We start from the raw sequence: 115,343 nt of genomic DNA on the forward strand, positions 1-115,343 counted from the left end.
AGCCGAATACGCGTGAGGCGATTTTGGACACAGCTTCGAAATTGTTTTTTTCTCAGGGATATCATGCAACAGGACTGAATCAGATTATTAAAGACAGCGATTCACCGAAGGGGTCTCTTTATTACTACTTTCCTCACGGTAAAGAAGAACTGGCTTTAACATGTATTAACCGGACTAGTGAAGTTGTCGCTCAGAAGCTTAGACATCATATGGAGAACAGCAAGAGTGCGTCTGAGGCAATGGAGGATTTCATTCTAGGAATGGCTAAAGATGCTGTGGAATCCTCATACGAAGGGATTGTTCCGTTTAGTTTTTGGTTGGCGGCGGAGACATCCTGTATTAGTGAGGAGCTGCGGACTGCATGTAAATCTGTGTTTATGGACTTGCAGGATGTGATCAAGAAACGTCTTTTGGATGAGGGCGTAGAGAACAAGCCCGCGGCCGATAAGGCTTCAGTGGTAATCTCTTTATTTGAAGGGGCGCTTCTCCAGACGCTGACTTTTCGGGAGGAACAACCGCTTCTCGCGGCGGCAAAGTTTATCCCAGTAATACTTGGTTAGATACAGACAAATAGATAAGATTATCAGGAGGATTAAGGGTGGAAGCAACTATGCAAGGGAATCAACAAAAAGAGGTCAAGAAGTTTAAGACTATTCCAATTCTTGTCTCTTTATTACTAGCAGGTTTTATCGGAATGTTCAGTGAAACGGCATTAAATGTTGCCTTAAGCGATCTTATGAATGTCCTACAAATTACCCCAGCAACAGCACAATGGTTGACAACAGCTTATCTGCTTACACTGGGTATATTAGTACCAATTTCGGGGATGCTGCTTCAATGGTTTTCGACGAGACAGCTGTTTATAGCCGCTTTATGTTTTTCAATCCTAGGAACATTCCTAGCGGCAGTATCACCTAACTTTGAGTTCTTACTTACAGCAAGAGTGGTTCAAGCTATGGGAACAGCGCTTCTGTTACCACTGATGTTTAATACAATCCTTATCATCATTGCTCCTGAAAAACGTGGGGCAGCAATGGGGATGATCGGTCTGGTTATTATGGTTGCTCCGGCGATTGGGCCTACCATTGCTGGACTGCTTATTGAAAGCCTCAGCTGGCACTGGATCTTCTGGTTGTCATTGCCATTCTTAGTGATTGCATTGATATTCGGGATTCTGTTCATGCAAAATGTAACAAAGGTGACGAAACCGAAGATTGATATCCTCTCCATTGTGTTGTCTTCACTCGGGTTTGGTGGTATTGTGTTTGGTTTCAGCAGTGCCGGTGAAGAAGCGGGCTGGGGAAGTCCGAAAGTGATCATTGCGATCATCGTAGGTGTAGTAGCGCTGTTATTGTTTGGACTTCGTCAAATGAAGATGAAGGAGCCAATGATTAATCTGCGTGCTTTTAAATATCCAATGTTCGCTATTGGTGTAGCTATGGTATTTATCTGTATGATGGTTATTCTGTCCTCCATGTTGATTCTTCCGATGTACCTTCAACAAGGACAAGGTTATACAGCTTTCAAAGCGGGTCTGTTGCTGCTTCCAGGTGGAATTATAAACGGATTGATGTCCCCAATTATGGGTCGTATGTTTGATAAATACGGTCCGAAATGGCTCGTGATTCCAGGTCTGATTATTGCAGCAGTAGCCTTGTGGTTCTTCTCCAGTATTACTGTAGCTTCTACGGTTGTGTTCGTAATCGTACTTCACAGTACGCTTATGATTGGTATTTCGATGGTATTTATGCCGGCACAGACGAATGGTATTAACCAGTTGCCACTAGAACTTTATCCAGATGGTACAGCTATTATGAATACACTGCAGCAGGTTGCTGGTGCCATTGGTACTGCATTAGCAGTCAGCATTATGACCGCGGGTTCAAAAAGCTACATGAAAACTGTGGAGAACCCAGCAGATCCAGCTAATATGTTACCTGCGTTCACGAACGGTGTACAAAATGCTTTTATTTTCGGAATGAGTATGGCGATTGTAGGACTAATTCTTGCTTTCTTCATAAAAAGAGTAGTTGTTAATCATAAAATGAATACCCCGATGCATTAATAAATAAATTTGACGCAAGAAAAGGTGTTCGAATAGGTTAGTTTGTAAAATCCCCTTAGGATAGACAGTGAAAAAAAGTTCATGATCTCATGGACTTAACACTGTTGATCGAAGGGGATTTTTTTGTTCGCAATAAGAAAGAGGACCACTCCTCGGTAGAATACCGAAAAGCGACCTCCACTTAATATTTTTTTCAAGAAAAATGCTGGGATATATTAGTCAGATATTCTTCTTCGGCCGTATTTTCTTTCATTTGAATGAGCATTTTTGCATCTTCACCAACAACATATCGGAATTGACTTGTCCCATCTGTGGCGGCTTGATATATTGTTTCCGCAACAAGTTCTGGAGGCGAAGCATACGCAGGTTGTTTTTCCATCTCACCCAATTTACCCAAAAATGCAGTAGTAAAAGGTTTATATTCCGTTAATGCTTCATTAAAAAAGAACTCCATCGATCTACCACCAAAGTCTGTCTGAATGGCACCAGGTTCAATTAACTTTACTTTGATGTTTTGTGATGCTAATTCATAAGATACGGATTCAGAAAAACCTTCTACGGCAAATTTCGTTGAATGATACAGAGACATTGTAGGAAAGGTAACTTTTCCACCCATAGAAGAGATATTGATTAGCAAACCATCTTGATTAGCTCTAAAATGTGGCAGCATGGCTTTAGTCATACTGATAAGACCAAAAACGTTGACTTCAAACTGTCTTCTGATCTGCTCATCTGTAGCTACTTCTATAAGTCCCATTGTTCCATAACCAGCATTATTGAGAAGAACGTCAATTTTACCGAACCGTTTGATCGCCTCCTCTAACGCAGGTTGAATCGTGTCTGCTTTCTCAACATCGAGCCGTAACACCAACACATTATCAAGTGTAGTGAATTCACTTTCTTGTTCAGGTGAACGCATCGTGGCTACCACATTCCATCCTCTTTCAGCAAAATGTTTTGCTGTAGTTCTACCGATACCAGACGAAGCACCCGTTATAAAAATTGTTTTCATCTACAATTCCTCCTAAAAGTTTTATGAGCGGTACATCTTAACCTGGTTCGTATTAAAACTCACTTCGTAAGTACTAACTTCTCCATGTTTAACAATCCCTCAGCAATGGTTGTTAGTTTAGCCTTATATTCTTCTATGCCAATTTGAATGCAGATGATCTGTGCTGGATGCATTTCATCTTTATAAAGCGAATACTGAGCGAGTAATTGATCTAACTTATGTTGTGATTCCTCTTGAGCTTGCTTCAACCAAATAATCACCTTCTCATACCCGACAAATTCACCAAAATAAAGCCTCATCATAAAATCAGATTTCTTAATACTGTCAGCCTCTAGTGGGGCTAGTAAATAGGCATTAAAACTATCTCTTCCTTTATCCGTGATGTTTAAAAGATTTTTATTAGGCTTACCTTCCTGAGGTATGTTTTCCTTAGTAATCAGACCCTCCTTTTCCATGCGAGCAAGTGTAGGGTAAATCGTTCCATAACTAGAACTATAGAAATTAGAGAATATTTCCTCCAATAACTGCTTTATTTCGTATCCAGTCAACGATTTTTTCATAAGCATGCCTAAAATAACATCCTGACTGTTCAAAATAGGGCCTCCTTTAAGTTTCTAAATATTTGTATATCGTTATCACAATATATCAGACCTTTATATATTGAGTCAATATATATTGGACGGATACTTGGAGTTGTTTTTTTATGTATTCATAATAATTAAGAGACATCCCGAAAAAACGACGATCGCTCCCTGGCAGAATACCGGGGAGCGATCGTCATTTAATTCTCACTTATTAAATTTTCATTGTGTCCATTCCATCATATATACTCGTTGTAACTCCACGTTAAGGATCACGATACAGTAGCTACCATCATCTTTTTTCTTATAGTAATAGAATCCTCTTTCTTCGAGTTCTATAGGGTTAGCCCAAAATAATTTTTCGTATTTTTCTTTTTCATTTGGATAAATGGCAATCACAGAGTCTTTGAAACTTGATATTCTCTCTTTTAAGGGGTCAATGGATTCAACATTGAGGGGATGCCAAAATGCTGCATCTTTGATTTCTTTGAATTGCTTTTCGTCATAATCTAATACGTAATAGCTTTCGCCATCCCCATGGAAACTGGGTGGACTTTCAAATATCACCTTTGACTCTGTAGGTTTAGAGATCGATATGCCCCAATTTATCTTCCACGTCTCATAATAGTTCATTGAATTGTTACGGAGCATATATCCAACGAAAATAAATATGAAAAGAACGGTAAAACTCAAGATTGTTATTGTTGTTTTTCTCATCGTTGATCTCCTCAACATGCTGCTTGTATTACCATTATTATACATGAATGAGGAGGGAATAAGGGCTTTCTTAATAGAAACTTTAAATACATAGATTTACGATGTATAGTTGTCCTAGGTATAAAAGGATAACTAATATTCATGATATACAGATATTAGTCATGGGAAAAAAAGCAAATCAACGGTATAAATCCCGTAGAATGAGCCGAATCCGGCTCGACGATGTAAATCAACGGTATAAATCCCGTAGAATGAGGCGAATCCGGCTCGACGATGTAGATCAACGGTATAAATCCCGTAGAATGAGCGGAATCCGGTCCGAGGAAGCAAATCAACGGTATAAATCCCGTAGAATGAGCCGAATCCGGACCGACGAAGTAAATCAACGGTATAAATCCCGTAGAATGAGCCGAATCCGGTCCCACGCCAATTGTAAAGTTAGAATTTAGGAGGTGTTAGCCGTTGAAAGTAAGTAAAGAGATGCTGAAGGGCAGTACGGGTACGTTAATTCTGACTCTTTTACTGGAGAAGCCATTATATGGTTATGAGTTAATCAAAGAGCTGGAGCTGAGATCACAGGGTGTTTTTTCATTAAAAGAAGGAACCTTGTATCCAATTCTGCATGCGATGGAAAGTGAGCGCTGGGTAGAGGCTTACTGGATGGAGGTAGAGGGAAGGAAGCGTAAATACTATAGAATTCTGGATGAAGGTAAAGAGAAACTCAAGGAGAAAAAAGCAGAATGGGTTATGTTTAAAGGTGCAGTTGACTCCGTTCTGGGAGAGGGTGGTGTATGATGAAAGAGAGGCAGCAGCAATTTTTGGATGAAGTGTGTGCAGAGATTAAAGCGAAAAAAACTCACCCAGAGATACGTCAAGAATTAGCTAGTCATCTAGAAGATTTAATTTGTGAAAAAGAATCAGACGGTGTATCACGGGAAGAAGCCATAGCTTGGGCGATCGCACAAATGGGAAATCCGCAAACGTTAGGAAAGGAACTTCATCTAATACATAAACCACATGTACCTTGGGGATTGTTTGGCGTTGTAGCTTTATTATCCGCGATCAGTCTGATCGGAATGAGTTCTGTGGATGTAGGCTACAGTGATATTGTTAAAGGTGCTTTTTTGGATAATGCGTTTAGACGCCAAGCGATAAATATACTCATTGGAATTGTATTGATGTTTGGATTGTATTTTATCGATTTCAGAAAGCTGAAAAGTTTCTCGTGGGTATTATACGGAACATCAATAGCAGGAATTCTGTCGAGTATATTCTGGGGGATAACAATGAATGGAGTGAATTATGGTCCTAGGATTTTTTTGATCTTACCTGATATGACATCCTATCGTCCTTATGTTTTGATAGTCGCGTTAGCAGGGATTTTAGTGAATCGTAAGGAATCGGCTAAAAAGAAAACTTGGCGAAGTGGGTTTTTCGACATAAGCCTTCTGTTAGCACCTGCATGGCTTCTTATCTCTCTAAACTCTCTTCCAGAGCTTGTGGTGTATCTAATCTCTTCACTAGTATTATATGTATGGATTACTCGCGATTGGATAAAGAGTGTAGTATTATTAGGGTTCTTTGTAATAGTTGGACTAATGGTCATCTTCAATAGCGACTACCTGATGGCCAGAATTATTAGTGCAATAAATCCATCTTTAGATCCAGAAGGTTATGGCTATATCTATCAAGTAATGCGTGAAGTTATTAGTTCAGCAGGTTGGTGGGGGCACGGATTCGGAGCAGTAGAACAAAAGCTGCTGTATGTCTACTCAGATATGTTGCCTGTCTATCTTATTCATTGTTTTGGTTGGGCGGGGGCGCTGCTTTTGCTTACAGTTATCTCCTGGTTCTTTATTAAGCTTCTATCTACGATACGAGCGATTCGTGAGCCCTATGGACAAGCTTTAGTGTTGGGTTTGGCATTTTTACTAGCCATAAGACTAACCTATGGTCTTGCTGTTTTGAGCGGCGGAATGATGCTGACTTCTATCCCGTTCCCTTTCCTGAGCTATGGGAGTCATGTATGGTTTGAATATGCGGCTATTGGACTTTTGATGGGCATTTATCGTAGGAAGGATATTGGAGCCGTCCAGGATAATACTGTACTGAGTTAGATTCAGGATCCTCTCGTATGTCTAATTATTAAGTATGAATACTTAAGGGAGGTCTTTTAATGGGATGGAAAAAAACAGGCTTGTTAAGTGTTGCCTTTGCCCTAGGCTCTATGGGAGGGTTTGGGAGTATACATACAACTGATACTGTAGCTGCCGCAACTGTGAAAGAATCTGCAAAAGTCTATAACCAATTCCAACAATATGTACAGAAACCGGCATCTCTTGCTAACGCACGGAATTATTTGATTAACCATATCAAAGAAGTGGATACCTGGACAGCAACTCAGATGACACTCCAGCTCGAAAATGCACAGAAGGCATATTTACCTGTGTACTCTGAGAAGGTTTTTCCGGAGAATGTTCAGAAAGAGATAAATAATGCTTTTTCCAAAAGCAAAAATCTAACCTACAGCACACTCCTTAATGCGATCAAAGATGCTAATGTACGCAATATGTTAATTGAAGGACGGGATAAGGGGTATAAGCTGGAGACTAGTGAGGGCATGTACTATCCAGTGATGCATTATGAGGGGTTCAAAAGCTTTAAGCCGTATGTCACGAAGGACATCGCTGCTTATATAGATATCATGGCCACTGAATCGAATCAACCAAGTGTTTTTGATGCAGCTATTGTGATTAGTTGGACAGAGTTAACGAACAGGGCGCTTGCACTGGAGGATTTTGTGACGAAATACCCAGCTTCCAATCGGTCAACCGTTCTTCAAAAAGAGCTGCTCAATGCAACTTCACGCTTATTATATGGATCAAGCAACACACCAGCTTATGACTATGATGAGCAAGTAATCAAACCTGAAGTAAAGAAGGCGTATGAGAATGCATTAAAAGGAAACAAAGGCGACACCAGAATCCTAATGATTTTAGAAAAACTACTGCAGTTACTTGATTCCACGAATAATAAACTCACACCTGAAGTGGAGAAATTTCTGAATCAAACGGTTAATTCGAAATGAAAAGGCGGGATCTATTGAGAAGCGGATTTAGAGGAACAAAAATCATAGTTTTCGCATTTGTGCTGTTGTTATGGACAAACACTATTTTTATGGGCAGTGCAGATGCAGCTTACGTTGGATCATCTACAGACAATGTACTGCAGCAAATGCAGCTGGAGAAGAAAAACCGTCTGCCGCAAGGATTTGTCTATTTGGATGAAGTAATTCCTACTGCTCAATTTGAGATTCGTTATTACGGGGACAATAATTTTGTAGGGAAGCGGATTGATGGTTATAAAGCGCCTTTAGCGATCTTTTCACGGACTGCAGCTACAGCCTTGGAGGCAGTAAGTGAGGATTTAGCCAATAAAGGATATATCCTAAAAATCTATGATGCTTATCGTCCGCAGACCGCGGTGAATCATTTTGTAAGATGGTCACAGAATTCTGCGGATACTAAGATGAAGCAGCAATATTACCCGCTACTGGATAAACGTAATTTATTTAAACTCGGATTTATAGCGAAAAAATCAGGACATTCCCGTGGCAGTACCATCGATTTAACGATCGTCAATAAAGAGACCGGTGTAGATGTAGATATGGGCAGCCCGTTTGATTTTTTCGGAGAGATCTCTTTTTATGATACATCGTTGATCACCAAAACTCAGAAAGCAAATCGCGCAATTCTCAAAGAGGTTATGGTGAAGCAAGGCTTTAAACCTTATAGTAAGGAATGGTGGCATTTTACGCTGATAAAAGAACCTTTTCCTAAGCAGTATTTTGACTTCAAGGTGGAATAGTTATTTAAAAGAAGCGGCCCAACATAATGTTGAACGGCTTCTTTTTTTGCTTGTCTTGATTATCCTTAGGATTAGCACATGCTGGAAACGCACATAATACTTGTAATAACTAAAGGGAGGTTTCGAGCGGATGATCAAAATGGCAGCGGTTGTTGTGTTAGGTGTTCTGTTTTTAACTAATGGATTTGGTGGATTTGCCGCTCCAACAGTATGGGCAGACTCCGGCCAGGTTAGCGTAATTTTGAATGGTAAACTACTGGAAACTAATCCCCATTCAGCCTACAATAAGGGTTCCACGGTCATGATTCCGCTCAGAGAGGCTTCCAATGCACTGAAATATACAACAACATATCAAAAAAGTTCAGAAACTATAACACTAACAAAGATAAATGAAATAATTAAATGGAAGCTTAACGAACATTTAGTTAGCATCAATAATACACAAGAGTTGGTTTTTAAAGATGATTTCGAATTCAGACAGGATCATATCTATGTTCCAATCTCCTTTTTTAAGACAATTGGTTTAGTAACCTCATATGATGGGGAGTCCAATCAAGTTGAAGTGTATACCCCTGAAGTGACAGCGAGTGTTATAGCGGGGTTACTGGTCGGCGGTAAATATAATGAATTATCGGAGCGATATCATTATGATGTGGTCGTAAATAAGCCAAGCTCAAATGGATTACTGGAAGACTGGAAGCAAATTACGATAAAAGCCGGGAATTATCATGGGATTAAATCTACAAAAAGTAGCTATAACGAGGATCAATTTTCTATCCGCTGTGTATTGGATTTTGCAGAGACAGAGATTCCACTTGAAATTATTTTGAACACATCGGGCAAAATTATAGAATTAAGAGAGACGCTCTAATCGGAAAATGATTCCATGATGACTATGCACATTTCCCAAGCGAGAAGATTTTAGGGGATTATGCATAGTCTTTTTGCTGTTCTAATATACTTTCCCAGATAATTTCTGAAGGGTATCGTAAACCCGATGTGTTTTTAATGTAAAAAATGGTTTTATTTGTTGACTTCCCGATTCATCGAATGTAAATTAAAATTTGAAATAATCAATAAAGCATTTAATTAAATTAGAGAAATGAGTGGAGTACTGGATGACAAAAACAATGAATGGAATGAGTACTGCAGAAGAGCAACCCTTTTCGTTAAAAGCAATCATCCCCCCGCTTCTTGCTATTATTGTCGGTATGATTATGGTTATTCTGGATGGTACTGTTGTGAATGTGGCCGTTCCCAAGCTGGTTGATTATTTTGCTTCCGATCTCAAAACGATTCAGTGGGCGATTACGGGTTATACTTTAGCTTTAGCGGCTGTAATCCCACTCGCGGGCTGGATGACCGATCGTTTTGGATCGAAACAAGTTTTTCTGGCAACTCTTACGATGTTTATTCTTGGCTCTATGTTATGTTCGGTTGCACAAAGCTCATCTCAGCTCATTATTTTTCGAGTCATTCAAGGTCTTGGCGGGGGGATGGTTGCTCCCATTGGGATGGCGATGGTTTTTAAATTAGCTCCAGTAGAACGTCGAGGTTCTATTATGGGGATGCTTGGTATTCCAATGCTCTTAGCACCGGCACTCGGTCCAGTCTTATCCGGTTGGCTGGTGGAGTACGTAAGCTGGCACTGGATCTTTCTGATTAATGTACCTATTGGAATTGTTGGCATTATTCTTGGTGTTAAATATTTGCCGAAGTCTGAACAAAAGAGCAAAGGCAAACTCGATATCCTAGGCATTATCCTTGCCCCAATTGCCTTCTCTATGTTGGCTTATGGGGTGAATGAAGGCGGTGGAACAAGCTGGTCGTCTACTCCCGCTATTATTGGCTTATCTGTTGGAGGGGTTGCATTGATCCTTCTTGTCATTGTGGAGCTGCTTCACAAAAATCCGCTTTTACAACTGCGAGTTTTCCGTTCGTCGGATTTCACTCGGGGTATTATTTTAACTTGGGTTATGCAAGCTGCTTTGTTTGGGTCCATGTTATTTGTGCCCCTTTACCTGCAGCAGATTCGAAGCTATACCCCGCTGGAGACCGGTTTGATTCTACTTCCGCAGGCTTTAGCTTCAGCAATCGGAATGCCGATTGGCGGCAGGTTGTTTGATAAGATCGGGGCTCGTCCGCTGGCGTTTGTTGGACTTAGTATCATTACGGTCACCTTGTTCCTGTTATCCGGAATTAGTGTTACAACAAATTTATCGTTAATTATGACATACCTGGGTTTCTTAGGCTTTGGGATGGGTCTAACGATGATGCCTTTGAATACTCATGTCTTGAATGCTGCTCCACGTGAATGGGTGGGAAGTGTAACTTCACTTACTGCTGCTGCTCAACAAGTCGTTGTTTCATTTGCTATAGCTGGAATGACAGGTTACCTGACTAGTCAGATCGCTGTTCATATGGGAGCACTGAAAGCGGGAAGTAATCCTTTGACAGCCGCAGTTAGTGGTTTTGATGATGTGTTCTTCCTGTCTGGCTGCATAGGAGTGGTAGGTGTATTGATGAGTATTATTTTGCGCAAGCCTAAGCTTTCTGCTGGCGATCCTACCTCTGGAGAGGGACAGAAGGCAGATGCGGCGATGATGATGGGGCATTAATGGAATCCATAAACTTAATAATATAGAAAAGGCGTCGTTCAGCTTGTATAGTTGAACGACGCCTTTATTGTTATAAATGCTCTGGTTTCTTCTGAGCCCACGATGCGGGGAGACTTGCTTTACCAAGCAGCTCAGAAGCCACGATTCCCAGCAGAACAAGCGCTGCGCCAGCATAGCCTTGCATCGACAACTTCTCAGCAGCGAACCAATAACCAAACATCGCAGCGAAGACCGGCTCAAGGGAGAAGATTAGTCCGGTGCGGGTTGGTGAAGTATATTTTTGAGCAATAGGTTGCAGGATGAAGCCACAGGCACTGCATAGGATACCAAGCGCTAGAATTGCTGCCCAACCTGGCAAAGTAGAGGGGAGCGAAGGTGTCTCGAAGATTGCGGACAACACTAAGGCCAACCCTCCGGCAAATCCTAACTGCAAGATTCCAATATTCAGGGAATCACATTCTTTTACCGCCTTGCCTGTAAATAAGATCTGTACCGCATAGAACACTGCCGAAAGGATACACAGAAAGTCACCCGGTTGAATAGTTAAGGTTGCATTTAAGGTAAGAAGTCCAATCCCGGCTATGGCGAGGATGGAGCCGAACACTTGCGGAGGTGCAACTCTTTTTTTGAAAATAACTCGATCCAAGATCGGTACAAAAATAACCGTCAATGCAACTAAAAATCCTGCGTTTGAGGTGGTGGTTGTTTGAAGTCCGAAGGTTATACATGTGAATACGCCTAGCAGGAGGAATCCGAGGAGAGCACCATATTTTAATGTTCTCATGTCTACTCGTCTTAATCGTTTGTGGAATATCATAGCGGCTAATATAAAAGCAAGTCCGAAGCGGAGTGCAATCAGATTGAATTCGCCTAACGTACCTAACCCCATTTTCATAAATATGTAAGAGGAGCCCCAAAATAATGTTACAACTAACAGCAGCAGCTCAGCTTTGAGCGGTTTCATCTCTTCATCCATCCTTCTTCATTTTCAACTCAATATAGTATAATACGGCTCTATACATAAGGTAACTGAATGTTTATCATAGAATACATGAGTAAAACTTATGTAATTTATAAGGGTGGGAACAGAGGTTGAGCATTAATAAATATGAGATTTTTCTGAAAGTTGTAGAGCTAGGCAGCTTAACAAAAGCAGCAGAAATGCTGGGTTTTACGCAATCCGGAATTAGTCACACCATTAGCAGCTTGGAGATGGAGTTTGGGTTCGCGTTATTAATTAGAAATAGATCCGGTGTGAAATTAACGGTAAACGGGGAACAAGTTCTGCAGCCTATCCGTGAAATCTTGAAATGGAACGAGAAATTGAAGCAGGAGGTAGCGGACATCCACGGGCTAGAGATTGGCACGATCACCATCGGTACGTTCACCAGTGTGTCTGTGCATTGGCTGCCAGGGATGATTAAGCAATTTCGCAGTGAATACCCATATATAGAAATCAAGCTGATGGAAGGCGGTTATTTGGAGGTTGAGCAATGGATAGAGGCTGGAGTGATCGACTGCGGTTTTATTTCACTGCCTACACGTGAGAAGTTTGACGTAATTCCTTTAAAAAAAGACCGGATGTTAGGGATTGTATCTAAAGAGAATCCGCTTAGTGCAGAACCCTTTCTTTCCTTATCGCAAATTGCTAAAGAGGATTTCATTATCCCGAAAGCAGGCTCGGATTATGATGTTAGACGTGTGCTGGATAAGGCGGGTATTAAACCTAATGTTAAATTCTCAGCAGGTGATGACTATGCCATTATGTCGATGGTGGAGAAAGGCCTTGGCATTAGTATTTTGCCAGAGCTTGTCTTGACCCGGCAAAATTATAATGTGGCCATGCTAGAATTGGAGGAACGTAGTTTCAGATCGTTAGGAATTGCTGTCCACTCTATGAAATACGCTTCTCCCGTCACCAAAAAATTTCTAAAGCATGTGCAAGTGTGGCTGAAAGATAACACCTAAATAAATACGTCAAAAAATAAGAAACTGATACCTCATCAAAGTTAAGAGGGATCAGTTTTTTTGTTTAGTACTTCAGCTAGTTTTTCAGAAAATAGGAACTACACACAGGCTGCTATAATCGATTTTAAAGGATTTAAGTTAAATATATGTATATCTCCATTATCTTATAGTTTTACGGCGTTAGATATGGTTTAAGAAACGTTAAATTGCATGTTAATCCTCTATCAATATCTGTTTTAGAATAATTAATATGTTATAATTAGAAGAGTGGAAATAAGGAATGTATTCAGATGTTCTGGAAATGTGAGGACTTTATGCACAATTACGGATGGATGAGATTAGGAGGAGGATTAAGCGATTGAGCGTTACAATAATTACACTAGTCGTAGTAGCAGTATTTATAGGTGCCTTAATGAGAACCGTGTTTGGTTTTGGTGAAGCGATTGTGAGCATGCCACTGCTTGCACTGCTCCCGATTCCTATACATACTTCAGTTTCTTTGATTGGATTGGCAGGCCTCACGGTTGCCTCACTTACAGTTGTGAGTGGGTGGCGGCATATAGAACGACCTATCTTGATTCGATTAGCACTCTCAACAGTGATAGGAATTCCTGTAGGACTTGTCATGCTTTATTTAGCACCTGCAAGTGTAATTATGACTGGACTTGGTATATTTTTGATTGTTTATGGAGTTTATTCGGTGATTAAGAAGAGAATAGTTAAGACGATCGATCATCCCTTGCTTAAGGCAAAAGGCTGGGTGTATCCTTTCGGATTCGCTTCGGGTGTACTTGGCGGTGCTTATAACTTTAATGGTGTCCCTGTCGTGATCTATGGAACTTTACGACAATGGAATCCGGATCGTTTTCGGGGTACGTTGCAAGCTCATTTTCTTATTTCTGGTGTACTCGTTGTAACGGGGCATGCTATCGGGGGATTGTGGACGGTGGATGCTCTTGTTCTTTATGGATATTCTATTCCAGCAATTCTCTTAGCTACGGTCCTTGGGGTATATGTGAATAAACGTATTCCTGCTAAAAAATTTGAGAGTTACTTATTTCTGATTATCATTTTACTTGGTGTCCTAATGCTAGTGCCTCGCGGATAGTTGAAAAGAAAAAGAAAGACGTTCTTCCCCCTTACTGTATATGAACGTCTTTTAAATTTATCCAATCTTAGGGTTGACGAAGAGCCTTGTTCATGAGAAAATGTACGCGCGTACATTAAATGAATGCGTTTTCTAATAGCGAATTGAACGAGGCTTAATGTCACTGTTCATAACCTATGAGAAGGAGGAATTTATATCGCCAGCCGTAAAGAGGTTGCCGAGCTTGCAGGTGTCTCAGAAGCCACAGTGTCTCGCGTGTTAAACAATGTTGGTCCGATTAAGGAAGAAACGAAGGAACGTGTGTTGGCAGCTGCACTGAAGCTAGGCTATACCCCTAGTTCACTTGCTCAGAGCTTTGCTCGTAGACGGAGCGGGAACTTGGGTGTAGTGATGCCTTATTTGCCGAAAGCCCGCTTGTTCTCCACTTATTATTTTTCGGAAATATTAAGTGGAATAGGGAGCAAGGCGCGAGAAGAGGGTTATGATCTGTTAATGCTGTTTCGGAATGCCGAAGCGCCAATGGATTATAACGAGTTGTTTAAGATGCGGAAGATCGATGCTTGCATTGTGCTTGGCGCTAAAGAAAAGCCAGGTGAGCTAGCCTCACTCCGCCGTTTGAAGGAAGAAGACCATCCTTTTTGTCTGATTAATCAGCATTTTGCTGGGGAAGCTTTTCACGAGGTGGATGCCGATCATGTCGAAGGAAGCTGGCAAGCAGCTAAACACTTACTGGAACAAGGTTTTACGAGGATTGCTTTTCTAAATGGGCCAGAATCTTATTCCAACAGCCGAGATCGTTTAACGGGGTATACCCGCGCTTTGGCAGAGGTGAATCTTTCTGTAGACTCTTCACTTTTGTTCGAAGGTAACTTTAGCCGGAAAAGCGGAATTATAGCTGCCAAAGAAATGTTGCCTTTGCTGAATGAGATTGATGCGATTATGGCCGCCAATGATCGGATGGCCATAGGTTTGCAGCAAGGGCTACAGGAGCTAGGAATACCAAGGGATCGCCTGCCAGCTATTGTGGGTTATGATGATTCGGAAGCTGCGGAGCTTACCACACCTGCATTAAGCAGTGTGCGGGTTCCCTTTTACGAACTAGGAGAACTTGCTGCAGCCCAAATCATTGAATTGCTGGGAAACAATCTGGCAGAAGTACCCGCACCAGCCGTACAGATCAAATTACCGACAGAACTAGTTATACGAGCTTCATCTAAATCTATCAACACTTAGGAGGAATAAGATGAAACAGCTTCGCATTGGAATGATCGGTTATAAATTTATGGGTAAAGCCCACAGTAATGCTTATCGCAGTTTGCCTATGTTTTTCCCGAAAGCGCTTAAACCGGAAATGTCTGTAATCTGTGGACGTAATAGTGAAGCGCTTGGAGAAGCTGCATCGCAGTTAGGCTGGGCGGATTGTGTTACGGACTGGAAGGATCTGATCGCTCGAGAGGATATTGATCTTATAGATATTAATGCTCCCAGCAACGCGCATAAGGAGATAGCTTTGGCAGCAGCCAAAGCAGGTAAACATATTTTTTGTGAAAAACCACTTGCGCTGACCTTGGCGGATTCCCGTGAAATGCTGCAAGCTGCTGAAGACGCGGGAGTTACACATATGGTTGGTTTTAATTATCGCTTTTCTCCGGCAGTTCGACTGGCTAAGAAGCTCATAGAGAGTGGGCGGCTGGGAAAGATTTATCATTTTCGGGCTTGGTTTCTACAAGATTGGATAATAGATCCGGATTTCCCTTTAGTATGGAGACTGCAGAAGGATATCGCCGGTTCGGGTTCGCATGGAGATCTGGGGGCGCATCTCATAGATTTGGCTCATTTCTTAGTAGGTGATATGAAGGAAGTAATCGGCATGAGCGAGACCTTCATAAAAGAGCGTCCGCTCGCCGCTGAAATGACTGGTTTAAGCGCTAAAGGAGATAAGGATGCACCCAAGGGTAAGGTTACCGTTGACGATGCCACCTTGTTTTTAGCCCGTTTTGATAATGGTGCTCTGGGCAGCTTTGAAGCTACAAGATTCGCAGCGGGTCATCGCTCTACCAATTCTTTTGAGATCAATGGAAGTCTTGGCAGTGTGAAATTCGACTTTGAACGTATGAATGAATTGGAAGTTTATTTGACCTCGGATGCCGAGGATGTGCAAGGTTTTCGCCGTGTGCTGGCGACCGATCCTGCTCATGAGTATGCAGAGGCTTGGTGGCCGCCTGGTCATACGATTGGTTTTGAACATACGTTTATTCACGAAATGCTGGAGCTTTCTAACGCAATTGAAGAAGGTCGTCAGCCAGAACCAAATTTCAATGATGGAGTGAAATGCCAAGCGGTGTTAGAGGCAGTAGAACGCTCTATTGATGAACGCCGGTGGGTCGATTTATCTGAGATGTAATCTAACCTTAGAAGGAGTGCTGAAGATGAGAAAAGCATTGATTGTATGGGGCGGTTGGGAGGGTCATGAGCCTGAGCAGGTAGCGGATATATTCGCTAAAATGCTGCAAGAGGAACAGTTTGAAGTTGAAGTATCGAATACACTGGAGGCTTTTGCTGATGCAGATAAGCTTCTTGGACTAGATTTGATCGTTCCGGTATGGACGATGGGTACAATCGAGCAGGATTTTGTGAATCATGTCTCCGCAGCTGTACAGCATGGAACAGGTCTTGCCGGTTGCCATGGCGGGATGTGTGATTCTTTTCGTAATAATGTAGATTGGCAGTTTATGACGGGTGGACAATGGGTAGCTCATCCTGGGAATGACGGCGTTAACTATACCGTAGAGATTTGTCAAAGCTCAAGTCCTCTGGTAGAAGGATTAGAAGATTTCAGCGTTTGCTCAGAGCAATATTATCTGCATGTAGATCCAGCTGTTGAAGTGCTTGCTACGACTCGTTTTCCAGTAGTTGAAGGACCTCATTCGTATAATAAGGCTGTTGATATGCCAGTAGCTTGGACAAAACGTTGGGGCTTGGGCAGAGTTTATTATAATTCACTGGGGCATCATGCGGACATTGTAGATCAGCCGCAAGTGCGTGAAATGATGCGTAGAGGGTTAATATGGGCAGCTGAAGGTAAAGCGCAAGCATTATCCAATGTTTCGGGGGTTAATAATAGTTATAGTGGAATGGCAGACAGTCAATAAATTCTGGGAGCGATCAGCGAATGGATAAAGTCAAAGTTGGTATTATTGGATGCGGTAAAATCAGTAGTATCTATATGGAGAACTGTCAAAAGTTCGAGATCCTTGATCTAGTTGCATGTGCGGATTTAGATTTGGTGAGAGCACAAGAACAAGCGGATAAATACAATATTCCAAACGTCTATACCACAGAACAATTACTGAATGATCCAGAGATAGAAATCGTAATCAACTTAACGATCCCAGCTGTTCATGCGGAAGTATGCCTGAAAGCTATTGAAGCAGGTAAACATGTATACGTTGAGAAACCTCTAGCTGTGACGAGAGAAGAAGGCCGCAAAGTTCTGTCAGCTGCGCGGGAAAAGGGAGTACTTGTGGGCAGTGCACCGGAGACATTCTTCGGTGCGGGAATTCAAACGGTTTTGAAGCTGATAGATGAAGGAGTAATTGGCGAACCTGTTGCAGCTACTTCGTTTATGCTGGGCCGTGGACATGAGCATTGGCATCCAGATCCGGAATTTTATTATGCCGCTGGTGGAGGTCCAATGTTCGATATGGGTCCTTACTATTTGACGGCTTTGGTGCAGCTGCTGGGTCCTATTCATACGGTTAGCGGAATGACTGGGAAAGCGCTGGAAGAACGTACGATTACAAGCGAGAAGAAATTTGGGAATAAAATTCCTGTTCAAATTCCAACTCACGTAGCCGGAACCTTACGATTTGAAAATGGTGCCATTGCAACGTTGATTACAAGCTTTGATATCTTTGGCGGGAGCAACCTGCCACATATAGAAATCTACGGAACGCTAGGAACGATTCAAGTTCCAGACCCGAATAACTTTGGGGGTCCCGTGAAACTCCGGCTTATGGGTGAGAATGAGTGGACGGAACAGCCGTTGTTGTCAGGGTATGATCAGAATACCCGCGGGATTGGACCAGCAGATATGGCTTACGCCATTCGGACGGGTAGAGGGCATCGTGCCAGTGGAGAACTGGCTTATCACGTATTAGAAGCAATGTGGGCTTTCCATGATTCTTCTGATGCTCATTCATTCTACGAAATGGAAAGCACCTGCACTCGTCCGGCGGCACTTCCAATCGGTCTTGCTCCTTACACTTTGGATTAGAGAATTCTTCCTGAAACTGCAACCTATCACTTCCGGTCTTCGTTTGAGAAGATGAAGAGTGGAGGTGTTAATAGGATGTGTAAGATAATTATTGGTTGGATATGGATTCCCGTTGTTATTTTGTTAATCAGTGGCTGTTCAGAGGCTCAACAAGCGAATAAGGAGCCGGTTCCAACTCCTGTAATTAGTTCAGAACCACAAATTTTAGCTTCTACGAACCCCGCAATGGATGATCCAGGCGCGGTTAAGACTTTCTTATCTGCTCAGAAGATTCCTAACGGAGATATTTATCTGCAAGATAACAAGGTTCATATTAATATTGTAGGTTTGAACTCGGAGATTGAGCAAAGCTTTGCTCAGACTTTCACTGCAGGTACTTATGAGCTTCATGATGTGAAATATACGATGCAAGAGTTATTATCTGCTCAAGAATTGTTGCATGAACAAGAACTATACCAGAAGCTGAATCTCTACGGCTCTGGTGTAGATACGATTGGTAATAAAGTAACTATAACCATTCCGTCAGATGATGCGGAAGCAGCTAAGCTTGAAATTGAAAAGTGGATCGATCCAAAGATGTTGACCTATGATATTTCAGAAATAGGTGATCCGCATGTAGTAGGTACAATCGTTGATATCGATACTAAACAGGCGAAACGGATTCTAATCCTTGAACCTGGTAACGAAGATCCATCTTACTGGTTCACATTCAATGCGAAATCTGAAATGTTTAATGAAGCTGGAGAGACCATCAGCTTTAAGGATTTACAGGTTGGACAGCAGGTTAAGTTATGGAATACAGGGATGGTGCTGGAATCTTTTCCCGCGCTTGCGAGTGTGCGGAGGATGGAGCTAGCAATTACTGAATAATCTATTAGACCCGTCAACAGGTAGCAAGTGCTCCACGTATTTGAACTGTAGATGGAAAGTGAGGGTGCTCTAACCCTCACTTTTTTTAATTAGGAATAGTATACTTTTTCTACTTTATATAATGTATGCTCGATTGTTGGACAGAGATTGGCATGTACTTTGTAATATTTAACTCGAAAATATAAACTTTTCAAAAAGTTCTTTATATTATTTTTTTGTTTAAAGGCAGGAAGAAATTCTGGATTTTTCTCCACATCACCAAAACTTTGAATCCATTGCTCTACATAAGTCTGACTAAGCATTTTTCTATCTAAAACACTCATTATGGACCTTACCATTCGCTCATCTTCCCCATCGGAGTATATTCGGTCTGTTATGGTCATCTTTTCGTAAACCAAATCGAGGATAGTGAAGAGGTCATTTTCATCCAGTTCGGAGCATTGAGCCAATTCATCCAAAGTATCTGCTGCATGGGCTATAGCATGAGCCCAGCCTTTTTCTTCGTCATACCCCCGGTAATCCCGCTCATTTTGCACACTGCAAAATACCTTCTCTTTTATCTGATGAATTTGCTCTCTTGAGAGAAATGGTGATTCTTTATGCCTCATGAAGAGGAGTGGGATGACTAGCATAGAGAAGGATCTAGTAAAGACAGAGTCTGTATTGGTTTCACCAAGCTTAAAATGCAAATGGTTTTTATCCAAGATAACGGGTATAAGTTGTTCCAGTTCATTTGTAGTTAGAGAATTACCTGGGATCCAATGTGATAAGGTTGTATAAATTAGCTCATCCCGTAGTTGGGCATCTAAAGAACCAATGTTATTTATCATTTCTTGTACCAACTGGAAGGTATCGGGAGGTGCTTGGTAATCATTTTCTTTTATGCATATCAACGTTTCTTTTAAATTCATTTTATAATCTCCTATTTTCCAGTGTGAATTATTTTCTAATACCGGATGGTGTAGTTCCTTTATATTGCTTAAACAGCTTGGTAAAATAATTAGGATTGTCGCAGCCCACTCGTCCAGCAATCTCCGTTACAGTAAAATCTGTCTCCAGCAACAGTCGTTCTGCTTCATTTACGCGGCAAAGATTAACATAATCGATGAAGGTTCGGCCGGTGAGCTTCTTAAAGGTTTTGCAGAAATGGTATGGATTTAGATTAACGGATCTCGCGGCGCTTTCAATGGTCATTTTCTCATCAAAATGGTTCTCCATGTACTCCAGCAGTGGCTTAAAACGCTCACGATTGAAGGATTGACGTTCATTTGTTCTGCCAGACACTTGTTCAGGCAAAAAGGTACGGGAGAGCAATACAAAAAGCAGATGAAGTTGATTTTTGATGATCAGCTGAAATGCAGGACCTTTCTGATGCACTTCATCCACGATAGTGTTCAGAAGAGAGTAATAAGTAGAACAGGTTGGAACTAGTGCTGCTGGTTTAACTGGTAGCTGATATCGATTCTCCAAATAGGGAGCTACGAATTGTTCATGTTGAGGATCTTGCTTCCAATCTTTAAATAAAGAACTATGAAATACGACGGATATAAATCGGACATGATCATCCCGCAGACTATATCCAACATGCAAACCTCCAGAAGGAACAAACAAAACCTCTCCGGGATGCAGTTCGTAGGGCTTGCTGTCGATGTGGAAAATGGCGCTGCCTGCTTGCATGATAATGATTTCGAAATGCTCATGCCAGTGTAGAAAAAGGATGTTCTGGCCGATTTTCGCATGTCTGCATTCATTAAAAAACAATCGAAACGGATAGGTGTTTCCTTCTAATTGAGGGTATTCTTTAAGATCATTAGGATAGCTCAATATTTATTCAACTCCCACAATATACGACTATATAAACACAATATAATAAGAGTTTTAAGCTCAAATGCAGTATATACTCGGGTTATAGAACTTACTATAAACCAATATTGGAGTGGTACACAAGATGAAGGATACAATGCGTATAGGTACATTAGTTGGTGGCGGAGATGCTGTTAGAGTGATTCCGCAAATCGTAGGTCATGGCTTCGAATCTTTTAGCTTAACCTTCTGGCAGACTACAGGTGAAACAGATCTTGTGGAAACTGGTAAGCGTGTGCAAGAACTTGCGGCAAAACATGATTTTGTGATTTCATCGGTTGGCATCTTTGGCAATCCTTTGACGAATACGGGTGACAATTCCGATGCATTAGCGAGCTGGGAACGGCTTATTGATCATGCTCATGTATTTGGTACTGATATGGTATCAGGATTCACGGGGCGACTACCAGGAGTGTCCATTGATGAATCGATTCCGAAGTTTGCCGAGGTATTTGGTGAGCTGACAAAAAGAGCAGCAGATCGCGGAGTAAGAATTGCTTTTGAGAACTGTTCCATGGATGGCAATTGGACTTCTGGGGACTGGAATATCGCTCATCATCCAATAGCCTGGGAAAAGATGTTTAACGCTGTCCCTGCTGACAATATGGGACTCGAATGGGAGCCTTGCCATCAGATGGTGCAGTTGATTGACCCGATCCCACAGCTGCGCAAATGGACAGATAAGATTTTCCATGTACACGGCAAGGATGCCACCATCGCTTGGGATATTGTAAAAGAATATGGAATCCACGGCCCGAAACCTTATGTATGGCACCGTACTCCGGGTTTTGGTGATACGAACTGGACGGATGTTATCTCCATTTTGCGTCAGGCTGGTTATAAAGGCACCATTGATATTGAAGGTTGGCATGATCCTGTCTATCGGGATGTACTGGAAATGATGGGTCAAGTACATGCCTTGAATCATTTAAAACAATGCCGCGGGGGCAGCTTTGTGCCTAATCCGCTTTAATAAGTCAGGGGGAGAAATATGACAGCACAGTATCGGGTAGTAGTTGCAGGTTGCGGAGGAATGGCTAATGCATGGATTGAATACGCTTTATTGCGTCCAGATACTAAGATCGTTGCTCTAGTAGATATAAGGTTGGAGTCAGCTGAGGCGATGGCCGCGAAGCATGGGATTTCATGTCTGACGTTTACGGATATTAAGCAGGCGATACAGGAGACCGCAGCAAATCTCGTCTTTGACGTTACTGTTCCCGGAAGTCATTTCAATATTTCTAGCACTGCATTGGAACTTGGATGTAATGTGTTTAGTGAGAAACCTTTAGCTGAGACTATGGAGGAATGTAATAAGATTGTTGAGATCTCGGAACGGACTGGAAACGCTCATGCTGTGATGCAGAACCGCCGTTATGATCCTCGTATTCGTTCTTTAAGAAAAATCATAGAATCAGGAACGATTGGTAGAACAGGATTTATCGGTGCAAGCTTTTTCCTTGGGGCTCATTTCGGGGGATTCCGTGATGTTATGAAAAGTCCGTTGCTGCTGGATATGGCGATTCATACCTTCGACCAGGCCCGGTTTATTAGTGGCGCGAACCCTGTGTCCGTATACTGTCAGGAGTTTAATCCTCCCGGTTCATGGTATGAGGGGAATGCTTCGGCAGTGTGCATTTTCGAGATGTCCGACGGTTCAATATTTACCTATCAGGGATCTTGGTGTGCAGAAGGTGCATCCACGTCATGGGAAGCTTCTTGGCGGGTTAACGGGGAGAAAGGAACCGCAATCTGGGATGGTCATGAGCTGCCATATGCTGAGGTAGTTACTGCAGGAGATCAGAGTGATAAGTTCATTCGTGACGTAAAGCGTGTAAATGGTGAAAACGTTGAGATGAGTAAAACATTCCATCAAGGGTGTTTGGATGAGATGTTCTTGTCATTAGCAGAGCAACGTCCTGCAGAGACGAATTGTAGAGATAATCGGTATAGTATGGCAATGGTGTTCGGAGCGCTGGAAAGTGCTGAATCTGGCCGGAAAATCGATCTAGTGGAGTTTTGAGATTGACTTCTGTTACTACAATCGCCAGCAAGGAGATCAAAATGAATATTAGAGCTTACCGAGAATCGGATCTTAGTCAAATTGTCTCATTGTTCTACGAAACAGTTCATTCCGTAAACAAACAAGACTACTCACAGGAACAGCTGGATGCTTGGGCACCTAAAGAGGAAGAGGCCCTTAAGCTTAATACTTGGAGAGCTTCTTTACGTCAAAATATCACTTATGTAGCCGAAATTGATAATATTATTGTGGGCTTTTCTGATATGACAGCAGAAGGACATTTGGATCGATTATATGTTCACAAGGATTACCAAGGGCAAGGTGTAGCCTCTGCATTGGCGAATAAGCTTGAATTAAAAGCAAAAGAACAGGGTCTTTATGAAATGGATACCGAAGCAAGCATCACTGCTAAACCTTTTTTTGAACGATTGGGGTACCAGCTTATTGCGAAACAAAGTATAGAACGAAAAGGTGTTCTGTTGGTCAATTATAGGATGAGCAAAAAAATAATGTGATTCAAAAAAAGCAGGTTGCTCATTAGAGCAGTCTGCTTTTTATGATAAGAAGGATATTCAAATTTACCCATCAATCAAGTTCATTAATGCTACAGTATCAAATCGATCCCCTTGCACTAACCATTTACCGTCCACATCAAAGAGAGTCAATATACCTTCCAAAGGTACACGTTTACTTTCTTTGTCATCCTTATCCAATAAAACAAGATCCACCGTATATTTTAACTCGACAATATCCTTTTTTTGTTCGGAAAGGTTGAATTTTAGGTTTTCCGGTTTTAAAGAAAGCTTTTGTGTATCAGCGATTTTAAATGGGATAGTTGTAATTCGGTTCGCTATAGCTTTTTCGGAAAAGTATTCTGTAAAATACGGTTTCATCTCTTCATTTCGCGCAAGAATGGATTCATCAGACATTAAATCCTCAGAAGCCTTGACGGTATATTCTACATTTTTATATTTCTCTGCGGCTTTAGTAGCATCATCTACTTCTGAACTACATCCCATAATTAACGCCAGGGATAATAATATCATGCTTAATATCAACGGTGATTTACGCATTAGTACACCCCCAATGTATTTGATCTTGCATTATTATACTTATATTACCATGTTGTGGTTTCATAATTTCAAGAAGAAAATGATTCAAATCCCTAAATATGGTATGGTGTAAATATGATCGTAAATTTGAGGAGATTAAACTAAAAAGTAGAATCGAAAGGATTATTAAAATGAACACAACCTTAAAATTTACTCACGGGAATAAAGTAGGACTGATTGCTTGTTCAGATGGTGTGAGAGTAGAAAACCTAGCAAAAGTAGAGGAATTAAAAAGAGTTTTGCATTCATTTGGACTCCATGTAGTGGTGGCTAATACTTTGTTTAGAAAAGAGGGTTATTTCAGCGGCAATCCCATGGAAAGAGCAGTGGAGCTGAATCAACTATTTAAAAATACTGAAATTAGCGCGATATTCGATATTTCAGGTGGGGATTCTGCCAATCAGATCTTAGAGTACATAGACTATGAAAGTATCCGAATGACCCCCAAACCCTTTTTTGGAATGAGTGATTTGTCAGTTATTTTGAACGCTTTATTTACGCAAAATAATTCGAAATCGTATCATTATCAGTTGATGAATTTAGTGTCTTCTGATGGGGCGGAGCAGCAAAGGGCTTTTTATCGAACATTCTTCGAGGGTCAAAACGATCTTTACGATTTCCGGTATCATTGGGTTCGTGGTAACCAGATGAGCGGGATAGTAATCGGGGGAAATATTCGCTGTTTTTTGAAGCTGGCAGGGACAAGCTATTTTCCGGATCCTTGTGACAAAATATTATTGTTGGAGAGTTTAAGTGGCAGAGCTAACAAAATAGTCTCCTTTTTTGCTCAGCTCCAGCAATTGAAATATTTTGATGCTTGTGCTGGATTGATTCTAGGCTCGTTTTCAGAACTTGAGAACTTTAATGAATTCCCGATAGTAGAAGAGTATGTGAAGGAAATTAGCCATTCCGCCTCCATTCCTATTATAAAGACAGCCGAGCTTGGGCATGGCAGTAACAGTAAGTGTATTGTTGTGGGTGATAAAATCACTTTGTAAAATTCTTTATCAAATTCCGCTTGCCAGAGAACTTGGAAATGGAGATTCACTCAAAGGGATCATTAGGTCAGTGTTTACGTGTGCAATTTGGACTGCATATTTATTGAAATCAGAGCGAGTACATAATACGTTTGTAAAGTAATTTAAAAAAGTGTTTTAAAGGAGGGGTATGATGTCTACACAAGATTATCTATCAAAAGAAGAATTGAAAGATGCGATTCATATTGCCTATCAGTCTCTTGATCATGAATTTGATGGCATTGAGCACTCCCAAAGAGACAATCGTATGGAAGGGGTTGATCGTACCCCAGCAGAAATCATTGCTTATCAATTGGGCTGGTTGAATCTTATTATGAAATGGGATAAGGATGAAAAAGCAGGGTTAACCGTTATTACACCTTCACCGGATTATAAATGGAATCAGCTTGGCGGATTATATCAATCGTTTTATCATACATATGCTGCCTACTCATTAGACGAGTTAAGATCTTTATTTCAAGAGACAGAGCATCAGTGGCAGAACTGGATTGATTCTTTAAGTGATGAAGAACTTTTTACGCAAGGCGTGCGGAAATGGACAGGAAACAATCCAAGATGGCCAATGGTCAAATGGATTCATATTAATTCAGTAGCACCGTTTAAGACTTTTCGTTCTAAAATTCGCAAATGGAAAAAGCTTAATGTAACTAAGGAAGTATAAAAGGACGGATGATTTTTGAAGAAGATATCTATTATTGTAAGTACATTTATATTTTTGATTGCATTAAGCTCGATTATATTTGTCGTAGTAAACAACTCTTCTAAACCTATTAAGAGTCCTGATAACATTGAACTAAAAGAGTTGGCGAATGGAAACAAAATACAAGTGGACTTCTCGGAGAAACCCACTATATTCGTGTTTTTCACCTCATGGTGTCCATATTGTAATGACGACGCTCCTAAGATTGTCTCATTGTATGAGAAATATAAAAATAGAGTGAACATATACGGAATCAATTTGCTTTATCAAGATGATCTTTCTGATGTAAAACAATACGTGGCGGATTACAACATTAAGTATCCCGTTCTCCTAGATGAAACAGGTGATCTCCATAAACAATTTGGTGAACAAGCTTTTCCAGCGTTGTTTTTTATAAACTCTGATGGCAAGGTTATGGATCAAATTATTGGCTCGACTGATTTTGACGCAATTGAGAGCTCGGTTAAGATTTTCATTAAAAACTATGATTAAGGAGGTTGAAATGAATACGATCCATTTAAAAGTTTTTGCAGCAAAAGATCAATCGGATGTAGATATATTTTGGGGACTTTTTAATAGTTACATTAATGAATTATCTCTCCACGTATCTATGGGCGATGATTTTGACCTGGATTACTTTTATTCAGACGAGTATAGAGAGATCATTGAAGAGCTAAGAACAAGAGATATAAATCCTTTAAATTTGTTTCTTATACATAAGGACGGTACTGTGCTTGGATTTTTAATGTATGTTACTTATTTTGATGAGGGTGGAAAGTGTTTTTTAATGGAGTATTATATTGAACCTACGTATCGGAATTTAGGGTATGGTGAATTTGCCTATTCAATGGTCGAAAAACATGTTTATGCAGACGGTGCAAAGTATATCGAGTTAACCCCGACTAATGATGCAAATGAAAGGTTTTGGCGCAGTGTGGGGTATATGAAATCATCGGATATGGATGAGGATCATAAATACATTTATCGGAAATCACTTTGTATCTAAACCGTAAGGAGTTAATCCCTATGATCAAAAAAAGAAAGAAACTCATAATCATCACCGCATTTCTTTCATTTTTGCTTCTGATGCTGATTGTAGTCTATATAATAAATCCTCAACCTGTTATGTAGAACCAGATTTTACAGAGGTCACAACAACGATACTTTTGAACGATATTGATCCAGACGGATTTAACGCGGATGTGATCGCCCATTCAGAAATTAATAGATGGTTTGGAATCTTTGTCAGGTTTAGTGGAGCTTATTGATGGATTAAATAATGTAAAAGATTTCAAAACAATCTATAAATCAATCGAATCCCAAAGCTAGGAGGTTGAGATGAAGAAATTCATTATTGTAATTCTAGCCATAATTGCTTTATTGCCATTACATGCGGTCTCCGCGGATTGGGCCGGTTCGTTTGTTGTTTATTCAGGTGACATCTACGAAATATCAGACGATGAACTCATCCCCTCCGAAGAAATCGATAAGAAGATAGGGCATGTAACTAAATATTCCGATGAGGAAGGCACGTACAGGGGAAATTTCTCGAATATTTATCCTAAAGGTACGCCCTACTACTCAATTATCAATACGGATCCAAAAGATTACATTGCTATTAAGACCCAAGAGGATATCTTTGTAAAAGCTTATAATAAAGGCCATTATCCCAATGATGAATTGGTTAAAAAAACGATTTGGATGTATTTCTTATTGGGGACATCGGTTATCGTCTTATTAATAATTTGGATAATGAAGCGGAAGAAAGCAGTGTTGTAGCTAGAACGGCGTGGTGGAAAATTCAAGTTCAAAGGGTGAATCTAGTGGAAGAAGCATCTAGTCTAATCAAAAAATTATCATGGCACACACGCGAAGAGGAAAAGGAAGATGCAATTAATAAGCTACAATATATAAAGGATGAAGCTTTGCATTTATTAGTACAACCTATATCAAAAGACTATTGGGATGGAGCGGCTGAAACAGTCATACGTTTAGGATATCCACGTGTGAAAAGCATATTGCCGGGTTTGCTTGAATGGATACAAGATTTAAATTGGCCAGGTGCGGGGGAAATAGCTGGTTTTTTACTTGAAATAGGGGATCCGATGATTCCATATGTTAAAGATGTACTAAATCAACACAGCGATGATCAAGAATGGGTGTATTGGATTTTCGAAAAATTAATTGATCATTGGAACACGAACCAAGTCCAACAGATACAAGCAGAATTAATTAAGATTTCACAGGAAAAAGCCAATGACCTATCGGCATTAAGAATCTTATTAACTCACGGTATATACGCAAAAGATGTGGTCTGTGAAATAATCCAGCACAAAAAAGATGTCCTTGTATTTGAACTCAAGGAACTTCATGATACTCATCTTGAAATTGATTGTGAAGCTCTTCATAAAGAATTCTTAAATCAGCAGCCTAATGTAATTAAACAGTTTTATGAGCACAATAAAGACCGTTTTTATATATGTAATGCGATATCTAACCGCCAAGAAGTTTTAAGAGAAATAGAAATTTTTACTGCTGAGTTTCTCACTTCGTGAAGTTATCAAGCTTTATTGAAATAAATTGAAAGGAGACTAACCAATGAACAACATAAAAGTACTTCATTATGATGCTTTTTCTCCTTATCCCAACAAAGGAAATCCAGCTGGTGTAGTATTAGATGCGGCTCATTTGAGCGAAAGTGACATGCAAGCGATAGCTCATAAGGTCGGTTTTAACGAAACAGTTTTTGTAGTCTCATCAGATGTAGCTGATTTAAGGCTTAAGTATTTTACGCCAGCCCATGAGATCAATCTTTGTGGACATGCTACAATGGCATCTTTATTTGCTTTAAAAACAAAGGGGATCCTTGGTGAGGCTGGCTCGATAAAGATCGAAACAAACGTGGGGGTGCTACCCATTCAATTCAGTATGGTAACTTCATGATTGAAATTGATTGTCTGGGAGAAATCTGTCCAGTACCAGTAATGATGTTAAAAAAACATCAAAAAGCCATTCAAAATGGCGAACAGGTGATGCTGGTTACTGATCATAGCTGCGCAAAAGTTTCCATCACGGATTACTGTCGTGGTTCAAATTTGAAATGTACCATCCAAGAAGTTATTAATGGGGTATGGGAGATTACGATTGAGATATAAGTTCAACACAATGTATCAATCAATGTCTTTTCTATATAACGAATTAATTGTTTCGTATCATTGTCACAACGCTGATTATGTTTTTTTACCATGTAGACATCGTTATTTACTTGGAACTGATCAATATGAATAATCTTGAGTTGTTTACTATACAACTCTTTTTTTATGGACATATAAGGCAGAAAGGCAACACCATGTCCTCTAATTGCAGCAAGCTTTACCGCCTCAAGGGAGTCCAGATTAAACAGTATGTTTAATTTAAGCTCACCCGCAGATATGTTATTTAAAGCCCTTTGCACACAATGAAGCTGTGAGGACCAGATTAACGGATATTTAGGGAGCTCATTCAGTGTGATTTTATCAGGACAAACGGTCGTACTGCTTGCCACTAGCATAACTTGATCAGAAAACACCATATTGGAGCTTAATTCAGATTTCGGGGAAGGCCCGGAAATAAAGCCAACATCACCTTCTTCAAGAAGCAAACGTTCTTCTACTAGTGACGATGCCCCTTCGTTTAGAGTGATATGGCAATTGGGAAAATGCTTTTTTACCTCATATAAGGTACATGGCAGGGCATAATTACAGACTTCTGGAATCGCATAAATAGACAGCTCATGTTGTGTTGGCTGTAAATGATTGATCTCTGTGACCATATCATCATACAATTTACAGATTTGCTCCGCATACTTCTCTGCTATAATCCCTGCTTCTGTTAGGCTGGCCCCTTTATTACTTCTCACAAAAAGCTCAGAACCCAAGGTATTCTCCCAGGATTTCAACTGCTGACTCAGTGCGGATTGGGTGATATGAGATTTCTGAGCGGCTTTAGATATACTTTTTAACGAAGCAATATCTAAAAATAATTTAAGCGTTTCCATATTCATACTTATTCCTCCTGTTGCCCGCTGTTAGTGCAAACTATAGCATACTTGATTACGCTCCATCTGTGCCATTAGTAACACTTATACAGCATAAAGAAAGCAGATAACCACAGCGCAAATAAGTATGTTACTATTTTCACATAGTCAATTACATAAAACGATGGAGGTGTTAGACTATGGGGCAAACCGTAAGTCCCGAAACGAAATCAATCCGAACCAGAGCTCCTAGAAAACCTAAAAAGAGTCAGTTGCCCATCGCGTTGCTGGTCACAGTTCTCATTATTGGGTTTGGTTTTTTCCTAGACCATTCCCACGATAAAATGGTTGTCTACCTGCTTTTCGGTATTTCGTTTGGCGTTATTTTGCAAAGATCACGTTTCTGTTTTACTGCATCACTTAGAGATCCATGTATTACAGGCAGCACATCGGTAACAAGAGCTGTACTGATAGCATTTTCTCTCGCTACGATCGGATTTACAGCCATAAAGTATCCAGCATTCCTGGAAGGTAAACCGATTCCTGGGATGGATAATGTGGGTCAAATCAGTTTTGCTTTGATAATTGGCGCAGTATTATTCGGAATTGGCATGGTTATTGCAGGGGGTTGCGCTTCGGGTACATTGATGCGTGTAGGTGAAGGATTCACGATGCAGATGTTGTCACTTGTGTTTTTTGTCATTGGGTCACTTTGGGGATCACATGATATGGGTTGGTGGAGAGCTAACGTTATAAAGGATGCACCCACTGTATTTTTACCAGACGTCTTTGGTTGGCTTGGAGCACTAGTTGTTCAGTTCCTGATCATTCTTCTGTTGTACATCGCTGCAGTTAAATGGCAAGAGAAAAAGATGGGAAGCGCAGATTAGTTTAAGTTATTACGTGAATATTTTCACTATTAGGAATTTTAAAAAATATAAAAGGTGGTTTTTAAGATGGCTGAATTTACACTTGATTGCCTGGGAGAAGCTTGTCCGGTACCGTTAATGAGAACAGAAAAGAAAATGACTGAACTAAATGTTGGAGACGTTCTAGTTGTTGCTATTGATCATAGCTGCGCAATGAAAAACGTACCAGAATGGGCGAGAAAACAGGGACATAATGTGGAAATCGAAGAGGTCGATGATGGCGAGTGGGAAGTTGTTATTGAGAAGGTAAAATAGGATCGCTAAGTAGGAAAGGACGGTGAATGAAACGGTGAACGAATTCTGGTTGAAGATATCGTCTAACCGCTTTTACAAGCAATTGCTCAAAGAACCGTTTACTTATGTAACTGGAGCTGTACTTCTCGCTGTGTTCGCTACAGCACATCTGGCTGTTTTCTCAAAAGGATGGGGAGTAACCAGCGCCTTCGCGGACTGGGGAGCTTGGGCGTATCGACTGGTAGGAGGAAATGTAGATAACTGGGCTTACTTTAGTACGGAGAAAGCTCAAAAAACATTATCTTCCGGATTTTTGAATGATGGTGGGTCTATTCGAAATGTAGGGATTATCTTAGGTGCATTAGCAGCGACATTGTTTGCTTCCGAATTCAAGCTTAAGAAAATTAAGTCCAAAAAGCAGGTAGTGGCGGCTGTACTTGGTGGGTTGCTCATGGGGTACGGAGCTAGACTGGCTAATGGATGTAATATAGGTGCATTATTTACGGCTATAGCTTCTTTATCGCTTTCAGGCTGGATTTTTGGATTGTTCCTGCTGGTTGGTGCATTTATAGGCAGTAAATTATTAGCCAAATTCTTTATGTAAAAGTGAAATAGACTGAGCTTATAGTGCTGACGAGAGTCAGCCTATTTTATTGAAATCATAGTCTACACAGGAGGGTCAATTGAAATGGAAAAGAAGACAGAACAGTATGATGTCGTCATTATTGGTGGCGGGGCTGCTGGATTAACAGCAGGGATCTATTGTGGACGAGCAAAATTGAAGACACTTCTTTTGGAAAAATCGCTGGTAGGCGGTCTTGCGACTTATACTAATGAAATAGAAAATTATCCTGGTTTTCCTGAAGGAACGACCGGAACAGATCTTATGGGATTATTTCATAAACAAGCCAAAAAATTTGGTGTTGATTTCAAAATGACAGATGTCAAATCTGTCTCGGTAGCGGAAGAGATTAAAGTAGTGGAAACCTTTCGGGTTCGATATGAATGTAAAGTCATTATCATAGCCAGTGGAGGAAAACCAAGAATTACAGGTGCAGCTAATGAAGATATGTTCTTATATGATAAAGGGATTTCCTTTTGTGCAACCTGTGACGCTGCGGCAAATACGGGGAAAACAGTTATGGTCGTTGGCAGTGGTGATGCAGCTATTGAGGAAGGGATGTTTCTGACTAAGTTTGCAGATAAAGTGATCGTATCTGTCATGCATGATCATGGGAAAATGGATTGTAATGAAATTGCCAAAACGCAGGCACTAGAAAACCCTAAAATGGAATTCATGTGGAATACGGTGGTAAGTTCTTTCGAAGGTGAAGAACGTTTGAATTCCGTCGTCCTGAAAAATTTAAAATCTAATGAACTGCAAATCGTAAAGGTCGATTCATGTTTCTTATTTATTGGATACACCCCGAACACAGAAATTTTATCAGGGGTAGTAGATTTGAATCGTAATGGATATGTACTTATTAATGAGAAAATGGAAACGAATATACCTGGGGTCTTTGCAGCAGGAGATGTGTGCGATAAATTTCTAAAACAAGTTGCTACCGCTGTTGGCGATGGTGCCATTGCAGGGTATGGTGCAGAGAAGTATATATCTGAATGTGAGGTGTATGAGCATCAAATTCTGAATCAAGGCAAAGCATCTGTTGTTTATTTATGGAATGCCACAGATCCTTCCTGTCGGGAGTTATTGCCTTTAATTGAGGGATTTGAGCAATCCCATTCGGATGTCAGGGTCACAAAGGTAGATGTATATAAGTCACCCGGACTTGCTGCCAAGCTAGGGATAGATTCAGTTCCTTCTATTGTTTATCTGGATAATGGGAAGGTCCAAAAAGTAATTACTGAAAAGATAAATGAAGAAATACTGAGGACTCTTGCTAATTAAGGAGAAAGTCAAAGACACATGCAGATGTTATCTCTGTATGTGTCTTTTTTTATTCAAGCTTAAGGAATATGAGACGAGCTAATGCAAGAGAGTGTCAAAGTATCAATAATAGTTGTTTTGTCATATATTTTTGAAAGCGCTTAAACCTTATGATTATTTTATAAATGTTGCAACTATAGCGGAGGGAGAAAGGACATCAATTATCTGTACATATCTTCAAAATCATCACAAGGAGGATTCACCTATGGCGAACGCAAGCGTCGCACCAGACAAGAGATCCGGACCGAATCTCAACAAGCAACGAACTAGCGGGATCAGACGCTTTTTTAAGCAAATAGATCTACAGCTTATGGTATTGCCAGCACTTGTTCTAGTTTTTATTTTTGCCTATATCCCCATGTACGGGATTCTAATTGCATTCCAGGATTACAAGTTAGGGAATAGCTTTATTAGCAGTGACTGGGTTGGCTTAAAGCACTTTATTTACTTCTTTAATGCTCCTGAATTTGAAGTGGTTATGAAAAATACAATCATCATCAGCTTACTGAAGTTTTGTTTTGGATTTCCTGCACCGATTATTTTGGCGTTAATGCTGAACGAAGTCCGTAAGATGTTCTTTAAACGGGTGATTCAGACCGTTACTTACTTGCCTCACTTCTTATCTTGGGTAGTTATCGGCTCAATGGTTACCTCGATGTTATCCGTAGATAACGGCAGTATAAATATGCTGCTTGAGAAATTGAAATTCATTGATGAACCGATCAACTTCCTTTCCATGACAGAATATTTCTGGGGCATTTTAGTTACAACCAATGTATGGAAAGAAATTGGATTTGCTTCAATCGTGTACTTAGCTGCCATTGCTGGTATTGACCCGCATTTATACGAAGCGGCTTCGATGGATGGTGCAAGTCGGTTTAAACAGATATATTTGATAACGTTGCCTTCAATTATGCCAGTTGTAATCATCTTTATGATTTTGGCAATCGGTAATCTGGTGAATGCAGGATTCGAAGACATTTTGATCCTAGCTTCCAATCCAGCTCTGCGAGAAGTGTCAGATTCAGTTGATGTATATGTTGTACGTGTCGGTATAGACAATTTCAGGTACTCCTATGCGACTGCTATCGGATTGTTCAAGGCCGTGATCAGCGTGACATTACTTACCTTTGCCAACTTCATTGCCAGAAGAGCAGGGAACAGCTTGTGGTAATGAATTACTCAATATAGGGGGACCAAACTATGAAACGTATTAATATAGGAGATCGAATATTTATAGGATTCATATATGTATTTTTGACCTTACTGGCATTTTCCGCTTTTTATCCATTTTGGAACTCACTTGTTATTTCCTTTAATGAGGGGATGGATACTTCGAAAGGTGGAGTTACTTTCTGGGTCCGTGAGTTCACGCTTGAGAATTATAAGATCGTTTTTGAAGATTCTCGTCTAATGGGTGGATTCGTCATTGCTACATTGCGGACAGTAATCGGTACAGTAACAGCGATACTGGCCACTTCGATATTCGCTTATGGAATGTCGAAGCGTGAACTGATGGGTCGCAAATACTACATGATTATGTGTATCATTACTATGTATTTCGGTGGAGGACTCATTCCGTCTTACATGCTTATCAGAAGTTTAGGTCTCTTCAACTCATTTTGGGTGTTTATAATTCCTGCACTGGTCAGCGTATGGAATATGATCATATTCCGGACCTTCTTTCAAGGTCTTCCACAAGGTTTAGAGGAGTCAGCAAAGATTGACGGTTGCGGATATTGGGGGACTTTTGTCCGCATCGTACTTCCTTTGTCGGGACCAGTTATAGCAACATTATCTTTGTTCACAGCAGTAAATCACTGGAATGAGTGGTTCGTAGCGAGTATTTACATTACGAAAGAGGAGTTAATGCCGATTCAGACCATCTTAAGACAGATATTGTTCTCTAATATTGCTTCAGAACAGCTGTCTAATGTAGATGCAAGCTCCATTGCTCATATTAACTCGGCAAAGAAAATAACCTCGAAGTCATTAACGATGGCTACGATCATGGTTGCAACCATTCCGATTGTATGTGTGTATCCATTCCTACAAAGATTCTTCGTTAAAGGGGTCTTGGTCGGATCATTGAAAGAGTAGGATGATAGAATGAGAATGGGTTTAGAGCGTATTGCTTTGAACATAGATTACAAATTGAAAGGGGAAAATACATTGAAGACTAAGAGAAAGATGCTTCTCGGTATGATGTCTACCTTGCTATTAACGACTTTGGTTGCGGGTTGTGGTGGCAACAATTCAAGCGCTCCGGCGGCAACTGCTGAACCAGAGAAAGAAGGAGGAACAGCGGTCAACACAGCAACTGAAGCTCCTGCGGCTGATTTGTATGAATTAGGGAAAGAACCGCTTGAAGTCTCATTCTACGGAAATTACGGCTGGTATCAAATGCCGAAATGGGGCAAAGATGCTGCTTCTAAATGGATTTTAGATAATCTGAAGATCAATGTCACAGGAATTAGCTCTGGTGGTAATAACGCTCAAAAGCTGCAAACGATGATCGTTGGTAACGAGCTGCCGGATATTGTGTGGACCGAGAAAGGTGCTGACGTAGAACGTCTTCGCCAAGCGGATATGCTAGTTCCTTTGGATGAATATATTGATAAATATCCAAACTTTAAGAAATACTTAACAGCTGGACATTTGGAATTGCTTCGTTCCCCTGATGGGAAGATCTATCAGCTACCGAATTATTATACAACTCAACCAAACGGAAACGCCGGTTATGCTATTAATAAAAAGATTTACAAAGAGCTTGGTTCTCTTAAGCTAGAAACGACAGATGATTTGTATGCTTATTTAAATGCTGTTAAGGCGAAGTTCCCTGACGTTATTCCGTTCGAGACGGGTTTAGCGAGAGATGGTAACGGAATTGACCAGTTATTCTCCTCTTTTAAAGAGAGTAATCTGTCGTATACTAGAATATACGCCGTACCTGATGGCGACAAAATGGGTTCGATATACAAGGATGAAGGATTCCGTGAGTCAGTTGTATTTGCTGCTAAATTAATGCGTGAGAAGCTAATGACGCAGGATGCGAATACTCAAACAGAAGATCAAATTAGAGAGAAAGCGATGAATGGCAAGTTTGCTGTTATTGCGACTTTTGATCCAATGAAATTGCTCGCCACTGCTGATGAAGAGATGAAGAAGACGGATCCGGAAGCTGGATATATGTTTATTAAACCGATTTACAAAGCTGGTTTGGATCAAAGTAAGATTACTCCAGGAACGTATAATCAGTTAGGTTGGAACGTTGCTACAATCACTAAAAACGCTAAAAATCCAGAGGCTGTATTCGCTATGCTTGACTGGATGACAGGACCAGAAGGTTCTATGGTTCTTAACTGGGGTCCTCCAGGACCAGAAGGGTATTGGGATGGATTTGAAGCAGATGGACTTACTCCTAAATTTAATAAAGATAAATATCTGAATGAGCCAGAAGCTCTGTCCGAAATTAACGGAAAAGCCGGTGACTTGGTATGGGTAGGTAATACTGTTTTCTTGGATAATACAAAGAAAATGATGTTGCAAACCCTTCCAGCTGACAAAATTGACTTTAGTAACCGTTGGCAGATGGAAGTAACTTGGGCTTCGCAAGGTGACTTTACGGAGTTCCTGAATTGGGATCCGGCTCCAGACAGTGAAGAAGGGATTATCAGACAAAGTGTCAGAGATATCTGGTTAACAGCAAGAGCAAAATCGATGTATGCGAAGACTGATGCAGAAGCATTAGCAATTCTTGATAAAGCACATGAAGATTCTATCAAGGTTGGCTATGAGAAATTTCTTGATTATGTAACAAAAGTATGGACAGAAAATAAGAAAGCTTTAGGTAAATAATAATTTGTAATACGAAGGTTTGCTATTTAGCAAGCCTTCGTTTTTACGTCCCATTTCTTGTACTCATTGTTTTATCAGCTGTTAGGGAAGAGAATGAATGGTATACTGAAAAAGATTGGTTAGTAGATTCAGCAGGTTGGTTTAAAAACATTTCAAAGGGGGATTGTGTTGATGTACAACGTATTATTAGTAGACGATGAGATGCTTGATCTTGAAGGCATGAGACAATTCATTCCTTGGAATGAACTGGGTATGCAGGTCGTGGAGGCAGCGAATAACGCGTTTACGGCATGCGATATTTTAGAACAGCATGTTATTGATATTATTGTTAGTGATGTGAATATGCCGAATATGTCGGGTCTAGAGCTGGCTCGGATTGCCATAGAGAAAAAAAACGATATACGTGTGATTTTTGTAAGCGGTTACCAGGATTTCAGCTATGTGAAACAGGCGCTTTCACTAAAAGCATATAGCTATGTCCTTAAGCCAATGGATGACAAGGAACTTATTGCTGCACTACAGAAAGTAAAGCAGGATTTAGATGATGAAAGTAAACGGCGTGACGTGGAAGAAGCTTATCAGCATATGATTCCTATGGCCAAAAATGATTTGTTGATCCGCTTATTTGAAGGGGAATGGGAGGGGGACACTCAAGCTGGAATGTTGAAGCTTATGAAGTCTTACGGTCTGGATAAGCTGGAGTGGCCTATACGTGTGGCGGTTTTGGAGCTGGATTATTTCAATTGGTTTCAAGAACAGGATAATCTAACTAAACATCTAATGTCCAAGGACTTTCTGTATGAAGTGAATACAATTGCTCAGAAGCACGGTATGCCACATTGCTATAAGGTATCGTCTTATCGAATCGCGTTGTTGATTAACGAACAGGAGATGGAGAAGTTTATTGAAGAAATTTATGAGTCAATTCGCACAAAATTTCCTGTCACTATGACCGTAGGTGTAGGGAAGCCTACATTTGCTATGGACCAGGTCCACACCTCCTATCGGCAAGCTATGGAAGCCGTTGACGGAAAGATGTTTCTCGGCAAGGGCAAACTAATTATGTATGAAACGGTTAGCAGCGAACCTGGTATGATTGATGCCCGTACGTTGGATGCCCGTATGGATACACTTTTTAAAGCGATGAAAGAATATGAGTTAGTCCTTATTTATGACGAGATCGATAAGCTGTTTAAATCCGTGAGTAGTTTAAGATCTAAATTCACGATTCATAATCTAGCCATGTATATTATATGGAAGCTGGATCAGCAGTTGAAAGAGGTTAGTGAGGATTTATTTGAAATCTTAGGTATGGAGTTACATAGTTTAGATATTTTGCTTCAATTCGATACGATCAGTGATATACGCTCTTGGCTTGTACTCAAAACGTTTGAAATATCCGAGTACCTACGCAGTAAAACAGAGTCAGTGAACAATAAACTGATTAGAGAAATTATGCAAATGATGAAGGATAAGATGAGCGAGAATTTTACGTTAAAGGATATTGCACAGCAGTTCTCTTTCTCACCCAACTATTTGGGATATCTATTTAAAGAGGAGACTGGGAAAACGTTCAGCGAAGTACTCATTCAGCTGCGAATGGAACAAGCCGGCAAGCTTTTGAAAGATCCGAAGTGTAAAATCTATGAAATCGCGAGCCAGGTAGGTTACCGTTATCTTCCTTACTTCAGCAGACAATTCAAAGAAGCCTATGGTATGACACCTATGGAGTATCGTAAGCGGGAGAAGTGATGGGGGATGATGTTGCATGAAACAACCAAGAAGTAAACATAAGTATGTGCCGATAGGGTATAAATTAATGCTGACGTATATTTTTTTCATTATTATCCCAGTATCTGTGATAGGTTTTGTCTCTCACTCTATGTACAATGATTCATTACGCGAGCATACAAGTTCGAATATTAAAGGTACGTTGTTGCAAATTCGCGATAATATTGATTATAAAATGGGGGAAGTTATCCGGATATCAACACAGTTATATAGTGATTATGATTTCTATCGGAATCTGCGAAGCTATGAAGAAGGCTGGGAGAATTATGACCGGATGTCTATGAAGGTACTTCCAAAGCTGGATGTAGCTATTCAATCAACGGGTATGAGGATTGGGATGTCGCTATTTTTAAAGAATGAATCCATTCCTGAGATCTATTCGAATTCGCTAGAGGGCTATCTGGATAATAGTAGCTTCTATCATCTTTATCATATGAACCGGATTGAAGGGAAATCCTGGTATTATGATTTTCCAACCGAGAAATATGCGGAGACTATGAAATGGTGGCAGATTGAGCGCGATGTAGAAAATAATCGTATCTCGTTGCTACGTAGATTAATAGATACATATGACCCTCTCGTACCTAAGGAGATTGGCTTCCTGCGGATTAATGTAGGCATTCCAGATCTGTTCAATAGTGTGAATTATACGAAGATAGGAAAAGGAAGTATTCTAATTTTAAAAAACGAGTTCGGAAGAACGATGTACCAATCGGGAGAACTACCAGAGCACTATTCCAACGAAGCCGAACTTAATAAGGATTACCTGACGATTAGTGAAACAGTTACAGTTTCTAACCAAGCTTGGCAATTAAACGCGCTAGTTCCAATTACGATTCTTGAACAGGATGCAGTGAAGGTACGACTGTTTATTATTTTGATGTGTCTTATTTGTTGTGTTGTCTTTAGTTTCGTCGGCATATTTATATCCCGATATTTTTCAATTCGGATTAATAAGTTCGTATATGTGCTGAATGCCTATCGGGAAGGTGATCTTCACAAGCGCATTTCCTATCGAGGCAAGGATGAATTCTCTCAGATTGCTACCGCATTAAATGATATGGGCGAAAATATCGATATGTTGATTAAAGAGGTATATTTGACGCAGCTCCAGAAGAAGGAAGCAGAGCTTGAAATTCTGCAATCACAAATCAATCCTCATTTTCTATATAATACGTTGTCATCTATTATTCAATTAGCCAAGTTTGGTCAAAATGAGAAGCTGCAGCAGATGGTGCTGGAATTAGCGAAGTTTTATCGCCTGACGCTTAATGAAGGACGTACCATGATTCCGGTCCCGACTGAAATTGAGCAGGCAAACGCTTATTTAGAAATTCAGAAAATTAAATACGGTGAACGTCTGGAAGTTATGTTTGATTTTGATACAGAAATCTGGCCTTATGAGACCATAAAGCTCATTCTACAACCATTTATCGAGAACGTGCTGAAGCACGCCTGGTGTGGTGATCACATTCATTTACGCATTGTTGGGCGTAAAGAGGGCAATAATATTCTGTTCCGTATCATTGATGATGGAATCGGCATGAGACAGGAACGTATTGATCAAATTTTTGATCCAAAGGGTCACACGAATACAGGTTATGGGGTCCGTAATGTAGATCAGCGAATTAAACTACAATATGGATCTGAGTACGGCGTAACCATTTTTAGCCGTGTTGGAATTGGCACTTCTGTTCAGATACTCATTCCTGCTAATAAGGGCAAGCGTGGCATTCGTTCGAATGTTGTACATGGTGAAAAGGGGTCTTAAAGCTAGTTTTTCTAGCCTAAGACCCCTTTAACTTTAATTAGAATCCTTTATATTGAGGCTCTTCGGACTCCAATTCGGTTACCCGGTTCTCTACTTGAGTTACGATTTGTTGTGTTTGCTCGGCTGCGTTTGTGAACAAGGTTTTTGCACTCTCGTTTTGTGTTTCTAATGCAAATTGTTCAAGACTGGCTTGAGCACCTTTTAAAGAAGATAAACATGTTTTAACTTGTGAGGCTACTGTCATTGAGTTTCTCTCCTCTGTGTTGGATTATTAGCATGACGAATGCTATTGTCCTCAAATGCATCTGTCGTTATGCAGGAAAAAAATTCATACTTGTAGTAATAGATGATTTTCCATAAATAAGTAGTGAAATTCCGGATTGAATGCGGCTTTATTGACAAATAATGAGTGTTAGTAAATAAACAAGTTTTGATTCAAAAAGGAGGGTATTTGTAATGCCGGAGTGGTTGGAGGTTGTAGTTCGAACGCTCTTTGCTGTGGTTGTACTTTTCTTTTTAACAAAATTACTTGGAAAGAGACAAGTATCACAGCTCTCGTTCTTCGAGTATATTACGGGGATAACCGTCGGCAGCTTAGCCGCTTACATTTCTTTGGATACGGATAAGTTATGGCATTTAGGGCTCATTGCACTGATTGTATGGGTGGCTTGTTCTTTAGGGATCGAATACCTTCAGATGAAGAGTAAAAAAGCAAGAGACTTTATTGATTTCAAGTCCACCGTACTAATTAAGGACGGAAAAATACTCGAAGATCATATGAAAAAAGAACGTTTAACCACAGATGAACTGCTGGAGGAATTACGCAAAAAAGACGTTTTCAATATATCGGAAGTGGAATTTGCGATTATGGAATCTGATGGAGCCATAAATGTTTTACTCAAGAGTGAATATCAGCCGGTAACCCCTAAGCAATTGGGTATAAAGGTTGCCCCGGAGAAAGAGTCGCAAGTTGTCATTATGGATGGTAAAGTGCTCGACAAACCATTAGACACCCTAAACCTGACGCGAAGCTGGCTGGATGGAGCCCTTGAGAAAATGGGTTTTACGGTTGAGAATGTTTTTCTTGGACAAGTTGATTCTTATGGTGAGCTGACTGTCGATTTGTATGCCGATAACTTTAAAGTCCCACAGCCGCAGGATAAGCCTCAATTATATGCTTTGCTGAAAAAATGTGAAGCTGATTTAGAAATGTTCAGTTTATCAACAGATAATGAAAAAGCTAAAAAAATGTATGAGCAATGTTCGGAGCAATTGCAAGCTTCACTGAAGGTTTTGAAACCGTTAATTCAAAGCTAAGGGTAAAGATAAAGGCACTCTCGAGTAAGATCGAGGGTGTTTTTTTATATTAATTTAAATAAATGTAATAATATGGGCATAAAGTAGCTGTACAACCTCGAAATATTAATTATAGTTGAGATTAGGCTGGAGTTATAGATGACATAAGATTGGAGGAATGCCCTCGGTTTTTATTTAAATTAGAAAACAAGGAGGAAGATGTTCACGTGAAACTAAAAAGAAGATTTTCATTCGGAATTATGGTTACGCTTACAACTTTACTGGTTCTAGGTAATTTGGCATGGAGTAACCCTACCGCACAGGCAGCAAATATCTTCAGTAATGATTTTGAGAATGGAAATGCCGACAATTGGACGAGTACAACAGGAACTTGGTCTGTAGTTGAAGAAGGTGGCAATCATGTGTATTACCAATCCAGTCAAAACGAAGGACGTTCGTTCTCCGGTAGCAACACGTGGACAGATTACAGCGTTCAAGCTGATGTGAAGATTGATGATTTCAATGGGACTAATCGAACTTATGTGTGCGGGCGCTATGTTGACGGAAATAACTATTATGCTGCATCTCTGTCTAACAGTAATGGTGGGACGCTTGAAATACGAAAAAAAGTGAATGGTTCAAGTTCAACACTGGCTAGTAAAACTGATTTTCCTATAACTACAGGGACTGCCTATACAGTTAGGCTAGAGCTTAGTGGAGATTCGCTTAAAATGTATGTTAATGATGTTTTACAGCTAAATGCACACGATAACATTTTGACAGCAGGAGGTATAGGACTTGTAGCTTATAAGACAGCAGCGAAGTTCGACAATATCAATGTCTCCGATATCACAACGGGCACTCCGACACCAACGCCTACTATAGCTCCAACAATTGCACCAACGGTAGCTCCTACGGCTACTCCAACAGCAAGTGCAACTCCCACTGCGACAGTAGCTCCAACCGTCACACCAACAGCAACACCAACAGCAACACCAGTTGCAGGCTCTATTTATGTAGCTCCAAATGGTCTGGACAGCAACGCAGGAACAATTGGTAGTCCAACCACACTGGCCTCAGCGATTACGAAGGTAGCCCCCGGGGAAACCATCTATATGCGTGGAGGGGTTTACACGTATTCTTCAACAATAATTGTTGGACAAGATAATAGCGGAAGCTCTAACTTACGAAAGAACATCGCTGCATATGGGACTGAGAAGCCTATATTGGATTTTTACGCCCAGCCATTTGACCCAGCTCAACGTGGTTTGCAGATATACGGTAACTACTGGAAGGTAAAAGGATTAGAGATAAGAGGCTCAGGAGACAATGGGATCTTTATTGGCGGGAACTATAACATTATTGAGAATGTTGAAACCCACCATAATCGGGATTCGGGACTGCAAATCAGCCGGTATGCTTCATCACTGACCAGCATGAGTCAATGGCCGAGCTATAATCAGATCATTGGAGTGTATTCTCATGATAATTATGATCCGGATAACGGGGAAGACGCTGATGGTTTTGCTGCTAAGCTGACCATAGGTCCTGGTAACGTATTCGATAAATGTATAGCTGCATGGAATACAGATGACGGCTGGGATCTTTACAGTAAATCAGAAACAGGTCCCATCGGAGTGGTGACGATCAAGAATAGTATCTCCTATAAGAACGGACAGACCTCAGATGGAAATTCAACGGCAAACAGTGATGGGAATGGATTCAAACTAGGTGGTGAAAAAATTGCAGTAAACCATATTGTGCTGAATAGCATAGCATTTCAAAATAAAAAACACGGATTCACTTACAATAGTAATCCAGGCTCCATTCAACTAACAAATAATACTTCTTGGAGTAACGGACAGAGTAACTTTGCTTTTGATGCCGGTACTCACCAATTTACGAACAACTTGTCTTTTGCTGGAGGATCGAGTGACAAAACAAGTGGAACCGATATTCTAAGTACTAATGTGTGGTGGAAAAGTAATGCAAGTACCAATGCCAAGGGTTTGGTGGCCAGTGCCGCTGATTTTGTAAGTCTTACACCTTCAGTGGTGCGAAATGCAGATGGTTCTTTTAGTCTGGGCAGTTTCCTCAAATTAACTGGGGGTAGCGATCTAACCGGATCTGGAACACCTAGCGGAACTAATATTGGTGCAACTTTTCCGTGATTTGAAAGCTAGGGGTTTGAGCTCCTTATTTAATTGACTCTGTAGGATTAGATAGGTCATTTTATTCGATATTTTGATGGGCATGAGTCCGGTACTATACCGGATTTGTGCCTATTTGGTTTGTTTTAAGTATAAACCTTCCATCACGTTGGCAAACTAAGCCAGATTAACAAGTCACAATTTTGGGGGTAGTCTGCAGATGTCTGGAATTATTGAAACAATAAAAGAACAACTGGAAGGATCTAGTGATGCAGTTTTTCAAAACATTCGCCTTCATGGGCATTCCTGTGACTTGATCTATATCCCATTCATCGTAAATTCCCTGAGTCTTCATAAAGATATTGCATTGCCGCTAAAAAATGAAGCAAATTCAGAGCACAAATGGCCGGATTTTTTAGAACGATTGGATCGAGGAGCTGTTTTTCCCATCCCGTATCTTAAGGAGTTTGACATAAACAAGGCTGTGGATTTGATTGTCGCTGGAAAAGTAGTGCTTTATTTTGAAGAGCTTCCTTATGTTTATTATTTTGAGATCACGCAATATCAGAAAAGATCGGTTACGGAATCACAAAATGAACTTGTGGTGATTGGACCACAGGAAGCATTTATTGAAGATATTGAAACAAATCTGTCCCTGCTCCGACACAAAATTAAACATCCGGATCTAAAGACTATTCATTATACGATTGGTAAATATACCAAAACTGATGTGTATGTTGTATATATTGAAGGACTTTATAAAAAAGAAGTTCTTGCTGAAATTGAAAAGCAACTAAATGAAATAGATATTGATGGCATATTGGGCATTAGTTATATATCGGAACAATTACGGAAGGGGAACTTGACACCATTTCCGGTATTTCAATATACAGAACGCCCCGACTCGGTGGCAGCTTCTTTAATGGAAGGCCGGATCGGAATATTACAGGATGGCACACCCACTGCAATGATTGCACCTACCTCTTTTTTTACAATGCTACAATCCTCTGAGGATTATTATCAAAGCTTCTATGCCGCAAGCTGGATTCGAATCGTTCGATTTGTGTTCTCCATCCTATCGATGATTCTTCCATCGCTTTATGTTGCGATTACAACCTTTCATCCTCAGATCATTCCCTCAAACCTGTTAATTACGATAGCATCTGCCAGAGAGAACATTCCTTTCTCAGCATTGACTGAGGCTTTGATTATGGAGCTTACCTTCGAAGCCCTTAGAGAAGCTGGAACCCGAATACCAAAGCCTGTAGGCCAGACCGTTTCAATTATTGGCGGTATAGTCATCGGTCAGGCTGCGGTGCAAGCGGGAATTGTATCCGCTCCTATGGTTATTGTTGTTTCCATTACCGGTATTGCCACCTACATTATTCCCCATTATGAGCTCGGTCTGACTTTTCGCTTACTTCGTTTCCCTTTATTGATTATGGGGGGAACAATGGGTTTGCTCGGGGTATATATTACAGCTTTTTTGATTTACGGGCATTTAGCTAATCTTAGACCGTTAGGATCACCATATTTACAACCCGTTGCCCCTTTGGTGTTAGAAGATTGGAAGGACACATTATCTCGCTTTCCCTCTAACTATATGAAGAAACGCAGCAAACTTTATAGCAACAGGAATCTAAGGAGACAGAATCAAAAATGAGAACTCTAAAGATAGGAGTTGTTATACTTCTACTCCTAAATTTAACAGGCTGTTGGTCTTCAAAGGTGGAACTGGACGAATTAACCTTTGTGTACGGCTTATTTATAGATGTAGGCAAAGAAGCAGGCACCGTTGAAATTACGATTAACTCTCCTTTGCCCAATCGTCTAAACTCGGGAAGCCAGCCTTCAAGTGGTGGCGGTGATGGGAATAGTTATTCTACAGTTTCTAAGACCGCAGATACGATCGCAGACGCCATGTTACTAGTTCAGAAAGATCTGACACGTCAACTTAGTCTTTCCCAATTGAAAATAATTGTCTTAGGGAAAGCTTATGCAGAACAAGGGATTGGTGAACTCCTATTATGGATTAGAAGAGAGCCAAGTCTCCCCCTTGGAACCTATGTTATGGCTAGTCCCGGCAGTGCAAAAGAGATGAATACATTAACACCTATCTATGAACAATTGCCTTCTGATGTACTGAGGAGCTTTGGAACAGAAAAATACATGTTTTCGACTACAATTAAGGACTGCATATTCGCTGAGGCTTCGGGCGTTGGATTTGCTATAAATAATCTTTCATTTGGTAAAAAAGAAGAAACTACAAAAGAAGGTAAACCACAATATTGGGCAGGCATTCAAGGAGCTATGTTGTTTCAGAATGAGAAAATGAAGGGAATACTAAAGCTTAAAGAGGGGAGGGCATTGGCATGGGCCGCAGGCAAGCTTAAGCTGTCGGTTTATTCTGTTACCTGGGATGGTGGAGAAAGTGCAGCAAGTGTTGTATTTGTTAGCGCCAAATCTTCGAAAAAAGTAAAAATAACGGATAAGGGTCCAGTTTTTACAGTGAAATTAAAGGGAAAAGCTAGTGTGATTTATTTAAGGGATCCTAAGAAAAGAAATCTAGAAGAGATCAGTAATATCATTACAGAGAAACTAAGCGATAAAGTAACTGTTAATCTGACCGAAGCTATACATTTATCCCAAAAAGCAGGTGCGGATGTTCTACAGCTGGGCATGTTGCTGGAATGGAATGATCCGAAACTTTGGAAGCAATTAAGAGAACGTTGGGATAATTACTACGCTCATGAGGCAGATATTAAGGTGAAGACGGACTTTCGGATTGTGGATTTTGGAACAGCAAAATAAAGAACTGAGGAAGGAGAAGTTATGCGTACAACAAAGTGGCAGCTGTTCCGGTTTATCACCATTTTTTTTAGCTCACAAACCACCATTTTTTTGATACCAGCTATTATTGCTACTTCCTCTTATCAAGGCTGGATTGCATTAATCGTTGGCTCCTTATTAGGATTGATATTATTGTGGTTTACAATCTATGTTGGTAAGCTGCGACCTAATCAAGCTTGGGTTCACTTTGGAAAAGAGATCATTGGCAAATGGCCACATAAATTTATGATTCTGCTCCTACTATGCTGGTGTGTTTATTATGTTTCTTTCGATATAGAGAATTTCGTACTATTTTTCGGCTCGAATTATTTAAGAGGAACTCCACCTCTATTTATCCAGTGTGTCGTTGGTCTCGTAATCATGTACACGGCAAGTCTAGGATTTGCAACAATTACATATATGGCCGATGGATTATTTATTATTTTCTTTATTACCGTGATCATTTTATTTAATTTATTCCTTCCAAACGCGGACTTTAATATGGTACCTGCTTTCTTTCATTATCATGATCCTGGAATCGCCCTGAAAGATTCTATTGTGGTCATGTCATGGTTTGGAGAATGGATTGTCCTTTTGTTCATTGCACCTGATTTAAAAATTGAAGCGAAAATGATGAAAAGATTAGTATTTGCGCAGTTCTATGTTTCAATTACGGTCTTAATAGGATGGTTATTGACAATGATGAGTTTTGGTCCACATTTAGGCCAGCAACTCCAATATCCTTTTCTTGAGATGGTGCGTAGTTCGAAAGAAGATAATTTATTAGGTAATACAGACCCGCTTTTGATTGGAATATGGTCGTCTTCGATGTTTATTCACAGCGCTTTCCTTATCTATATAGCTTCAAAATGTGTAGCAAGTTTGTTTAATACTAACAGTAAAAAAATTTACGTTCCCCTTTTAACACTGGCTTCAGTGACAATAGCGTACTTATATTCACGCGACGTCGGCAGATATTACGAACACTACAAAAGCTTTGCCATTGTGATCATTTGGCTAATCGTTGAAAGCATACCCATTTATTACGGGATTGTAGCTTTCTTTCGATATCGGCATAAGACGGCGAAATGAAAATCGAATGGAAGACGGGTGCTGTCTAATTATGGGCAGTGCCTTTTTTTGTGAATTATAAATCGGGTACGCTTTCTGTTATGATTAAAGCACTTATTACATAATTATCCTCAGATTGGATGGTGTATTCACATGAATCTTCAAGAAGTAGCTGAACTTATCAAATCTATTAGGGCCAATCTTGCCAAAGTCATTGTAGGAAAAGAGGAGGGAGTAGACCTGCTGCTGACCGCATTACTTGCGAATGGACATGTCTTGCTGGAAGATGTACCTGGTACGGGTAAAACCTTGCTGGCAAAGGTGCTTGCCAAATCATTGGATTGTTCATTTAAGCGCATACAATTTACGCCGGATTTATTGCCTTCCGATTTAAGCGGGATCAACTATTACAATCAGAAGACGGGAGAGTTTCAGTTCAGACCAGGTCCGGTATTTGCCAATATACTGCTGGCTGACGAAATTAATCGTGCAACACCTAGAACCCAATCCAGCCTACTGGAGTGTATGGAGGAACGGCAAATTACTATCGATGGGGTAACGCACGGATTAGAAGCACCGTTTCTTGTCATTGCTACTCAGAATCCGATAGACAACCAAGGGACCTTCCCACTGCCTGAGGCTCAATTAGATCGATTTTTGATGCGGATTACTACGGGTTATCCTACCTTTGATGAAGGGATACATATTTTGCAGCGTTTTCGTGAGAATAATCCGCTCGAAGAGTCTTTTCCTGTAGCAACGGCACAAGATATTCAAGCCGCACAGCGTTTAGCCGCATCGGTAAGTATCAGTGATGATTTATTAGGTTATATCGTACGGATAACGGAAGCTACACGCAAATCTACGGCAGTAAAACTGGGTGCGAGTCCACGTGCCAGTGGCGCGTTGCTTAGATCAGCTCAGGGATATGCACTTATTCAAGGCAGATCCTATGTAACACCGGATGATATCAAAGCCGTGGCTGTTTCCGTGCTTGCACATCGTCTGCTGCTTCATCGGGGATTAGGCTCAAGAGAGGGACAAGCCGCGGATATTGTATTGCAAGTGCTTCGTGAAGTTGAGGTGCCTGCTGAACCCGTGACGTCCTTAAGAGGCGGAAAGGTGGAATGACCTATGGCTTTGCCTTGGTTCATTTTCATTACAGTGGCGTTGGTGTTACTTCTTGCTGACATTTATAAACGGAATGGTCTGAAAGCGCTTAGTTATTCTCGCTATTTTTCACGTAAGACTGCTTATGAAGGAGAACGTATTGAGATGATCGAGGAGATCATTAATGCGAAGCTTCTTCCTTTGCCGTGGCTCCGATTGGAGTCTAGTATTGCGAGAGGTCTGGAATTTGGAAGTCAGGATAATCTTGGGATTAGTACAGGAGAAATCTCTCAGAATCATATTAGTTTATTCTATTTAAAATCTTATCGTCATATTAAAAGACGGCATCAAGTGACATGTGAGCGCCGTGGTTTATATCGTTTGGAATCCGTGACTATGACAACGGGAGATCCATTTGGTTTGACTCGAAAAAACAAAACATATCCACTCGAGTTAGAGTTGTTGATCTATCCCGTTCTGCTGAATCTAGACGAGCTTCCATTGCCCATTCATAGCTGGCTGGGTGAGCTTCCTGTGAAAAGATGGATCGTTGAAGACCCTTTTCTGACTGCTGGCATTCGTGAATATAGCTCAGGAGATTCTATGGGATTGGTAAACTGGAAGGCTACAGCACGTACTGGTGTTATGCAGGTTCATAAAAAAGATTACACGGCTGATTCCCGGCTCGTCATCTGTCTGAATATAGAGGACAGTGATTCCATGTGGAGAACGGTGACTGATGTGGAACGAATCGAGCAAGGAATAAGATATGCAGCGACTATAGCTGAATACGCAATGCAGCATGGAATTGAGACCGGATTAATCTGTAATGGCAGATTGGACGATGCTGGCGAAAGAGATCCAATTGAAGCAGAGCCGATGGCTCAGCTCGAAGATATGTTAGAGCTCCTGGCAAGGCTGAAGCTGGATAGAACACTTCCTATGAGTCGACTATTGGAATTGCAGGTTGAGAGTGGAATTAGTGACACAGACTTTCTAATCATAAGCTGCCATAGGGGAGCAGAATTGCAAAAGGCGACGGATCTCCTAATGCAGCAAGGCAATGGTGTGGAATGGCTGGATATTCCGGAACAAGGGAGAGAGAGCGCATGAAGCTTACGTTGTCTGGCTATGTAAGGGAAACAGTGAAACTCTGGTTGTGGTCTATTATTGAATTGTTGCTATTTCTACCGGTTTGGGTTCTATTTCAGATTTATTTGTTGCCCCAACAAGATGAACAAATATGGTTGATTGCGCTGCCTATACTAGCTTTAGCAGGCATTCTTTTGCGCAATTTTTGCAATGTAAGATGGAAGCAATTACTTGCCGCCTTAATCCTCGGGGCATTATTAGGTGTGGCTTCAGGGAGTTTATCCATCGAAAGCCTTCCCTTAGGTGTGGCTGGAATTATATGTACATTCTTAGGGATGACGGTAGACTCTAGAAATAATAGATTCAGAATGTTTTGGATAGGTATAATAATCTATTTTGTGGCAACTATAGCGTTTCATAGAGTTCCTGAATTGGAGCCAAGTGTGCCGTTATTGACCTGGTGTGGCAGTCTGTATTTAATACTGACTTTACTTATTTCTAATAGCAGCTATATACGATACAGCGCACTTACTGAAGAGAATGAAACGCTGCCCAAAGGGATACAACGGAATAATCGTATATATGTCATTGTGATTGGAGTTATTGCAGCTGTACTAGCGGCAGGTGTCGGTAAAGCTATAGGATCATTGGTATGGAGACTCTTACGCTCATTTTTCAATTTTATTAATGAGTTATTTTCTGGCACAAAAGAACCAGAGCCTCCGCCAGCAGAATTGCCGCCAGCAACTCCGATGTTACCACCTGTTGGCGAGCAAAAGCGTGGCTGGCTAGCTATTATACTAGAATATGGCTTTTATATTTTGGCGGCGGTATTATTGGGATTTGCAGCCTATTATGCACTTCGCTGGTTGTACAGAAATGCTGGAGAAAAGTGGCGGAAAGTCATAGATGCATTGTTATCGATGTTACGTAGGGAACATACCCCTAAGAATAATACAGCATATCTTGACGAGGAGAAAAGCGTCTTTACTTGGGAACAAACCGTTCGAGGGTTAAAGGATTTCTGGAGTTCTCGTCTTCCTTCAAAACATCGTAAGGATCGCTGGGATCAGATGAATGGCGAGCAGGAACGTGTCCGTTGGCTTTATCGGCGGTGGCTTAATATAAAGCGCGATAACGGTTATGAAATGAAAAGTTATCTTACGCCGCAGGAAACAAAAAGGGATGTTTTGCTATGGGGAGATCGTAGCAAGCATAAACGTAAGGGTGATGATGATTCTTTAGCAGCAGATCAATTGATTGAAATATATGAAAAAGTTAGATACGGAGAAGATGAGCCTGCCGCTTCTGATATTGCAGCTTTGAAAAATCAACTGAAATTATAGAATCATTTTCAGAATATATGCAAATTGGAACAAATAGGTTACAAAAGACCTGTAAGAGTTACAAACTGGATACAATTGGATCTGTGCTAACCACTATAATAATTCTAGTAAAATACTCGTGGAGGGAAGTCAATGAGAAAGCATAGCAGTACATATGTTGTTTTACTCTTAAGCACCTTTGTCATAAGCCAGTTGACAGGGCATACCGCTTCGGCTGCTGCAGTTAGTTCTGTTCAGCCAAAATCGGCGGTAGCTGCTGCAACTGTAACAGCTCCTAGTAATCTGGGTTCCGTTTCTTTAGGAGCTAATATCAAAGCTACACTGGAAGATGTGAATATTTGGTCACAGCCTGGAGGCAATATTTTAACTTATACAATTAACTATTCGAATGGCAGCAACAAAAGTGCTAGCCTACTGTATTATTTTTCGAGAGTTATGACCTCTGGCGGCTCTGTTATTCCAGGGAATCCACTAAGTGCGGACGCTACTAAGAAAAAAGTGGGTTCTAACGAAAGCTTGCGCGTTACATATTATGTTAATGTCGGCCAGGTAAATTCGTTAAAAGGTATCAAGATTCCAATGTACGTTTGGGATTCCAAAACCAAGGGGTATCTCAAGCAAGTAGGAACTTTTAATATACCCGCCAACTATTCGCCAACCGCTGTAAACGGAAAAAATGTAAGCACTACAATGAATGACATTCCGGTTATTGCTAAAAGTGAATCCTTGGAGCTCTACAAATACAGCGGAAAGGTTTATGCCAAGGTGGGCATAAGCTTGACCAATAAAGGCAGCAAAGTATTAAGTGATCCTGGTTACGCAGCATATTTGGTCTCGGCAGGGGGAAGCTCGTATGAATTAGCCCTTGACCGTTCTCAGCTTAGTTATAAAATTCAGCCCCAAGAGAAAAAAACCATTTATTATCTTACAGAAATTCCTTCGTATATGAAGACGGATAATATGAAACTGCAATTCACCCAAAAGGATGAGGCGCTGAAGCTGGAGATTGCCAAATCCTCGTACAAGCTGCCTGCGGCTACTACACCAAATCTGGTAGTTGGCAAAGGTGTAATCAAGAAAATTACCATCAATAACAATACGGTTGAAACCCAATTAAATAACGCAACCGTATACGCAGAGAACAATAAGGGATTCTGGACTTTTCAGCTGCGAGTGAAGAATACAGGAAAGACAGCCGTTACGTTACCTTCTTATGAGCTTGCTGTCAAATCCTCAACGGGGACAACCTTTCCGATCAATTCTAAGGGCTTGAGCGGATTAACCATAAAACCGCTGGAGGAAAAAATCATCCCGCTTACCGCACAGGTACCCCTTGAGGTAGAACAGAATTCACTGCAATTGCAGATGATTGAGGCTGTTTCTGCTCCAGATAATAGTGAAACGGGAACTACTGGAGAAGGTGTAGCAACTGGAAGCACTGGTGGAACCAATGTCGCTACGAGCAACACAGCTAAACTAACGGTTCCGGTTGCTTACTTTACGATCTCCTATACCTTGCGTCCTGAGATACAGAAAGGTATGGAATATAGAGCAACAAATGAATATGGGACGTTTACTTATAGTTTAGTTTCCTTGCAGCGTTTTCCATGGAAAGACGATGATATCGTTGTTGCCAGATTAAATATTACGAATACCCAATCGGTTGCCTTGTCTCTGCCGGAATTAAAGGGAGCTGTTCAGGTAGACAATGAGGACATGTCATCTTCAACGGAATTGTTTATGGATAAGGAAACTTCAACGATTGGGCCCGGTAAAAACGCTGAAATCTATGTGTTTGCCAAAATTCCTTATACACAAGAGTTCGATAAATTAAAATTAAATCTTTATTCTATGGTAAAAGAAGAGAAAAGCTCGTTCCTGTCAGTTACTACGAACAGCATGATGAACGCTGTAGCTTCTATTGAAACTGGAGGAAGTTATGTTATCTCTGGTAAAGGCAAGAACGCAAAAGTGCAAGAGAACAAAACCATTATTTATGAAGGACTTAACTCCAATCTCGTATACACAGAGCTGCTTCTGAGCAGTGAAGAGAAAAGACAAAGCAAAATGGCTCGCCTCCAAGCTTATTACAAAACGGGAGATGGTCAGCTATTCGAAGCTACAGCCAATCAGCCGGATACGTCTGCTACTCCAGGCGGTAAGCAATTAATCACCTTTTGGGCTAAGGTTCCGAAGGCTGTTAATGCTTCTGATGTAAGCCTGTTCCTTGGGCCAGGGATTACTGGGAATAAGCTGACGGAACCCGGTCAGGAATCCACTGGATTTATTAATATGGCTTCACTGTCATTAAATCCGGTCATCACACCACCAGAGAAGAACTTGACGAAGGTGGCTATTTATCCGTATACCATGTCCGTTCTAAGTTCGGAAGGGCGCTCACTACAAGGCAGTGACTCTATAAATATAGTTATGAATTACAATCTTCTTCGTGACAGCAGCTATGATATGGGAACCTTCACGCATAAGCTGGTCCTCAAAATGACGGATCCATATGGTCTATCTCAGGAACGAAGCTTGAACATTGGCACCGATATTCTTGAAGGGACCAACAACTCGTATACAGCAAGCTTTAGCAATAATATGTATAAGAATTTGTCAGGAGGAACCTACCGGATCACGCTGTACGATGAATTCCAAGGTGAACGGATCGAGCTGGCTAGTCAAGCTTATAACATCAAGATTGATAGAGCAGTTGTAACTGAGAAATAGCATTTCATATCTATTATTGTACGAAGAGGAGCAGCTCCAATGTTGCGAGTGGAAAATGTAACGCATTCTTATAAAAACGGTAATGAAACTACAGCAGTGCTTCATCAAATTGACTTTTCTGTGAAAGAGGGGGAGATGGTAGCACTGCTGGGGAGCTCGGGTTCCGGTAAGTCAACGATGCTCAATCTGATGGCAGGACTAATGAAACCTACGGAAGGCCATATTTATATTGCCGATCAAGATATCGTGAAGATGAGTGAGAATAAGCTATCGGAATTTCGCAGAAAAAATATCGGGTTTATCTTTCAAGCTTATGAGCTGATTACTAGCATGACAGTCCGTGAAAATGTAGAGCTGCCGCTGGTTTTTCAATCCGTTGCACCCTCTATACGTAAACAAAAAGCTTTAGAATTGTTGGAAGGAGTCGGCATTCCTGATAAAGCCGACTTGTTCCCTTCCCAGCTGTCTGGCGGACAGCAGCAGCGTGTTAGTATTGCACGCTCCTTGATTACGGAACCATCTGTTATCTTTGCAGATGAACCAACCGGAAACCTAGATTCGAAGACAGAAGAAGAAATTATCAATATCCTGCTTAACCTGAACAAGAAGATGAAGACCACCTTCATAGTTGTAACTCACGAGCTAAAAGTCGCGGAGCAAATGCAGCGGATATTCACGCTTCGGGACGGATATATGATTACTGAAAACCAAACTTCTTCGAATACTGAACTCGAAGGGGGTATACTCATTGAGGATTAGTGATATTTCCCGCTTGGCTTGGGAACAGGTCAAACGGCGGAAAGTTGTCACAGGTCTTTGTATGGCTGGCATATCCATTGGATGTGCTGCAATCATAGTTGCATTAAGTATAGGAGACTCCGCACAGAGCTACACGGAGCGGGAAATCAACCGCAATTTCAAAATGGATGAAATTACGGTGTCTCCCAACGGAGGTATACCCTCCCAAGGAGGAGGCAACGGTGGCAGCGGATCGTCTGCGGCCAATGAAAAGCTTGATCCCGGCAGGCTGACAGCACAAAAGCTGGAGATTATTAAAGGCTTGCGGCATGTAACTGCAGCAGCTCCCTTTCAAGAGCTAGGGTACATACAGATGTTGACTATCGATAATAAAATAACAGATGTACAGCTTATTGGAACGGATCTACGCTTGTTAACGAAATATGATAAGAAATTCAAACAAGGCGGAGCTTCTGATTTGGTAGGAATGGCTGTACTGAACTATGGTGCAACCGTTGGACTGATTGATAACGAAACTCGGCAGCGTCTTTTTGAACAACTGAGTACAGATCCATATAACAATAAGTTGATGGAACAGTACAACAGCTTAAGCATGCTTCCAACAGATATGTACAAGCAACAGGTTCAATTACAGTCTTTTGATCCCGCCTCTCAAACTGGAGGGATGTTGGTTAGCTCACCGATTCAAGTGGTGGGAATCCTCGACAACCCGAGTGGAACGAACGAGAACATGGCTATGTACGACAAGAAGATCTATGTGTCACTAGAGACTGGCGAGCGGCTTGTAGAACAAATGAAGCTATCGAGTGGAACCGCTGGGCAAAAGGGTGTCTATAACTCAGCGATTGTAAAGGTAGACAGCACTGAGAATATCGTGGAACTAGAGAAGCTTATTCAGAAACTTACTCTAACAACAAGCACGAATTTGTATCAAAAAGAGGCACTCGCTGATACCTTCAGCATGGTCAAGAAAGCAGCTCTCGGTATAGGTGTATTTATTCTGATTATTGCTTCGATCTCCATTATCGTTGCGATGACTATGTCCACTCATCAACGACGACGGCAGATCGGTATTATGAAAGTGTTGGGCGCCAATATGGGCCAGATCCGCAATATGTTCATTACAGAAGCGGCATTGCTCGGGATGTTGGGCGGATTGCTCGGCATAGCCTTTTCATACTTGATTGTATTAGGAATTAATAAGCTCATCGGTAACTCTTCAGGAATGGGTGGAGGCGAGCCTTTGGTGATTTATATTCCTCTGATGACTCTTCCGGTAGGGATCGCATTTGCGGTAATGACAGGGGTATTATCGGGTATTTATCCGGCGATCAGTGCATCCAGAACGAATGCACTCACGGCGATTAAACGGGATTAGCTATTTTTAAGTTGAAAGGAAGCCAAAGTGATGAAGAGGAGAATCAAGTGGATTGTATTGGTACTGATTATAATTGCAGCAGGTTATTTTCTATATAGTAAGATGTATAAGCCTGAAGCGCAGTTAGAGCCTGTTGAACCCCCACAAGCCATAACTTTTGAGGTCACACAGGAGACCATTACCAATTCCATACAGGTTAAAGGTAATTCTAATTATGAGAAAGAAACGCTTGTTTATGCTCCATATGCTTCAAAGGTGACAAAGTGGAAGGTTGAGAACGGTGGACAGGTCAAAAAAGGTGATTTACTGTTTACTCTCGATCAGGAAGCCTTGAAGAATGAGATTGCTACACAAGAGGCGACCATCCGTAAAGCAAAGCTGGAAGCAGAGCTGAATGCATTTGTGAGCCAGCAAGACGAGGAGAATGCAGCCCTTGGTGCAACTGAAGCAGAACGGATTAAAGCACTCACAGCCCAAGAAGCAACACGGCTAGGGGACGAGCTTAATCAGGTCAATGCCGAAATACAGGCACGCGAATTAACAGAGAAAAAAGCCAAACTCAAAACAGCACTTTATTATGCTCCGGCAACCGGCATTTTCTTATTTGACAGTGCAAGCGAAATTCCGCAAACAGTGACAGATAATCAATATATCGGAAAAATAGTAGATATGAACAAGCTAGAATTCATTGCTCTTGTAGGTGAACAAGACGTCTTCCGTATAAAGACAGGCATGAAGGTTGACGTAAAAATGACAGCTATAAAAGATTTGAAGTTATCTGGAGAAGTTACGAAGGTGGCGAAATTTGCAAAGACAGCTTCAGGTCAGAATGCTACTGCCAGTTCGGTTCCTCAATTCGAAGTGGTTATCACGCTGCAGCCTGACGAGCATTTGATCGGTGGCTTAAGCTTAAACGGAGAAATTGAAACAGTTCGCAAAGAAAATGCCACCGTTGTATCCAGCATAGCTGTAATGCATGAAGGAGACCTCTCCTACGTTATGCTGGATAAAGGGGACGGGCAATATGAACGAAAAGACATCGAAGTGGGTCTGGAAACTACGGACAAAACAGAGGTTCTCTCTGGGTTGAAGGTTGGAGATGTTGTTGTTCTTCAGTAACAATGACTAACGCTTAGATTTACTTCTCAATCGTTTGACGCCAAACGTTAATCTCTTTATTAAGATCGGTAAGATCAGGAACCGGGATTTGCTCATCGGAAAGGTTATATTTGGCTTTTAAGGCTAAGATCCGATAGACGCTTTCATCAATCCGTGTTTCTTGAATCTTACCGTTTTTTACGTTTTGCAGGAGGGAGTCCATGACCCGTTTTTCATTATCATAGCCGTGAGCGACAAGGAGAATATCACTACCTGCATTCACAGTATCTACTGCTGCTGTAGTCAGATCGTAGTTCTTCATAATGGCTCCCATGGTTAGATCGTCTGTAATTACGATTCCTTGGTAGCCCATTTCATCTCGAAGCTGTTCACCAATAATGGTACGCGATAAGGATGCGGGTTTGTCTGGATCTAATTTTGGAAACAAAATATGAGCGACCATTACGGCGTCCGTCCCCTCTTTAATGGCTGCTTGGAAGGGGAGCCATTCTAAGTCGGCTAGCTGACCGGCTGTTTTGTTCACAATCGGCAGATCCAGATGGGAGTCGACAGAAGTATCTCCGTGTCCTGGGAAATGCTTGACAACAGGAACGACGCCTTCGCTCTCAATTCCCTTCATTTCGGCAATCCCTAGTTGAATGACTTGGCCAGCAGCATTGCCGAACGACCGGTCTCCGATGACTGGATTGTCTGGATTGCTATTGATATCGAGAACGGGAGCAAAGTTCATATTAAATCCGGCTGAACGTACTTCTCTTGCGAGCAGCTTTCCCATTTTCTCGGCAGCAGCAGCGTCATTACTTGCACCCACTGTTCCGTTAGAAGGGAATGTAGCATATTCTTTAGGCATCCGGCTGACTTTTCCACCCTCCTGATCAACACTCATGAATAGTGGGGCAGGGTTACCAGTGTTACTCTTTTTCATAGAATTGATAAGACTGATCATCCCTTTCAGGCTTTTAATATTGTCCTTATAGAGGATGATTCCACCTATTTTGTCTTCGGTAATCATCTTTTTAGCTTGCTCATCAAGGACAGTTCCATCAATTCCAACTAGGAGCATTTGTCCGATTTTTTCTTCCAAAGTCATCTCAGCAACCTGAAGAGCAATTGGATCGCTGACTGCTGAGGGGGTGGGAGCCAAGCTGGTGGTTGGTGCAGGTGTGGATTGGGAGGTCGGTGAATCGGTAGCTTCGGACTGTGAATTACTGCTGCTATTAGAACAGCCAGCAATGAGGAACAGTGACACCATAGCTGCAATAATGAAGAGTGTACCGGAAATCTTAGGCTTTAGGCTGTGACGGGTGAATCTAATCATCTGAATAGTCGTCCTTTCGTTAGCTAAATTAGATATTGGGAGAGGAATCCTTGCTGACTTAGAAGCACGGTGATAAGATAAACTTAAATATTTACATATTAAATTTGAATAATGAGGTGACGGTCCAATGAAAGATGGATTAGTACAAGCACTTAATGAACAGATGAATTTCGAGTTTTATTCCGCTCATGTTTATCTAGCGATGGCTGCTTATTGTTCCGGCGAAAGTCTGGATGGATTTGCAAACTTTTTTCTAATTCAAGCCGAAGAAGAACGGTTCCATGCCATGAAGATTTATAAATTCCTTAACGACCGGGATAACCGTGCTACACTAGAAGCACTACCAGAGCCGAAGAACGAATATAACTCGATGTTAGATGCTTTTGAACATGCCTTCGCGCATGAACAGCAGAACACTAAACGGTTCTATCATTTGGCTGACCTTGCTCTGGATGAGCGTGAACATGCGACGATTTATTTCTTGAAATGGTTTATAGACGAGCAAGTAGAAGAAGAAGCACTCTTTAGCAACATCATCAGTAAACTGAAACGAATTGAAAAAGATAGCAACGCCTTCTACATGCTGGATGCCGAGTTTGCTGCACGTACTTTTACAGCTCCGGCTGAATAAGTTATTGAAGCCCAACAGCCTGAGAAATCAGGCTGTTTTATTTTATAGAGGTAGGAAGTTTAATCGCGAGCAGCTTATTATCCGTCCGAATCATCAGCATCCCTCCAGTTTTAAGGGAAGGGACAAAGTTACGAGAGCCTGTGTTCACAGTGAAAATAGGCTTTAGAGTTAACATGTCATAAGCGTGAAATAGGCCGTCAGATTGTCCACTATAAACCACGTTTCCGAACAGATCCGTCTGTACCACTGGATTCTCTCCAATATTGAGGTCGACAAGCTGGCCGGTTCCTAGCTTCAGTGCGGATAAAGTACCTTTATCTTGATTTTGAAATAACATTCTTAGTTGATAAACTTGGTTCAATGGAGAGTCTTTTTCTTTAACCATCGAGGCCCAGGTTTGCACCGGTTTACCCTCTGCAGAATAATTCCAGAAATCATATTTCACAAACTTACTGCCCTGAAAGATATAAAAGTCCTTTCCATCCAAAAACGCGTTTCCATTCATCCCATTATAACTGTACACACCATCTTTATTCTCGGTATCTGTCCATTTATATAAACGTTCTCCTTTTAATTCACCTGTCTTTATGTTGAACACGGATACTTTGACTTTTCGATTTACCGGGTCATCATCCATCATAAATGTATTCGTGATAGAGTAGAGGAGCCCATCCTTCACTGCTAACGGCATCCACTGCCGGGTCTGGTCCCATAGTTTTTTTCCTGTCAGACTGTCATAAGCGGCGAGTCCAGCAGTTGTTAAGGCCCCTTGAGACAGATAGCTGCGAATAACGACCCCATCTGATTCCATGACCTCTGATAAGCCTGTAAAGTTATTGCTTTTCTCTACAGCCTTCCATTTGATCTTTCCGGTTACGGCGTCAACTGCTGCTAATTGTTCCTCTTGAGTAACATAAATAGTAGATCCTAAACGCTGTATATTTGTAGCTTTGGGGAGTGTTATGGAAGCCGACCATGCTTTTTTACCTGCCTCATTAACGGCATATAGGGAGCCGCTTTGGGTCAGACCGTAGATAAATCCATTGCTGTACGTGAATAGCGGCGCTAATCCACTTCCGAACTCCCATATTTTTTTGCCTGTTGCCGCATTCATTGCGGTTAATTTTTCATTGCGCTGCAACGCAAAGATCTTCCCGTTTTCCGCGAGTGCTGTAATGTCCTGTCCGGTGATTCTGTCTTTTTTTAAAATGGCGAGTTGTGCTGACCAAACAGGTTTTAGGATCGGGGCTGTGACTTCACTGTAATAAGTGTTACTTAGGCTTACAATTGCTTTTTCTGCAGAAATGACTGACATTGATCCACTGTTTGTTATTGGAATTAAAATACTCCCTATAGCTAAACATGTAACAATTTTCTTCGGCAAAGACTGAATCATCACTCCACGCTCCTTTGAATTAGTCATTACTATAATTAGACAATAAAAATAGCAAAAAGTTACTATTCCAGAAGAATGGAAGCAAAGTTGAACGGGGGCAAACTATGTTGCGTCCTGCAAAACAGTTACGACCTTGCAACTCTATTTGACAGAGGGAACTATTGCGCCCCGTAGCAACACTGTTTCTCTAGACCCACCCGATTCTCAAAGTGTAGTATAGAACAATACTATTCTTTGGGGGTTCTTTTTTTGGAAACTTATAACGACATTAAACAAGGCGAAAAAGGAGCTTGGCTAAGCATCGTTGCTTATATCTTTTTATCAGCTATCAAGCTGTTCATAGGTACGGTCTCAGGATCTCAAGCGTTGCTTGCAGATGGATTGAATAACAGTACAGATATTATTGCTTCTATCGCGGTACTAATTGGCCTGAAGATTTCCAGAAGACCGCCGGATTCGAACCACAGCTACGGGCATTTTAGAGCGGAGACCGTGGCTTCATTAATTGCTTCATTCATTATGATTGCGGTAGGGCTTCAAGTTTTGTACCAAGCTGTGAACAAATTTATTCAACCAGCACTGGAAAGTCCTGATCTCATAGCGGCGTGGACGGCAGTGGGCTGTGCTGTAGTTATGATGGCTGTCTATATGTATAATATTAGGCTAGCCCGTGCCATTAACAGTAACGCAATGCGGGCAGTAGCACTGGATAATCGATCAGATGCTATAGTTAGCGTGGGCGCTTTTATCGGAATTGTGGCTTCCTCCTTGGGCGTTCCTTGGCTTGACCCGCTTACAGCCATCATTGTCGGACTAATCATCTGTAAGACGGCATGGGATATCTTTAGCAAAGCTACGCATGATCTGACGGACGGATTTGATGCGGAAGAGCTTGAACATATGAAAGAAACTGTGGCAGAAATTGATGGTGTACAATCCATAAAAGATATCAAAGCCCGTATCCATGGGAATAACGTATTAGTAGACACAACTGTGCTAGTGGATTCTCAGCTAAGTGTAGTGCAGAGTCATGATATTACGGAAGAAATTGAAGAACAGTTAAAAGACCGGCACCAAGTTTCCAATGTACTTGTACATATCGAACCCGTGATGAAGTAGAGATTTATCAGTAGGTGCCATATGTACAGCTAATGGTTGAATATAAGCACCTGTGATGTTGTTAATAGTTCTTTTGTGGAGAAAGGTGGAAAATAAAATTAAAATGTAATTTTCAAGAAACGGAATGGTGATTTCATGATCGCTTGGAAAGATTCATATGATATCGGTGTAGAAAAAATTGACTGCCAGCACAGACAGTTGTTAGCGAAATTGAACGAATTCTTTGAAGCATGCAGTAATCAGCAAGGGAAAGAAAAGATTGAGGAAACACTGAAATTCTTAAAAGAATACACGATTGAACATTTCAGTAATGAAGAGCAGCTGATGGAGGAGATCAACTTCCCTGAACTAGCTGAACATCGTCAGACGCATGCTGATTTCGTGAAGGCAGTTCTCGAATTGGAAGAAACGGTCAAAACAAAGGGAGTATCCGTACTCTCAACCATCAAGCTTAATCGAACGTTAACAGACTGGCTGATAAATCACATCAATAAATGCGATAAGCTGATTGGTCAATGTATGGCCACACGTGATAAAGCGATATAAGATAAACCTCCAAAGAAGATGCCGATGGGCATTTTCTTTTTTTAGTTCCGATGTTTTCCGAACACCGCATTGCAGTTTATACTGGGTTAACGGATTGTGTTATGATTTGAGATAAGAAGTAGAGAAGTAGTTAGGTAAAGGGGAGAGAAACGATGAAAACATTACGAATGTTAGCTTCAGGATTTGCTATGCTGCTCATTCTGGGTCTTGTTAATTTCTACATTGGCTATCACGGCTGGTTACTTATTCATGAATGGTTTTCAGGTGTTTCGTCAGCAGTATTCTGGACATTATTTATGCTGATCGCTTTTGCGTATGTCATTGGAATGATCCCATGGCCAAAATCGGTTAAACCGATCGCCAGATTCTTTAAAGTGATTGGATCGTATTATTTAGCGTGTATGGAATTTGCAATCATTATGTTACCTTTGGCAGACCTATTATATGTGATACTGGGATGGTCAGGAATCAATCGTACCTATTACATTGCAGAAGCGGGCGGGACAATTCTGATATTACTGGCAGTCTTTCTGGTCTGGGGTTCAATCAACGCCTGGAGTACCGTGATCCGCACACATTCCATACCTATTGATAAATCTATTGGCACCAGCACGCCATTAACGATCGCGGTTGCTTCAGACCTGCACTTAGGGAATATCGTGGGCAATCGTCATCTCAAAAAAATGGTGGCACAAATGAACGCGATGCAACCCGATGTGATTTTGCTGGCTGGAGATGTCTTGGATGACAGCATTGAACCTTTTATCCGCAATAGTATGAGTGAACAGATTAAACAGTTAAAAGCTCGTTATGGTGTCTACGCAGTACTGGGCAATCACGAATATTATGGTGGATCAATTAAGGAATATACCGATTTGATGAGTAGTATTGGGATCAAGGTCCTGCAAGATGAGGTTGAAGAAGTCGCAGGAACGTATATTGTAGGCCGAAAAGACAAGACAGCCGAGACGATGGAAGCTGGTGGCAGACAAAGTGTAAGCACCTTGCTCGAAGGACTTGATCTTACACGTCCTGTGATTATGATGGATCATCAGCCTACAGGCTTCGACGTAGCCGCTCAAGCTGGGGTAGACGTTCTACTCTCTGGTCATACGCACCGAGGACAGATTGCTCCTAATCACTGGATCACTAAACGTTTGTTCGAGCTGGATTGGGGATATCTTCGTAAGGACAATTTGCATGTAGTGGTGTCGTCAGGATATGGAACATGGGGACCCCCAATTCGTTTAGCTAGCCGGTCGGAGATCATTAAGCTGGAGGTTATGCTGGAGGGTTCTAAAAAATACAGTGAAGAGCCTGTTTCCACAAAAACGGTGTTAATCTAAAGTGAGTTTATTTAGAGGCTGTTTCATCAGCAGATTTATTCTGCCAGGTGAGGCAGCTTCTTTTTTTTGACAACTCATGGGGAGTGTAGTATGTTTAAAATTAGTTAAGGACTTAACTATATTGGAGCTGAATTATAGAATATGGATCATTTACAACAGTTTGTGCTGAATCAGCCATTGCATACCAAAGCATTTTTTACATTAGTTGAAGCTACTGCAAATTTAGTTTCTGTTTCTGAGAAATATTGGCAGTCGAAAGGATTGAATGGAGCAAGAATTCGTATCTTGGTGGAGATCTCTAAACAGGGAGGTGCGATTCTGCCTTCTACATTGGCTCACATTATTGGAGTTACCAAAGCTAATATAAGCATGCTGTTAACACCATTGGAGCGAGATGGATTAATAACCCGTTCGAATGATACCAAGGATGGCAGAAAAAGCGTCATTTCGATTACGACTGAAGGCCAGCAATTACTTCTGGAGCATCTTCCAGAGAATCGTAAGGCTGTCGCAGAGAGAATGAAGAATCTGAATGATCAGGAGCTTCATCAACTTATCTTTTTATTGCAAAAACTGAGTACATTGGAATAACAGAAAGGGTGTTATGTATGTCGATTATGGTTACAGGAGCCACAGGTCAATTAGGCAGCTTAATTATGGAGAAGCTTGAGAAGTACGTTCCGGCTAGTCAAGTTATTGCTTGTGTTCGTCAGCCAGAGAAAGCTGTTAATTATTTAGGAAAAGGGTTCGAAGTCCGTTTTGGCGATTATGACCAGTTAGATACGCTGATTGAAGCTTTTACTGGGGTCACAACGTTACTTTTAATCTCCAGCTCTCATACCGATGATAAGATCAGATTATATCAGCATGCTCAGGTCATTCATGCAGCACAAAAGGCCAATGTGAAGCATCTGCTTTATACTGGATTTGCCTTTCCACCCAAAGGTCCGATTCCTTCTTATCATGTCCATTTACTAACTGAGCAGATGATTCTTGAATCAGGGATAGATTATACGTTTCTACGTAACGCTTTGTATATAGATTTTGTGGGTGTGCTTGGGTTGAAGGAAGCGATGGAAAGCGGCGAGCTACCCACTTATCCAGGGAACTGGCAGTTTAATTCAGTCACTCGTGAGGACCTCGCTTTAGCTACGGCAAAGGTTCTTACAACGAATGGACATATGAACCAAGTCTACGAACTAGCTGCACCCAACGTTTGGGACTTCAACGAATTAGTTGATGTATTATCAGAGTTATCAGGGAAAAAAATTACGTTTCGCCAGGATTCAAGTATTCAGCATTGGATTTATTCGTTTTTAGCGAAGATAGATACTGCTTCTACATCAAAAGATCTGGAGAGACTGATGGAGCGGCCGGTTACCACACTTAGAGAGAGTATCAAGCCTTTTGTTTGATCTGACTTTAGTTGTTCTATCGTTATAAAGTTGTTACTATGAGTTCATCCATTATTCAGGGAGTGTAAATGATGAAGAAGATTTTAGTAGCAGATGACGATGTGAATATTCGAACATTATTAAAACATGTACTAACAAGGGAAGGATATCAGGTGATGGAGGCCAGTGATGGCCGAGATGCGATACATAAATTGCAGGACAGTATTGCGGATTTAGCGGTCGTAGATGTAATGATGCCACATGTAGATGGGTTAGAGCTATGTCAGCATATTAGAGAAACGTATGATATTCCGATTATTTTATTGACAGCACGTCAGCAGCTGAGTGATAAAGAGCAAGGTTATTTGCGGGGGACGGATGATTATCTAACGAAACCTTTTGAGCCTGAAGAGTTGCTATTTCGAATCAAAGCGTTATTTCGCCGCTATTCCATTGCTTCAGATGATCGGATTCGATTAAATTCTCTAGTTATTGACCGCAAAAATTATGAAATAACCGATGGTGATGAGGTTTTGCTGCTACCGGTAAAAGAGTTTGAGCTTCTGGCTCAATTGGCACAATATCCAGGCAGGTTATATACACGTAGTGAGTTAATTGAACTGGTATGGGGCATGGATTATGAAGGGGATGAGCGAACAGTCGATGTACATATCAAACGTTTGCGTCAGCGCTTCGTAGATTATCAGGAAGATTTTGTGATCCGAACCGTTCGAGGCATTGGCTATAAATTGGAGATGGTTAACGTATGAGATCCTTGTATGTCCGGATGTGTATTGTCTTCTGTTCAGTAATTGTGGTGAGTAGCCTTCTTGGATTTTTGGTGTCTAATATTTACTATCAAGCCCAGATTAAATCTCAGAACGATGCCAAACTTACCGGAATGGCTATCGAGGTTCAACAATTCGCAGAATCACATCCGGAGACAATGGAGGATTATTTGCGGAGTATAGCCAAGCTGGGTTATAAAATCTATTTAACAGATGCTGAAGGGGAATCAAGATTCTACGGTAAGCCCTTTAGAAAAGAAGATTTGGATGAGCAGCAACTAGAGAAGGTTCTGAATGGGCAAATTTATCATGGGGTTGCGGATTTCCCGGACAGTGCATTTATTACCGGATTTTTTGATAATCAACTGCGTAATTCAATTGGTGTTCCTGTAAAAGTAAACAATGAGACGTATGCTTTGTTTATGCGTCCGGATGCTGAAGTACAATTCGGTGAGCTGCGCGTCTTTTTTGCTGTGATCATTGGGTTCACCGTGTTGTTTAGCTTAGGCTTTGTAATGATTAGCGTACTGCATGTAGTTAGACCTATTACACGTTTGACGACGGCCACTAAACGGATCTCAAAAGGCAGATACGATATCAAATTGAATACGTGGCGGCGTGATGAGATTGGTCAGTTAGCTTCCCATTTTATGATTATGAGCCGGGAGCTGGAACGAACAAATCGGGCACGTCAGGAATTTGTCGCTAATGTATCACATGAAATTGAGTCGCCATTAACATCAATTCAGGGATTTGCCCAAGCGTTACAAGATTCAACCTTACCTGAGGATGAACGGTTACAGTATCTCAATATCATTGACCAAGAAAGCCATCGTCTTTCATTGCTAAGCAAACAGCTGCTTACCTTGTCTTCGCTTGATTATGATCCTAATTCCATACAGAAAAAGTCGACAGACTTGCGTGCACAACTAAGACAGGTCGTACAAATCATGGAATGGAGATTAACAGAGAAACAACTGGCCGTGCGTTTGAATCTTGCAGATATCAGCGTTCTAGGTGATCCAAATCTATTGTTCCAGGTATGGATGAACCTGCTCTCCAACGCCATAAAATACACACCTGCTGAGGGTTCCATTATGATTTCCGCGAAGCTTGTGGAACAGAACTGTATTGTTTCTGTGTCTGATACGGGTGAAGGCATTTCAGCCGAGGAGTTACCGTTAATCTTTGATCGTTTCTATAAAGTAGATCGAGCACGAACACATGAAACCCATAGCAGCGGACTTGGACTTGCGATTTCTCAAAAAATCGTAGAAGCGCATAACGGAACCATTGAAGTAACCAGTACTTTGGGTGAAGGGACTACCTTTACAGTTACACTTCCGCTTTTGTAATTCATTATTCATACTCCGTTCATTTTCATCTTCTAAACTGTGACTATACAGATTAGAAGGAGTGGTAATATGTTTTTAGCCTTAAGGGAAATGCGACATTCTAAAGCCAGATACCTATTAATTATGGTTATCATGTTATTGGTTTCCTTTCTTGTACTTTTCGTCACGGGACTAGCCAGAGGATTAGCTTATGCAAATATCTCTGCAGTAGAGAACATGCCGGCGAATTATTTTGTAGTGCAAGGGGATGCGGATCAGACCTTTAGACGTTCTCAGTTAACAGATGCGGAGCTCCAGAATGTACGTGCAGTAGTTGGAGACAATAATGCATCTTCACTTGCAATGCAGATGAGCACTGTCACTGCTAACGAGGCAGACGTAAAAGCAGATATTACTTTTTTTGCAGTAGATATGAATGGGTTATTAGCTCCTAAAGTAGTTGAAGGTGACAAGATTACGAATGAGACAAACGGTAAAGTCCTTGTTGATCGTGACCTGGAACAGTCAGGAATTAAACTTGGCAGTATCATTCGTGATCAGGCGACCGGGATGGAATTTACTGTCGCAGGTTTTGTTGAGGATAGCTCTTACAGCCATACCCCAGTAGTTTATATCAACAATCAGGATTGGCAAGCTATGAAGCAGGGGGTTAACCAAGGAGAAGAAACCTCTTCGTCGGTACCGTTTAATGTGATTGCCCTTAATGCGAATGCTGATCAAGTAAATAAGATTTCAACGAATGTAAAAGATGTAGAGGTCATTACGCAAAAAGTAGCTATTTCCAATATTCCGGGCTACTCGGCAGAGCAGGGTTCACTGCTAATGATGATTGTTTTCCTGTTTGTGATCGCAGCGTTTGTTCTGGCAGTATTCTTCTATGTCATTACGATTCAGAAAACTAGTCAGTTTGGTATTCTGAAGGCGATGGGTACCAAAATGTCTTACTTGGCTTGGAGTGTGGTAGGGCAGGTTATGATTTTAGCTATTTCAAGTCTTTGCATTAGCTTACTGCTTACCTTTGGGATGAATAAGGTTCTGCCTGATTCGATGCCATTCCAACTGGAGCCTTCCACCATTCTTTTAACCAGCTGTTTATTCGTTGGGATGTCTCTTTTAGGATCACTAATTTCTGTCGCTAAAGTGGCAAAAGTAGATGCATTAGAAGCTATTGGGAGGGCTGGAGCATGAGTGCAAAACTAATCATGAAGCAAGTAACCAAAAACTACGGTGATGGCGATACAACGGTGTCTGTGCTGAACAATTTGAATCTGATCGTTAATGAAGGGGAATTCGTTGCTGTCCTTGGACCTTCGGGAACAGGGAAAAGTACATTCCTTTCAGCGGCTGGTGCACTTCTAACACCTACTAGTGGTGAAATTTTTATAGATGGGGAATCATTTACAGATAAAAGTAAAAGTGAGCTGACGGAGCTCCGTTTAGAGAAGATAGGTTTTATGTTCCAAAGCGCTCAGTTGTTGCCTTATTTGAAGGTGGAGGAGCAACTCCTTTTTGTAGCCAAGCAGGCGAAAATGAGTGCTAAGGAAGCGAAGGAACGGGCTGCTGATTTGATGAAGCGGCTGGATATCTGGAAACGGCGTAATCATTATCCGGAACAGCTCTCCGGTGGGGAGAAGCAGCGTGTAGCTATCGCTAGAGCATGGATGAATAAACCAGCGATTCTTTTTGCAGATGAACCGACAGCCAGTCTGGACTTCAAACGCGGAAGAGAAGTTGTACGCATGATCGCTGATGAGGTGAAGAGTGAAGGTAAAGCAGCGGTAATGGTCACTCATGATGAACGGATGCTCGAATGGTGTGACCGCGTTCTGCATCTGGAAGACGGGCATTTGGTTGAACATCAAGTATAATTTCATAGTGTGGAAGAAAAAAAGCTACTTGTCTTTTCTAAAGACAAGTAGCTTTTTTATAAAGACATCGGTAGCTAAGGAAGAAGAACATTCTTGATGTCGGATGATTGAGAATTGCCTTTCCAGATGATGTTGTCTGATTGGCAGCTCTTTGATCTCACCGCTTTCTAGTTCCTTCCGTACAATCCATCTGGAGAGCATGGCGATTCCGAGGCCAGAGGCTACAGCTTCTTTAACACCTTGAGAGCTGTTGAAGACATAGGATCTTTTAACAGATATATCTTCCTCCTGTAGGAAATGATCACTGAAAGCTCGTGTACCCGAGCCGTGCTCCCGAAGCACCCAAACCTGATCCTGCAACATGCTCTGCTCCACAGAAATCGCTTTTGACAGAGGGTGGGTAGCAGGAGCGACCATAATCATCTCGTCTTTCATATAAGGAGTGACATTCAGATCATTCTCATGGACCTCACCTTCAATAAACCCTATGTCCAGTTCGTTGGATTTAACGCCTCCAATAATCTCCTCAGTATTGCCTATCGTCACTTGCAGCTTGACCTGCGGATATTGATTGGCAAAATCAGCAAGTCTTGCCGGCAAAATATATTCACCTATAGTAAAACTAGCGCCGATATGTATACTCCCAGTGACTTCGTCCTGAAGCATATGGATTTCCTGACTTGCTTCATCGAAATGAGCCAATATTTGTTTGGCGTGTTTATAAAGAATACTGCCGGCTTCTGTTAATCTAACCTGTTTAGAAGAACGATGCAGGAGTTTAGCACCGAGCTCATTCTCAAGATTCCGGATATGCAGACTGACACCGGGTTGAGATAAATTCAGCGCTTCTCCTGCTTTGGAAAAATGACTCAGTTCAGCTACAGTAACGAATACGCGTAATGGATCTACAATCATTGTAATCCCTCATTAGATTAGTCTATACTCCCGAATAAGCCAAGAATCCACCGTCAACGGGGACGGTAACTCCGGTCACAAAGCTTGACATTGCTTCATCTGCTAACCAGAGTAGTGTGCCAAGCAGATCCTCCGGCTGTCCAAAGCGGCGCATTGGAGTATGAGAGATGATTTTTTGGGAACGGTCTGTAAGCTCGCCATCTTCACGAACCAACAGCTTCTCATTTTGTTTAGTAAGGAAAAAGCCAGGGGCAATGGCATTCACACGTATACCAGACTCAGCGAAATGAACGGAGAGCCACTGGGTGAGATTATTAATTCCTGCTTTGGCAGCGCTGTAGGCAGGTACTTTGGTCATTGGAGAAGGTGCGCTCATGGATGAAATATTAATAACAGATGTGCCCGTTCTGCCGAGCATCTGCTTGGCAAAAACTTGGGTTGGGATCAATGTTCCAATCAGATTAAGGTCCATCACATTGCGAAATCCATCTACACTAAGGTCAAAAAAAGTAAATATGTCCGGGTTCTCCAGATCATCATTTTTGAAAATCTCTTGGGTCGTATTTGCTGAGGAATCATTTCCGCCAGCACCGTTAATTAATAGATCGCAAGGACCCCAGTGATTCTTAACAGCTTCTGCGGCTTTCATAACACTCTGTTGATCTGTAACATCACAGGAAAGTGAAATCGCTTGACCGCCTGCGGCTGTAATTTCAGCGGCAACCAAATCTCCCTTAGCTGCGGTGCGATTTAGAATCGCGACTTTAGCTCCTTGCCGACCTAACTCTAGCGCCATAACCCGGCATAATACACCGGCTCCTCCGGTAATCACAGCGATTTTTCCTTCTAATGCTGGATGCAAAGTTAATTCTATCATAACCATTGAACCTCCCTAAAAGTCCTGAGTGTGATTAAAGTTCCTTATCAAGTACGTGCTGTGATTTTTTTGGCGAAAATCCTATATGATTATAGAACTGTACAGCATCTTCTCTGGTTTGATTGGTACGTACTCTAATTTTGCTAAACCCTGTTTGGATTGCCCATCGTTCACAGGTTTCTACAAGCTGTCTGCCAATTCCTTCTCCGCGGCAAGTCTGATCAACAACAAGACCTCCGATTTCAATAAATGAAGGAGATTCAAGTAAGATTCGAACGGTCGCATGTATCCATCCTACCAATTGGTGATCTGATTCAGCTACATATACAGTATGATCTTTGTGTGTTCCGATTTCTTGTAGTCTTTCTCCTAATTGTTCGATATTCAAAGGATATCCAAGCTGGCTTGAGAGTCTTGCTATCTCTTGAATGTCGCTTATAGATGCTGTTCTGATAAGAATATCGTTCACCACCTCAAAATTGTAGGTTAGAGCCTTTTTATTATAGTTCATCACATAGATTAAGACATTCCCTAATAAATTTACTTAGTGCTGTTACGATAGGCAGAAGGGGAGATTCCTATTGTCTTTTTGAAATATTTAGAGAAATGGGCTAATTCCATACTGACTTGCTCCGCGATATCTGAAATGCTGAAATTGCTATAAGAAAGCTGTCTTTTAGCATGCTCCATTCTTTTCAATTGTACATAATGCATGGGGGGAACCCCTATAAATTTCTTGAAGTAGGGGATGAAATAGTTCGGATGTAAGTGGACAATTTCTGCTAACTCTTCTATTTCTATGGGTTTATCCAGCCGCTCATCAATATATTGAAGCACATAGGCGAGCTTTCCTTGATCCCCCGTATGTATAAATTCTTGCATAAAGTCTGTTTTGATATTCTCGTTCGATTCAAGACAAGTAGCAATTAGATTGAGGACGTTCGCCTGAGTACGCAGAATGGACAATACATCATCTTTTTGAAACTGTTCGATCATTTCTGTGAAAATAACCCGTACGGAATCTGGGTTGGGCGCATCACAGATAAACAGTTTGTTTGCCGAATGGAATAAGGGCCACTCCCCAATATCAGCATCAAAATGGCAGAAATAGCGTGTATAGGGATCATTCATTGACGTCTCTGTAGTTTGAGTGCTTCCTGCGGGCATGATCATTAGCTGACCAGCTCTCGGATAATAAGTAACACCGTTAATGATAACTTTTCCCTCACCGCGGTCAATAAAATACAGCCGATTAAAGGTTGGAGTTTCCAACGTACGATTCCACCCGCTATATCCGCTTCTTAGTTGGGCATGAGTCACTTTTACGGTAAGATTCTGGAGGAATCTGCCGGTAAGGTTACCTGGATTATTCATCATCTAGCTCCTCTATGACTTGATTATCCTTATTATAACGAATTAATTTAACTAAATCATCTTATTATTGTGCAAATAATGCTTAGTTTCGCTCATGTTCATGTCTATTAATTAAGTATATTCTCATAACATAACCTCAAATAGGGAAGTGATCTGATTGAATAAAGTACGGTATGGCATTATTGGAATTGGGAATATGGGGAGTGCACATGCACAAAGTCTGTTGAATCATATTAAAGATGCTGAGCTTGCAGCTGTATGTGATGTAAGGGAAGAACGTTTGAAATGGGCAGAAGAGCATTTACCGGAAAGTGTACAGAAATTTGCAACACCCCAAGAGTTATATGAGTCTCATCTCATAGATGCAGTATTAATCTGTACTCCACATTATGATCATCCAACTTTAGCTATCGAGGCTTTTCAATATGGATATCATGTATTGGTAGAGAAACCGGCTGGGGTTTATACCAAAGCTGTTAAGCAGATGAACGAAGCTGCAGCAAAGTCTGATCGTAAATTCGGAATCATGTATAACCAGCGGACGAATCCTTTGTATCAAAAGCTTAGAGATCTCATACAGTCTGGTGAACTAGGCGAAATCCGCCGCACAAATTGGATTATCACCAACTGGTACAGATCACAAAGCTATTATAACTCTGGTGGTTGGCGGGCTACATGGGCAGGCGAAGGTGGCGGGGTGCTGCTGAATCAAGATCCTCATCAACTAGATTTATGGCAGTGGACGACAGGTATGATGCCTAAGCGGATCAGAGCATTTTGTCATTTTGGTAAATACCGCAATATTGAGGTTGAAGACGATGTAACCGCTTATGTGGAATATGAAAATGGTGCGACAGGGCTTTTTATCACCACAACAGGTGAAGCACCGGGAACTAACCGTTTCGAAATTACTGGTGATCATGGAAAAATCGTAGTGGAAGACGGGAAATTAACCTTTTGGCGTCTACGCACGGCGGAGCCGCAATTCAATGCAGAGTTTACGGGAGGATTCGGCAGTCCAGAATGTTGGAAATGTGAGATTCCTGTAGAAGAGGGTGGCGGGGAACAGCATAAAGGAATTTTGCGGAACTTTACGAATGCCATTCTACACGATGAGAAATTGTTAGCTCCGGGTGAGGAAGGCATTCACGGTCTAACGCTATCTAATGGGATGTATTTATCGGCTTGGACCGACGATTGGGTGGAGTTACCGATTGATGAAGATTTATTTTATGAGAAGCTCATGGAAAAGGTGGAGAATTCTAACTTCAACAAAGAAACCACAGCCGCCCAAACCTTTGATGTTAAGGGAACTCATTAAATTTTAATCAGAGAGGAAAGATCCTATGAATCGTTCAACCATTGCTGCTCAAATGTACACATTACGTGATTTTACTAAAACTGCGGAGGATATAAGATCTACTTTTCAAAAGGTCTCTGCTATGGGTTATGAAGCTATTCAGATTTCAGGCATCGGGCCAATCGATCCGAAGCTCGTAAAAGAGTATGCGGATGAAGCAGGTCTGGCAATATGTGCAACCCATGTGTCTTGGGATCGGCTAGTGAGCGATTTGGATGCTTTAGCCGCTGAACATAAGCTGTGGAACTGCAAAAATATTGGACTAGGAAGTTTACCGGAAAAATTCCGTACGGGGCAAGAAGGTTACCGTGAATTCGCCAAGCTGATGTCGGGCATTGCAGTTACACTAAAAGAACAACATGATTTGCAATTTGTTTATCATAATCACGATTTTGAATTTGAACGGTTTGATGGATTGACTGGCATGGAAATTCTGCTCACTGAGTCTGATCCTGCTGTTGGTTTTGAGCTGGATTTATATTGGGTTCAAGCGGGCGGAGGGAGTCCAGCCGAATGGATACGCAAAGTTGCAGGTCGAATGCAGGTAGTGCATTTAAAAGATATGGCGATTGTTAATAGAAAACAGATCTTTGCTGAAATCGGTGAAGGGAATATGAACTATAAAGAAATTATCAATGTCTGTCGCGAAACGGGTGTTGAATGGTTCGTAGTGGAGCAGGATGTTTGCCGCCGTGATCCTTTTGAAAGCTTGGAGATCAGTCTGCGGTATCTTCTTGATACCTTATAGAATGGAGTAATACTAATAGGAGGAGGGTTTCTATGAATCGAAAAAATGGGATGACCTATGCACCAACGTATGAATCCAAACCCGTAGTGAAGCCGGGGGAATTCATCATTGCCGCTATTGCCCTAGATCACGGTCATATTTACGGGATGTGTAACGGACTGGTTGAGGCAGGGGCAGAGCTGAAATGGGTATACGATCCGGACGAGGAAAAGGTCAGAAATTTTATTAGTAAATATCCCGGTGTCAAAGCTGCCGGATCAATGGAAGAAGTTCTGGAAGATCCCGAAGTACAATTAATTGCAGCGGCCGCAATTCCATCTGAACGAGGACCTTTAGGCAATAGAGTAATGGCTCATGGTAAGGACTATTTTACGGATAAAGCCCCCTTTACGACCCTGGAACAGCTTGAATCCGCTAGAGCAATGGCAGCTGCAACCAATAAGAAATATATGGTCTACTATAGTGAACGCCTTCACGTTGAAAGCGCTATCTATGCGGGGCAGCTGATTCAACAAGGCGCTATTGGCCGTGTCCTGCAAGTCATTGGATTAGGGCCACATCGTCTAAATGCTCCTAACCGGCCGGAATGGTTTTTCCAAAGGGAGAAATATGGTGGGATTCTATGTGACATAGGCAGTCATCAAATAGAACAATTTTTGTATTATGCAGATTGTCAGGATGCTTCGGTTATTCATAGTAAAGTGGCCAATTACAATCATCCGACTTATCCCGAATTAGAGGATTTTGGTGATGCTACTCTTGTAGGGGACAATGGGGCAACACAATATTTTCGCGTGGATTGGTTTACCCCTGATGGGCTGGGCACTTGGGGAGACGGGCGCACGATGATTATGGGGACTGAAGGATACATTGAACTGCGTAAATATACTGATATAAGTCGTTCAAATACACCGGATCATGTGTACTGGGTCAATGGGGAAGGGGAACATTATGAGCATGTAGCAGGAAAGGTTGGTTTTCCTTTCTTTGGTGAGCTAATCCTTGACTGTCTGAATCGGACAGAGCTGGCGATGACACAGACCCATGTGTTCAAAGCTGCCGAGCTATGTCTGAAGGCTCAAGAGCAAGCGATCAATCTAACCCCAGCAATACTCAGATAACGATGGAATGATGAACGGAGGGTAATATAGATGAAAGAACTTGGAGCAGCCATTATTGGATGCGGAGCCATTTTCCCTCTTCATGCAAAAACCTTAACAGGCATCGATGGTGTGAGACTACTTGCGGTTGCAGATATTGATGCTGACAAAGCATTGCAGACATCTAATGAATATGACTGCCAAGCCACTAATAATTATAGAGAAATTTTGAAGGATGACCGTATTCATGTTGTACATCTCTGTACGCCTCATTATTTACATGCAGAAATGGCTACGGAGTTGTTACAAGCAGGAAAACATGTCCTTACCGAAAAGCCTATGGCGGCAGATCTTCCTTCAGCCAGACGAATACTTGAAGCCGCACAGCAAAGCACAGGTCAGCTTGGTGTGGTGTTTCAGAACCGTTATAATGATGCCTCGATGTATATTAAGCAGGTGATTGACTCAGGAATATATGGGAAGCTGCTCTGTATGAAAGGAATCGTGACCTGGCACCGTAGCGAAAGTTATTATAGCGATAGTAACTGGAGAGGACGCTGGTCTACGGAAGGTGGAGGTCTGCTAATTAACCAAACCATTCATACACTGGATTTACTTCAGTGGTTTGGTGGAGAGGTGGCATCGGTGAAAGGGAGTATTACCACGGATGTGCTAAATGGGGTCATAGAGGTAGAAGATACCGCCCATGCCTGCATCGATTTCACTAGTAATGTCAGGGGGCTTTTTTATGGTACAAATACCTATCTGGAGAATTCTCCAGTGGAGCTGGAGCTAGTTTTTGAAAAGGGTACTATCAACCTCCGCAGAGATCATTTGTATCTTTGGAAGGATGGAAAGGAAACCTTGCTGTGCGAGCCTAGTTTCAGTGCCACGGAAGGTAAATCCTATTGGGGCACCGGGCATAAGAGACTGATTGAGGACTTCTATGAGCATGTAGCCAGGGGCCAAAAGTTTTGGTTGGATGGTGCTGAAGGGATAAAAGCGCTGGAGTTGGTGGCGGGGATTTATAGTTCATCGCAGAAGGCTGAATAAATAATAAATAAGCTGTATCAAAAGTAGAGTAATCTACGAATGATACAGCTTATTGTATTTTAATGTAAAACACTTGTACTCAATCCTCCTAAATCAACGAAACTCTAAATAACCTGTAACCTTCCTTGGTAGCTTGTCCATGGGGTTGATTTATGTAATTATGTTCTTGGGTAAGTAATTCGTAGATTTACAATAAATATACACTGATGATTAACGGCAAGTAGGAGGGATTAGGAATGAGTGTTACATGGAAAAGAAGGATTCTGATCAATGATCCTATTTCATTAGATCCAGTTCAGATTCAGCAAGACTTGTACAGCGGCAACCAAGTTATTGTCCAGTTCTCTGATCCATCGACCTATGGTTCGATTCTGGATGAAGTAAATGAGCTTTGCGCGCGTTTTGATGAAAATTTTGGAGTGCGTTTTTATGGCCACTATTCTGTATCCTTTGATTGTGAGACACTCCTGCAGATTCCAAATGTTAAAATGCTGCTGCTGAATTGTCTTCACCAGGCACATAACACGAACGTATTGGCTAAGCTGAATAACCTGTATAGTCTGAGCGTGGGGATATATGAGCTTGAAAATCCGGAAATTCTGAGTATAGATACGTTACGGTCTCTAAGTATTTTAAATATTAGCTCGGAGAAAAAGATGCTTAATCTGGAATACCTAAAAGAATTCTCCCGTTTAGAACAGTTGCATGTTATAGGTAAGGTTAAAAACCTTGATGCTATTGGAGATCTGGAGGATCTTACCTATCTCGCGCTGCACTCCATCAGCAATAAACCCTTACATTTTATTAATCGGCTAAAGAAATTGAAAGACCTACGTATTTTACTTGGAGGCAGAGAACATATTCAGGACATCGAAGAAAATGAAATCGAGAGCCTGGAAATTTGTAGAGTCCGTGGCTTTCATGACCTGAGTAATATTTCGGTTTTTCGTGCGTTAAAAAAGCTTGTGATTGAAGATCAAATCCAGCTACGTGAGATTAACTTTGATCAGCAGATGAAGGCACTGGAAGAGCTAACGATTATGAATTGCAAAACATTGGCTCATTTGACGGGAATGGAGCAATTACCTTTTCTGCACAAGCTTCGTATTTTCAAAACGGCGATCGATTTTGATTCATTTATAGAACAAGAGCTTCCAATCGGCTTAACCACAATAGAGTTTGCAACTTTTAAAAGAAAAGTAGATCAGGAAATTCAAAAAACAATAGTGGGGTTGGGCTATCAAAACGGAATTGTCTACAATGAGAACAGGGCATGATGCAGCCTTTTTTTGTTCCATAAATCTTGAGGACTTATTTCTATCTTTTTTACAAGCTTTTAAATATTTTATTTTTTTCATATAATAGTAGATATTAAATTTATAAATAATTGTAATACGACATGATAAGGTTATAATTGATACAGAAAAGGTGTGACGCCTAAGAAGGAGCGCCCACATCCTTTCTGCAAAATTCAGGGGATAAGGATGGTAATAATGGGCAAAAGTGCAACTGATACAGACGTCATTTTAATTGGTGCCGGAATCATGAGTGCGACTTTAGGAACACTTTTGAAGGAATTAGTACCGGAATGGAAAATTAAAGTATTTGAAAAGCTTGAAAAAGCAGGGGAAGAAAGCTCTAATGAATGGAATAATGCAGGAACCGGGCATGCGGCGCTCTGTGAGCTTAATTATACTGTTGAAAAGCCAGACGGATCTATAGATATTAGCAAAGCTATTCAGATTAATGAACAGTTTCAGCTTTCGATGCAGTTTTGGTCTTATCTTGTAAATCGCAAGCTGATACATACTCCCCAGGACTTTATTATGCCGTTACCTCATATGAGTTTGGTGCAAGGGGAGAAGGATATAGCTTTTTTAAAGAAAAGATTTGAAGCGCTCTCAAAAAATCCATTATTCCAAGGGATGGAATTTTCCGCTGACTCTAAAAAACTGATGGAATGGATTCCGCTTATTATACAAAATCGTCCTGCGAACGAATCCATTGCGGCTACAAAAATTGACTCTGGAACGGATGTTAACTTTGGTGCTTTAACGCGTATCTTATTTGAGCATTTAAAGAGTAAAAACGTCGATCTTCACTACAAACATAGTGTCAATAGTATGAAGCGCAACAGTGCTGGCTTATGGGATCTAAAAATCAGAAATGCCAGCGGTAACATTGAACAACATACAGCGAAATTTGTGTTCATTGGTGGCGGGGGAGGAAGTCTGCACTTACTGCAGAAATCCGGTATTCCTGAAGGAAAACATATCGGTGGATTCCCAGTAAGCGGTATTTTTATGGTGTGTAATAATCCGGAAGTTATTGCGCAGCATCATGCCAAAGTATACGGCAAAGCTAAAGTTGGAGCCCCTCCAATGTCCGTACCGCACTTAGACACAAGATTTATCGACAATAAAAAATCACTGCTATTTGGACCATTTGCCGGATTCTCACCTAAATTCTTAAAAACGGGCTCAATGTTTGATTTAATAACTTCTGTGAAACCGGATAACCTCATAACAATGCTGTCGGCAGGTGCTAAAAATATGTCATTAACAAAATACCTGATCGAACAAGTGCTGTTATCGAAAGAAAAACGTTTGGAAGAACTGAAAGAGTTTATCCCCAATGCCAAAATTGAAGATTGGGATCTTGTTGTAGCTGGTCAGCGTGTGCAAGTTATCAAAGATACAGAAGCTGGCAAAGGCACACTTCAATTTGGTACGGAGGTTATTAGTGCCGCTGATGGTTCGGTCGCAGCATTGTTAGGGGCTTCCCCTGGAGCTTCTACGGCTGTTCACGTGATGCTTGAAGTGCTTAACAAATGTTTCCCTCAATATATAAAAGAATGGGAACCCAAAATAAAAGAAATGATTCCTTCTTATGGCTTGTCACTAATGGATAATCCCGTGCTTCTGCAGAAAATTCACACTACAACAGCAGATACACTGGGTTTAGGTGGAAAAGAACATGTTTTTAATCAAAAGGTGTTTTAGTAATAAAGGAGCTGCCGAGAGGCAGTTTTTTTTTTGCTCAAATCTGAACTATTGACACAAAAGTGTATTACACGTATAGTACATAAATGAGATGTATGAACCACTTAGTACACACACTTAGTATATGGAGTTGGTTGTATGACAGAAGAACAGAAATCAGGCGTCAGCTTTAATATTCGTGAGCCGGTATATATTCAAGTTGTGCGTCATTTCAAGGAACAGATCGCCACAGGGCAAATCGGAGCGGGAGACAAAATTCCTTCACGGCGTGAACTGGCATCAGTAATGAAGATTAATGCGAACACGGCGCAGAAGGCATATAAGGAAATGGAGGAACAGGGTTTGATCGTAACAGAAGGGAATTCCCCGAGCCGAATTACACAGGATCAGCAAATCCTAAACTCGATTCGAGCTGAATTAATCGAAAGTGCAGTGGATATATTCATCAGCTCCATTCAGAATATTCAAATTCCAGTTGAAGAACTGGTAGAGATCATAAAGACAAAATATACATCCGAGCGCAAGTTATCTCCAGAGGGTGGTGACACAAGATGATCCAAGTGAATCAGATGGTAAAGAATTATGGATTCAAGAAGGTACTAAATGGCGTTAGCTTCACTGCTGCCAAGGGAGAGATTACCTGCCTGATCGGAATCAATGGTGCCGGGAAGTCAACAGTGCTGAAGTCCATCATGGGACTGACACCATTCAAAGGGGAAGTTTTAATCGATAATGTATCACTAACACCTGCGATGTATGAGAAAATCACTTTCATTCCAGATTCGTTAACGATGCCCTCTAATATGCGAATTGCTGATTGCTTGAGCTTTATGGCTGACTTTTATCGGAATTGGAACGCTGAACGTGCAAAGGAAATGCTTAAGTTCTTCCGACTGAGCTCTTCAGATCGCGTATCCTCATTGTCGAAAGGGATGGCTGCGAAGGTGAATTTGTTGCTGGGACTTGCCTTGGATTGTGATTACATCCTAATGGACGAGCCGTTCTCGGGAATTGATATGTTCAGCCGCGAGCAAATTACTGATGTGTTCACGAGTGAATTGATCGAGGATCGTGGTGTGATTATTACAACTCATGAAATTAACGATATTGAGCATTTAATTGATAAAGCGGTCTTGCTACAGCATGGGAAGGTAGAACGTGAATTCTACTGTGAAGAAGTTCGCGAGCAGGAAGGTAAGTCCATTACGGACGTAATGAGAGAGGTGTACATGAAATGAGAGCTTTTGTGAAGCTATTGAATTTTGAAATGAAGCGATTTGCCAAAATATATATTGGACTCATGGTGCTGACAGTTGCCTTGCAGCTTGCAGCAGTCACCATCGGTGCTAATCATTGGCTGGATTCTGCGAATGAGGCAATGAGAGTGAATCAATGGACGCTTGAGCAATATCACAATGTGACTGGATATATTCAGCTAAACAGTATGCTGTATGCTCGCTATAATGGACTTCTATATTTCGGACCCATATTTTTGAGCACAACAGTGTTGCTAATATATAGCTGCTTCATCTGGTACCGTGACTGGAGAGGTAAAAATACGATAGTATATCGCCTGCTCACCTTGCCATCCAATCGGGCGAATTTGTATTTTGCCAAGCTGGTTACGATCTTGCTATTCGCATTTGGACTTGTTGCCCTGCAAATTGTCCTTGTGCCACTGGAGCGTTTGATAGCACAGTCGATTCTTCCTGCTGAACTATATCGGAACATCTCGGTATTTGATTATTTGAAGTATCCTACTGTGCTTAAAGTTCTGGTTCCGCCCTACTTTTCTGAGTTTGTTCTATATTATGGACTGGGCATTACGGGTTTGATCGTCTTGTTCACAGCGATTCTAATGGAGCGGAGCTACAGACTGAAAGGGATCGGCTTTATCATATTATACTTAGCGGTTCTGGCTGGATTAGCCTCAATACCCTATCTTATGGGTTATAGCAGATATGATAGCTACTTCTATCCCGGAGAGATCATAGGTGCTTGTCTCGGATTAATAGTGATTATTGCTGGAGGTTCGCTTTGGTACAGCTTATATCTATTGCGTAAGAAAATATCGGTATAATTGAAGGGGTATGGAGGTTAAGGAATGAGAAAATATATGGTTACCGCCGTTCTTGTAGTGTTCTCGGTTGTTACAATCGGGACGTATTATGTACAGGCCTCACAAGAGACACTACCTAATTATAAGCTGACGATGGTTCAAGGGGATGCTTCCCTCGTTGAAGGTATAGCCTTATACGGAAATTATCTGACTAAGGATAGTGTTTTTGGCATCAAACGAGCTAATATCACTACAAATGGTACAGATTATCCAGATGAAAAGTTAACGATCAGCCAAAGCTTAAACCGAAGACCAGTGAACACACAATTGGATAAATGGAGGGATCAGCATCGTCAGTTCATGCGTGGGAAGAAGAACTTAGCTGGGTTCTATGAAAATCAGGATATGCTTGCTTACGTGAATTGGACCGTAGATAAGCAGCAATCAAATGATCCATCAGCGAAGAAAAATGCTAGACTCAGTATTTCTGTGCTTAATAAGCAAAAGGATAATACGCAGGAAATCAGATCCGATATCAATGTGGATCATGATATTTCAGATATCTATGTACAAAATGTACAGCTTGTTGATCAAGAGCTTGTTGCAATGGTGTTTTTGAATCACGGCGCCAAAGGTTATGTAACTGAACCGCAGATTATCCGTGTTAATCTAACAACAAAGGAGATTACGAATGAGCCGCTCGTATTACCAGGAGCTAAATCTGAAGCAGCAAATGGGGATAATCAATTCGTTAGGTTAGCCAATCAAAATCTGGATCACTCGGATCAATGGATTTTAACAGTTAGTAAAGATAATCATAAAAAGGCATATCAAGTAGATGTTGCAACAGGACAAATCTCGCCGCTCGCGTTCCAAGGGCATGAAATGTTATTGAATAATATTATGAATGCGTATGGACAGAAAATTTATTTCCTGCAAAAAGCTGTATCGGGTAAGGAGAATATAGGATTTACTGTTATTTCTTACGATCTCGTGAGTAAAGAATATGAGACTACTCTGAAGAATACAAATATAGATTTAAGTGAAAACATTACCTATGATTTTAAACAAGACTATCTCTATATTGTGGGTTATAAGAATATGGGTAATAAGTACTTCAAAGGTAATCGTCTGTATGTATTCAATTTGACAAGCGGTAACCTTGAATACGAAGGAAAAGCAGTATCAACAGAGGTTACAAATCAGGCTGAAGATGAAGCTAACATGGATTTGAATTTTATCGATCTCGGTCAGTATTAGGATTACTTGTAGAATAGAAAAATAGAGATAAAGAGATATGAAAAGGTGAAATAAGCCGAGCTAGTGACTTCAAAAGTCAATTAGCTCGGTTTTTTAGTCGAAAGTTATAAAACAACCAATAATAACTGTATATCGATTAAAATATATTGTAAAACGATAAATAATATGATAAATTCAATTCACAATAAATCTGTGAGGTGTGTTTATTATGGAAAGAGGATCAACACTTTTTTTAAGGGCAGCGGTTATTCTTATTGGTATCCCGGTGCTTGCCTTGTGCATATTTGTGGTGCCGGAAATAGCGAGTTTCGCAGCAGAACTGTATCCGGATTATAGTTTATTGAAATATCTCATTGCCATTGATTTGTATGCCTCGGCGATACCTTTTTACTTTGCACTGTATCAAGCTTTTAAACTGTTAGGCTATATTGACAAAAACAATGCTTTCTCGGAAATGTCTGTACAGGTTTTAAAGAAAATAAAATATTGTGCAATCATCATCAGTTGCTTGTATGTAGTTGGTATGCCACTCTTTTACCTCATGGCGGAGAAAGATGATGCCCCAGGGATTATAGTCATCGGCTTGATTATCATTTTTGCCTCCATGGTGATTGCCGTTTTTGCTGCAGTTCTACAAAAGCTTTTAAAAGAAGCTATTGATATAAAATCAGAAAATGACTTAACTGTCTGAGGTGAAAACAATGGCGATTATAATTAATATTGACGTGATGCTGGCTAAAAGAAAAATGAGTGTTACTGAGCTTTCGGAGAGAGTTGGAATAACAATGGCTAACCTTTCTATTTTGAAAAATGGAAAAGCAAAAGCGGTGCGATTATCAACGTTAGAGGCAATTTGTAAGGCTTTGGAATGTCAGCCTGGAGATCTATTAGAATACAAAAATGATGAGGAAACATAAGAATGAAGTCAATAACACAATTACTGCATTTCGGATATCATCAGGCGATGAGTTGCATATTTCCTGTTGCGATTTTTGGGACTTTAGCTCTTTCTAACATAATAGAAATGCCTTTTCTTTACCGTTATGATGCCATTCTTCTAATACTGCTTACAGTGCAGTACCTCATGTACCGTACTGGATTAGAGACACTGGATGAAATAAAAGTAATCTGTGTGTTCCACGTTATTGGTTTATTGCTGGAAATCTATAAGGTAAAGATGGGTTCATGGGCATACCCTGAGCCAGGGTTTACGAAGGTGTTTGGTGTACCCCTCTATAGTGGATTTATGTATGCAAGTGTCGCAAGCTTTATGTGCCAGATATGGCGAAGATTGAAAATGGATATGACCGGTTGGCCGGGGCTTGCTTCAGCGGGATTGTTGGGAGGAGCCATCTATTTAAATTTTTTCACACATCATTTCATTCCTGATTTTCGTTGGTGGCTGACAGCGCTTGTGGTTGTTGTCTTCTGGAAAACATGGATCATTTATAGGGTACGGACGGTTACCTATCGAATGCCCTTGACACTGGCCTTTTTTATTGTAGGATTTTTTATCTGGTTAGCTGAAAATATCGCTACATTTTTTAATGCATGGAAATATCCTGATCAATATCAAACGTGGCAACTGGTTAGTTTCAGTAAGATCAGTTCGTGGTTCCTTCTAGTGATCATTAGCGTCATTATAGTTGCCCAGCTTAAACATGTTAAGGCTAGCCGTAATCCGATAAATTCATAATTGAGCTGAGTTCGGACAATACGGTTGATTTGACGAATAAATCATTCGTTTGTTACAATGACGGCATCAATTAGGAAAAGGATGAGGACGATGGTTCGTCGTTTGAAAAGGTTTAAGAATGTCGCTACTGCATCAAGCTTCTAAGTATAAATGAATTACATTACTTAGAAGCGAGGGAAAGAAAATGAAACAACATCAGTTTAGCCACTGGTCTGAAACTAAGTATTTAAAGGATATTGTCACCAACCCAATGATAGAGGTAGGAGAGTACTCTTACTACTCTGGTTATTACGATAATCTTGATTTTGAAGATGGGTGTGTCAGATACCTTTGGGGTGATGAACAATCAAGAAAGTTGTTTAATCCCAGTGAAGATTATGGCTGGCATTTAGATAAATTGAGTATAGGAAATTATGTTTGTATTGCTAGTGGTGTAATTATTCTCATGGGTGGGAATCACAATCATCATCCTGAATGGATTACCGTGTATCCTTTTGTAGACCAGATTGCAAACTCTTACGAATCCAAAGGGGATACAATCATTGCTAGTGATACCTGGATTGGGATGAATGCAATGATTATGCCCGGTGTGAAAATAGGCGAAGGTGCTATTGTTGCGGCAGGATCAGTTGTTGTAAAGGATGTCCCACCGTATACGATAGTAGGCGGCAATCCTGCTAAAGTGATCAAGCAACGGTTTACAGATCAAGAAATCGAAAAGTTAAAGGAAATGCGCTGGTTCGATTGGAAACGTGAGAAAATTGAACAAGCCACGTCTATCTTTTCCAGTTCATCTATTGATCAATTATATGACTTTTACCTTAAAGAAATAAAAAAATAACAAAATCAGAACAGGCTGCCGGTATATTCGGCAGCCTGTTCTTTTATCTGACAGGTTAGTTTAACAATAATTGTTTTTTACCAGATTAATCCTAATTAGTATGTTAATATAGGAATGGACTCATTTAATAAGTTAGGAGGAAATTATATTATGGCCTTACCTTTACAAATCCGTCGAATGACACAAAACGATATTGATATTATACATACGGGGTTATCTGAGCATGACGTAAGCCAACCTCTTGATTATGTCCAACGTTGTTGGCAAGAAAATCAAAATGAAAAGCGAGTTACACTTTTAGCTTTTTGTGAAAATGAGTTTGTTGGATGGGGACATGTGGTATTCAGGTCGGAATATCCTTATTTTGCAGAGAATAATATACCTGAAATTCAAAACTTTGACGTCATCCCGCCATTTAGGAAACGTGGGGTAGGAAGTGTATTAATTGAAGCTCTTGAAAAAGATGCTTTTACTATATCTAATACTATTGGTATTGGATTTGGATTATACGCTGACTATGGAACCGCACAACGGATGTATATAAAGCGTGGTTTTATCCCTGATGGGCGGGGAATCATGTACGATAATAAGCCTGTTGAGCCTGGGGCACATGTTTGTGTGGACGATGATCTCTGCCTTTATCTTATAAAAACTATTGAGCAATAAAAGCAGCTCATGTACGGGGGGAGATAGATTCTGAAGTATATCGAATTTGGTCTCGGCAATACATGGCTTATTAGAACTGAAACGGAGTTAGAGGATGGAACGGAATATGAAGAAAAAGGCATAGTGAAACCGGTAAAGTTCCGCTCATTATATTTAAGGATTTGGATTGGCAAAACTGTAATCATTCTAGACTTAAAACAAGGCTTGAAAATATGTAAGAAGAGTCGTAAAACGTTGAAGATTATTTTTGGTATAACAAGTCTTTAGGCTAAGTATGACAAGGTTGCCGTCTAAATGAACAAATGGAGGAGACCTGACACGAGACTTAGTGCTCTACCTGAGATTATTAGAAAACTCAAAAATATAACGACAAGCGAGGTTTAAATGGATAATCCAGAGAATTTGACCCAAGCGCTGTCTAAGTTTTATGAAGAACTTGAACGATCTGATTTACCGGTTAATACTTTTATGCTATTGCGTAAGGGAGAAGTTATTACCGAGTTTTATCGTCAACCGTACCGCAAAAACGTTCCCCAGGTTTTATTTTCTCTAAGTAAGAGCTTTACATCTATTGCAGCAGGCATAGCATGGGATAACGGTTATTTTGAATTAACGGATAAAGTGGTTTCTTTTTTCCCGGATCAGGTTCCTAACTCGATTTCACCTAATTTGGCTAAGATGACGATACATCATCTTCTTTCCATGAATACAGGACATAACAATAATATATATGGTGCGATAGCCAAGCAAAATGATTGGGTTCGTGCCTTTTTAGCTTTGGACGTAGAAGATGAACCGGGAAGTTATTACAATTACAATACACACGCCACTTATATGGTTTCGGCTATTATCGAAAAGACGACTGGAGAAAATTTTGTTGATTTTCTAATGCCAAGATTATTTGCCCCGTTGGACATAGAAAGACCGGAATGGGAGAATTGCCCGTTAGGAATTGTTGCTGGTGGAATGGGACTAAGCATACCAACAGATGGAATCGCGAAATTTGGCCAGATGCTCCTCAATCAAGGGGTTTACAATAGTCGTAGAATTGTTTCGAAAGATTATTTAAAGCTGGCGCTAAATGAACAAAGCGATAATCGTTGGGGACAAAATAAGCCCGACTGGTCAAACGGATATGGTTATCAGTTCTTTATGTGCAGGAATGGATGTAAGATGGGGAATGGAGCTTTTGGTCAATTGTGTTTCATTGATCCGAGTCAAGAGATTGTGATTGCTGCAACTTCAAGTTTTACCGAGATGAAGAAGTTACAGGATTTTTTAGATATCATATATGCAAATTTACTAAACTTTGATTGGCCAACGGTTGCATCTAACATTATTAAACCTCCTACCTTTACCTCCTTAGTAGACAGGATAGTTAAAGTAGATTATAGATCGTATAGTGGAACCTATATCTTTGAAGACAATAAGCATAAAATCAAAGAATTAACATTGAAGTTTGAAGATGAGCACCTTAGTTTTTCTTTACTTTACGACGATCATTTAGATGAATTTCCGTTCGATTTTTCAAGGCCTACCCATGCAAAAAGTTTATTTATTAAAGACTTATCCCTTAGTGAGCAGGAAGTTTGTACATCTGCAAGCTGGCAATATGATGATTCCAAATTAATCCTCACGGTATATTACATTGAAACCCCTTACGTAGTTGATTACACCTTGAGCTTTAGCGGTAAAAAAATTGAACTGTATATGCATAGGAATCTTTCCTTGGAGGTTAGAGAAGACATAACTGTTATTGGTTGGGAGGGATGAAATGACCAAGGGTAAAGGTTGGATAACTGTTTTATTTTTGCTGTTTTCATTAGTTTTTGTGGGAATCACACATCAGGGAACTATGTTTGGGGATTACCTCTTCAGAACCATTGGAATTCCGCCTTGGAGCGAGCCTGCGACAAACCATGGTTTACATTATTCAGCAATATTCGGGATCATTTTGTTAATTTTCAGTGGGAGTTTAACTATAAAGCACTTTAGACAGCGTTATAAAAAATATGTAGGCAGAACCGTTTTGCTTGCTATCATCATTTTCATTATATTATATCCATTTCTAACAGAACGATTGTATTATCTTGTGAATATGAACAATGATGGAATTGAAGTTGTGGATTTTCTGGAAAAAGATTCGCACTGTATGTACGGTACTCAAGAGGATATTGTGCAGGTTCAATGTACAATCAGGCTAATCAACTATGGCGGGCAAAATGAAACCGTTATGATCCGTCCAATCTTTCGAGAGTACGGTAATCCTCAAGGGATCTGGTCATTCGCAGAGGTTCAGCCGCAAGAGATTACCTTGTTACCAAGATCTAATATTAAATATAACATTCACTTTGAGAGTAAGTCTGACGCTCGGATTGCTGAATTCGGGGCGGACGGTAATACCGATTATTTTGGTGTGGAGTTCGTCAAGGATGGACAGAAAAAGGTAGTCTTTAGGGAATGAATTGATAAAAATAAATATGTGAGTTATTTGCTTTAATATTATTACAGCTGAGTAGTAACGGAAGGGAAGGTTTCCAGTGACTCAACGCCTGATAACAAAAGTGAACCAGCGCCTCGATAGTGTGCGTGTGCTGGTTCAAGAAATGATCATGTCTATAGGTAGCGAACAACGGAAACAGGAAGCGTGTGTTCACCTGTACGGAGTGTCTAGTTTCGCTTCATTGCTTGCCATGAAAAGAGAACAAAATCAGGAATTGGCAGCCATTATAGGACTGCTTCATAATTATTATTTCTTCAAAACCGGAGTCAAGGAATTTCCAGGTCCCAACAGTGCAGATACCATAAGGCCTTTATTAAGAGACTTGAATATGTTTACCAAAGAAGAGCTGACTCAAATTCTAAAGGCGATCTTCCATCAAGGGGACAGAAATAAAGTTCAGGGTCCCTATGAAGAGATTCTAAAGGATGCTCAAGTTCTACAATTACACTTGCAGAATAGGAATTGTATCTTAATGCCTCAGGACAATACTAGACTTCGGAATGTACTTCGTGAAATGACGATTCCAGAGGATTTTTTGGAAGAGATAGATTACAGTAGCGGGGCTGAAGTTCTCCAGCCTACGGATAAACGAGGTAAGTTAGCTACTATTGCTGAAGCATTTGGAAAAGAAAACATTGTTGGAATACCAGGAAACGAACGATATCGAGAAATCTGTAAATATTGGCCTGACCAAGCGATTTATAAAGTATTACAAAACAATTGGTGCGCAGCATTTGTATATTACTGCTGTATGCAAGCTGGATTTCTGCTGCCGATTCGATATCCGAATGCTGATTTTCGATTAGCTGGCGTAGGGGCTTGGTTAGAGTGGGCGCAACTACCTGAGACCGCATTTTTTTATTTTGACGGGCAAGAGGGGTTTACTCCTCAACGTGGTGATATTGTGATTTATGAAAAATTGCTAACTAATGACCCTCACGATCATACAGGTATTGTTTTAGCATGCGATGACAAGGAGATCTTAGTTGCTGAAGGAAATAGGGATAATCAGAATTATTCCAGTGTTTTCTACAGAGATCGCTGGCATTGCGTATATGGCTATATCCGTATCGCTAATGACTATGAATTTGAGTTTAATGGTGAGTATACTCCAATTAGTTGAGGGGAGTTCATTCGGATGGTCACAGTTAAGAATATTAAGGCTGAGTATTTATTAATGACTAACCCTAATTTTGAATTATTTTCAGAACATGCTCTGGAAAAAATAATACGCTGCAACAGCAAAACATCTAAATAAAACTCCGGTTTTTATCGTTACTTTTGAAGGGAAAAATGAGCCAGCTTGGGACAAAGGTTCTTGAGCTTCTTCTCTTTTAAAAAGCGAACAAACTTGCCTTTTAGCTATGTTAGAGTTATCATAGATTTCTAAAGTCGTTAATGGAGGTGCTGAATGAAATATTCCCAAGCGACAGATTATGCACTTCATGCAATGCTCTATATGGTGACGGTGGCGTCTGATAAGCCGGTGGGTGTTCAATTGCTTGCTGAGAAGCTAGGTGTTTCCCAAACCTATCTGTCCAAAATGATGACTAAGCTAGTGAAGGCTGGATTGATTCAATCTGCACCTGGTGCTAATGGTGGTTATCGTCTCAGACGCAAGTCGGAAGAAATCTCTTTTTTGGATATTATCCATGCAATCGAAGGAACGGCTTCCTTTTTTGAATGCAGTCTAGATCACGGAAGTGAATGTCTGATTCAACAGGTTGTGATTGACGCTGAGCGACAGATGGAGCAGTACTTAGAGAACACGAAAATTGCAGATTTGGCAAAAACGATGAAGACGGAGTAAAGATCCGTTCTTTTTTCGGGGTTATTAGAGACAATATAAATCCGTAATGACTTTAATGTGGGTTTTGATACTAAAATATGAAGTTTAAAACAATGGAGGATGATTACAATGACTGAAGAGCAAAAATTAAATGCCAAGAGGGCAACCTATGAAAAAACCACTCATATTTCGATTCCCTCTTATGATTCATTATTTTCGATGATCCAATCTTATTTTCGCTTCGAATTAGGTGACATCCCTGTATCTATGCTCGTGGTCGGTGCGGGGGGAGGAAATGAATTTTCGGCATGGGGGCCATCTAACCCAAACTGGACATTTACTGGAGTGGATCCTTCGGAAGATATGCTTAAGATTGCGAGATTAAAGATAGATGAACTGGGCCTAGAGAGCCGTGTCAGTCTGATTCCTGGTACAATCGATGATCTTCCTCAGCAGGACTCAAAGTTCGATGTGGCAAGTTGTATTTTGGTCCTTCATTTCATCCATGATGTTCAAGAAAAATTGAAATTGCTTCGCTCCATAAAGGATAATCTGAAACCGGGTGCTCCATTTGTTCTCGTAAGTGCATATGGAGATTTGGATGATCCTGAACTCCACGACAGAATAAACGTATGGAAAAGCTTTTGGGTTGCAGGGTATGAATCTCCCGATGCGTTTGATAATGTAAGTAACAATATTACGAAAATTTCTTTCCTTCCCGAAAAACAAATTGAAGAGTTATTGAAAGAATCAGGCTTCACAAGAATCACTCGATTTTATTCTACTGGAATTATGGCAGGCTGGATGTGTCACGCGGAGTGACTTGAATACTTTCGGACCCAGATGACGTTATTTGTATATATTTAGGCGTTGGAGCATGATTTCGGACTCCAGTGCTGCTATTCCTTAAATAGAGGGTGATATATGGTGATTATCATGCTCATAGCGGCTATGGAGTCCGCGAGCACCCTTAATATAGGAAAAAGTAGCGTATAAGGTCAACTGTGTCCTATAGTGCGATTCATAAGTGTGATTAGTACTTAATTAAACCAAGTTTAAGGATTAGATCAGCGATCAGGTAGCTTCAAAAAGGAGGGGGTGCCCAACAGCCATTGTATGGCTATGGACACCTCATTGTTTTTAACGAAAGTGACTAATCTATACATGAAGCTTGTAACGATTTGCTTTGCTTATCCGCTGAATGTCTGCAAGTTCCTCCGAAGTGAGTGGAGCTACATCAGCAGCCATTACATTGCTTTTTAATTGCTCCAGACTGCTTGCCCCAGGAATAATAACGGCTACAGATGGATTGGCTAGTGGATAATGAAGCGCTGTTTGTGCAAGATTGCGCGAGTCACTAGTTTCCTGCGAAAGCTGATCATGTAAATTCAGAAGTTCCTCACTACTGTAATCTAAGTAATTCTTCTCCGCCTTGCTGCGACCACGCTCTGACAGTATGCCCCCTGCTAAAGGTCCGCGTGCGATCATGCTAATTCCATGCTTAGCTAGCAGAGGAAGGATTTCTTCCTCAGGACGTCGATCTAAAATGCTATATTGGCTCATAACACTTACAATATTTGATTTTTTCACATATTCTCTAATTACATTAGGACGAATAGAAGAGATCCCATAATAGCGGATAAGACCCTCTTGCTTAAGTTCTTCAAAAGCTTCAATTGTTTCGTCAATTGGATCTTCAATAGTGCCGCCATGCAGCTGGTATAGATCGATGTAATCGGTTTGCAGCCGTTTGAGACTATCTTTGACTGCATTTTTAATATAGGCTTTTGAAGGATCCCAGCTCCAGCCATCTTGGCCGGGAATTCTGCGGTTGCCAACTTTTGTGGTCAGGATTACATCCTGTCGATGTTGACGAATGGCTTGGCCAATAATCTCTTCATTACGGCCCTCATCATAAAGATCTGCTGTATCAACAAAATTGATTCCTTGATCGAGTGCTTCATGAACAATGGAAATGGCTTTCGCCTCATCCGTACCCAAAGACATACAGCCAAGTCCTATTTCACTTACATACAAATCGGATTGTCCTAAACGATTTTTTCTCATAGCGCATTCCTTTCTACTTCTGTTGTTGTTATATTATAACGTTTTGGAGAATTGAATTCTAATGGTGCTTCGGACTTCCATTGACTTTATGATCTTTTGGCTTTATCGTCATAGCATATATTATTTATTAGATGAAGATAGATAGGGAGAGATTGGATCATATGGAACAAGCGATGTTTGCAGGCGGATGTTTTTGGTGCATGGTGACACCGTTTGAGGAATTACCAGGCATTCATGGAATTGTATCGGGATATGCGGGAGGGTTAACTGAGAATCCAACCTACGAAGAAGTCAAAACCGGAACAACGGGGCATTACGAGGTTGTGCAGATTACGTTTGATCCAGCGCTTTTTTCATACGAGAAGCTGCTTGAATTATATTGGCCTCAGATTGACCCTACCGATGATGGTGGGCAATTCCAGGATCGAGGAACTCAGTACCGGACAGCGATCTTCTATTATAATGAAGAACAGCGTTTAGCAGCTCTTGCCTCGAAGGAACAGGTTGCGGTCAGTGGCAGATTCTCCGGTCCAGTCGTTACGGAAATTCTTCCGGCGCCAACTTTTTATCGTGCAGAAGAGTACCATCAGGATTATCATCATAAGAATCCCAAGCACTACAAAGAAGATCGGGAGCAATCCGGTCGGGATACTTTTATCGCTAAACACTGGTAAGTGTTGAAAAAACTTTAAACCAAGAGCATCCTGAGTCATTCATGGCTTACGGGATGCTCTTTTTCATTATATACAAATTTTATTTATTTTAAATTCTACATACTTTCCACACATTTGTAGACTAAACTACTCTAAATCAAGCGAGAACATCACACAGGAGGGTTTAGGATGAAAAAAATCATACCATTTGTTGCCGTTAGTTTGCTTTTGAGTACAGTGTTAACAAGCTGCCAATCAGGCAATAATGTTCAATCTAAGGTTAATTCGCAAGCTAGTTCTGCAACGGTGGAGCAACCATGGATAGCTACGAAGAATACTACTCGTATTAACACTTCAGATCCGATTCAAGCCGCAGTGTTAGTTTCTCAGACTTTATGGACTGCGCAAACAAAGAATAATAGACCTTCAAGTGTAGTTTTGACGGATGTGAGTAATTGGCAGATCGCCGCAGTTAGTGCAGATTTGATTCATCATCCCAGTAATGGGCCTGTACTGTATACTACAAAAGAAGGGGTTCCTGAGGTTACTCTCGCTGAACTTAAGCGACTGAATCCAATAGGTGCTGAAGGCAATAAAGGGGTTCAGGTAGTGCTTGTTGGGCCTATGGCATCCAATGTCGAACAACAATTAAAGGCCATTGATTTAAAAGTAGACCGGATAGAAGGGGATGAGCCAGCGGCAGTAGCTCAGGCTATAGATACTTATTACGCCAAAGCAGCGGGTGAACTTCCAAAGTCGGTCATTATTGGTTCTATGGATAGCCCTGAGTACACGTTGCCAGCAGTGAATTGGATCGCACATATGCCTGAACCTCTTCTCTTTGTAACCAAAGACGAAATTCCTAACTCAACGGTCGAGGCTTTAAAAGAACGTGGAGGTAGCGCAACCATTTATATTCTAGGACCAGAAGACATTGTCTCAGCAGATGTAGAAAAGCAATTAAAAGAATACGGAACAGTTACCCGTATAGCAGGAGAAGATGTTTTTAAGAACGCTATAGCTTTTGCAAGTTTTAAGGATGCTAATAACGGATTCGGCTGGGGAATCACTACACCCGGTCATAACCTGTCTTTGTTAACCACGGATTCTACGATGCTCGCTATCGCCGCTACGCCTTTTTCCCATTTGGGGAAACATGCGCCGCTTATTTTTACGGAAAAAGACGGGCTGCCAGATTCAGTAATGGAGTATATGATGGAGCTTCAACCTAAATTTCAAGATTCACCAGCAGAAGGTCCTTACAATCATGCTTGGATAACTGGGGATAACCTTACAATAAATGAGCGAGCACAAAGTGAAATCGATGACATGCTAGAAATCTCACCTGCTGCAGGAGGCAATCCGCATTCCGGCCACTAACCATCATCACAGGCTGGCATCATTTAGGGATGATGTCGGCTTGTTCTGTGTTTTTTTTGTATAATGAGAAGAACTAGGTCATAAAGAGGGTGAACGGCTTGAATAAGCTACAGATACTGATCGTAGATGATGAGTGGAACATGCGGAATTTATTGCGGATTTATTTAAGTAAAGAAGGGATGTCTACAAAAGAGGCGTCAACGGGTCATGAGGCACTCCAACTGTTGAAACAACACAGCTTTGACCTAATCTTGCTGGATGTGATGATGCCGGATATGGATGGCTGGCAGGTCTGCAAGCTGGTGAGGGAGTCAAGCTCTATCCCAATTCTAATGCTAACCGCACGTTCTGAAACCAAGGATAAGGTACGTGGTCTCGGTATAGGTGCAGATGATTATCTTACTAAACCGTTTGAGCCGGAAGAATTAGTGGCTAGGATTTATTCTCTGCTGCGGCGTTCAACACTTACTTTTGTTCAACAACCTCAGGAAAAGGTGCTCACATACCCTGATTTTAAAATATACCCAGAAGCTAGGGAGGTACATATTCAGGATACATCCATTGAATTCACGCTCAAGGAGTTTGATCTACTGGCCACTTTGGCGCAAAACACTACCCGGGTTTTTACGAGAGAAGAACTGGTGGAGCGATTATGGGGGAATAATTATGAGGGGGAGAATCGTGTTATTGACACTCATATTAAGAATATCCGCGAGAAACTACATAAAGCAGGCCTAGCCTATAATCCGGTTCAGACGGTGTGGGGATTAGGTTATAAATTTCATGCTCCCGGTAATCAGGTATGAAAAATAACATCATCGGACTTAAGCTCGGTTTTGTTATTATGTCTGTTTTTGTGGTTGTTTTGCTTGTTCTTGGAATTACTATAGACCGGATGTTTACAAGCTTCTATTACAACGAGATGCAAAAAGAGACGGAGGAACTCACCTCACATTTTATTGGAATGGCGGAATCGCAGGATAGTTCAAACGAGCAGATGATGAGTACCTTTGCAGAATTTTCGGATGTCAGTATCTTTAATATCTCGAAGGATGGCCATGTGATACTCCACTCGGGTGCACATGATCGTATGGATCGTTCATTCATCCAAGCTTCGGATGTTAGCCGGATTTTTGCTGGGAAAAGTATTGATTTTGAGTATAAAGATCCTGCTGGATATTCTTATTTTATCATTGGAAAACCAATAATGGAGGGGGATACAACTCAGTCTGCACTTTATGTAATGTCCTCTACAGAGAGTATGAAGCAATCTTTGGCTTCCATCCGGAACCTGCTGCTGATTGCAGGAATAGGGGCTTTTATATTGGCTTTAGGGATCACTGGTGTGATCGCCATGATTTTGTCCAGACCTCTGATCAAGATGCAAAAGGCAACCCGGAAAATCGCGGCTGGCGAGCTGGAAACGAGACTGTCTATACGTAGTAACGATGAGATTGGTTTTTTGGCAGAGGCCATAAATGATCTGGCTGTCGATCTGCAACGATACAGGGATACAAGGCAGGAATTTCTGGCAAATATCTCACATGAGCTGAGAACGCCCATTACATATTTGGAGGGGTACACCAAGGTTATAAAAGATGGACTTTACGAGACCGAAGGGGAAAGAGATCTATACCTGGACATCATTCATCAGGAAGCACATCGGCTCCAGCATCTGGTGGATGATTTATTTGAACTGGCAAAGATGGAGGAAGGAAAGGTTACACTTACCCAAGAGTGGATCGATCTCAGTAAGCTAGCGGAACAAGCCGTGCGCAGAGTTGAACTGAAAGCAAAAGAGAAGGGATTACACCTGAAGCTTCAGCTTAGCGGAGATGCGTATATGATCCGTGGAGATCAAAAACGTATGGAACAGATTATAATGAACCTTCTGGAAAATGCAATTCGTTATACGGATGAAGGCGAGATTATTGTTCATGTGGAATTTGCAGCGGATGCTGCAACTCTAATAGTTGAAGATACAGGAATAGGTATTCCTGAGAAAGAGCTTCCCTATATCTTCGAACGTTTCTACCGGGTAGAGAAATCACGTTCAAGACAATACGGTGGTTCAGGTCTGGGGCTTTCCATTGTTAAAAAGCTGGTGGAATTGCATGGAGGCAAGATTCGAATGATGAGTCAGCCTGGAGCGGGTACTCGTTGCGAGGTGCAACTATTTAATCTATCTAAATCCGAATAAATGTAAGTAAAAAGAGACTTCAGATACAAAATGAGGTCTCTTTTTTGCATGTTTATAATGTTATTTATTCGACTCCAGCTCTTCAAGTGCCCATTCGCAAAATTGTATAGAGCTCTCCATATCAAGCACACGTTTGTGGATCAGTAAATAACGTCCAAAAGTGGTGGCTTTTAACTCACGCGTCTCACCGCGTTCATCACGTAAGACTTCGTTTGCTTTGAGCAAAACCTTGTATCGCTCCAGCTCACTTTTACAAAACTCTGCACGTTTTAGCAATAGGTCCTTGGCTTCTTCCGGGTTGGATAGCCATAAGCTATACAGCTTAAAATGCAGCTCATCCCGTAGCACCGGAGGCTCTGCAGTAGTTTCCACCCATTGCCGCAATTGCTCCAGTCCTGCTTTCGTAATGGAGTATTCTTTTTTATCCGGTTTATCGGTCTGTTCAATGAGCTTAAAGGTGATATAACCTTGCTGCTCCATGCTCATTAATAGAGGGTAGATTTGACTATGTCCAGCACGCCAGAGCGGCTTGATATTCTGAGTTAATTCATATCCAGACAATGAGTTAGCGCTAAGTAAAGCTAGAAGTCCATAAGACAGTGTATTCATTACTATAAAGCCCTCCAGTTATTATAAATCCGTTTTCATTGAATTTTTCGGGGATATGTCATCATTGACATATTGATCATACGATTATAACATTATTCAAGTCACCTTATATATGTAAAAGTAGACATATAAAAAATAATGAGGAGGGGAAGCATGGAAGAAAATCAAGCAAGCAAAATACATTTTTGGCCGATCATGATTGCCATATTCTTCGGAAATTTCGTCTCTGTCTTAAGTACAACGACGATCAACATTGCTGTTCCTCTTTTAATGGATCATTTCAATACGAGTCTGAACCCCATGCAATGGATGGTCACGGGTTTTATGCTGGCGACAGGAGTAACCGCACCACTCGCCGGCTATCTCGGAGGAAGATTCAGCTACAAAAGGCTTTATCTTTTCGCCTTGATGGGATTCACCATGTTCTCTTTGTTTTGTGCTTTGGCATGGGATCCAACATCATTAATTGTATTTCGGATGCTTCAGGGTTCGTGCAGCGGTCTCATCATGGCTTGTACGATGACCATCATATTTCAAGTAATACCGGGAGAACGCAGACCTTTTGCAGTAAGCCTCTGGTCGTTATCCGCGATGGTCGCGCCAGCCATAGGACCAACGTTTAGCGGGTGGCTGCTCCAATATGCCAGCTGGCATTGGTTATTCTTAATTAACATCCCTATTGGAATCATAGCTGTTATTCTAACCCTAACGTTAATTCCATATTATCGAATGAATATTCCGAAGTCATTTGATATTCCTGGTTTCCTTACCGTTGTCCTCGGTAGTTTATCATTATTAACTGCATTTAGCCAAGGCAATAGCTGGGGATGGACTTCGTGGAAAACCTTATCGTTAATCCTTTTGGGAGTTGTGTTGTTAGTTTTGTTTGTTTTGCGCGAGCTGAAGGCGGAGGTACCTCTGCTGAATTTGCGTGTATTCCGTAATCGCCGTTTTACCGCCATGCTTAGTATCTATAGTTTAGTTACGATTGCGATGTATGCCGGAACCTATTTAACCCCTTTGTTCTTACAAACGGTAGAAGGGGCTACAACGCTTAAAACAGGGCTGATTTTATTGCCGTCCTCGATCCTCCTTGCCTTATTGAGTCCAATCGTAGGTAAGCTGTATCCAAAGTTCGGACCTGTGAAGTTGATTTCTGCGGGTATTTTATTTATATTCATCGGTTTATTCATGCTTAGTCGGCTGCAAACGAACATATCTTATAGCTTTATTATGTGGGCGATGGTCGTTCGTAATCTCGGCATTGGACTAGCCAATGTTCCAAGCAGTACAGCCTCAATGGAGGAAATTCCTGTCGAATGGTCTGGGCATGCTACGTCGATCAACAACTGGGTTCGCAATGTGTTAAGCTCACTTGGGATTGCAGTATTCACCTCCCTGCTGTCGAGCAGATCCTTACTCCACTCTAAAGAGTTGATCAGCTCCGGTGCAAGTAATACAGATTCGATACGTTTGCTATCGTTCACGATGGGTGTGAATGATGTTTTTGTGGTAGGTTCCATTATTGTGTTGTTTGGATTTCCACTGATGTTTTTATTACGCAAGAAGCGTACTGTGGTAACTGTACAAAACGCAGGATAACCGGTACGATACAAAAAGCAGATCAAGGTTTTATCCTTGATCTGCTTTTTGTCTTAGATTACGTTTTGTTAATAAACTTTAATGCATCATATCGCCCATTCCACCCATACTCCCTACAATTTCCGGATTAATCATCCCAAATATCATCGCGATATGCGCCACGACCAAGAATCCACTAATAAGCAGAAAATGCAGCTTCATCTTGTGCTCTTCCGATCGTTTACGGGCAATCAGACCAAGATCTAACAAAGCCAGTGGCAATAAGAAGAGTACTCCGCTTAAATAGAAGCCCACGGCTACGATATCAACCCATGTGTGCCATTCCCCATTCACAGACAAAGGAATAAACGCAGTTGGGAACAAGTAGAGAAATACACCTGTGAAATATATCCCTGCGAGTATGCTGCAGACTTTGTTGAAGGATCGTAGTGGGCCTGTTAGATTCTTGGTGAACAAAATAATAAACTCTGTAATGGTAATCGTCTCAGCAAAAATCACGGGGATGGCCATGAATATAATCAAATTCCAAGGCTGGTTGTCCGCTAGCAAAGACATGTAATGCGTCATGTTCATAAGATACTCCTCCGATAATATGTAATAGCTTCAGTTACTTATCGTATTCGAGAAGTATGTGGAAAGTATGTGGAAACGAAGGTATGATAAATATATGCAATAATATCAGTCGAGGGGAGCAAGACAACCGTGGGAAGAGGATTACAAAACATTTTATTTGATTTAGATGGTACTTTAACAGACCCCAAAGAAGGCATCACCAAAAGCGTAGAATACGCTTTGAACAAATTTGATATACAGATCGAGCATTTGGATGAGCTTCTTCCTTACATAGGTCCTCCGTTATATGATTCATTTATCGAGCTGCACCATTTCACTGAGGAACAAGCGCTTCAAGCGGTTGCTTTTTACCGGGAGCGTTACAGTGCCACGGGATTATTTGAGAATATGGTGATTGAAGGTATACCCCAATTGCTGGAGGGACTTAAGACGAATGGATACTCATTGTATGTAGCAACCTCCAAACCGACTGTTTTTGCAGCACAGATTCTTGAGCATTATAAGCTCGATCATTATTTCAAACATATCGGAGGAAGTAATCTGGACGGTACCCGTTCTAAGAAGCAAGAGGTTATTCAGTACGTGCTTGATGAGAATGACATACATCCAGAGGAAGCGGTAATGATAGGGGATCGTAAGCATGATATCATCGGTGCTATTGGCTGTAGTGTTGAATCCATTGGAGTGACTTTTGGTTATGGTCCCAAGGAAGAGCTTGAACAAGCCGGAGCAGACCATATCGCCTTTCGTGTGGAAGAAATTGCAGATATCATTCAGCATATTTCATTGAGAGAACGGTGTACCAAATGAATGTTATGAATACAGAACTGCTTGACGGGAAATCGATTAAGCTGGTTCCAATAGATGAAAGTCATGCAGAAGGATTGGCGAGAGTGTTAAGAAATCCAGACATCTGGGAATTTACCTGGCGAAAAATAACGTCGGACGAGCAGGTGCAAGGATTAATCTCAACAGCTTTAGCGAATCAAAAGAACGGTTCACAAATTACCTTTACTATCATTGATAAAGCAACGGAGCGAATTATCGGAACCACTCGTATTATGCATCCGGATTTGGTTCATCGTAACGCTGAAATTGGATGTACCTGGATCTCACCAGACTATTGGAGAACTAGTGTGAACACAGAAGGCAAGTCGCTGCTGCTACACTATTGTTTTGAAGAACAAAAGCTGATCCGCGTAGAATTTACAGTGGTCGCGAACAACTTGAGGTCACAAAGAGCAGTAGAACGAATAGGGGCGGTTAAAGAAGGGGTTCTGCGTAAGCATAGAATCAAGTCTGACGGATCGATTCATGATAATGTGGTCTTTAGCATATTGGATACCGAATGGCCTGCTGTAAAAGAGAATCTGCATTATCTGATAAATGATAAATACGCATAAGTATAGATGAAGCAAACAAACGGGCTAGGGGCCGTTCCATAGGGAGCTACACTTCATCTATAATTGATGAATCAGAGTGATGACGGAAGCAATTTGTTAAAGCAGAGTGAGCGTTTAATTGTATTTTGTACAACTATAATTCCTTAATTGGTCGGGGCATAGATATAACTGTATTTAGTACATCTATATTCCTCATATAATTCCTTATAGGTGGATTTTCAGGGTTTTAATTGTACAGAATACAATTAAAACAAGAATAGTTACTTTTGCATACGGAATAAGTGTACAGAATGCAGTTATTTCACATTTACCCTATATCACTCTCCATTATCTCATTCGAATCCTTTAAATTAGGTGCTAGAAGTATAACAAGAGGGAATGCACCGGAAGCTACGTTCTGTCTGAAAGGATTTCTTCAAGGCATCAGACTTGCAACTCCTGCTTAGTGAGGATGAATATACTTGGTGGATCAGCGGATGATTAAGCGAGTTAAGTCAGAGGGTATAAGGATTTGCCCATGAATTTGCTTAAACCCCCCACAGATCAAAAACACCAGGCAGTGATACTCCAATTCCCGGAGAATCGCTGCCTGGTTGTTTTTTTAATAACAGAGACCGCTACAAATTCTAGAAAGAGCTGCTTGGAGCAGCGCCTTCTTTTATGATTCAGCCAATAGGCTGCTTATGGTTATTGTTTAGGACTTACAAGGATTTTTACTTGATTTTTTTCTTTCAAAAGAGCCTCAAACCCGTGATCAATCACTTCATTCAGTTTAATTCTCTTAGTAACAAGTTTTTCAGCAGGGAAGTACCCTTGTTCCATCAAGCTAATTACAGCGGGGAAAACATCACGGTAACCAATGATACCAGTTAAGTTGCGTTCTTTAAGTACGATATTGTTTGGAGTAATCGTAGCATCTTTTTCGAAAATACTAACGATCATGATTTGTCCACTCAATTTAGTGGAATTGATTGCTTGGGTTAGAACGGGAGGTACGCCTGTCACTTCAAACGCAACATCTACGCCACCATCGGTACGTTTTTGAATTTCTTCGACCACATCATATTGTTTAGGATCGATTACAATACCACCAAGTTCTTCAGCTTTACTCTTACGTTCCTCGGAAAGTTCTACTACATAGATTTCAGCTGCGCCGGATGCTTTCAAAGCTTCAATGACCAGCAAACCGATTGGGCCGGCACCGAATACTACAGCTTTATCTCCAACCTTGAGTTGACTGGAACGAACAGCGTGTAGAGCAACGGCAGAAGGTTCCACCAGAGCACCTTGTTCATAGGATAAGCTGTCTGGAATTTTGTGCACCATATGTTGGTCTGCTGCGACGTATTCTGAGAATCCACCGCCACCACCAGCCAAACCTAGGAAGCCCATTTTTTCACAAAGATTATATTTACCTTGTCGACAAGCTACACATTCACCACATGCAAAAACAGGCTCGACGACGACGCGATCACCAACATTAAACTTGCTAACGCCTTGACCTACTTCTACGATTTGTCCAGAGAATTCATGTCCCATTACGACTGGAGCTTTTTCACCAGTAAGGGGATGATCTGTTCCTTGGGGAATGAAAATAGGGCCGGCTACATATTCGTGAAGATCGCTGCCACAAATTCCGCACCATTCGATTTTGATTTTCACTTTTCCTTCAAGGGCTGCTGGTTCTTCAATCGTTTCTAACCGTAGATCTTTGACGTTATGCCATCTTAATGCTTGCATATCATTCATCTCCTAGATTAATTATTGATAATAAATAGTGTTTTATTTCTGGAAAAGAGGAAACGTTTCCGAGAACAAATATGTCACATAATTTTCATATTGTCAAATTTAAATAATGAAAATATTAATATTGAAAATTAGTGAAATAATTCACTAAAACAGAGTTATATCAAGCCTTTAGGCTCACATTAGTCGTTGAGATAAGTATTCTTCTATGTACTATTATGTTATAATCTATACATTGGAATTTTGATTTTAGATGAGTGGAATAGAGATAAATACGAAAACGATTCCGGAAATAAGGGGACTATCAGAGTGGCTAATAAAAACAAAGTAACCATAGAGGATGTAGCGAAACGGGCGGGGGTAGGTATTGCTACTGTCTCAAGAGCCATTAATAATTCAGAGGGAATTAGTTCCAAGACCAAGGCGCTGGTACTGCAAGTGATTGAGGAGATGGGTTTCACTCCAAATACCTCTGCGCAAAGCCTCAAAATCCGCCAAACGAAGCAAATTGCTCTGGCCGTTCCTGACATTCGCAACGCAATTATTCCGGATATCGCCTGGTCCGTAGAGCAAGCCGCCAAACAACATAGCTATCGGGTAATCCAGATTAATACTTCTGGCAACCCGCGGACTGAGCTCGAAACAATCCGTGAGGTCAAAAAATTACATGTAGATGGACTCATTATCATGCCTCTTGCTTATCCAAAGACCATGGTAGAGTTAATTAATAAATCGAGTGTTCCGGTCTCTATCATTAACTACGGGAAAAGAATCACAGAAAATGTGAAAGCTGACATCGTTAGTTTGTCACGTTTTGAAGGACAATTAGTGATGGAGCATTTAATCAATATCGGTCGTACTAGGATTGCATATGCAGGGGCACAAAAAGATCTTATTGAAGATCGTTATCTTGCTTATCAGCAAGCTTTAAATCAAGTGGATATTTCGCTTGTATATTTTGGCGAAGACTTTTCCTTGCAAACTGGACTACAAGCCGCTGACTATTTCTACAGCCTGACGCATATGCCAGATGCTATTTATGCAGTGAATGACATGGTGGCCATAGGTATTGTGAATCGTTTTAAAGAATTAGGCGTTCGTGTTCCAGAAGATGTGGCGGTGGTTGGGGTAGATAATAACTCATGGACAACCATTACAAGTCCGCAGATTAGTTCGGTCTCGATCATGGGGAATGAAGTGGCACGATTAGCCACACAGCTTCTTTTGCAACGTATTCAGGATAATATTACCGGGGAGTATCAAAGAGTGCAGCTTGATCCGCGATTAATCGTGCGAGAGTCAAGTGTTTCGGTTAGACGTAGTACGAATTAAAGGCCTCAAGTTTGCGACTACTAAGAATGAATAGGTTGTAAATCCTTTAAATCCTGCTAGACTTAATACAGAGTAATTTGATTGGAAATTAAGAAATGAGGTGCGGATCATTATGGCTAATATTTATAAGAGCTTAACCGATCTGATCGGAAATACACCGTTATTAGAGATTTCAAAGTATAGTAAAACCCAAAACGTAGAAGCAAGGGTTCTTGCCAAGCTGGAATCTTTTAATCCTGCAGGTAGTGTTAAAGATCGTATTGGGTATGCAATGATCAAAGATGCGGAAGAGAGAGGTCTCATTAATAAAGATTCTGTCATTATTGAGCCTACTAGTGGAAACACTGGGATAGGACTTGCTTTTGCAGCTGCTAGCTTAGGGTATTCACTGATCATCGTCCTACCAGATACATTTAGTATTGAACGCCGTAAATTAATGCTGGCATTAGGTGCTGAGCTTGTGTTAACACCGGGAACTGAAGGAATGAGCGGAGCTGTAAGAAAGGCAGAACAATTAGCTGCGGAAATTCCAAATTCATTTATTCCCCAACAATTCAGCAATCCTGCGAACCCGGAAATACACAGAACGACTACAGCAGAGGAGATTTGGCGGGATACCGATGGAGATGTTGATATTTTCATAGCGGGTGTTGGTTCTGGAGGCACTATCTCGGGTGTTGGGAAAGCGTTGAAAGAAAAGAACCCCGCAGTCCAAATTGTCGCCATCGAGCCGTTTGACTCTCCTGTTTTATCAGGAGGCCGTCCTAAGGGACATGGGATTCAGGGCATTGGAGCAAACTTTATTCCGGAGAATTACGATAATGAAGTGGTGGATGAGATTTTTCAGGTGAAAAATGATGATGCCTATAGCGTATCACGTGCTCTTGCGCGAACAGAAGGATTGCTGGTGGGTATCTCCTCCGGAGCAGCTGTTTACGCAGCTACACAAATCGCTAAGCGTCCTGAGAATAAGGACAAGACCATCGTGGTGATTCTGCCGGATACCGGTGAACGTTACTTAACCACTACGCTGTTTGATTTTTAACGGAACATGAGCGCTAGATCCAAGGAATTGGCTTTAAAAAGCAAGCAAAAGGTTCAGCTATAGGCTGAGCCTTTTTGTTGTTGGAGTATTGGCTGTATATCTCCAGATAACGGGTATCTCAAGTAACTAAGAAGTTTAAGGGGGATTCAAATCTCCTATTATTACACGTAGCTAAGAAGTTCAAGGGGGATTCCAAACCTCCCATTTTGTATAGTAGCCAAGGAAGTTCAGTGTGTTACGGACCGTATTGTAGCTATTTCGCCATTTAATCTCATTTTGCTGCGTTATCGGACTGTATGGCACTTATTGGCCAACTTTTGTGGATAAACAGTGTGGTTTTGAGTAAATAGCTGCGACTGAGTCCGATATACTACCGCAAACGCTCAAATAAACAGAATAACGTCTCCTGAGTCCGATGAATCGGCGAAAAGTATGTTATCCAGCAGGGGATTCCAAAACTCCAATGTACCTCAAGTAACTAAGAAGTTTAAGAAGGATCCAAAACTCCCATTATTTCAAGTAACTAAGAGAGTTCAGTGTGTTACGGACCGTATTGCAGCTATTTCAGCATTTCAGCTCATTTTGCCGAGGTATCGGACTGTATAGCACTTATTGGCCAACATTTGTGGATAAACAGTGTGGTTTTGAGTAAATAGCTGCAACTGAGTCCGATAGCCTGCCGCAAACGCTCGAATAAACAAAATAACGTCTCCTGAGTCCGATGCATCAGTGAAAAGTATGTTATCCAGTAGGGAATTCCAAATCTCCAATGCTCTTGAGTTTGATCCATCAACACAACACGATGATTGCCCCTGAAGTGACTCGCACGCCTCAAATCACCCGCCTCATAAACTCTAACCGTTTTTTCCTGTTGTGTAATTTCCAGTTTAGAATAAAATGGAACTATTCCGCTAACCGCGCGTAACCGATAAATAAGAGAGATAATGATAGATCAGGAGGTACATATGAACACGAGAACTCTAAAAATACTGCTACATACCACACTTGCTGCCTTATTGTTAAGTGTATTGCTTTTGCCGGCCGTAAGTTTAGCCAAAACTGCTGTACCTAAGCATACAGGGTCATTTTATGTGAATGATTTTGCGAATGTGATTGACGAGAAAGCAGAGAATTACATGGTGAACTACGGTATTCGATTACATCAGGCTACTGGAGCTCAAGTTGTGCTTGTAACTGTCGATTCTACTGAAGGGGTTTCGATGGAAGAGTATGCAAAATCGCTTTTCAATAGCTGGGGTGTGGGGGCTGCGGATAAAAATAACGGTCTGCTGCTGCTCCTTTCTATAAAAGATGATGATTATTGGGCGGTACAAGGTAAAGGTATAGAGGAATCATTGCCTAACAGTAAGATTAAAGAGATTCTTTCACAATATCTTGAGCCGGATTTCGCAGCTAAAACATACAGTAATGGTGCTAGGAAGACGTATGGAGCTTTTATTCAAGCTATGGGCGGCACTTGGGCAGAAAATGTTGGCACCAAAAATTACGTATCCGATAATGCGGGTGTGCTCAAAAAAGTAACTAAAGACTATCTGAACGATTCCAGCAACAGATATAAAACAACAACCGGAAGTGGAATTTATGTGGTCACCGTAAAAAATGCTGGAGATAAAACATTGCAGGACTATACCTATATGAAGTTTGCTTCGGTAGGTGCGGGTCCTAAGGATGTTATGCTGGTATTGGACATAGGCGGAGACAACTATCATGTTCTACAAGGCAAGGATATCGACAAGGTTTTAACCAATGAGGTTATTAGTAATATTTTAAATACCGTGCTTGAACCCCAATTTGTGAAAAAAGATTACGGTACGGGAGCTACAACGACAGTTAATTCGTTCTACAGTTTCTTGTTAGCTAGAGCGGATCATCCGCAAGGAGTCACTGGAAACAACGGAAACAATGTTAATCCTGGAACTACAACGAACTCTGGTTCTTCCTCTACTACAGCTACAAGTGGAGGTGAGGCGGTTAGTAAAAGCAAGGCTTTTCTAATTTTCTCAGCGATTTTTGGTTCGCTTATCTTATTTGGATTTACTGCTTCACGACGCAATAGATATATAGAAATGTATGGTTTGCCATTTAATCCATATAGCCAAAGGAATATACGCCGTTATGGTCCTTGGCATGGTCAAGCGGATTACGGTTATGGCAGACGCTGGCACAGACGTTATTATCATCACCACCATAGGAATACAAACAATTCGCAATCAAGTTTCTGGGGAAACAGTGGTGGCGGAGGCTCTACTAACGGTGGCGGTGCAGGACGGTATTCCTCAAGCAACGAGAACCATGGTGGTGGAGGTTCCAGCAGTGGTGGAGGAGCAGGAAGACATTCTTCAAGCTCATCCAGCCGCAGCTACTCAGATGATGATGATAGAGGCTCATCAGGTGGTGGCGGTTATTCCGGCGGTGGTGGCTCATCAGGTGGCGGCGGTAGCGCTAGCAGCGGCGGTGGAGTAGGAAGACATTAGATTTTGTTTAGCTTTAGATGAGCAGGTAGCCAAGATATTGGAAACCTGCTCTTTTTTGTTTTTGAAATGATGACTATTACTCAAATAGAAACTTTTAACGAAAATCATCGTCTATGATAAGGACGAGTTGTACATATTATCAAATTAGTAATATTTAGGGAGGAATACTCAGAAGTGAGCACTTCATCATTACCTCAACGTTCCAATGCACGCAATAAGAAACCTGTAAAGAAACCAATAAAAAAGCGGAAGAAACGAAGTTTTTTTCGCACCTTATCCAAAGTTTTTTTATTCTGCTTATTCTTAATGATCGCTGCTGGTGGATGGCTTTATTTTGCACCCTCGGCTCAGAACTTACGTTATACAATCGCAGATACGCTAATTACAACACAACATCGCTATATGGCTAAATATATTATAGGTGAAGATCAACTAAAGGAACGGGTAACCGAATATACCGCCCGTTTTGAAGAGATGGGGGACGAAATAGATACACATACGATCGCTCCCGAACCTGAGGTGGTAGAGAAGCCGCTTGTCGAGATTGAGAATGTCTCAGGCAGTGGCTATACCGGATATGTAATGATTGTTAATGATCCAACCAAAGTCCGACTAGGAATACCTAATAAGATTGGTTCAGGTGAAAAAGTAACCAGTATGGTGAAGCGTACAGGCGCTATCGCTGGAGTTAACGGTGGTGGGTTCGCTGATCCGAACTGGAAAGGTAACGGGTTTAAACCCATAGGAATTGTAGTCTCACAAGGTAAGTTATATTACAACGGTCTTGGCGGTAAAAAATCTACACAGATTGTTGGTCTTGATAAACAAGGGAAAATGGTTGCAGGGAATTATACGCTAGATGAGATTAGTAAAATGGGGGTTCAGGAGGCAGTTACTTTTAGCCCGCGGCTAATCGTCAATGGCAAAGGATTGATTAAGAATGCAGCAGAAGGTTGGGGGATTGCACCTAGAACAGCAATGGGTCAGCGGGCAGATGGCGCTATTATTTTTGTGGTAATTGACGGACGACAGCCTACTTATAGTATTGGAGCGAATCTCTATGATGTGCAGCAAATTTTGCTTAAGCATGGAGCTGTGATAGCGGCTAATCTGGATGGTGGATCTTCTACGGTACTAGTAAAAGATAATGAGATTATGAATAAACCCTCATCCCAATATGGTGAGCGGTATTTGCCTACAGCTTTTTTAGTTTTTGAGCATCCAGAACAGGTTGATATGCCAAATATCTGGAAAGGACTAGATCCTGCCAAGATTGATGCTGGGAAAAAGAGAACACAATAAGTACGCGTTATTGGGCACATAATAAGGATTATCTTGGAATGAGATGTGTATTTATGCTACGATATCAGCTAGTATGAAACAGAATGTAGTACGAATAGGTCTGGAACAGGGGGAATAGGAGTGACGTTGCAGCAGCTCCGCTACGCTATCGAAATTGCAAATAGTGGCTCCATGAATGAGGCGGCAAAGAAACTCTTTGTTTCTCAACCGAGCCTGTCCAATGCTATTAAAGAGCTTGAAAATGAACTTGGGATTACCATCTTTGAAAGGACGAACCGTGGAATCAGCATTTCTGTAGAAGGAATGGAATTTCTCGGATATGCCCGTCAAATCATTGAACAAACAGAGCTTATGGAGAATCGTTATACTGGGAAAAAGCGTAGCCCAATCTATTTTTCCATTTCGACTCAGCATTATGCTTTTGTGGTAGATGCTTTTGTGAGTCTCATGAAGCAAAGTGATGTCTCAGAGTACAACTTCAGCTTGAGAGAGACGCAAACCTACGACATCATCGAAGATGTGCGTACTCTCCGTAGCGATTTGGGGATTCTTTATATTAACGAGAGCAACTATAAGCATATGAATAAGCTGTTCAGTGACGGTAATCTGAAATTCACGCCACTCTTTAATACTGACCCACATCTTTATGTTAGAACTGGACATCCGCTTGCCCAGAAGGAAAGGATCTCGCAGGACGATATTTTACCTTTTCCGTATATTACTTTTGAACAGGGTGAGAACAATTCACTTCACTTCTCGGAGGAAATGTTAAGTTTTTCTCAGATTGAGAAGAATATTAAAGTGAATGACCGGGCAACCTTGACCAATTTATTAATGGGCACGGACGGTTATACAGTGGGTACAGGAATCATGGCATCCGATCTGAACGGTAATGGACTGAAGACGATTCCATTTGAGAGTAATGAAGTATTCACGGTTGGTTGGATTGCGCATAAAGATCGTAGACCTAGTGTGATGGCATCCAAGTATATAGAAATCTTAAATGACTTGGTTTCCGGAAGTTATTTTGATCTTAATCATTTTTTATTATAGCTGTAGGAGGATCGGTATGATTAGACCCGTAACTGGCACCCAGAGAAATGCTCCACCCTTTCGCTATGATATCGTCGGCAGCTTCTTGCGTACGGAAGAGATTAAAGCAGCCCGCCTCCAATATGAGAATGGTGAAATTACAGGTAGTGAGCTTTATGAAATAGAGAATATTGAGATTGCTAAACTACTGGAATTAGAAAAGGAAGTAGGATTATTAGCAGTAACAGATGGTGAGTTTCGCCGTTCCTGGTGGCATCTTGATTTCTTTGTCGGAATTAAAGGAACTGAAAAGATTAACTTAAACCAAGGGAATGGAAGAGCCGAAACGGTTCAGCGTGCAGAATCATTCCGAATTGTTGACCGGATTGCCTTTGAAGATCATCCCATGCTACAGCAATTTATAAAGCTCAAGGAAATGGCGGGAGACCGGATACCCAAAATGACGATTCCATCACCTGCCCTATTTCACTTTGTGGAGGAGTTTAATGGAAATGAAGTTTACCCTGATAAGGAAACTCTATTTCAAGATATCATCGCGGTTTACCAAACTGCGATTCAAGCCTTTTACGATGCAGGCTGCCGTTATCTTCAGTTAGACGACACAACTTGGGGAACGCTGAGCAGTGGCCGACATCGCGCCCATTTACGCAGTAGAGGTACAGATCCCGATCAGTTAGCAAAGGATTACGTTAGGCTGATCAATGAGAGTATTGCGAATCGTCCGCATGATATGACCATCGCGCTGCACGTTTGCCGAGGTAATTTTCGCTCCACTTGGTTCGCTGCTGGCGGTTATGAGCCTGTTGCCGAGGTGCTTTTTTCCAATACCAAAGTTGATGCCTTTTTCTTGGAATATGATAATGAACGAGCTGGCGATTTCGAGCCCTTACGATTTATTAAAGACCAATTTGTAGTGTTGGGATTAGTAACGACCAAACATGGGGGTCTGGAGAGTAAAGAGCAGCTTAAGGCAAGAATCGAAGAAGCCGCACAATATGTAGATATTGAGAAGCTGTGCCTTAGCCCTCAGTGTGGATTTGCTTCTACGGAGGAAGGAAATATTCTAACTGAAGAAGAGCAGTGGGATAAAATACGCCTTGTGATCGAAACCGCCCGAGAGGTCTGGTTATAATTAAATAAGCTAATTTGGTGGCCTGCTATAGCGTAAGCTTATGGTAGGCCATAGTTTTTAGGAGTTACCCTGTCCTGATTGTACAGTGCTATAGTGAATTCAACAGAAAAGCACAGACAATGAAGGAGGCCGAACCCCTATGAGTACCATCCAAAAAGGAAAACAAAGAACTGAAGTGCCATTCAGAGTAGATATCGTTGGCAGCTTCTTACGTCCGGAAACGATTAAGAGAGCTCGTGTCCAATATCAAAATAATGAAATCTCCGCTGATGAATTGCGCAAGGTAGAAGATACAGAGATTGCCAGAGTTGTGAAAAAACAAAAAGCGGTTGGATTAAAAGGTGTAACGGATGGAGAGTTCCGCCGCTCCTGGTGGCATTTAGATTTTATGTGGGGCCTTGAAGGGGTAACAAAGAAAGTCAGCCCAGTGGGCTACCTGTTTAATGGTGTAGAGACCAGAGCGGAAACTGCAGAATTATCCGGTAAAATCCGTGGGACTAACCATCCAATGATCGCTGACTACAGACAATTGGTTAGCGTAGCGGGAAATGATGTAGTAGCGCGCCAAACGATTCCTTCGCCAGCGCAGTTCCTTGCTGAACTTCAGCGCAATCAAAAGACTACTGTAGCTGTTTACGACAAGCAGGATGAACTTGTGGCTGATATTGCTGCAGCTTATCGTGAAGTTATTCGTGATTTCTATGAGGCAGGTTGCCGTAATCTGCAATTGGACGACTGCACATGGGGTATGCTCTGTGATAAAGGATATTGGGAAGCCCGTCAAAAAGAGGGTGTAGATGTTAACGAAATCGCTAAGTTATACGCATTTGTAAATAACGAAGCGATTAAAGATCATCCAGCAGATATGGTTATCACGATGCATGTATGCCGTGGGAACTACGCGTCCACTTGGGCAGCATCCGGCGGATACGAGCCTATCGCAGAAGTGTTATTTGGAACGGTGGATGTAGATGGTTTCTATCTGGAGTTCGATACGGATCGGGCCGGAGACTTTGCACCCCTTAGATTTATTAAAGATCAACAAGTAGTTTTAGGTTTGTTCAGTTCGAAGTCAGGTGAGCTTGAGAATAAAGAAGAAATCATTGGACGGATTAAAGAAGCTTCGCAATATGTGGATATCAATCAGTTGTGCCTGAGCCCACAATGTGGTTTTGCCTCTACGGAAGAAGGAAACCATCTGACAGATCAACAGCAATGGGATAAACTGCAGTTTATTAAAGAGATTGCAGATGAAATTTGGCAGTAATCTATAAAAAATTAGCAGGCTCCTGATTGAATCAGGGGCTTTTTCTATCTGTATTGTGACAGCTTAGAGGATTAACCTACTACTGCACTTTACTAGAGCTATCGAAGAAGGGTATAATAAGTAACAATTGTTTTTAATTCATGTTGAAAGAGAGCGGGAACAATATGGGTCGTAAGTGGAATAATATTAAAGAAAAGAAAGCTTCCAAAGACGCAAACACAAGTCGTGTTTATGCAAAGTTTGGTGTTGAGATTTATGTAGCAGCAAAGAAGGGCGAACCCGATCCAGAAGCGAACCGGGCCCTGAAAGTTGTATTAGAACGTGCAAAAACTTACAATGTACCAAAAGCGATCATTGACCGTGCGCTTGATAAGGCTAAAGGTAGCGCTGAAGAAAATTATGAAGAGCTTCGTTATGAAGGATTTGGACCTAGCGGTTCAATGATCATCGTTGATGCGCTAACAAATAACGTTAATCGGACAGCTCCATTGATCCGTTCAACCTTCAGTAAGAATGGCGGAAATATGGGTGTCAGCGGATCAGTAGCTTACATGTTTGACTCTACGGCCGTTATAGGTGTAGAAGGTAAAACTGCTGATGAAGTAATTGAAATGATGTTTGATGCAGAACTTGATGTACGCGATGTGCTGGAAGAGGATGATGCAGTTATTGTTTATGCAGAACCTGATCAGTTCAATGCAGTACAAGAAGTATTCAAGAATGCAGGCATCACTGAATTTACTGTTGCTGAGTTAAACATGCTTCCACAAAACTATGTGGCACTCCCAGAAGATGCTCAAGCTCAATTCGAGAAATTGATTGATGCTTTGGAAGACCTGGAAGATGTTCAACAAGTGTATCATAACGTAGATTCAGAAGAAGAATAATTTAAGTTTTATAAAGGGCGATGGAGTTCGCCGTAACTGTCTCTCTGAGACTAATGACTCCTACCAGTGTGAGCTTCCCTGGTAGGAGTCTGTTTTATTGTTGAGACTAATTTATTTTGTCCTTAGGAGCTGTCGAGATGAATCCATGGTCTACCCGATGGTTTGAAATCACTAAGAAGCGAAGTTATTTTGCTCTTTGGAGTACATTTATCAAATGGATTGTGCTCGGCAGTGTAGTTGGTATTTTATCCGGCACCGCCTCTGCTTTTTTTCTAAAAAGCTTGGATTACGTAACAGATGTACGTTTAGAGCATCCAGGGCTACTTTATTTGTTGCCTCTTGGGGGAGTATTTGTTAGTTTCCTATATATGCGTTACGGAAAAAACAGCGCTAAAGGAAATAACCTTATTATAGAACAAATTCAGGATGGTAACGAGACCATTCCATTACGGATGGTACCCTTAGTATTGTTCGGGACACTGGTAACCCACTTATTTGGTGGATCCGCTGGGCGTGAAGGGACAGCTGTTCAAATGGGCGGAAGCCTTGCGGAATGGTTCGGAAAGCTGATTAAAATCAGTCCTCTGGATCGTAAGATACTGTTAATGTGCGGGATCAGTGCAGGCTTTGGTTCTATTTTCGGAACACCGCTGGCTGGAACCTTATTTGGTCTAGAGGTAGTAACCATTGGACTTATTAGCCAACAGGCATTACTTCCATGTTTTGTGGCTAGTTTTGTTGGTGATCTGGTCACCACTCGATTGTGGGGTGTTCATCATACACACTATGTAGTGAACGAATTTCCAGCTTTAAGTTTAATGATTATTCTAAAAGTGGTATTGGCCTCTGTAATTTTTGGTCTCGTGAGTATGCTTTTCAGTGAACTGACTCATTTTCTAAAAAAAATCTTCACCGCCAGGATAAGCAATCCAATGATAAAAGGTGCCGTAGGTGGATTAATTATCATTGCCTTAGTATTCCTTGTAGGGTCTCGTGATTACTTAGGCCTCGGAATTCCGTTAATCAAGGATTCTTTTGAGGGAGATGTCTCGCCGTTCGCTTTTTTATGGAAGCTGATCTTTACCGCCTTTACCTTAGGAACAGGATTTCAGGGTGGTGAGGTTACTCCGTTATTTACGATTGGTGCCACACTAGGAAATGTCTTGGCTGGAATATTACATGTGTATGGACCCTTTTTAGCTGCCCTCGGTTTTATTGCTGTCTTCTGTGGAGCTACTAGCACGCCTATCGCTTGCTTCTTAATGGGGATCGAGCTGTTTGGTTCGGAAGGAGCCATATACATGTTTATCGCTTGTGTGGTGAGTTATTTATTCTCCGGACATAGTAGTATTTATACTTCACAGCTTATTGGTGTATCGAAGAGCCAGTTCATTACTATTCCTCAAGGGACTAGGATCGGTACGGTCAAACGCGCCCGCAAAAAATAACAGCACCTCTCGGATGGTGGTTGACAAGTGCGGATACACGATTTAAAATGTAGCCAAACGAAGGGATGGTTCAACATGATTCATGTGGAAACTGAAAAATTATATACCAGAAGCTGCTCCGAACAATCGGATACAAACGATGAAACGTTGTCCGGAGCTTAATCAAAAAGCGAATCGCTTTTTATATCATCGAAAGCTAGCTAGGTCATTTTAGTGTGATTATTCATGCTTATTTGATTACGCCATCTTCCGATGTTAATGATTAAGAGGCTGTAGACAATTTTCGTCTACAGCCTTTTGTGTTTATAATGTTCAGTTTCCAAACTGACAATTATCTATTTGTGCCGTCTATTCGTGCACTAATAAGCAGAAGGCTTGCGCCCAAGGGCGCGGTGTCTTCTGCTTTTTTTGTGCTTAAAAACAATTATAGAAAAGAGGAAAGCAAATGAGTTTACTTGAGGTTTCTAATGTATCACATGCTTTTGGAGATAAAGTGCTGTATAAACAGGTTTTTTTGGAAGTCTACAAAGGGGAGCATGTAGGTGTAGTGGGTCAGAATGGAACAGGGAAAAGCACATTGATTGGTATTCTGACGGGCGAGGTGATTCCTGATGGTGGAACGATTAAATGGCAGCCCAATATCAAAATAGGTCATCTTGATCAATACGCGGTTATTGATGGGTCAAGTACCGTTCAAAGTTATTTAAGGAGAGCGTTCACTGAATTATACGAAATGGAAGAAAAGATGAATGCACTTTATGCGGAATGTGCTGTTTCTGGCAATGAAGTGCTTTTGCAGAAGGCAGCAGACCTTCAGGAACGACTTGAGGCGCTCGACTATTATTCTATCGAGAGCAATATCAGTAAAGTGGTTACGGGGCTAGGATTAAATGCAATGGGGA

Annotated in this window: 113 protein-coding genes, 2 pseudogenes and 1 riboswitch (2 of these 116 only partly in view); of the genes and pseudogenes, 96 read left to right on the forward strand and 19 right to left on the reverse strand. The window is 41.1% G+C overall.

Going from position 1 to position 115,343, the window contains the following annotated elements; all coding sequences use genetic code 11:
- Both MHH89_RS04950 and MHH89_RS04955 read left to right on the forward strand, forming a co-directional pair.
- On the forward strand, positions 1-560 hold the 3' portion of the coding sequence (locus MHH89_RS04950; RefSeq protein WP_076186025.1) for a TetR/AcrR family transcriptional regulator. Its footprint begins 10 nt before the window's first position; the window shows 560 of its 570 coding nt (coding positions 11-570); its start codon lies beyond the left edge, outside the window; it ends in the stop codon at positions 558-560.
- A gap of 50 nt (positions 561-610) precedes the next feature.
- Positions 611-2,065, forward strand: a complete 1,455-nt coding sequence (locus tag MHH89_RS04955) for a DHA2 family efflux MFS transporter permease subunit (protein WP_076130929.1) — start codon at positions 611-613, stop codon at positions 2,063-2,065.
- A gap of 193 nt (positions 2,066-2,258) precedes the next feature.
- On the opposite strand, the gene MHH89_RS04960 is transcribed toward MHH89_RS04955, so the two are convergent.
- The 3 genes from MHH89_RS04960 to MHH89_RS04970 all read right to left on the reverse strand — a co-directional run bounded on the left by MHH89_RS04960 (position 2,259) and on the right by MHH89_RS04970 (position 4,375).
- Positions 2,259-3,077, reverse strand: a complete 819-nt coding sequence (locus MHH89_RS04960) for an SDR family oxidoreductase (protein ID WP_076186022.1) — start codon at positions 3,075-3,077, stop codon at positions 2,259-2,261.
- Positions 3,078-3,136: 59 nt separating this feature from the next.
- Positions 3,137-3,670, reverse strand: a complete 534-nt coding sequence (locus MHH89_RS04965; RefSeq protein WP_081388325.1) for a PadR family transcriptional regulator — start codon at positions 3,668-3,670, stop codon at positions 3,137-3,139.
- A 210-nt stretch (positions 3,671-3,880) separates the two neighbouring features.
- Positions 3,881-4,375 carry a hypothetical protein gene (locus MHH89_RS04970; RefSeq protein WP_076309349.1) on the reverse strand — a complete coding sequence of 165 codons (495 nt, stop codon included), beginning with the start codon at positions 4,373-4,375 and terminating at the stop codon, positions 3,881-3,883.
- Between the two features lie 462 nt (positions 4,376-4,837).
- Here MHH89_RS04970 and MHH89_RS04975 point away from each other — a divergent pair, with 462 nt between their 5' ends.
- The 6 genes from MHH89_RS04975 (at position 4,838) to MHH89_RS05000 (ending at position 10,860) form a co-directional block, all read left to right on the forward strand.
- A complete protein-coding gene (locus MHH89_RS04975; protein WP_036678319.1) occupies positions 4,838-5,170 on the forward strand; it encodes a PadR family transcriptional regulator in 333 nt (110 codons plus the stop codon).
- Complete coding sequence (locus MHH89_RS04980) at positions 5,167-6,492, forward strand: FtsW/RodA/SpoVE family cell cycle protein (RefSeq protein ID WP_076309350.1); 1,326 nt, start codon at positions 5,167-5,169, stop codon at positions 6,490-6,492. Before MHH89_RS04975 ends, MHH89_RS04980 begins: the two co-directional genes overlap by 4 nt.
- Before the next feature lie 59 nt (positions 6,493-6,551).
- Positions 6,552-7,463 (forward strand): hypothetical protein, encoded by a 912-nt coding sequence (locus MHH89_RS04985; RefSeq protein WP_052097010.1) that lies wholly within the window; start codon positions 6,552-6,554, stop codon positions 7,461-7,463.
- 14 nt (positions 7,464-7,477) lie between these two features.
- Positions 7,478-8,242, forward strand: coding sequence for a M15 family metallopeptidase (locus tag MHH89_RS04990; protein ID WP_218640922.1), 765 nt, complete (start codon positions 7,478-7,480; stop codon positions 8,240-8,242).
- A 130-nt stretch (positions 8,243-8,372) separates the two neighbouring features.
- Positions 8,373-9,113: a copper amine oxidase N-terminal domain-containing protein gene (locus tag MHH89_RS04995; protein ID WP_076309351.1), complete on the forward strand. Its 741-nt coding sequence runs from the start codon at positions 8,373-8,375 to the stop codon at positions 9,111-9,113.
- A 247-nt stretch (positions 9,114-9,360) separates the two neighbouring features.
- Positions 9,361-10,860, forward strand: a complete 1,500-nt coding sequence (locus MHH89_RS05000; protein WP_076309352.1) for a DHA2 family efflux MFS transporter permease subunit — start codon at positions 9,361-9,363, stop codon at positions 10,858-10,860.
- Between the two features lie 70 nt (positions 10,861-10,930).
- On the opposite strand, the gene MHH89_RS05005 is transcribed toward MHH89_RS05000, so the two are convergent.
- Positions 10,931-11,824, reverse strand: a complete 894-nt coding sequence (locus MHH89_RS05005) for a DMT family transporter (protein WP_076129293.1) — start codon at positions 11,822-11,824, stop codon at positions 10,931-10,933.
- 128 nt (positions 11,825-11,952) lie between these two features.
- Between MHH89_RS05005 and MHH89_RS05010 the strand changes: the two genes are divergently transcribed.
- From MHH89_RS05010 to MHH89_RS05040, 7 genes are all read left to right on the forward strand, one after another.
- The gene (locus MHH89_RS05010) at positions 11,953-12,828 is read left to right on the forward strand and encodes a LysR family transcriptional regulator (protein WP_076185996.1); all 876 of its coding nucleotides are present in this window, start codon (positions 11,953-11,955) and stop codon (positions 12,826-12,828) included.
- 358 nt (positions 12,829-13,186) lie between these two features.
- Positions 13,187-13,936 carry a sulfite exporter TauE/SafE family protein gene (locus tag MHH89_RS05015; protein ID WP_076129295.1) on the forward strand — a complete coding sequence of 250 codons (750 nt, stop codon included), beginning with the start codon at positions 13,187-13,189 and terminating at the stop codon, positions 13,934-13,936.
- 189 nt (positions 13,937-14,125) lie between these two features.
- A complete protein-coding gene (locus MHH89_RS05020) occupies positions 14,126-15,169 on the forward strand; it encodes a LacI family DNA-binding transcriptional regulator (RefSeq protein WP_340398189.1) in 1,044 nt (347 codons plus the stop codon).
- 10 nt (positions 15,170-15,179) lie between these two features.
- Entirely contained in the window at positions 15,180-16,340 is a 1,161-nt protein-coding gene (locus tag MHH89_RS05025) for a Gfo/Idh/MocA family protein (RefSeq protein WP_076185992.1), read from the forward strand.
- Positions 16,341-16,365: 25 nt separating this feature from the next.
- The gene (locus MHH89_RS05030; protein WP_076129298.1) at positions 16,366-17,088 is read left to right on the forward strand and encodes a ThuA domain-containing protein; all 723 of its coding nucleotides are present in this window, start codon (positions 16,366-16,368) and stop codon (positions 17,086-17,088) included.
- A gap of 20 nt (positions 17,089-17,108) precedes the next feature.
- Positions 17,109-18,212: a Gfo/Idh/MocA family protein gene (locus MHH89_RS05035; RefSeq protein ID WP_076278996.1), complete on the forward strand. Its 1,104-nt coding sequence runs from the start codon at positions 17,109-17,111 to the stop codon at positions 18,210-18,212.
- A gap of 75 nt (positions 18,213-18,287) precedes the next feature.
- Complete coding sequence (locus MHH89_RS05040; protein WP_341086478.1) at positions 18,288-19,082, forward strand: hypothetical protein; 795 nt, start codon at positions 18,288-18,290, stop codon at positions 19,080-19,082.
- 89 nt (positions 19,083-19,171) lie between these two features.
- Here the strand turns inward: MHH89_RS05040 and MHH89_RS05045 are convergent, their stop codons facing one another.
- The gene (locus MHH89_RS05045) at positions 19,172-19,993 is read right to left on the reverse strand and encodes a DUF2785 domain-containing protein (protein ID WP_076280729.1); all 822 of its coding nucleotides are present in this window, start codon (positions 19,991-19,993) and stop codon (positions 19,172-19,174) included.
- Positions 19,994-20,021: 28 nt separating this feature from the next.
- Complete coding sequence (locus MHH89_RS05050) at positions 20,022-20,906, reverse strand: helix-turn-helix domain-containing protein (RefSeq protein ID WP_076185982.1); 885 nt, start codon at positions 20,904-20,906, stop codon at positions 20,022-20,024.
- Positions 20,907-21,030: 124 nt separating this feature from the next.
- Here MHH89_RS05050 and MHH89_RS05055 point away from each other — a divergent pair, with 124 nt between their 5' ends.
- The 3 genes from MHH89_RS05055 to MHH89_RS05065 are packed head-to-tail and all read left to right on the forward strand — an operon-like array spanning position 21,031 to position 23,483.
- Positions 21,031-21,918: a sugar phosphate isomerase/epimerase family protein gene (locus MHH89_RS05055; RefSeq protein ID WP_341086481.1), complete on the forward strand. Its 888-nt coding sequence runs from the start codon at positions 21,031-21,033 to the stop codon at positions 21,916-21,918.
- Between the two features lie 18 nt (positions 21,919-21,936).
- Positions 21,937-22,968, forward strand: coding sequence for a Gfo/Idh/MocA family protein (locus tag MHH89_RS05060; protein ID WP_076280728.1), 1,032 nt, complete (start codon positions 21,937-21,939; stop codon positions 22,966-22,968).
- A gap of 41 nt (positions 22,969-23,009) precedes the next feature.
- Complete coding sequence (locus MHH89_RS05065) at positions 23,010-23,483, forward strand: GNAT family N-acetyltransferase (protein ID WP_341086483.1); 474 nt, start codon at positions 23,010-23,012, stop codon at positions 23,481-23,483.
- A 63-nt stretch (positions 23,484-23,546) separates the two neighbouring features.
- On the opposite strand, the gene MHH89_RS05070 is transcribed toward MHH89_RS05065, so the two are convergent.
- Positions 23,547-24,041, reverse strand: coding sequence for a hypothetical protein (locus tag MHH89_RS05070; protein ID WP_076217920.1), 495 nt, complete (start codon positions 24,039-24,041; stop codon positions 23,547-23,549).
- Positions 24,042-24,211: 170 nt separating this feature from the next.
- On the opposite strand from MHH89_RS05070, the gene MHH89_RS05075 reads away from it, so the two are divergent.
- From MHH89_RS05075 to MHH89_RS05110, 9 genes and pseudogenes are all read left to right on the forward strand, one after another.
- Entirely contained in the window at positions 24,212-25,078 is an 867-nt protein-coding gene (locus tag MHH89_RS05075; protein ID WP_340398056.1) for a S66 family peptidase, read from the forward strand.
- On the forward strand, positions 25,029-25,220 hold the full coding sequence (locus MHH89_RS31280) for a DUF2569 family protein (RefSeq protein WP_445739123.1): 192 nt from the start codon (positions 25,029-25,031) through the stop codon (positions 25,218-25,220). The genes MHH89_RS05075 and MHH89_RS31280 overlap by 50 nt, the downstream gene beginning before the upstream one ends.
- Positions 25,221-25,250: 30 nt before the next feature.
- Positions 25,251-25,778, forward strand: coding sequence for a ClbS/DfsB family four-helix bundle protein (locus MHH89_RS05080; protein ID WP_076278990.1), 528 nt, complete (start codon positions 25,251-25,253; stop codon positions 25,776-25,778).
- 15 nt (positions 25,779-25,793) lie between these two features.
- Positions 25,794-26,309 (forward strand): TlpA family protein disulfide reductase, encoded by a 516-nt coding sequence (locus tag MHH89_RS05085; protein ID WP_341086485.1) that lies wholly within the window; start codon positions 25,794-25,796, stop codon positions 26,307-26,309.
- A 10-nt stretch (positions 26,310-26,319) separates the two neighbouring features.
- Positions 26,320-26,823 (forward strand): GNAT family N-acetyltransferase, encoded by a 504-nt coding sequence (locus MHH89_RS05090; protein WP_341086486.1) that lies wholly within the window; start codon positions 26,320-26,322, stop codon positions 26,821-26,823.
- A 332-nt stretch (positions 26,824-27,155) separates the two neighbouring features.
- On the forward strand, positions 27,156-27,596 hold the full coding sequence (locus tag MHH89_RS05095) for a hypothetical protein (RefSeq protein ID WP_175618980.1): 441 nt from the start codon (positions 27,156-27,158) through the stop codon (positions 27,594-27,596).
- Between the two features lie 44 nt (positions 27,597-27,640).
- Positions 27,641-28,372 (forward strand): DUF5071 domain-containing protein, encoded by a 732-nt coding sequence (locus tag MHH89_RS05100; protein ID WP_341086487.1) that lies wholly within the window; start codon positions 27,641-27,643, stop codon positions 28,370-28,372.
- Between the two features lie 43 nt (positions 28,373-28,415).
- Positions 28,416-28,742, forward strand: a pseudogene (locus MHH89_RS05105) (PhzF family phenazine biosynthesis protein); the annotation flags it as partial.
- 14 nt (positions 28,743-28,756) lie between these two features.
- The gene (locus MHH89_RS05110) at positions 28,757-28,972 is read left to right on the forward strand and encodes a sulfurtransferase TusA family protein (protein WP_076129310.1); all 216 of its coding nucleotides are present in this window, start codon (positions 28,757-28,759) and stop codon (positions 28,970-28,972) included.
- A gap of 2 nt (positions 28,973-28,974) precedes the next feature.
- Here MHH89_RS05110 and MHH89_RS05115 read toward each other — a convergent pair whose 3' ends face one another.
- Positions 28,975-29,859 carry a LysR family transcriptional regulator gene (locus MHH89_RS05115; protein WP_076135116.1) on the reverse strand — a complete coding sequence of 295 codons (885 nt, stop codon included), beginning with the start codon at positions 29,857-29,859 and terminating at the stop codon, positions 28,975-28,977.
- 173 nt (positions 29,860-30,032) lie between these two features.
- On the opposite strand from MHH89_RS05115, the gene MHH89_RS05120 reads away from it, so the two are divergent.
- The 9 genes from MHH89_RS05120 (at position 30,033) to MHH89_RS05160 (ending at position 40,363) form a co-directional block, all read left to right on the forward strand.
- Positions 30,033-30,722 (forward strand): YeeE/YedE thiosulfate transporter family protein, encoded by a 690-nt coding sequence (locus MHH89_RS05120; protein ID WP_076129312.1) that lies wholly within the window; start codon positions 30,033-30,035, stop codon positions 30,720-30,722.
- Positions 30,723-30,788: 66 nt separating this feature from the next.
- On the forward strand, positions 30,789-31,016 hold the full coding sequence (locus MHH89_RS05125) for a sulfurtransferase TusA family protein (protein WP_076129313.1): 228 nt from the start codon (positions 30,789-30,791) through the stop codon (positions 31,014-31,016).
- A 22-nt stretch (positions 31,017-31,038) separates the two neighbouring features.
- Positions 31,039-31,599 carry a YeeE/YedE thiosulfate transporter family protein gene (locus tag MHH89_RS05130; RefSeq protein ID WP_232061338.1) on the forward strand — a complete coding sequence of 187 codons (561 nt, stop codon included), beginning with the start codon at positions 31,039-31,041 and terminating at the stop codon, positions 31,597-31,599.
- An 84-nt stretch (positions 31,600-31,683) separates the two neighbouring features.
- Complete coding sequence (locus MHH89_RS05135) at positions 31,684-32,904, forward strand: FAD-dependent oxidoreductase (protein ID WP_341086488.1); 1,221 nt, start codon at positions 31,684-31,686, stop codon at positions 32,902-32,904.
- A gap of 244 nt (positions 32,905-33,148) precedes the next feature.
- Complete coding sequence (locus tag MHH89_RS05140; RefSeq protein WP_076129315.1) at positions 33,149-34,117, forward strand: ABC transporter permease; 969 nt, start codon at positions 33,149-33,151, stop codon at positions 34,115-34,117.
- 29 nt (positions 34,118-34,146) lie between these two features.
- Positions 34,147-35,043 carry a carbohydrate ABC transporter permease gene (locus MHH89_RS05145; RefSeq protein ID WP_036678249.1) on the forward strand — a complete coding sequence of 299 codons (897 nt, stop codon included), beginning with the start codon at positions 34,147-34,149 and terminating at the stop codon, positions 35,041-35,043.
- Positions 35,044-35,115: 72 nt separating this feature from the next.
- On the forward strand, positions 35,116-36,801 hold the full coding sequence (locus tag MHH89_RS05150) for an extracellular solute-binding protein (RefSeq protein ID WP_341086489.1): 1,686 nt from the start codon (positions 35,116-35,118) through the stop codon (positions 36,799-36,801).
- Positions 36,802-36,972: 171 nt separating this feature from the next.
- Positions 36,973-38,553: a response regulator gene (locus MHH89_RS05155; RefSeq protein ID WP_076217915.1), complete on the forward strand. Its 1,581-nt coding sequence runs from the start codon at positions 36,973-36,975 to the stop codon at positions 38,551-38,553.
- Positions 38,554-38,569: 16 nt separating this feature from the next.
- The gene (locus MHH89_RS05160) at positions 38,570-40,363 is read left to right on the forward strand and encodes a sensor histidine kinase (protein ID WP_341086490.1); all 1,794 of its coding nucleotides are present in this window, start codon (positions 38,570-38,572) and stop codon (positions 40,361-40,363) included.
- 37 nt (positions 40,364-40,400) lie between these two features.
- Here MHH89_RS05160 and MHH89_RS05165 read toward each other — a convergent pair whose 3' ends face one another.
- Positions 40,401-40,607 carry a DUF1657 domain-containing protein gene (locus MHH89_RS05165; RefSeq protein WP_036678243.1) on the reverse strand — a complete coding sequence of 69 codons (207 nt, stop codon included), beginning with the start codon at positions 40,605-40,607 and terminating at the stop codon, positions 40,401-40,403.
- A 212-nt stretch (positions 40,608-40,819) separates the two neighbouring features.
- Between MHH89_RS05165 and MHH89_RS05170 the strand changes: the two genes are divergently transcribed.
- The 12 genes and pseudogenes from MHH89_RS05170 (at position 40,820) to MHH89_RS05225 (ending at position 57,243) form a co-directional block, all read left to right on the forward strand.
- Positions 40,820-41,680 carry a DUF421 domain-containing protein gene (locus tag MHH89_RS05170; RefSeq protein ID WP_076129318.1) on the forward strand — a complete coding sequence of 287 codons (861 nt, stop codon included), beginning with the start codon at positions 40,820-40,822 and terminating at the stop codon, positions 41,678-41,680.
- Positions 41,681-42,651: 971 nt separating this feature from the next.
- A pseudogene (locus MHH89_RS05175) lies at positions 42,652-43,830 on the forward strand (right-handed parallel beta-helix repeat-containing protein); the annotation flags it as partial.
- Between the two features lie 199 nt (positions 43,831-44,029).
- Positions 44,030-45,472 (forward strand): spore germination protein, encoded by a 1,443-nt coding sequence (locus MHH89_RS05180; RefSeq protein ID WP_076306759.1) that lies wholly within the window; start codon positions 44,030-44,032, stop codon positions 45,470-45,472.
- Positions 45,469-46,620 (forward strand): Ger(x)C family spore germination protein, encoded by a 1,152-nt coding sequence (locus MHH89_RS05185; protein ID WP_076280721.1) that lies wholly within the window; start codon positions 45,469-45,471, stop codon positions 46,618-46,620. The genes MHH89_RS05180 and MHH89_RS05185 overlap by 4 nt, the downstream gene beginning before the upstream one ends.
- 21 nt (positions 46,621-46,641) lie before the next feature.
- Positions 46,642-47,730: a GerAB/ArcD/ProY family transporter gene (locus tag MHH89_RS05190; protein ID WP_076280720.1), complete on the forward strand. Its 1,089-nt coding sequence runs from the start codon at positions 46,642-46,644 to the stop codon at positions 47,728-47,730.
- A gap of 132 nt (positions 47,731-47,862) precedes the next feature.
- On the forward strand, positions 47,863-48,840 hold the full coding sequence (locus MHH89_RS05195) for an AAA family ATPase (RefSeq protein WP_076194299.1): 978 nt from the start codon (positions 47,863-47,865) through the stop codon (positions 48,838-48,840).
- 3 nt (positions 48,841-48,843) lie between these two features.
- Positions 48,844-49,932, forward strand: a complete 1,089-nt coding sequence (locus tag MHH89_RS05200) for a DUF58 domain-containing protein (protein WP_076280718.1) — start codon at positions 48,844-48,846, stop codon at positions 49,930-49,932.
- Positions 49,929-51,257, forward strand: coding sequence for a hypothetical protein (locus tag MHH89_RS05205; RefSeq protein ID WP_312148036.1), 1,329 nt, complete (start codon positions 49,929-49,931; stop codon positions 51,255-51,257). The genes MHH89_RS05200 and MHH89_RS05205 overlap by 4 nt, the downstream gene beginning before the upstream one ends.
- A gap of 132 nt (positions 51,258-51,389) precedes the next feature.
- Positions 51,390-53,987 (forward strand): hypothetical protein, encoded by a 2,598-nt coding sequence (locus tag MHH89_RS05210; RefSeq protein WP_081390429.1) that lies wholly within the window; start codon positions 51,390-51,392, stop codon positions 53,985-53,987.
- Positions 53,988-54,026: 39 nt separating this feature from the next.
- Entirely contained in the window at positions 54,027-54,746 is a 720-nt protein-coding gene (locus MHH89_RS05215) for an ABC transporter ATP-binding protein (protein WP_076129325.1), read from the forward strand.
- Positions 54,736-56,124 carry an ABC transporter permease gene (locus MHH89_RS05220; RefSeq protein ID WP_175619944.1) on the forward strand — a complete coding sequence of 463 codons (1,389 nt, stop codon included), beginning with the start codon at positions 54,736-54,738 and terminating at the stop codon, positions 56,122-56,124. Before MHH89_RS05215 ends, MHH89_RS05220 begins: the two co-directional genes overlap by 11 nt.
- Before the next feature lie 30 nt (positions 56,125-56,154).
- Positions 56,155-57,243, forward strand: a complete 1,089-nt coding sequence (locus MHH89_RS05225; protein ID WP_076129326.1) for an efflux RND transporter periplasmic adaptor subunit — start codon at positions 56,155-56,157, stop codon at positions 57,241-57,243.
- Positions 57,244-57,262: 19 nt separating this feature from the next.
- Here the strand turns inward: MHH89_RS05225 and nagZ are convergent, their stop codons facing one another.
- A complete protein-coding gene (gene nagZ / locus MHH89_RS05230) occupies positions 57,263-58,561 on the reverse strand; it encodes a beta-N-acetylhexosaminidase (RefSeq protein ID WP_076301986.1) in 1,299 nt (432 codons plus the stop codon).
- Positions 58,562-58,688: 127 nt separating this feature from the next.
- On the opposite strand from nagZ, the gene MHH89_RS05235 reads away from it, so the two are divergent.
- Entirely contained in the window at positions 58,689-59,192 is a 504-nt protein-coding gene (locus MHH89_RS05235) for a ferritin (protein ID WP_076129328.1), read from the forward strand.
- 37 nt (positions 59,193-59,229) lie between these two features.
- On the opposite strand, the gene MHH89_RS05240 is transcribed toward MHH89_RS05235, so the two are convergent.
- A complete protein-coding gene (locus MHH89_RS05240; protein ID WP_341086498.1) occupies positions 59,230-60,588 on the reverse strand; it encodes a PQQ-binding-like beta-propeller repeat protein in 1,359 nt (452 codons plus the stop codon).
- A gap of 249 nt (positions 60,589-60,837) precedes the next feature.
- Between MHH89_RS05240 and MHH89_RS05245 the strand changes: the two genes are divergently transcribed.
- The 9 genes from MHH89_RS05245 to MHH89_RS05285 all read left to right on the forward strand — a co-directional run bounded on the left by MHH89_RS05245 (position 60,838) and on the right by MHH89_RS05285 (position 69,004).
- Positions 60,838-61,707, forward strand: a complete 870-nt coding sequence (locus MHH89_RS05245; RefSeq protein WP_076129330.1) for a cation diffusion facilitator family transporter — start codon at positions 60,838-60,840, stop codon at positions 61,705-61,707.
- Positions 61,708-61,842: 135 nt separating this feature from the next.
- Positions 61,843-62,253: a bacteriohemerythrin gene (locus tag MHH89_RS05250; protein WP_051491008.1), complete on the forward strand. Its 411-nt coding sequence runs from the start codon at positions 61,843-61,845 to the stop codon at positions 62,251-62,253.
- Between the two features lie 152 nt (positions 62,254-62,405).
- On the forward strand, positions 62,406-63,599 hold the full coding sequence (locus MHH89_RS05255) for a metallophosphoesterase (protein ID WP_076129331.1): 1,194 nt from the start codon (positions 62,406-62,408) through the stop codon (positions 63,597-63,599).
- A gap of 141 nt (positions 63,600-63,740) precedes the next feature.
- Positions 63,741-64,190 (forward strand): MarR family winged helix-turn-helix transcriptional regulator, encoded by a 450-nt coding sequence (locus MHH89_RS05260; RefSeq protein ID WP_076280715.1) that lies wholly within the window; start codon positions 63,741-63,743, stop codon positions 64,188-64,190.
- Positions 64,191-64,207: 17 nt separating this feature from the next.
- On the forward strand, positions 64,208-65,014 hold the full coding sequence (locus MHH89_RS05265) for an NAD(P)H-binding protein (RefSeq protein WP_076280714.1): 807 nt from the start codon (positions 64,208-64,210) through the stop codon (positions 65,012-65,014).
- 71 nt (positions 65,015-65,085) lie between these two features.
- Positions 65,086-65,763 carry a response regulator transcription factor gene (locus tag MHH89_RS05270; RefSeq protein WP_076129334.1) on the forward strand — a complete coding sequence of 226 codons (678 nt, stop codon included), beginning with the start codon at positions 65,086-65,088 and terminating at the stop codon, positions 65,761-65,763.
- A complete protein-coding gene (locus tag MHH89_RS05275) occupies positions 65,760-67,136 on the forward strand; it encodes a sensor histidine kinase (protein WP_076194281.1) in 1,377 nt (458 codons plus the stop codon). The genes MHH89_RS05270 and MHH89_RS05275 overlap by 4 nt, the downstream gene beginning before the upstream one ends.
- Positions 67,137-67,205: 69 nt before the next feature.
- Positions 67,206-68,324 carry an ABC transporter permease gene (locus MHH89_RS05280; RefSeq protein WP_076280713.1) on the forward strand — a complete coding sequence of 373 codons (1,119 nt, stop codon included), beginning with the start codon at positions 67,206-67,208 and terminating at the stop codon, positions 68,322-68,324.
- Complete coding sequence (locus MHH89_RS05285) at positions 68,321-69,004, forward strand: ABC transporter ATP-binding protein (RefSeq protein WP_076280712.1); 684 nt, start codon at positions 68,321-68,323, stop codon at positions 69,002-69,004. Before MHH89_RS05280 ends, MHH89_RS05285 begins: the two co-directional genes overlap by 4 nt.
- Positions 69,005-69,028: 24 nt before the next feature.
- Here MHH89_RS05285 and MHH89_RS05290 read toward each other — a convergent pair whose 3' ends face one another.
- The 4 genes from MHH89_RS05290 to MHH89_RS05305 are packed head-to-tail and all read right to left on the reverse strand — an operon-like array spanning position 69,029 to position 72,173.
- Positions 69,029-69,919 carry a LysR family transcriptional regulator gene (locus MHH89_RS05290; RefSeq protein WP_036678189.1) on the reverse strand — a complete coding sequence of 297 codons (891 nt, stop codon included), beginning with the start codon at positions 69,917-69,919 and terminating at the stop codon, positions 69,029-69,031.
- A 22-nt stretch (positions 69,920-69,941) separates the two neighbouring features.
- Positions 69,942-70,796, reverse strand: a complete 855-nt coding sequence (locus MHH89_RS05295; RefSeq protein ID WP_076280711.1) for an SDR family oxidoreductase — start codon at positions 70,794-70,796, stop codon at positions 69,942-69,944.
- Between the two features lie 34 nt (positions 70,797-70,830).
- Positions 70,831-71,307: a GNAT family N-acetyltransferase gene (locus tag MHH89_RS05300; RefSeq protein ID WP_076129380.1), complete on the reverse strand. Its 477-nt coding sequence runs from the start codon at positions 71,305-71,307 to the stop codon at positions 70,831-70,833.
- A gap of 29 nt (positions 71,308-71,336) precedes the next feature.
- Positions 71,337-72,173 carry an AraC family transcriptional regulator gene (locus MHH89_RS05305; RefSeq protein WP_305953559.1) on the reverse strand — a complete coding sequence of 279 codons (837 nt, stop codon included), beginning with the start codon at positions 72,171-72,173 and terminating at the stop codon, positions 71,337-71,339.
- 154 nt (positions 72,174-72,327) lie between these two features.
- Between MHH89_RS05305 and MHH89_RS05310 the strand changes: the two genes are divergently transcribed.
- The 21 genes from MHH89_RS05310 to MHH89_RS05410 all read left to right on the forward strand — a co-directional run bounded on the left by MHH89_RS05310 (position 72,328) and on the right by MHH89_RS05410 (position 91,069).
- A complete protein-coding gene (locus MHH89_RS05310; protein ID WP_076280710.1) occupies positions 72,328-73,491 on the forward strand; it encodes a Gfo/Idh/MocA family protein in 1,164 nt (387 codons plus the stop codon).
- Positions 73,492-73,516: 25 nt separating this feature from the next.
- The gene (locus tag MHH89_RS05315; protein ID WP_341086502.1) at positions 73,517-74,278 is read left to right on the forward strand and encodes a sugar phosphate isomerase/epimerase family protein; all 762 of its coding nucleotides are present in this window, start codon (positions 73,517-73,519) and stop codon (positions 74,276-74,278) included.
- A 32-nt stretch (positions 74,279-74,310) separates the two neighbouring features.
- On the forward strand, positions 74,311-75,399 hold the full coding sequence (locus tag MHH89_RS05320; RefSeq protein WP_076280709.1) for a Gfo/Idh/MocA family protein: 1,089 nt from the start codon (positions 74,311-74,313) through the stop codon (positions 75,397-75,399).
- Between the two features lie 30 nt (positions 75,400-75,429).
- Positions 75,430-76,431: a Gfo/Idh/MocA family protein gene (locus MHH89_RS05325; protein ID WP_076280708.1), complete on the forward strand. Its 1,002-nt coding sequence runs from the start codon at positions 75,430-75,432 to the stop codon at positions 76,429-76,431.
- A 236-nt stretch (positions 76,432-76,667) separates the two neighbouring features.
- Positions 76,668-77,708 (forward strand): hypothetical protein, encoded by a 1,041-nt coding sequence (locus MHH89_RS05330; protein ID WP_076129344.1) that lies wholly within the window; start codon positions 76,668-76,670, stop codon positions 77,706-77,708.
- A gap of 216 nt (positions 77,709-77,924) precedes the next feature.
- Positions 77,925-79,433: a malate:quinone oxidoreductase gene (locus tag MHH89_RS05335; RefSeq protein ID WP_076129345.1), complete on the forward strand. Its 1,509-nt coding sequence runs from the start codon at positions 77,925-77,927 to the stop codon at positions 79,431-79,433.
- Between the two features lie 138 nt (positions 79,434-79,571).
- Positions 79,572-79,988 carry a GntR family transcriptional regulator gene (locus tag MHH89_RS05340; protein ID WP_076129346.1) on the forward strand — a complete coding sequence of 139 codons (417 nt, stop codon included), beginning with the start codon at positions 79,572-79,574 and terminating at the stop codon, positions 79,986-79,988.
- Positions 79,985-80,671: an ATP-binding cassette domain-containing protein gene (locus MHH89_RS05345; RefSeq protein ID WP_076280707.1), complete on the forward strand. Its 687-nt coding sequence runs from the start codon at positions 79,985-79,987 to the stop codon at positions 80,669-80,671. Before MHH89_RS05340 ends, MHH89_RS05345 begins: the two co-directional genes overlap by 4 nt.
- Complete coding sequence (locus MHH89_RS05350) at positions 80,668-81,513, forward strand: hypothetical protein (RefSeq protein WP_076280706.1); 846 nt, start codon at positions 80,668-80,670, stop codon at positions 81,511-81,513. Before MHH89_RS05345 ends, MHH89_RS05350 begins: the two co-directional genes overlap by 4 nt.
- Positions 81,514-81,537: 24 nt before the next feature.
- Entirely contained in the window at positions 81,538-82,752 is a 1,215-nt protein-coding gene (locus MHH89_RS05355; RefSeq protein ID WP_076280705.1) for a hypothetical protein, read from the forward strand.
- A gap of 208 nt (positions 82,753-82,960) precedes the next feature.
- Positions 82,961-83,443: a DUF2975 domain-containing protein gene (locus tag MHH89_RS05360; protein ID WP_038570783.1), complete on the forward strand. Its 483-nt coding sequence runs from the start codon at positions 82,961-82,963 to the stop codon at positions 83,441-83,443.
- A 10-nt stretch (positions 83,444-83,453) separates the two neighbouring features.
- Positions 83,454-83,669: a helix-turn-helix domain-containing protein gene (locus MHH89_RS05365; RefSeq protein ID WP_076129351.1), complete on the forward strand. Its 216-nt coding sequence runs from the start codon at positions 83,454-83,456 to the stop codon at positions 83,667-83,669.
- A gap of 2 nt (positions 83,670-83,671) precedes the next feature.
- A complete protein-coding gene (locus tag MHH89_RS05370) occupies positions 83,672-84,448 on the forward strand; it encodes a DUF817 domain-containing protein (protein WP_076135041.1) in 777 nt (258 codons plus the stop codon).
- A 184-nt stretch (positions 84,449-84,632) separates the two neighbouring features.
- Positions 84,633-85,289 carry a CatB-related O-acetyltransferase gene (locus MHH89_RS05375; RefSeq protein WP_076280703.1) on the forward strand — a complete coding sequence of 219 codons (657 nt, stop codon included), beginning with the start codon at positions 84,633-84,635 and terminating at the stop codon, positions 85,287-85,289.
- Positions 85,290-85,439: 150 nt separating this feature from the next.
- Positions 85,440-85,955 (forward strand): GNAT family N-acetyltransferase, encoded by a 516-nt coding sequence (locus MHH89_RS05380; RefSeq protein WP_076129354.1) that lies wholly within the window; start codon positions 85,440-85,442, stop codon positions 85,953-85,955.
- A gap of 30 nt (positions 85,956-85,985) precedes the next feature.
- Positions 85,986-86,222 (forward strand): DUF3977 family protein, encoded by a 237-nt coding sequence (locus tag MHH89_RS05385; RefSeq protein ID WP_076129355.1) that lies wholly within the window; start codon positions 85,986-85,988, stop codon positions 86,220-86,222.
- Positions 86,223-86,339: 117 nt separating this feature from the next.
- Positions 86,340-87,728: a serine hydrolase domain-containing protein gene (locus MHH89_RS05390; RefSeq protein WP_076280702.1), complete on the forward strand. Its 1,389-nt coding sequence runs from the start codon at positions 86,340-86,342 to the stop codon at positions 87,726-87,728.
- Position 87,729: 1 nt separating this feature from the next.
- Positions 87,730-88,419, forward strand: coding sequence for a hypothetical protein (locus MHH89_RS05395; RefSeq protein WP_076280701.1), 690 nt, complete (start codon positions 87,730-87,732; stop codon positions 88,417-88,419).
- A 76-nt stretch (positions 88,420-88,495) separates the two neighbouring features.
- Entirely contained in the window at positions 88,496-89,581 is a 1,086-nt protein-coding gene (locus MHH89_RS05400) for a CHAP domain-containing protein (RefSeq protein ID WP_254847606.1), read from the forward strand.
- Between the two features lie 288 nt (positions 89,582-89,869).
- A complete protein-coding gene (locus tag MHH89_RS05405; RefSeq protein WP_036678138.1) occupies positions 89,870-90,268 on the forward strand; it encodes an RrF2 family transcriptional regulator in 399 nt (132 codons plus the stop codon).
- Positions 90,269-90,376: 108 nt separating this feature from the next.
- Positions 90,377-91,069, forward strand: a complete 693-nt coding sequence (locus tag MHH89_RS05410) for a class I SAM-dependent methyltransferase (RefSeq protein WP_076129358.1) — start codon at positions 90,377-90,379, stop codon at positions 91,067-91,069.
- 336 nt (positions 91,070-91,405) lie between these two features.
- Here MHH89_RS05410 and MHH89_RS05415 read toward each other — a convergent pair whose 3' ends face one another.
- A complete protein-coding gene (locus MHH89_RS05415) occupies positions 91,406-92,314 on the reverse strand; it encodes an aldo/keto reductase (RefSeq protein WP_076280700.1) in 909 nt (302 codons plus the stop codon).
- Positions 92,315-92,475: 161 nt separating this feature from the next.
- On the opposite strand from MHH89_RS05415, the gene msrA reads away from it, so the two are divergent.
- The 4 genes from msrA to MHH89_RS05435 all read left to right on the forward strand — a co-directional run bounded on the left by msrA (position 92,476) and on the right by MHH89_RS05435 (position 96,547).
- Positions 92,476-92,988, forward strand: coding sequence for a peptide-methionine (S)-S-oxide reductase MsrA (gene msrA, locus MHH89_RS05420; RefSeq protein WP_076185882.1), 513 nt, complete (start codon positions 92,476-92,478; stop codon positions 92,986-92,988).
- Positions 92,989-93,156: 168 nt separating this feature from the next.
- Positions 93,157-94,347, forward strand: a complete 1,191-nt coding sequence (locus MHH89_RS05425; protein ID WP_076280699.1) for a cell wall-binding repeat-containing protein — start codon at positions 93,157-93,159, stop codon at positions 94,345-94,347.
- A gap of 98 nt (positions 94,348-94,445) precedes the next feature.
- Positions 94,446-95,153, forward strand: a complete 708-nt coding sequence (locus MHH89_RS05430) for a response regulator transcription factor (RefSeq protein ID WP_175620041.1) — start codon at positions 94,446-94,448, stop codon at positions 95,151-95,153.
- Positions 95,150-96,547, forward strand: coding sequence for a sensor histidine kinase (locus MHH89_RS05435; RefSeq protein WP_076280698.1), 1,398 nt, complete (start codon positions 95,150-95,152; stop codon positions 96,545-96,547). Before MHH89_RS05430 ends, MHH89_RS05435 begins: the two co-directional genes overlap by 4 nt.
- 60 nt (positions 96,548-96,607) lie before the next feature.
- On the opposite strand, the gene MHH89_RS05440 is transcribed toward MHH89_RS05435, so the two are convergent.
- A complete protein-coding gene (locus MHH89_RS05440; protein ID WP_076129363.1) occupies positions 96,608-97,156 on the reverse strand; it encodes a PadR family transcriptional regulator in 549 nt (182 codons plus the stop codon).
- 153 nt (positions 97,157-97,309) lie between these two features.
- On the opposite strand from MHH89_RS05440, the gene MHH89_RS05445 reads away from it, so the two are divergent.
- On the forward strand, positions 97,310-98,758 hold the full coding sequence (locus MHH89_RS05445) for an MDR family MFS transporter (protein WP_341086512.1): 1,449 nt from the start codon (positions 97,310-97,312) through the stop codon (positions 98,756-98,758).
- A 78-nt stretch (positions 98,759-98,836) separates the two neighbouring features.
- Here the strand turns inward: MHH89_RS05445 and MHH89_RS05450 are convergent, their stop codons facing one another.
- Positions 98,837-99,331 carry a DUF6803 family protein gene (locus MHH89_RS05450; RefSeq protein WP_076129365.1) on the reverse strand — a complete coding sequence of 165 codons (495 nt, stop codon included), beginning with the start codon at positions 99,329-99,331 and terminating at the stop codon, positions 98,837-98,839.
- Positions 99,332-99,460: 129 nt separating this feature from the next.
- Here MHH89_RS05450 and MHH89_RS05455 point away from each other — a divergent pair, with 129 nt between their 5' ends.
- Together MHH89_RS05455 and MHH89_RS05460 are read left to right on the forward strand one after the other, a co-directional pair.
- The gene (locus MHH89_RS05455; RefSeq protein WP_076219101.1) at positions 99,461-100,141 is read left to right on the forward strand and encodes an HAD family hydrolase; all 681 of its coding nucleotides are present in this window, start codon (positions 99,461-99,463) and stop codon (positions 100,139-100,141) included.
- Positions 100,138-100,734, forward strand: coding sequence for a GNAT family N-acetyltransferase (locus MHH89_RS05460; RefSeq protein WP_076280697.1), 597 nt, complete (start codon positions 100,138-100,140; stop codon positions 100,732-100,734). The genes MHH89_RS05455 and MHH89_RS05460 overlap by 4 nt, the downstream gene beginning before the upstream one ends.
- A gap of 687 nt (positions 100,735-101,421) precedes the next feature.
- Here MHH89_RS05460 and MHH89_RS05465 read toward each other — a convergent pair.
- A complete protein-coding gene (locus MHH89_RS05465) occupies positions 101,422-102,474 on the reverse strand; it encodes a 2,3-butanediol dehydrogenase (RefSeq protein WP_076129368.1) in 1,053 nt (350 codons plus the stop codon).
- Positions 102,475-102,789: 315 nt separating this feature from the next.
- Between MHH89_RS05465 and MHH89_RS05470 the strand changes: the two genes are divergently transcribed.
- The 10 genes from MHH89_RS05470 to MHH89_RS05515 all read left to right on the forward strand — a co-directional run.
- Positions 102,790-103,812, forward strand: coding sequence for a LacI family DNA-binding transcriptional regulator (locus MHH89_RS05470; protein ID WP_076129369.1), 1,023 nt, complete (start codon positions 102,790-102,792; stop codon positions 103,810-103,812).
- A gap of 112 nt (positions 103,813-103,924) precedes the next feature.
- Positions 103,925-104,857: a cysteine synthase A gene (gene cysK / locus MHH89_RS05475; protein WP_076129370.1), complete on the forward strand. Its 933-nt coding sequence runs from the start codon at positions 103,925-103,927 to the stop codon at positions 104,855-104,857.
- A 965-nt stretch (positions 104,858-105,822) separates the two neighbouring features.
- Complete coding sequence (locus MHH89_RS05480; protein ID WP_076280695.1) at positions 105,823-107,352, forward strand: TPM domain-containing protein; 1,530 nt, start codon at positions 105,823-105,825, stop codon at positions 107,350-107,352.
- A gap of 174 nt (positions 107,353-107,526) precedes the next feature.
- Positions 107,527-108,654 carry a phosphodiester glycosidase family protein gene (locus tag MHH89_RS05485; protein WP_076184510.1) on the forward strand — a complete coding sequence of 376 codons (1,128 nt, stop codon included), beginning with the start codon at positions 107,527-107,529 and terminating at the stop codon, positions 108,652-108,654.
- A 120-nt stretch (positions 108,655-108,774) separates the two neighbouring features.
- A complete protein-coding gene (locus MHH89_RS05490; protein WP_076105621.1) occupies positions 108,775-109,707 on the forward strand; it encodes a LysR family transcriptional regulator in 933 nt (310 codons plus the stop codon).
- A gap of 16 nt (positions 109,708-109,723) precedes the next feature.
- Positions 109,724-110,839: a 5-methyltetrahydropteroyltriglutamate--homocysteine S-methyltransferase gene (locus MHH89_RS05495; protein ID WP_076125848.1), complete on the forward strand. Its 1,116-nt coding sequence runs from the start codon at positions 109,724-109,726 to the stop codon at positions 110,837-110,839.
- Between the two features lie 139 nt (positions 110,840-110,978).
- Positions 110,979-112,106, forward strand: coding sequence for a 5-methyltetrahydropteroyltriglutamate--homocysteine S-methyltransferase (locus MHH89_RS05500; protein ID WP_076146088.1), 1,128 nt, complete (start codon positions 110,979-110,981; stop codon positions 112,104-112,106).
- A 164-nt stretch (positions 112,107-112,270) separates the two neighbouring features.
- On the forward strand, positions 112,271-112,993 hold the full coding sequence (locus tag MHH89_RS05505) for a YebC/PmpR family DNA-binding transcriptional regulator (RefSeq protein ID WP_036678376.1): 723 nt from the start codon (positions 112,271-112,273) through the stop codon (positions 112,991-112,993).
- Between the two features lie 7 nt (positions 112,994-113,000).
- Positions 113,001-113,063: riboswitch (Fluoride riboswitch) on the forward strand.
- Between the two features lie 67 nt (positions 113,064-113,130).
- Complete coding sequence (locus MHH89_RS05510) at positions 113,131-114,441, forward strand: voltage-gated chloride channel family protein (RefSeq protein ID WP_076217512.1); 1,311 nt, start codon at positions 113,131-113,133, stop codon at positions 114,439-114,441.
- A 445-nt stretch (positions 114,442-114,886) separates the two neighbouring features.
- Positions 114,887-115,343, forward strand: the start of a protein-coding gene (locus MHH89_RS05515; RefSeq protein ID WP_341086516.1) for an ABC-F family ATP-binding cassette domain-containing protein. Its footprint extends 1,109 nt past the window's final position; only the first 457 of its 1,566 coding nucleotides appear in the window; the start codon lies at positions 114,887-114,889; its stop codon lies off the right edge, out of view.

The sequence above is a fragment of the Paenibacillus sp. FSL H7-0323 genome, assembly GCF_038002725.1.
In the GTDB taxonomy this organism is placed as follows: Bacteria; Bacillota; Bacilli; order Paenibacillales; family Paenibacillaceae; genus Paenibacillus_AQ; species Paenibacillus_AQ odorifer.

Excerpts from the sequence above, each read along its gene's own strand:
- MHH89_RS04955 (WP_076130929.1), top strand. The coding sequence starts at position 611 with ATGCAAGGGAATCAACAAAAAGAGGTCAAGAAGTTTAAGACTATTCCA.
- MHH89_RS04960 (WP_076186022.1), bottom strand. The coding sequence starts at position 3,077 with ATGAAAACAATTTTTATAACGGGTGCTTCGTCTGGTATCGGTAGAACT.
- MHH89_RS04970 (WP_076309349.1), bottom strand. The coding sequence starts at position 4,375 with ATGAGAAAAACAACAATAACAATCTTGAGTTTTACCGTTCTTTTCATA.
- MHH89_RS04980 (WP_076309350.1), top strand. The coding sequence starts at position 5,167 with ATGATGAAAGAGAGGCAGCAGCAATTTTTGGATGAAGTGTGTGCAGAG.
- MHH89_RS04985 (WP_052097010.1), top strand. The coding sequence starts at position 6,552 with ATGGGATGGAAAAAAACAGGCTTGTTAAGTGTTGCCTTTGCCCTAGGC.
- MHH89_RS04995 (WP_076309351.1), top strand. The coding sequence starts at position 8,373 with ATGATCAAAATGGCAGCGGTTGTTGTGTTAGGTGTTCTGTTTTTAACT.
- MHH89_RS05000 (WP_076309352.1), top strand. The coding sequence starts at position 9,361 with ATGACAAAAACAATGAATGGAATGAGTACTGCAGAAGAGCAACCCTTT.
- MHH89_RS05005 (WP_076129293.1), bottom strand. The coding sequence starts at position 11,824 with ATGAAACCGCTCAAAGCTGAGCTGCTGCTGTTAGTTGTAACATTATTT.
- MHH89_RS05025 (WP_076185992.1), top strand. The coding sequence starts at position 15,180 with ATGAAACAGCTTCGCATTGGAATGATCGGTTATAAATTTATGGGTAAA.
- MHH89_RS05030 (WP_076129298.1), top strand. The coding sequence starts at position 16,366 with ATGAGAAAAGCATTGATTGTATGGGGCGGTTGGGAGGGTCATGAGCCT.
- MHH89_RS05035 (WP_076278996.1), top strand. The coding sequence starts at position 17,109 with ATGGATAAAGTCAAAGTTGGTATTATTGGATGCGGTAAAATCAGTAGT.
- MHH89_RS05040 (WP_341086478.1), top strand. The coding sequence starts at position 18,288 with ATGTGTAAGATAATTATTGGTTGGATATGGATTCCCGTTGTTATTTTG.
- MHH89_RS05045 (WP_076280729.1), bottom strand. The coding sequence starts at position 19,993 with ATGAATTTAAAAGAAACGTTGATATGCATAAAAGAAAATGATTACCAA.
- MHH89_RS05055 (WP_341086481.1), top strand. The coding sequence starts at position 21,031 with ATGAAGGATACAATGCGTATAGGTACATTAGTTGGTGGCGGAGATGCT.
- MHH89_RS05060 (WP_076280728.1), top strand. The coding sequence starts at position 21,937 with ATGACAGCACAGTATCGGGTAGTAGTTGCAGGTTGCGGAGGAATGGCT.
- MHH89_RS05065 (WP_341086483.1), top strand. The coding sequence starts at position 23,010 with ATGAATATTAGAGCTTACCGAGAATCGGATCTTAGTCAAATTGTCTCA.
- MHH89_RS05070 (WP_076217920.1), bottom strand. The coding sequence starts at position 24,041 with ATGCGTAAATCACCGTTGATATTAAGCATGATATTATTATCCCTGGCG.
- MHH89_RS05075 (WP_340398056.1), top strand. The coding sequence starts at position 24,212 with ATGAACACAACCTTAAAATTTACTCACGGGAATAAAGTAGGACTGATT.
- MHH89_RS31280 (WP_445739123.1), top strand. The coding sequence starts at position 25,029 with ATGGCAGTAACAGTAAGTGTATTGTTGTGGGTGATAAAATCACTTTGT.
- MHH89_RS05080 (WP_076278990.1), top strand. The coding sequence starts at position 25,251 with ATGTCTACACAAGATTATCTATCAAAAGAAGAATTGAAAGATGCGATT.
- MHH89_RS05090 (WP_341086486.1), top strand. The coding sequence starts at position 26,320 with ATGAATACGATCCATTTAAAAGTTTTTGCAGCAAAAGATCAATCGGAT.
- MHH89_RS05095 (WP_175618980.1), top strand. The coding sequence starts at position 27,156 with ATGAAGAAATTCATTATTGTAATTCTAGCCATAATTGCTTTATTGCCA.
- MHH89_RS05110 (WP_076129310.1), top strand. The coding sequence starts at position 28,757 with ATGATTGAAATTGATTGTCTGGGAGAAATCTGTCCAGTACCAGTAATG.
- MHH89_RS05115 (WP_076135116.1), bottom strand. The coding sequence starts at position 29,859 with ATGAATATGGAAACGCTTAAATTATTTTTAGATATTGCTTCGTTAAAA.
- MHH89_RS05120 (WP_076129312.1), top strand. The coding sequence starts at position 30,033 with ATGGGGCAAACCGTAAGTCCCGAAACGAAATCAATCCGAACCAGAGCT.
- MHH89_RS05125 (WP_076129313.1), top strand. The coding sequence starts at position 30,789 with ATGGCTGAATTTACACTTGATTGCCTGGGAGAAGCTTGTCCGGTACCG.
- MHH89_RS05135 (WP_341086488.1), top strand. The coding sequence starts at position 31,684 with ATGGAAAAGAAGACAGAACAGTATGATGTCGTCATTATTGGTGGCGGG.
- MHH89_RS05140 (WP_076129315.1), top strand. The coding sequence starts at position 33,149 with ATGGCGAACGCAAGCGTCGCACCAGACAAGAGATCCGGACCGAATCTC.
- MHH89_RS05145 (WP_036678249.1), top strand. The coding sequence starts at position 34,147 with ATGAAACGTATTAATATAGGAGATCGAATATTTATAGGATTCATATAT.
- MHH89_RS05155 (WP_076217915.1), top strand. The coding sequence starts at position 36,973 with ATGTACAACGTATTATTAGTAGACGATGAGATGCTTGATCTTGAAGGC.
- MHH89_RS05160 (WP_341086490.1), top strand. The coding sequence starts at position 38,570 with ATGAAACAACCAAGAAGTAAACATAAGTATGTGCCGATAGGGTATAAA.
- MHH89_RS05165 (WP_036678243.1), bottom strand. The coding sequence starts at position 40,607 with ATGACAGTAGCCTCACAAGTTAAAACATGTTTATCTTCTTTAAAAGGT.
- MHH89_RS05170 (WP_076129318.1), top strand. The coding sequence starts at position 40,820 with ATGCCGGAGTGGTTGGAGGTTGTAGTTCGAACGCTCTTTGCTGTGGTT.
- MHH89_RS05180 (WP_076306759.1), top strand. The coding sequence starts at position 44,030 with ATGTCTGGAATTATTGAAACAATAAAAGAACAACTGGAAGGATCTAGT.
- MHH89_RS05185 (WP_076280721.1), top strand. The coding sequence starts at position 45,469 with ATGAGAACTCTAAAGATAGGAGTTGTTATACTTCTACTCCTAAATTTA.
- MHH89_RS05190 (WP_076280720.1), top strand. The coding sequence starts at position 46,642 with ATGCGTACAACAAAGTGGCAGCTGTTCCGGTTTATCACCATTTTTTTT.
- MHH89_RS05195 (WP_076194299.1), top strand. The coding sequence starts at position 47,863 with ATGAATCTTCAAGAAGTAGCTGAACTTATCAAATCTATTAGGGCCAAT.
- MHH89_RS05200 (WP_076280718.1), top strand. The coding sequence starts at position 48,844 with ATGGCTTTGCCTTGGTTCATTTTCATTACAGTGGCGTTGGTGTTACTT.
- MHH89_RS05205 (WP_312148036.1), top strand. The coding sequence starts at position 49,929 with ATGAAGCTTACGTTGTCTGGCTATGTAAGGGAAACAGTGAAACTCTGG.
- MHH89_RS05210 (WP_081390429.1), top strand. The coding sequence starts at position 51,390 with ATGAGAAAGCATAGCAGTACATATGTTGTTTTACTCTTAAGCACCTTT.
- MHH89_RS05215 (WP_076129325.1), top strand. The coding sequence starts at position 54,027 with ATGTTGCGAGTGGAAAATGTAACGCATTCTTATAAAAACGGTAATGAA.
- MHH89_RS05225 (WP_076129326.1), top strand. The coding sequence starts at position 56,155 with ATGAAGAGGAGAATCAAGTGGATTGTATTGGTACTGATTATAATTGCA.
- nagZ (WP_076301986.1), bottom strand. The coding sequence starts at position 58,561 with ATGATTAGATTCACCCGTCACAGCCTAAAGCCTAAGATTTCCGGTACA.
- MHH89_RS05235 (WP_076129328.1), top strand. The coding sequence starts at position 58,689 with ATGAAAGATGGATTAGTACAAGCACTTAATGAACAGATGAATTTCGAG.
- MHH89_RS05240 (WP_341086498.1), bottom strand. The coding sequence starts at position 60,588 with ATGATTCAGTCTTTGCCGAAGAAAATTGTTACATGTTTAGCTATAGGG.
- MHH89_RS05250 (WP_051491008.1), top strand. The coding sequence starts at position 61,843 with ATGATCGCTTGGAAAGATTCATATGATATCGGTGTAGAAAAAATTGAC.
- MHH89_RS05255 (WP_076129331.1), top strand. The coding sequence starts at position 62,406 with ATGAAAACATTACGAATGTTAGCTTCAGGATTTGCTATGCTGCTCATT.
- MHH89_RS05260 (WP_076280715.1), top strand. The coding sequence starts at position 63,741 with ATGGATCATTTACAACAGTTTGTGCTGAATCAGCCATTGCATACCAAA.
- MHH89_RS05265 (WP_076280714.1), top strand. The coding sequence starts at position 64,208 with ATGTCGATTATGGTTACAGGAGCCACAGGTCAATTAGGCAGCTTAATT.
- MHH89_RS05270 (WP_076129334.1), top strand. The coding sequence starts at position 65,086 with ATGAAGAAGATTTTAGTAGCAGATGACGATGTGAATATTCGAACATTA.
- MHH89_RS05275 (WP_076194281.1), top strand. The coding sequence starts at position 65,760 with ATGAGATCCTTGTATGTCCGGATGTGTATTGTCTTCTGTTCAGTAATT.
- MHH89_RS05280 (WP_076280713.1), top strand. The coding sequence starts at position 67,206 with ATGTTTTTAGCCTTAAGGGAAATGCGACATTCTAAAGCCAGATACCTA.
- MHH89_RS05285 (WP_076280712.1), top strand. The coding sequence starts at position 68,321 with ATGAGTGCAAAACTAATCATGAAGCAAGTAACCAAAAACTACGGTGAT.
- MHH89_RS05290 (WP_036678189.1), bottom strand. The coding sequence starts at position 69,919 with ATGATTGTAGATCCATTACGCGTATTCGTTACTGTAGCTGAACTGAGT.
- MHH89_RS05295 (WP_076280711.1), bottom strand. The coding sequence starts at position 70,796 with ATGATAGAATTAACTTTGCATCCAGCATTAGAAGGAAAAATCGCTGTG.
- MHH89_RS05300 (WP_076129380.1), bottom strand. The coding sequence starts at position 71,307 with ATGAACTATAATAAAAAGGCTCTAACCTACAATTTTGAGGTGGTGAAC.
- MHH89_RS05305 (WP_305953559.1), bottom strand. The coding sequence starts at position 72,173 with ATGATGAATAATCCAGGTAACCTTACCGGCAGATTCCTCCAGAATCTT.
- MHH89_RS05315 (WP_341086502.1), top strand. The coding sequence starts at position 73,517 with ATGAATCGTTCAACCATTGCTGCTCAAATGTACACATTACGTGATTTT.
- MHH89_RS05320 (WP_076280709.1), top strand. The coding sequence starts at position 74,311 with ATGAATCGAAAAAATGGGATGACCTATGCACCAACGTATGAATCCAAA.
- MHH89_RS05325 (WP_076280708.1), top strand. The coding sequence starts at position 75,430 with ATGAAAGAACTTGGAGCAGCCATTATTGGATGCGGAGCCATTTTCCCT.
- MHH89_RS05330 (WP_076129344.1), top strand. The coding sequence starts at position 76,668 with ATGAGTGTTACATGGAAAAGAAGGATTCTGATCAATGATCCTATTTCA.
- MHH89_RS05335 (WP_076129345.1), top strand. The coding sequence starts at position 77,925 with ATGGGCAAAAGTGCAACTGATACAGACGTCATTTTAATTGGTGCCGGA.
- MHH89_RS05340 (WP_076129346.1), top strand. The coding sequence starts at position 79,572 with ATGACAGAAGAACAGAAATCAGGCGTCAGCTTTAATATTCGTGAGCCG.
- MHH89_RS05345 (WP_076280707.1), top strand. The coding sequence starts at position 79,985 with ATGATCCAAGTGAATCAGATGGTAAAGAATTATGGATTCAAGAAGGTA.
- MHH89_RS05350 (WP_076280706.1), top strand. The coding sequence starts at position 80,668 with ATGAGAGCTTTTGTGAAGCTATTGAATTTTGAAATGAAGCGATTTGCC.
- MHH89_RS05355 (WP_076280705.1), top strand. The coding sequence starts at position 81,538 with ATGAGAAAATATATGGTTACCGCCGTTCTTGTAGTGTTCTCGGTTGTT.
- MHH89_RS05360 (WP_038570783.1), top strand. The coding sequence starts at position 82,961 with ATGGAAAGAGGATCAACACTTTTTTTAAGGGCAGCGGTTATTCTTATT.
- MHH89_RS05365 (WP_076129351.1), top strand. The coding sequence starts at position 83,454 with ATGGCGATTATAATTAATATTGACGTGATGCTGGCTAAAAGAAAAATG.
- MHH89_RS05370 (WP_076135041.1), top strand. The coding sequence starts at position 83,672 with ATGAAGTCAATAACACAATTACTGCATTTCGGATATCATCAGGCGATG.
- MHH89_RS05375 (WP_076280703.1), top strand. The coding sequence starts at position 84,633 with ATGAAACAACATCAGTTTAGCCACTGGTCTGAAACTAAGTATTTAAAG.
- MHH89_RS05380 (WP_076129354.1), top strand. The coding sequence starts at position 85,440 with ATGGCCTTACCTTTACAAATCCGTCGAATGACACAAAACGATATTGAT.
- MHH89_RS05390 (WP_076280702.1), top strand. The coding sequence starts at position 86,340 with ATGGATAATCCAGAGAATTTGACCCAAGCGCTGTCTAAGTTTTATGAA.
- MHH89_RS05395 (WP_076280701.1), top strand. The coding sequence starts at position 87,730 with ATGACCAAGGGTAAAGGTTGGATAACTGTTTTATTTTTGCTGTTTTCA.
- MHH89_RS05405 (WP_036678138.1), top strand. The coding sequence starts at position 89,870 with ATGAAATATTCCCAAGCGACAGATTATGCACTTCATGCAATGCTCTAT.
- MHH89_RS05410 (WP_076129358.1), top strand. The coding sequence starts at position 90,377 with ATGACTGAAGAGCAAAAATTAAATGCCAAGAGGGCAACCTATGAAAAA.
- MHH89_RS05415 (WP_076280700.1), bottom strand. The coding sequence starts at position 92,314 with ATGAGAAAAAATCGTTTAGGACAATCCGATTTGTATGTAAGTGAAATA.
- msrA (WP_076185882.1), top strand. The coding sequence starts at position 92,476 with ATGGAACAAGCGATGTTTGCAGGCGGATGTTTTTGGTGCATGGTGACA.
- MHH89_RS05425 (WP_076280699.1), top strand. The coding sequence starts at position 93,157 with ATGAAAAAAATCATACCATTTGTTGCCGTTAGTTTGCTTTTGAGTACA.
- MHH89_RS05435 (WP_076280698.1), top strand. The coding sequence starts at position 95,150 with ATGAAAAATAACATCATCGGACTTAAGCTCGGTTTTGTTATTATGTCT.
- MHH89_RS05440 (WP_076129363.1), bottom strand. The coding sequence starts at position 97,156 with ATGAATACACTGTCTTATGGACTTCTAGCTTTACTTAGCGCTAACTCA.
- MHH89_RS05445 (WP_341086512.1), top strand. The coding sequence starts at position 97,310 with ATGGAAGAAAATCAAGCAAGCAAAATACATTTTTGGCCGATCATGATT.
- MHH89_RS05450 (WP_076129365.1), bottom strand. The coding sequence starts at position 99,331 with ATGAACATGACGCATTACATGTCTTTGCTAGCGGACAACCAGCCTTGG.
- MHH89_RS05460 (WP_076280697.1), top strand. The coding sequence starts at position 100,138 with ATGAATGTTATGAATACAGAACTGCTTGACGGGAAATCGATTAAGCTG.
- MHH89_RS05465 (WP_076129368.1), bottom strand. The coding sequence starts at position 102,474 with ATGCAAGCATTAAGATGGCATAACGTCAAAGATCTACGGTTAGAAACG.
- cysK (WP_076129370.1), top strand. The coding sequence starts at position 103,925 with ATGGCTAATATTTATAAGAGCTTAACCGATCTGATCGGAAATACACCG.
- MHH89_RS05480 (WP_076280695.1), top strand. The coding sequence starts at position 105,823 with ATGAACACGAGAACTCTAAAAATACTGCTACATACCACACTTGCTGCC.
- MHH89_RS05495 (WP_076125848.1), top strand. The coding sequence starts at position 109,724 with ATGATTAGACCCGTAACTGGCACCCAGAGAAATGCTCCACCCTTTCGC.
- MHH89_RS05500 (WP_076146088.1), top strand. The coding sequence starts at position 110,979 with ATGAGTACCATCCAAAAAGGAAAACAAAGAACTGAAGTGCCATTCAGA.
- MHH89_RS05505 (WP_036678376.1), top strand. The coding sequence starts at position 112,271 with ATGGGTCGTAAGTGGAATAATATTAAAGAAAAGAAAGCTTCCAAAGAC.
- MHH89_RS05510 (WP_076217512.1), top strand. The coding sequence starts at position 113,131 with ATGAATCCATGGTCTACCCGATGGTTTGAAATCACTAAGAAGCGAAGT.